Genomic DNA, 101,432 nt, shown 5'->3' with positions numbered 1-101,432 from the left:
AGAGTTTATAGACGAATTAGAAAATGCTGATTTGTGTTGTACCCGGGGTCTGACCCCATAAAGAAAAAATAAACATTTCTAAAGAAATTATAAACAAAACAAGGGGAGCTGAAGCTCCCTACGTTGCTCGAATGAATCACACACCTCTCCGTGGTGAGCAGCAGGCAACGGTCTTATGACTGGCTGAGATGTGAAGGAAAAGGTAGGAATTCTACTATGAAGTTATATCATAAAATTTTTAAGAGCCGTGATGATATGTCGGTGTATCTTGAAAATATGGAGCCACTTATTTCATATGACGAGGAACTTTTAAATCGGTTGACCAATGCTCATAATACAGATGAGCTTCATGATGCAAAGTGCTCTATTTTGAAAGACTTTTATGATATATATGCTTTTGATGCAAGTGATGCAGAATTCCCAGAACCTATAGGACATTTTGATGACGAAAAAGAAAAAAGAAAGTTTATCCGGAAGAAAATATTGCTGCAGGATATGGCTTTCTATCTTGGTAGTGTGTATAAAAAGTACCATTCTATAATTTATCAAGCTCATAATAGATTGCCAGAAATCGAATTGAAAAAATTGGCGATAGATTATAACGAGATATACTGGAAAGCAATGGAAGATTACATTGCGGCACTTGTTACTGGGGAACAGCATGCCGTGACAGCCAGTTTTGTATTACCATCATTGATTGAGCAAGGATTAGGAATGGTACTACAAAATAGAATGCTATTCAAGTGCATAATGCAGTTGAACGATTTGACGGAAGAAGAAAAGAAAATAATTGAGCCGTTCTTGCACAATGATAAGATACTTTTCTATGGAACAGAGAAATTTACCATGGAAAAGTTATACCGGCTCTTTGTGGAAAAAGGTGTCTTAAAGAATGCCACAGACAATGAAATGATATTGACGGGGGTGGGACAAAATGGAAAGAGAAAATTGTCTCGGACACTGGGCGGATTGCTGAATAGTAATTTTGCGAAAGAAGAAATACTCCCGGAATATTTAGCTGTCATGCAAAATTTCTTTATTAAACTCAATATTAGAAATTGCATCATGCATGGCCTGGGAAAAACATTTGATTATCTTAACATTGGCTTAGTATCAATTATGTTCCAATTGCTGTGGGATATAGTTGATTGCGAGATATTTAAGGATTGATGAAAAAATCTTGAAGCAGGGAGGATTAAATATGCCATTAATATATAACAAAGACGGTTGGCTTTTTGAAAATCCTCAAGAAAATATTGTGCATGACATTACAATTGATGATATTAACCAGCTTTTGAATTATGCGGAACAAGATGAGATGTGGGCTGCAGCTGTTAAGAACGAGGTGGCAAACAGAGATAAGGCGATTCGTGATGGGACATACACAAAGAAAACAGATTGGCTTATTGAAGAATTTCAAATAATGCAGACAAGTGGAGCTGTAGTTCAGATGCCGTATGGACCACGTATTATTACTTTTCCTAGTAAACGCCAGCTATTCCGTGGTGAAATTCAAAACTATCATCGATCAATACCATCCTTGAACCGTATGCTTAAAGATGGCATGGATGAAAAAGAAAAGGAAACGATTCGAACAATAGCACATTTGAGAAAATGGCAATTTGTAAATTTGATTTCAAATATAAATATTGTACCATATTGGGAAGCAAAACTCAGCGATGTGAATTTTGATGCGCTTGCGCAGCATTATGGGTTGGCAACGCATTTAATGGATCTGACGAATGATTTTAAGGCGGCACTATTCTTTGCAACGTGCAAGTATGTTCCGCAAACAGATTCATATCGACCTCTTACACAAGAGGATATCGATAAAAGTGAAGATACAAAATACGGATATATTTTTCATGCACCAGATTGGACCATCGACTTTATGAATGGCGGTGGCTTCATGAAATGGGAACATGAGCATTATAACCTCAGTGATCCGGATATACAAAAGAAAAGAATTTACTTGCAATCTGGTGATATGGATGGAGTGGCTCTTCAAATTGGGTATCAACCGTTGCAACGTTGTGCTCAACAAAGCGGTTATATATACCCAATGAGAAATGAACCATCGCTTCAGGAGAACTGGCACTTCGAGAAGATGAGATTCAAGCAATCAGTGGAAGTGTCGAAGCAAGTTTATGAAATGATGGACGGTGGAAAGAAAGTTTTTCCAAATGAAGGAGTTAACGAACTTCGAAATTATATTGAACAAATCAAGCATAGTGTTGTGTTCACAAAGGATGAACTTGAGGCAGTGTATGATTGTGACGGCATCGACAAGACAATATTCCCTACAATCAGTGATTTAAAGAAAGCACTTGTCGGATACACAATTTCAGATGGTACGGTTGAAATTCAGGATGAACCAATAGTGTATCAGATTCCTACGGAAGTGCTTGATACCGTCAATAGTCATTATGATGGAAAAGATTTGCTGGAAGCGATTGGTGGGATGATTCATCAAAAGTATCCGGATCAGGAGTATAGAAAGCAACGTTGCATAGATATATATGGGAAGCTGATATAAAAATATTTGAATCATTGATGTACTCCGGGGTCAGACCCCATAAAGAAAAAATAAACATTTCTAAAGAATGTATAAATAAAACAAGGGGAGCGGTAGCTCCCTGCGCTGCTCGAATGAATCACACACCTCTCCGCGGTGAGTAGCAGGCAACGGTCTTATGACTGGCTGAGATGTGAAGGAAAAATTAAGAAATCCAAGACAATGACAGATATTGAGATCTTTCAACTAGCTGAAAAGTTTAGAAATGCCATATTGAAGGCAAATGCGAACGGTGAGTTCTTTAGAGATGGTTTTATTGAACTGTTTCCAAGAGGCAACTGTGGAATAGTCTGTGATCTGCTGGGACGTTATTTTTTGGAATATGCCAATGTAAGAAGTTGGTACACATCTGACGAAACGAAATCAGAATGCCATGTGTGGCTCACATTTGTCAAAGCCCCTGTTCAGGAACCATTGATCCCGGAAAGTTATGCATCGGAATCCGTTGTCGGATGGGCAATGCACCAGAAGTACCAGAATGGTCTGCCGTTAAACAGGCAGGAAGAGGACTGGAAGCAACTGGGTGTCCCATTAAGCCGGGCTACGCTTGCTAACTGGATCATTTACTGTGCCGAGAATTATCTCCGTCATGCAAATTCCGGCTCATCTGACCACGCATTCCTCTAAGAGCTGATCAGTCTTTCCGGATGTAACTGAACGCGTTTCCGCTTCAGCTGATCAATAAGTTTTCAACGTGTTATAGTTCTTTCGTAGTCATCAAATGATTGCGAAAGGAGGCATAACTATGCAAGACTACAACACGATTATCGGCTCCATCCAGATGCGTTTGAATGGATGCCAGACCAGGTCCGTTATGGACCGTTACAAGATTGGCTCAGGTACATTAAATCTGATCATGAGCCGATACCATGCCAACGGAATCCCAATCGAGGAACTCCGAATGATGGCACCTAAGGAAGTTGAGAACCTTTTCTATCCGCAGAAAAATCTACAGAGGAAAGATGTCCCACTTCCAGATTTCCAGTATTACTATGACAGAATCCATGCACCAGGGAGCCGCATGAACATTTCGTTCTGTTGGCTGGATTATAAAGAAAAGAATCCTGATGGTTATGAGAAGTCACAGTTTTACGAATACTTCAACCGATTCATAGCAGAAAACTATGGTGGCCAGAAGGTATCAATGGCCGTAAACCGAATCCCGGGTGAAAAGATGTATATCGACTGGGTCGGTGATCAGCCGGAACTGTTAACAGATACCGAAACGGGCGAGATCAAAAAAGTCCATATCTTTGCGACCACTCTTGGAGTCAGCAGTCTGATCTATGCAGAAGCTTTTCCAAATGAGAAGCTCCCATGTTTTATAGAAGGCTGTGCCCATGCTGTTTCATTTTATGGTGCTGTTACGAAATACTTTGTGCCCGATAACCTGCGAACTGCTGTAACCAAGCACACAAAGGATGAACTTATCCTGCAGTCTACATTTGCAGATCTGGAAGATTTCTATGAAACTATAGTTCTTCCACCACCCGCTAGAAAGCCGAAAGGCAAGCCTACAGTTGAAAATCATGTACGTTATCTTGAAATACACCTGGTTGAGAAACTGAAAGAAAAGATATATGTATCATTTGAAGACCTGAATGCTGAAATCAAAAAAATAGTAGCAGTCCTCAATAAACGATCTTTTCAAGGCAAGGACTTCTCAAGACAGGATGCTTTCGAAAAGTATGACAAACCATGTATGAAACCACTGCCAGGCGGATGTTACACGGCTTGCGACTATAAAGCGGTCCTAAAAGTTCCCAACAACTACCACATCGAGTATGACGGCCACTACTACTCCGTATTGTACTCTTACTGTGGCAAGCCTGCAATCCTGAAGGCAACCGCTTCAGAGATCAGAATCTGTGATCAGTATAATCGGCTGATCTGTACACATAAGCGGTCTTATAGAGAGTTTCCGCTGTATATCACGGTAGATGAACATATGCCGCCAGAACACCTTTATTACAAAGAAGTCAATTCAAAGGATGGTAATTATTACCGCCGCTGGGCTTCTGCCATTGGTCCTGCGATGTCAGAACTGATTGACAGACTCCTTAAATCATCAAAACATGAAGAGCAGTCCTATAATGCCTGTGCAGGTATCCTGCATAAAGTAAAAACAATCCCGAAAGGTGCTGCTGAAGAAGTTGCCCGTAAATGTATAGAGATCAATTCCTGTAAGTATTTTACCTTCAAGCAGATGCTGAAAAAGATGGATGTGAAGGAACTCCCCGAGCATTCACCAGGAACACTGCCCAATCATGAAAATATCAGAGGAAAGGACTACTATAAGTAAGGGTGATGTACTATGGCATACAGATTAAAAGACTATCTTTATAACGATAAACTCACAAAGGAACAGAACATACTCATGGATCGGCTGTATAAACTTCGCATGTCCGGTATGGCTGAAGCATTTGAAAAGCAGCTGCTGGAACCAAACACAGGTCTCGAACCATTTGAAGTCCGCTTTGCTGCTATTGTAAATCAGGAGTGGGATCAGCGTGAGAGTAAAAAGTTTAAACGTCTCATGAAGAAAGCGACCCTGAAATATCCTGCAGCTGATCTTGACAGTTCAATCTATGATCCAGAACGTCAGCTGAATACACACGTCATAGAACTTCTGGCCAAGTGTGATTGGATCGATGAGCCGAATAACCTGCTGATGACCGGAGGGGCCGGTGCTGGGAAAACGCACATCGCCTGCGCCTTATGTATCACAGCAATGCATCAGAACCGTACTGTTAAATACATACGTGCGAACACACTCTTAAAGGAATCAGATCATGCCAGGCAGGAAGGTACTTACTTTGAGTATTCGAATGAAATGGCAGCTTATGATCTCATGGTGATAGATGATTTCGGCTTAATGGATCTGGACATCGAGAAATGCCGCGATTTATTTGAAATCATCGAGTCCAGAGACTGCCGCAAGGCAACTATTATTATCTCACAGATTCCAGTATCCGGATGGTATCAGCTTTTTGGGGATTCCACCTACGCAGATGCCTGCTTAAGTCGAATGACATCTAAGGCATATCGCCTTGAATTTCCTGGCAGGGATCGCAGAATAACCAATAGTAATTAATCAACCTGCTGAGCTTTGCTCAGTTTGAAGCGGAATGGCGCTCCGTTCCTCTGGAACGGATGCGCAGTTCTTGCGGAATATGCACTCCATCCATCTGCCTCATTTATCATGCATGATTCCGTGTAGTTATTGGGCTTCGATTTGATATGCAACCTTACCCTCATGCATAACCTCATATAAGATTTCTGTCCGTCAGACCAGAGATTTGCCCGTGAGTTAGTATGTTCCTCACATCCAGCTTCCTTCAGATTCCATCTCACGATGGACACCCTTGCTTTCGGCTATATCCTTCCCACTACCGGGCGGATTCGGGGCTTTAACCCGTTAGAAACGTGCGCCGCTAGGTGCACATAGTCTAATAGCAGTTGTTGCGGAAATTGCAACAACTGCTCAAAAAGTCTTGATTTTTCATCACTGATGACCCATAGTGAGCATCGGTGTACCCACGGAAACTCGCGATACCCGTGTGCGTAGAAAAATTCATACATGCCCCACCCATTATATAAATACAGTAAAAGTTGTATCAACTCCCTAATAGTAACGCTTTACATATATGTATCTATATTTCCTTGTGGAATATGGAAAATTATTACAAACCACTACACATTTTAAGACAGACACTTAACAAACAAATATGCACTCTCACAATATTAATCTTATATCTATATTTAAATATGTACATAGGGAATATCCCCATGATTCATATTTCCCACATATCCTAATTCAATAATTCTAGAAGAAAAATTTTCAAGTATTTTATATAATTGTTCTACCATCTCTTTAGTATAATAATTTGTTTCTTCGCTTTCAGAATTGAATACACCAATTATTTTTCCACCATATTTAATTGGTAATACTAATTCTGAACGTGTCTGAAAAACTGCACAATAATAATCTTTTTCTTTCTTTACATCATCTATTAAAATATTATTTCCTGTTACATACGATTTTGCCATAAGCCCGTCCATAGCAACCAAGCGATATCTTTGTTTATACAGCACAATATCATCTGCAAACACCATTAATCCTGTTTGATGGCTATCTGTCTTTACTCCTAACGCAATTTGATTATAATCAGTTCTCGTTACATTATGTAATCTCTCAATAGCATTCTTTAACAAAATATCAAATCGGTGGCACATATCAAAGATATTCAAACAGTAATCTGGATATATCCATTCAATTAATTCTTTAAAATCATTCTCATACAACTTCTGAAAATTTTTACCATTTTCATCAGACAAAAACTGTAAAAATTCTCCCATATCCTTTCTATATATTTGTCCAATAATCTTAAGATCTTTTGTTGCTTCACTAGTTGCTTCATAATCTCCTATATTACTCATCATTTGCTGTAACTTATCAAACTTTTCTTTCCAAAACCCAATATATTCAAGTCTTGCCTCAGCACCTCCATAAATATTGGGTCCTATTTTTTCAGGAATATTTTCGCCATAATACTTTCTTTCATTTTCACTCAACACAACAAACAATAATTTATCTTTATAATGATGGTCCTTAATTATTTCCCCTACTTCATACATACACGCTTGTCTCTTTAAGTATGTATCACTTACAACAGTTAGAACATAATCATGTTCTTGAATTGTATCCATAAATTCCTTAAAGCTATCTTTATACTTTAACCCTGTATAACGTGAAACCTTAATCTTATCTTGCAATTTTTCACGAATCTTGTCTTCAATAATATCCACTATAGGTGTGTCACACTCCGTATATGAAATAAACAAAGTCGATAATCTTTTTGCTTCCTCTATTTGTCTTACTTCTACACTATTGTTTTGAAAGCAATAATATACATTATCCACTAATATCTTTTGTTTCGCCCTCTCAACTTTGATAACAAAAATATTTTTTCCTGAAACATTAACATATCCGTATCCAAATTGACAAGTGCCATCTAAATTCTTGTCTACAGAATTCATAATAGATTTCATATCAAATGCAAGCTGAAGACCCTTTGGCTTCAATAGCCCATTATCCTTTTCAACCCCAACTAATATATACCCTCCATTAACATTGGCTAATCCACATATGAATTTTGCCAATTCTCCTGGGCGTAGTTCCAAGGCTCTACATATCAAATTTTCAGTCACACTATTGCATATAATATTTTCAATTTCCTTTTCATTTAGTCTCATGTTATATTCCTCTCAGCGGTATTCTATTAAGTCCGGTTAGTTTAATCATCTTTCCAAATGTGATTTTCTGTGGTTCACTCTTTCCATCCTCTACCCATAGTTCCCAATCCATTGTATAATCCAGCAAATCTTTTTCTGTCTCATAATATATTCGAACTTCTCCACCATCAGACGGGCGTGCCAATAAAAAGATTTCTTTTCCATCTTTCTTTATGATAAATATTGTATTGGCTATTTGACGCATTTCAGTAATGTCATACTCTTCTTTACTATTTAAATGCAAAAGAATATTATTTTTTGACCGCTCTAATATAGTTTGAAGATACTCATATGTACCTGCATCATGCTTTGAATTTCTGATATACTTACTTGCAAAATCCGGGTAGGAGAAGGCTTTTTCCAGTGCATCTTCAGAATCAATTCCCAATTGTAGCAATACCTCTTCTGTTAATTCAATTCTATCATCACTAACTTCGGTACATTGTTCCTGACTTTTGCCAATAAGCTCCTCCAACTTTTCCGGACTGGATATGTTGTACTTTTCCATGAGTTGATTAAATGTCTCTGCCTGCTTGATAGTTCTAGCAATTTCTTCATCGTCATAAAGATAATGCTTGTTTTCACACAAATTTGGCAAAATGCTCCTTGCCTTTTCCTCATTGTCACATATCCACACCAATAATCTTTTAAAATATGTTCTTACTTCCTCCTCTTTAGAAGTTCTGTTTTGATTAACATATTTTATAATAACCTGAGATACATCTATATCATTTTTCCATCGGCTTTCCGGCAATTCCAAATAAATGTTTTTCATAAGCAAGTCTGACTTGATGTCATATCCTGCACAAACAGCTAAATCTTTTAGCGTTTCATCCATTTCATTGTCCAAAAATATGTCATCCTTTATCATGAACCTACCATTCTGATTCGGTAAGATCGGCTTCGTAGATTTATTTATAAGATTATCATAGCCTTGTCCTAAAACAAATTCTACAAATTGTGCCAATAATCTCACTGCTTCATCAAAAGATATTTCCATATATTCTGCAAATTTCTGAATACATTCACACTCACTAATTCGGTCTGCCACACGAGTTATTGTATGTTTCAATGCATCCTGCAATATTCTCTCAGAAATTACCGACACCTTTATCATTTGATTATCCATTTTCAAAATTGCATTTGCAAATTGACATATTTGCCTATGTATTACTAATCTATCATTTTCCCCTGTATACATATATGCCATACGAAACAATACATTGCTTTTAAGTTCCTTCTCTGCATCATCCAACTTATCTTCAATAAGTTTTAAAATCTGCTCATTACCATATTCTTCGAATTGAAACCAATCTCTGTTTCTGAACTCCAAATCAAGCAACCAATCCCTACAATCAATTCCAAGAAACTTTAGAATCTCCTTATATTCATTTAAGATATCTTTATCAAAATATAAATTTGTCGTGCAAGAAAATATACCATTTTGATTTGGAATAATATTAATCCTCTCTGACGCAATATATGTCTGAAAACTTTTATTCTCTTCTATCAGATTAAAAAACTGCGATAACCATGAATGCCAATCAGTTCCTCTCATGTATTCCTGAAGTTTTACAACATTCCCATACTCCTCTATCTGCTTTATCAATGATTTAAAATTGTACTTATTACAATTATTCCACAGGGAATTATACCAATTGTGCATATCTTCCCTACACGGAATCTTTTCTGGCATTATAACACTAAGCAAATCCCATTCTTTTTCACGTATTTCCTCTTTGGATTCAGAAATTATAAATACCTGTTCATATTCAAAATCATCTTGCAATGCCATCATTGATCCATTACCGGTACAGATAATCGGTGTGTGCAAAATAGTATACTTACAATTATTGACAATATCCTCCAACCATTCATTGTCATACCAATTTTTGCTACCATACGAATTGATTTTTGTTATGTTATAGATTCCGTTCCATCTTTTCTCTGCTACATACTCTAGTAACTTTTTATATAATTCACATGCCCTTTCAATAATATCTCGATTTTGCTGTATTTCATCATCAATCTTTGACCTTGACTGACATGTCAAAAAAATGCCATCTCTGGGTTCTGTCGGATTAAAATCTCTGGCACAGACTAACACTGGAAATGGGAAATCTTCTGTTCCGATTAAAGGGAAATCGCAAAACAACCTTGATTGCTGCTTTGCATAAGGCATGATATACCATCCACTTTCTCCGCCTTCTAAAGCAATAGATATTGTTGTATTCTCTTCTGTTAAATTTAAAATATATATCTTCTTAGTTTCTGTACTTGATACATATATGATTTCATGAACTAATGAATTAGCTAAACCACAATTGTATTGCCTGCTATATTTATAATTTTCTCCTGTAGCTTCAAGTGTAATCTCCTCTATATCACTAAGCATTGACAAGACAAATGGTGCTGACACTCTCAAATTCTCAATCCCTTGCTGAGCCACCTCAATCCCATCCTCATCAAGTTCGTACTCAAATATGGTATTATATGCATATTTATCATAGTCACTTACCAGCATTGACTGACATTCCTGCAATTGACTCACAGCTTTTTCCAATGCCGCAATAATTTCTTTTTTATCATGACCAGTCCTATCCAATGAAATCCGAAAGCGAGAGTAATTCTCAGGTTCTGTCTCTAAAATACCTGATATATTAACTATCTCTGATAATAAATGTGTTGTCAGAAATCCTGTTCCAAACTTCCCACTGGTTCTTTCCGTTTCATCATCTCTATCCTTTGATGAAGATTGATTGATAAGTGACATGACATTTGCAAGAGAAAATGCTCTTCCATTATGTCTGAAAATAACCCTTTTATTACTTTCATCTAAATCAATACGAATTTTTACCTTGCCGCTATCATTGCAAACATCCTTTGCATTTTGACACAATTCCCAAATCCATCTCTTAACGCTATCCTCATTATTGTTATAACGTTGTCTCTGAAGTAATTGCAATATACGATTAGCAGCTCCTGTTCTCAATGAATTATTATCTTCTTCTTGTATATTTCTTAGAAATTGTTCTTTATCCATATCTTCTCCCACAAAAAGACCTCATGCCTTTTTTAATCGACATGAGGTTTCAATACATTATAAATCCGTTCTATTATCACATCGATTTCAAACTGTTATTATATTTGTATCAATTATTCAACATATACACCCAATTATTGATACTTTTCCACACCTTCAATACTTATTTTCTCATCATAATCAAAAACAATTCCCACGCTATATCTTGCTCTTGTAATTGCAACGTAAAATTGAGACTTTGTTTTCGGTTGCAATGTCTTTGAATGGTCCTTCATCCAGCTTCTCATTGTTCCAGTTGGATAAATCAAGACTCTATCATATGTTAATCCTTTAGCCTCACCCATATTTATTACTGCATATCTATCATTCACTTTTACTGTTCTCTTCTCCCTAAGTTGCATTGGCTTAAATTCTTCTAAATATGCATCAACATCATCTGGTCTTACTAAAAAAACTCCGTCATGCCCTGTAACCGCAAATTGCTTTGTTCCAGTTTCACCATATTCTTCATACAACTGCGATGAATATGAACAAATACTTTGGTTATTTCTGTAAGAATCATTCAAAGTCTCTTTATCAATAATGCAACCTGGTTTTTTGCACTCAGTTTTAATAAATTCTTCTATCTTACCATTTGCATATTTCTTATACTTTGCTTCGTTATGCGTATGATATGTTACCTGTCTGGGGTCTCCTACCATTGTCACATCACACTCCGCTTGCAACAGACTTTTTATGATGTCTAAATCATATCCCGCTAAATCTTGAATTTCATCTACATATATCTTAGGATAAATCCTGCTAATTCTTTGCGAAACTCTGCCTTTAGTTTCCTTTTCACAACGGCATACAAATTTTGCAATCTTATCTGAATACATTTTCATCCCATCCGTGAAATAGAATTTTCTATAGTCATCTTCTGCAAAATATACCGGACCATATTTCCCATCATATTTTTTCCCAGACTTTTCATTGACTAATATCATGCCGTTAATCTTATCATCTAAGACCACTCCCTGAAATGGTCGAACCCCGTGCTGCAAAAGAAAAGAGTACCATGTTTGTATGGTAACATTATGCGGAACAAAACCATTGAGTTCTACAATTTTTTTTCGGATTTCCAATTCATTAGCAATAGTGTATGTTGTTATTAATACACTGTCCGATTGTTGCATCGCTTGTCTGACCAAATATGTAGTTTTACCAGATCCTGCAGCCGCAATTATCAATCTATTTACCATCTGATAGCCTCCAAAATATATTCCGGTATTTCTATCTGTTCAGAAGATTCGAATATTCTCAATGCGCATTCTGTTTTGTTATGCTTCATAAATTTCCTCAAATCATCCTCATTTGTATAATCAGTACCGAAAATTTGATTTAACTTATCTAAGCCATTAACTTTCAGCAGTTTCGGTTCCAAAGTATTGTAATTATAATCACTCTTGCCAATCTTAAGTGTCCCTGTATCCACAACGTCATCAACACATATCTTTATATATTCTTTCCGCTTTGCACCTATATAATTTGCATACTTTTTGTTAATAGCTGCCATATCACCATCGTTATCTGTAACAACTGCAATTTTTGTTTGAATACAATCTGCAATCTCAAGGAAACGCAAAAATGATACACCCACGGAAATCACTTCTATTCCATCCTCTATCGGCAAACGCCCATCATTAAGTTGCATATATGCTTTCTGAATCACCAGTTCATCCGAATCTCCTTCACACAAGATGGTTTTCTTACATAAAATCATTCGTAACGTATCATAACCAGCCACCTTCTTAAAGAAATTATATGTATCTTCCGGCAACTCAGAAAATCTTGTAATTCTCAGGTTATCAAGCAGCATCACTTTTCCTAACCCTAACTTATTTGCGACGAAACTACTATGCGTTGAAATAAGTATTTGTTTTTCTGCATATTGTTCCGAAATACATTTAATCAACTGATTCAATCTTGTATGTGACAAATGATTTTCTGGTTCTTCTAACAAAATAATACTTGCATTTTGCGAAGTACGTTTTGCTAATGCCAGTTCTGTCTTAACAACACATTGCTCTCCTTTTCCTACATAATGAAATGGTATCTCATCCAATTGTGTAACAAGACTATTTTCCCAAGCATTCTTTGTAACCAATTCTACAGATAACGCAATCTTTTTGTCTGTCAAACTAGCATCTTGATTTATTTTATTATTAATAGCCTCTATTGATGGATCATTAATAAAAGTATCCCTCATTTTTCTATGTGCTTGTGCAATAGATGTTATATCTTCCGGTTCCAATGAGCCTTTTATAATTCTCGACAAATACAAATCATTTCCACTTTGATATCTATATTCAGATGAATCAATCAAACATGATTTATAAGGTATGCTACGTGTTGTAATTATATCTCTGGCAAAGGTTGTCCAAGTGATATCATAATATTCAATCGGCAAGCTTTTAACATCTCCCTGTTGGACTAATGCTTCATATTCATCTGCATATTTGTCATTAAATGCAATTTTGAAACAAAATCCTTCTGCACTGTTATCTTTATCTGAATTCGCATCACCATTCATCAAAGGATTTTCAGCTCCACCAAAGAAAATTTCTATTGCTATGTATGGAAGTTCAATAGGGGCTGTATTTAACGATGTAATATACTCATCAACTGCCTCTTTATTAAAAATATACTGTGAAATCTCATTCCATATACTCTTTCCACTAATAATTCCGGTCAGTGCCAAATTTATAGCTTCGAGTATTGTTGATTTCCCTGCTTCATTATCTCCAACAACAATATTCAATCCTTCTTCAAGAGTAATTTCAAAATCTCTGTAACATTTAAAATTATGAATTTTGACTTTTCTAATAAACATTCTGTTACCTCCCAATATTTCACATATACAGTTTTGCAAGGAGCTTCTTTTTATCATAAGAATATATGGTGTTTTCACTCTTCGTTTACAATCACTCATAAATCCATGATTTCATTTCTATGCTTTCCTCTAAAATACTATTTCTACCTTCTTTTCCATACCCATCAGCTTCATATATTACCATGTGTATATATTGCTTGTGTTCTTTCCTTTGATACTTTGTAAAATAGATGCCAATGTTATAGAATCCGCTTCCCTTTTTCACTATTTCCTTATCTGGAATTTCAAAATACTTACTATTACAATTGATTCTGTCTTTGACAATTTCACTCATAGGAGAGTCAAATAGAAAAGTGCGATAGATTGATATTGCTTCCTGATATCTAATCATAGCATAGGGTATATTGTATTTATTAACAGCTTTATAACTATACGCTCGAGAATCCATAAACACCTCATACATATGGTCCATTTCTTTATTCGTTAGATTTACTCCCACTATACCTCTAATATTCTGCTTTATTTTTCTCCAATTCTTTTCGATAATTTCCTTTATTTCTTCAGACTCTTCCGTTTTTGTTCTTATTTCCGTATTTCCCAATGGCGATGGCTTATATAATGAGCAGTTTTTCATCTCTGCTTCATTCCAATATGGAAAACTTTCTACAGCTCGTCCTGTATGCTTCCCATAAAGGGTTACTTTACGGGTTACATTCTGCATCATTTCTTCTCCATACATATTTACAATCTGTATAGGATTTCCGCATTCTGGGCAAATCGCATACAAAGAAAGTCTTTTATCCTTTTTTGTTCTGTAGTAAGGATACTCATGGCATGTCTGTTTTTCAAATTCATCTACCGAAAGTTTCAGTGCTTTTCCTTTTTCTATTGCAAAAACATCCATATCATCATACCTCCACATATTCAATCTGTCATTCTTCTCTACTCTTTACCAATTCATAAAACTATTAAGTATTGCCATCCCGCCATAGAACAAATCGAACATAAAAATCTGAGATTTCAGAGTTCTACTTGCGTTATAGTATATCAATAAGTAACATATTATCTATTGCTTTGATAAACATTCAACATCTTTACCCTTTCTAAGTCATTTTACGGATTTACATTTCCTACACATATACTGTCTTACCCTTTATCTCCCCCACCAGCTCATGCACCGTCGTACAAGGACACATTTCTGATGGCTTTGTCTTACCTTCTCTTTTACACTGTTCCAGTTTCTGCTGTGCTATCTGGATTGCCTTTTCCTCGTCACCAGCTTTGCAGAGTTTTCCATACATCTGCTCATCTGCCTTGGAATACTTTTGCCCGGTCTTGGTTTCATACACTCGTCCAAAATCTGCGCAACAAGTCCAAGATTCTTGGATTGCCGGCATGGAACCAAAATAGGCATACATCCATATTTCAAAACATGGATTAGACCAGCCCGCTTGTACTCCTTTATCCTCTGCCTCTTTTATAATCTCATCAAACCCTTGTACTTGGTCTCTGTCAAACACAATCCAAGGAATACGATATTGTGCATCATAAGCAGTGAGTTCCAAACATTTATCAATCATGGTACGAGTCTTTGTTTCTACCACCTTTATTACAAGCTTATTTCTCACATCTTCCGGCAATGCCTGATGAAGACCAGTAAAGAAGCAGCATTCCGTAGCCTCTGTATCCGTAACAATCAAATAGTAGCCCAATTCCGGCACCTTGAATTGTTTTCTCTGGTCTCTCTTTTTTCTATTACCTGTTCTGTCCTTTTTCGCCATACTCAATCCTCCTTAAAAATATCAATACTCCTTAAGGTAGGAATCGCACCGTACTTTCCAATTAGGTAATTCTTCTCATAGCTTTCATCCTTACGGATACGAGAACCATCCTCATCCACGAAGTCAGCCAATGAGTAAAGTGTGGATACGCCTCTTTCATCCTTTTCCACAAACCAGATTTCGTCACGACGCAACAACTGGTTAGACAACTGCCATGTATCGTGGGTTGTAAATACAAGTTGTGCATGGTTAGTGTTTATCTCCGGATTCAAGAATGTAAGCAGGAAATTCCTTACAAGTAACGGATGCAAACGTGCATTTAATTCATCGATGAAGAATACGCTCCCCTTCTCCAACACTTCTTGCAATTCCGGATATAACGCAAACATCTTCAAGGTTCCAGCGGACTCCAATCCTAGAGGAATTTCCGCCATTTCATCAGAATCAATCATCTTGTGTAGTGCGTTAATCTTGTATCTTTCTTCCTTACTTTCAGCCTCCTGAGGAACCTTTTCAATTCTAAAATCCTTGATATGTTCATCAAAGGATGCGAAATATTCCACAACTTTCTGCTGCACATCCTTATCTTCCACAAATCCTTTAGGCAATCTGCGTGACATAAAGAAATTAGTAAAAGGGTCCCCAAAATCAGCAAACTCATTAGCAAGGAACCAATCCCTGATTGCCTTACACTTACCAATCTTAAGCTTTGCTCCCAAAGATATAATAAGCACCTGCTTTTCCAATGCCACCTGAATATTATCCCTGCTACTCTTAGGAAAACCGGACAAATCAAGCTCCTCGTCTGTAGTTCCACGATAAAATACAGTGCTGTACTTTCTTGCAGTCTTTGCCTTGGAATTAAGCCACTCTTCCGTTACACCTTCCTTGTTGATACAGAAACCATAGTTATAAGTTCTTTCAGACTTATCACCATGCAATGTGAAATACACTTCAAAGCTGGATTCTGCTTCAGCAGATGTGGAATCAAACAAAAACGGAGTCGGTCTGAACTCCTCAAACTTTTCCTCTTCATCCCCATACTTAAAAGAATCTGCAACATAATCAGACATATATTCAAAAGCATTATATATATTAGACTTTCCGCTTGCATTTGCACCATAAATGGCAGCAACCGGCAAAATCTTCTCGCTACCAACAGTCACCACTCTGTCTGAAAACTCAGTCACCTTTGCCGCAGACAAATCCAAAGTAGCCTCTTCTCTGAATGATTTGAAATTTTTGAAATTAAATTGAATTAACATGATTGCTACCTCACCTTCTTTTCTACTTTCTATTATATACAGTTTTTCTCAAAAATCAACGTTTATATGTGAATTTATCTCACTTATATGTATTTTATTTTTTAAATTTAAAAATCACCCAATTTACATCATCGTAAACTGAGTGACTTTTTACATTTGACCACATTTTATGCTTTTTTCTTTTTTGGTTTTCTCTCTGGTAATTCCGGATACATTTCTTCCACCATATTTTGCAAGCTAGTTCTATCCTCCAAAATAGTTACCGGTAACATAGGTTTTGCACCTTCATACGGTGGTTCCGGTTCACTGTCCGGCATAAACTTCTTACTGGTCTCTGTAATCTTTACAAGAAAACCATTACCATAAATCCCACCAAATATCCGTTCTTTATAGTAAAAAATATATCCACCCATCATAGGAATGTTTCGTACATTTCCTAAATCAGATAGTTGATCCATTATGTAATCTGCAATCTCTTTATTCTTTGACATAACTACCTCTATTCCTTTTTCAATGTTTGTACCCTCATTGCTATATTTTCTTTAAATTCTTCATCAGAAAACTTTGGCTCTCTGGTATCAAACCATAACTTACAAGGTATTTCCCCACATTCTCCACAATTCTGCATACACTTATTATTTCTGACACAGTCATAAATCGGACAAGCTTTTCCTTCCGGTGCATGAAAAACTTTTCCCTTACAGGAATTACAGCCATTGCACATCTTGCCAAAACAATAACACGCACTACAATCCGTGCCACAGACACTTATCAATTCCTTTTGATACTGGTCGTACCAACCTCTGACCACCTCAATCGGATGTTGCACTAATTTAGCTGTTTCCTCTATGGTTTTACCTGATTCAAACTGCTTACAGGCAACAGAATACATACTCTCCGAAACCTCTATCAAATGTCCATCCGGGTCAAATATATGAATTCCTCTTTGAAGCCAGGAAAAAGTTTTCGGCTCATGAAGTCTTTCCACTTGTGGATAAGAATCCAGCAATTGTATAAAAGCATCAAAATCTTCTGTCTCAAAATACAACTCCATGGTATTGGAACGAAATTTCATTGTACTGGCATCAAATCCAGCTATATGCTCCAATCCCTGCTGCAATGCTAATCCACAAGTCAAAGTTTTATTTTTCCCAAAATCTACAAGTACATCTTGCTGAAATAAATCCTTATAAAACTGCAAAGATTTTTCCATATCTCGTACTGCTATTACGGTGGTACAGTATTTCATAGTTTTTCATCCTCTCCTGCCTGTCAGAATTTGAAACTATTATACTAAATTCAAACGAAAACATCTTGTATATTTCCGACATCCTTAAAAGCCATTATTCTTGCATTATGTATATCCATAGAATGGTATCTCTTGAATTCCCGTAATAAGTGTGATTGGTCTGTATATCCAAATTTGTAAACCGCACTTAACACATCAAAATCCGGCTCACACAAAATATCTCTCCATAGGAATTGATATCTTATCAGATTGCTTAACTTTTTAGGCGTAATGCCAACATACTCATGAAACAATCGCTCCAACTGTCTGGTACTCACAAAGGATTTCTTTGCCAATTTTGCTATATCCAAAGAACCTTTATTTATCAAAATGTTCTGTATTGTATCGTTAACAACCGTATTTTCTCTCACATCAGATAATCTTTTAAGCAATGCTTGTTCGGTAAATGAAATCTTTTCCTGTAAGGTTTTTAGTTCCAACAGTTTGGGGCGAATAATCTTGTCCAACCATTCAAACCTTGAATCCACATCAAAGTATCCATTCATGGTGGATTGCAATGAATCATCGCAAAATGCATATGCACTCCACGCATAAAGTCGAATAGCATAGGTTGATACCATATGACCTATGGTTCCGTTGCCATGTGCATGGAAACTGCAATCATTTACCCCACAGAGTCCTCCGGTTACGGTATTATCGGTATAATCTATATGATAAATAATATCCACACAAGTATCCGGAATTACTAATTCCGGTGCATCACTATTTTCGATTTGTATAAGTGTTTTTTCTGTTCCCCAATAACATCGGATGTAGGATTGCAATTCTTTAGAAGGGGAAATTTCTGTATAAAAGCTATTTCTTTTGAATGGAGTTGCCGTCAAAGGGCGATAAATTATTGAATTGTTCATATCCCACAACTCCTTTCGCATAAATTACTCTTTTCTTCTAATCGGATGTCTAATTACTGTTTTCCACTTCTCCGGTGCAATCTTCCTTGCATCAGACATATATATTTCATGATGTAAACGCTTTTCATTTATATCATTTACATATCCATTTTCTTCTAAGAACGCATCCATAATCTTCACAGACTCCGGCTCATTATCAAATGGTCCTATATGCATCATCTGAACACATAATCCTTCGTCTATCGTCAAAAATTCTGCTTTGCTGCAGTCTAACTTTTTCTTTTTGGTCGCAGTATCTACCGCCCAATCAAAATCATTCTTTGTAACAAAGTCAGGTAATCGAATCACAGAAATCCAGTTAAAAGAATCCTTGTTCCCATAGTCTGCGCCTCTTACATTGTCTTGCCACCAGAAACCTTCCAAGGGTGGAACTACGTATTCAAAAAATCCTTTTATCTTGTAATCTGATTTGTAACTCATCTTCAAAGTATATGCAACCGCATACAATACACCTATTGCCTGTTGGTACTCGCCATCCGGAGTATTCGGATTACCTTTCCCTCCGACAGCAATATAATTAGCCGTCGGAACATTGACTATTTCAGGTTTATTCTTAGGCATATAAAATTCTTTGTATTCTTTCTTGAAATCAAAAGTCATTCCTTACACCTCCCGAACATAATATGAATTGTACTTCGTTCCATCATGTCCTATTAAAGCTTCTTCCGACAAACAAAATCCCATATGTTCTAAAGCCTGTATACGCTCTTGGGCAATTGAAACTGCCTTAGTGGCAATCATTTCACAAGCAAACATATCTCTCGTTTCAGGAATAATAATCCCAAGAATATCTTCTATCGTATCTTGTTTTTCATAATCACTTCTCAAATCCAGTCTAAGCAATCCGCAATTATTGAAATAATCCTTTGCCCTTCGGTTAAATAATTCTATTGTACCAATTGCACAGTTAGCATTTTTGTCTATAATAGCCCACCGTGCATAATATCTGTTTTGATATTCTCTCTTCCAAAAAGCAATAGTATCCTTCATTTCTTCAATTGAAGTATAGTAAAAACCATTCACACAATTATCACTGTTAAAAAGCGGTACTGCATCCTTATCGGAATATACCCTAAGCAAATCCTCTGCATCTCCATCCTTAATTTCTCTCAGCAGAAACTTTTCACTTTCCATAACAGGAATTTGTTCATACACATCAATACCCATCTTCTTATCAACCTCCATATCGTAATTTGTTAAACATTAAATAACTTCATTTACATTATCTCACACAAATTACGACATCTATATGTCATAGTTTATCGTATAAAAAAAGAATATCTTTTGCGTAATTAATAATCCTTTCTTTTATATGCTCCTGTTCTATAATCTCGACTTCTTTTCCCTGTGACAAAACAACACCTATCCACCATTGTTCCTTCTCTACAATATGAACTTCCATAATAGAACTACCATCATCACAGTTTTTTATAAGCTGTCCGTTTAAATATTCCTTTATTCTGTGTATCGCATTACCCCGGCATCGCATCCGAACTCTTATGGATATGTCCTTTCCCTGATAGGAATTGTCACAATCATTTAAAATATCCTGTGCCGACTTGTGCTCCTTGGAAAATTCATCTTCCGTTATACAAACATCTTCCATCCGAACCAGCTTATAGGTTCTATAATCCTGTTTCGCCGTATTATAAGCCAACATATACCAAGCATACCATTTGTAAATAACCGCTATCGGTTCTACACAATGTTGTCTTGTTTCTCCACCATTATTTGTATATGTAAATCTAACCACTTGCTTATTCTTAACTGCAGACTGTAAAGTTTGAAGCAATTTCTCATCGCCTTCTCTTAATACAGAAAAATCCAAAATCATACCTATATTACTGTTCTTGGATATGGCTGTTATTTTCTCGTAAATATCATCAGCCACCGGATTATTAGTAACCGTTTTTAATCCATTTATAGCAGTTGCAATATAGGCATATTCATCTTTCGATGCAAGTTGGTTATTCATTTTGAAATCACCTAAAATTTCATATCCACCATTTGTACCGGTAAAAGCACAAATCGGAATACCCGCCTGACACAAAGTATCGATATCCCTCTGAATCGTCCGTACAGATACTTCAAAATGCTTTGCCAACTCCGAGGCGGAAGACTTTCCATGATTTAGCAGATATAAAGTAAGTGCGTATAATCTGTCTGTTTTCATTACTACTTTTTCCTATCATATATTTTTCAAGAAATAAGCTACAATGCCAAGAAATTTCTTAGATAGTCCTATGTAGCCAGCTTTATGTTTTCTGAAATAATTAATAACTGAAATGACAAAATATGATATCACTTGAATAGGTAAACTTATAACATAAAACAAAATCAATATAAGTCCCCCAGATACAATCAATTTCAGAAAGAGCATTAATGTATTTGTCTCGTCATTATAATTCATTAAACTCGCGTATGTATTTCCTATTATTGCAAAATCCAGAGGAAGTTCTTGCACTTTCATCCCAGTAATAGTAAAACAGAATCCCAACACGGTGATAATGAAACCTAATGGTAAAAAAGATAATTTAAGAAATTCAATATTGTTGTCCAATATTTTTTCATAATATTGTTCATTTCTTCCACATTTTCTAGCCATTCCGACAAAGTAAAACAATAGATATAAAGCCGATGCTACAATAATACCCATACCATTCTCATTCGGCAATACTAATGCCAACAACGAAATTGCCGTATACGAAAAACAATATGTAAATAATGGTGTTTCATATCGCAAATATAATTCTTTTGGTTGTATTTTTCTCCACAGTTTTACAACTATCGGAATATTCTTGATTTTCGGATATTTTCCACTTATAAAGTGCCCCAGACTTATAAATGAATTGCCAAATATACTATCGTAAACATATCCCGCTATGTATACTACTGAAATTAACATAACGAATAATAAACCAATTAAAAATATCATTATCACTGTTAATGACAACAATTTAATTAATAATTCAAGTAATACATCCATACCTTTTCCTCTGTATCAAAATCATGTTTAATCACTCTTTTTATCAATGAGCTTCTTCTATATCACAAATCTATTTAATCTCCAATAGTTCCTTGGAGTCCGTTTTCCGTCCCGCCAATTCTTCCATTAACAAATTGTCGTTCTGTTATTCTCTCTATTTCAAACGCCACAACACCATACTGCATCTGTTGTTCTTTTGAATAATATTCCTCCATATCTGCTGGATTAGCAGTTGTAAGATTTTCCTCTGTATAACCACATTTTAGCAATGGTAACGCTTGATATAATTCAGTAAAATTCTTAAATATATGTATGCTTTTAACACTTACTACAAGCGGTTCGTCAGTCTTAGTATTGACAAATACTATCTTATCACCTATTTTAATACATTGACGTTTTTCATCATATAATCTAAGTTCATATGTCTTTTCTCCACATAAAATCATACGAAAAGGATTGGGACGTAATTTCATCGTGTGTTTCATATTTGTCTCCTTAATCTAGAACACTCATCAGTTGCTGATACTTTCTCTAAATATACTTTAGCAAATCTGTGTATATCTTTTCAATAATACATTCCGCATCCATTTCACAAGAAATAATTTCTTCCTCAAGAACAGATGAAAAATCTTTTTCCCGCCACCATTGGCGCATATGCTCTTCGCCAAATTCTTGGCTTTTACTCCTTGTTTGATGACGTCTTACGGTTTCCTCAAATGGTATATTAAAATAGTATGAATAAACATTTGCCCCATATAATTCATTAGCCACATTAAATAATGGATTATACCACTCGTCATACATAATTCCTTCTAAAATAACAATGTCACTATGTTCATTTCCATATTTCAAAAGTTCTATCATTAGTGGCAATGCTTTCGTATCTATGCCATCTTTAACCCAAAGCATATTTCTTCTAATTTCATCCTGTGAAATAAGCATTGTATTAAATCCTATCTTTCTTTGTAACGCTCTTGCTACTGTCGTTTTCCCACTACCTGAATTACCTCTAAGTATAACTAATTTTTTCATAGATTCTCCTTATCGTGTCCCATTATTCTCCTAAAGGAATTTTACCGTTCACAATGTCAGCTATGACTTCCACCAAAAATTCATGTTCTCTCTCCAACACCCTCGCTGCTAATGTTTCCAGTGTGTCTCTTTCCAACACGGGTACTGTTGTTTGAGCTACGATTTTGCCGCTATCATATTCTGCATTTACTCTATGAATTGTTACTCCTGTTTCACTTTCTTTTGCCTCAATAACAGCCGTATGCACATTCATTCCAAACATACCTTTACCGCCAAATTTAGGTAGTAATGCCGGATGAATATTAAAAATTCTATTGTTATATCTTTCAAGAACTGATATATGTAACATCCTCATATATCCTGCCAAAAAAATCATATCAACATTATATTTTGACAATACATCTAAAATCTCTGTTGCCAAACTCTCTTCACTTCCTGATTTCTTGGCACTAAGGTGATAGTTTGGGATACCTTCGCCAGCAACTCTTTGTAAAGCCATTGAACTTCCATTGTTACTAATAACAACTGCCACCTTTGCATTAATTTGATTATTCTTACACCCATCCATAATCGCTTGTAAATCACTTCCACCATGGGATGCAAATACTGCTATATTCATAATTGTTTTCTCCATTCTTTGGTTCGATAAAGCTAATGCAGCTACCGTATATATCATAGCATATTACCCACCTTATTTCCTCTGTTTTTTCTCTTACTATTACAGTTATTTTTGCTATAAAAGAGCAGAGGATTACCAAACTTAGTAATCCTCCAAAAACTAACGTGTTCTTCCTCTTTCAATCGACGGAACATTCCCATAATACTGTCCATCCCCCGTCGCTTCAATCTCCGTCCTAACACATTCTTCCTGCCATACCTTGCAAGCCTCCTCATACTTCCGCTTCTCCTCACGCACCGCAAAAAGCTCTGTAAAGAATTCCGCAGCATTAGCATATCCGGCATCCCGAAGCACCTGTGAAAGCTCAGCCTTCATCTTCTCCACCTTTTTATCCAACAGAGTAATCCTCTCCTGCAATTCCCTCCTCTGCTTCTGCTTAAATACTCTGGAACATACAGACAGTTCAATCTCCAGATTGCCCCGCTCCTGTTCAACCGCAAAGATTTCCTTATTCCAACGCTTCAATTCTGCATCCAGCTCCATAATCACTGGATACTTAGACAGCAATAACGGTTCCTTTGGTTTCTTAGGAAGCTGTACCTTTTCCCAAATCTCAACCGCCTGCTCTGGCTCTTCCACCAACACTGGAACTTCTTTCTCTACAACTTTCTCATGAACCACATCCACAATCTTTTTAGCCACTTTAGCTGCTGCAAGTAATACCTTTGATATAAGCAATTCCAATGCCTTAATTGCAAGTCTGATAATATCCCCCAAGAAAGACGGATTATTCCCATATAATTCAATAGAATGCTTGACTTCCTCCGATATCTTTTCTCGCTTCACGCCTAGGATATCCTCCTCGGCAACACCTGAAATCAATGCTCTGTCCACAGTCTGATTCCATCTTGCACGCTCCATATTGTCAGCTTCTATCTCTGCTCCTTTAGGATTGTTTTTACCAATTTTCTTGGTAGCAAGATACATTCCATTCCTATCAAATACCTGAAGTTTATCTTCTTCATTTATGGCACAGACATTAATCAGGTCCGTGTATAAACGCTTTACCTCGTCCAGAAATCCATCAGCCTTAAACAGCTCGTTTTTCGTAGTAAACAGATTCCGCTCATACGCTTCCCCCTTCTTGATAACCTTGCACTTTTTACGGATGTTCCCTGCTTCATCCAAGATTTCCTTCTTGGTACGCCTATGCTTACCTTTCTCGTCATAAAACATATTTCTGGTGGCAATCTTCTCAATAGGTTTATCAAGAAGCTGACGCTCTGCAAATATCAGATGAATGTGGTAATTGGTCTTTCGCTTGTTATGATGCAGTGCTGAGATACATTCCACCTTATAATTCTGCTTAAAATGGTCTGTAAATCGCCTAAGCAAATATTCCGGCTCATAATACACAAAGGATTCCGGCAACGCTATAATCAGTTCCCTTGCCTCAATACACTTTCCCTCAGTCCCACTCTGCCGAAAACTTTCCTGGTTATATTTCGCCAGTTCTCTCCAAAAACTCTGCTCCGAAACCGTAGTATAAGTAGCATACAGATTTTCCTGCTTTGCCTTACTTGATATATAAGTAATTCTGCCAGACACATTGGTCAGCTTATTCATTTGCACAAATGAATTTCTTGGCATTCTAATCATCTCCCTTCTATTGCATAATGTGAGTGGATGCATAGGCATCCGTATACGAACCCACCGCCGTTTCCGGCGTAATAGCCCCCTGCAATGGCGAAATACACAGAGTACAAAACGAAGTATTGTGCGATGGGTGTATTTCGCTCTCAAACGCCGACGGCTGGATAAAAAATCTATCTTTAGCAAATACAGAAAAAGCCACATACCTTCGAAAAGATACATGGCTTCATCAAAGCTAATAGCTGTATTTAATTGGCTACATAATTTGCCGTTTCCGACACCACTTATTCCTACTGCAATTATGGCTACATATTCTTTCACAACTGATGCTACATCGCTTTTATTTACAAAAGCTTTGTAGCCATCTACTATCATTCACCACAAAAACTAAAATCAAGGAACTCGTTAATATCAGGTTCTATCTGATACTTTTTCTCATCCTCCTCAGTGTAATCTCTTTTTTCACATCCATCTCCACCAACCATAGTCTCTTGCCCTTGCTTCGACTCTTGTACGGCTGCTGATACCTGACCTGACATCTGCATTCCTGCTACCATCTGTGGCATTGGCACCTGTTGTTGTACAGGCACCATCCCCTGTAATCCCAACACGGATAAAAGAGACTGCTGTTGCATCATATACATGCCCGCCAACCCCGGCAGATTATCAAGTACCTTTTGCTCTACTGCCTCTACAATTCCTTTTACAAATGTATCCTCCTTCTCCCTCGATTCCAGATAGGGATCTCGTTTGAGAGCAAGATGCCTTGCATAGTAATCATTGATGGCAGCTATAACAAATTCATTCTGAGAGCGGAAGTCCTCCTTCACTTCTTCTGAGTGAAGAATTTGCCATGCTTTTCTTTCCGCTTCTTTTTCCTCATTGAAGCGGAAATTGTGATTCTTTATAGCCATCTAACCACCTACTTTCGATTCTTCTGACGAAGCATCATATAACAGAAGTATTCATACCCCTTGGCATTTGCACAAATATCATGATTATAGGTTGTCCTATCCGGATTGTATTTTCCAAAAATTTCCACCATTTTGGCACCGCCACCCATAACATACAGATTCATCAAATCCTCGTTATACTCGTAATCCCGAAGCTTCTGGAACAATCCCTGTACATACTGTTCAGCAACCTGCTTCATCGCTGATAAATATGCCTCACTTACATCCGCATCGCCATATCTTAAGAAATCATTGATAATTTCATCTGGTAATTTTGTTCCAGTCCTATCCATTATTCGATTCTGAATACGAATAAAGCATTGATTCACACCCAGTTTTTCTGTCCATGACTTGCTTTCAATCGGTCTTCCGTTATTCAGATACATAACATTCATAGTACCGTTGCCAACATCCACCAGCAGATTCATTCCCTTGAAATCCTTCAAATTTTCTGCAACAGCCGCATAGCCCTGTGGCATGACCGTGCAATCCACAATTTCAATCAGATAGTCCACCTTCTTGTATTTCAGTGAAACATATCTTTCTCTGGTCAGATACTTCTTAAAGCTCTCCCTCTGTGCCTGTACCCACTTCAAAGGAAGTCCCACCGCCAGATGAATTCTAGTCTCTGTAAGTCCTCTTGCCTCAAGCTCCTTTGCAATCGCTGCAAGAGTCAGAATATAAGTATCATCATCCTCCTGCTTGTCTGCAACAAAGCCCTTGTGACCTTCACCAATAATATAATAAGAACCATCATATTCGATATACTCCTTACTCAGCACCGGTTCACTGTCACACTTTATAATTCCCGTAGGAAATACTCTGTGGGCGGTTTTCACATTGCCATAACCATTATCCACGCCCAAAATAATAGTTCCGTTCATATTGTATTCTCTAATCTCTCTCATACTAAAATCCTCCAAATTCTAATGATACTGGCGAACAATGTCGCTTAACACGATCTCTTCCGCCATTTGTTTTGCCTGTTCCCGAAGCTTCCACATTTCCATTGTGGAAGCTGAATGCTGTGGCTTATGCTTTGCCAGATACTGACTCACGATTCCTTCCAGCATTTCATAAGCCTCTTCATTTAGCTCAAAAGCTCTGGCACTCAAGGTTCCCATACGAATATGGTGCCTGTACCTTTCTGCATGATTGGATTTCATATAATCTATCCATAACAGACCATATTTTCCAATCCACACATCTGCTTCCTCCGAAACCACAATATTCGGATAAAACACTCCATCCGCCTCTGTATAAGTGCCACCCATTGCTTCATAAGTTGATAATTCTCTGCTCATCGCTACTACCTCCATTCCTTTATCTTGCTCTGCCACGACTGCTGCCAAGGCTTTCCTGCTTGCTGTATTCCTGCTTCTCATACCACTCCTTCAGAAGCTGTTCGATTAAATCCGTCTTCTGCTTTGGTGTATAATCCTCTGGGAAATATTTTGCCAATGCATCTGCACGAAGCTTTATCTGCTCCCGCTGATTGGGCTTTTCTTCCTCCAAAACCATACAAATCGCATCCATATCCAAGGTTCCGTGCTGGCTCATTACCTTCAAGCGACACGCCTGTGATAAGCATGGTGTACACTGTTCCAAATCCATAATGGCATGAAGCTCGTACTGCTCCTCTTCCTTCAGATAAGATAGCTCCACAGCCACCGTAAAAGCAATCTTTCCTTCGTTCACCATATCCAGAATCTTAGGAATAAGATTGGTCAGGCGGATATAGCGGGCAATCTGCCTCTGACTTTCTCCCAGCTGCATTGCAAGCTGTTTATTAGAATCAATAGGCATTTGTTCAACTTCTTCGTTCGTCACTTGCCATCTGCCGTTCTCATCATATCCGCATCCCACCTTTGCAAGAGACAACGTTGGATTTTCTACGGACTTTTTGCCAACTTGGCAAGAAGTTAAATCCGTCCTCCTCCCCTGCTGTTTCATTGCCTCCAGCTTCATCTTGTAAGCAAATGCCTTTTCGCTTGGCTTAATATGCTCTCTCTGCAAATTACTATCTACCATAGCAATCACAGCCTCATTATCATCCATTTCCACAACCATTACCGACACTTCCGAAAGCCCTGCCCATTTACAGGCAGCCTTCCTACGATGCCCTGCAATAATCTCATACCCATCTCCATACGGATTAGCACGAACAATTAATGGAACTAGTACTCCCTTATCCTCAATGCTCTTTGCAAGTTCAAACAACGCAGTGTCTTCCACAACATGGAAAGGATGTTCCTTAAAGTCGTGTAAATCACTGATTTTGACGTTTCCCAACCTGACACCATGGTCGTCACCCCATGATGGATACATTTCCTTTATTTCTTTCATTCTCGCATTCCTCCATTCTGAAATCTTAGATATGAAAGCTGACAAAAGAAAGAAGACCGCATGCTTTCACATCCAAAGATGTTGAAAACAAGCGGTCTTGCGACTCTTTTAATATTTAGTTGTTGATGAAAATAATCTCCGAAATAACCTTAAATATTAACTGTAGATTTTTGTGTCCACTCATACCAGTTCCATAACTACTGAAACTTTAATCTCGTGAGAAATCTCCTTTTTACGTCCGATTCCGCCGGTATGATTAAATCTAAAAACCTGTGAAAAGTGCGTAAATTCAAGGATTTCTACATATCCACCCTTTGTAGACATGCGACGGTCTCAACATGCACCGTTCCCGGAAACATATCAACACAGCAGACCTTTTCTACACGGTATCCATATTTTGCAAACTCTACCAGATCCCGCGCAAGAGAAGTCGGCTTGCAGGAGATGTAAAGCATTTTTTCACACCTATATAAATCAACTATCTTCGGCAGAGCCTTCGGATGGATTCCTTCGCGCGGTGGATCAAGAACGATGAAGTCCGGTTTTTCTTCGATTTCATCGATCACCTTCAGCACGTCTCCGGCGAGGAAACTGCAGTTGGTAAGGCCGTTTGCCTCTGCGTTCTCTTTTGCAGCTGTAACAGCTTCTTCCACGATTTCCACGCCGATCACTTCTTTTGCGACCGGTGCAAGGATCTGGGCGATGGTTCCGGTTCCGCTGTAGAGGTCGAAGATCGTGCGGTCTTTCGTCTCGCCGACGAACTCGCGGGCGGTGCTGTAGAGAACTTCCGCGCCAAGGGAATTGGTCTGGAAGAAGGAGAACGGGGTGATCTTGAATTTCAGTCCGAGGAGTTCTTCATAGAAGTAGTCCTGTCCGTAGAGCACTTTTGTCTCATCGCTCTTTACAATATCTGCCAGGGAATCATTTATGATATGGAGGAATCCGACAACCTTTCCTTCCAGCGGCAGACCAAGCACTTCCTGCACAAGCGGCATCAGATCCCATTCTTCCTGGCTTGTGGTGACGAGATTTACCAGGATTTCTCCGGTATTCTCGGCTCTTCGCACCAGCAGGTGGCGCAGGTAACCCTCGTGGCTTATCTTGTGGTAGTAACTTGCGTTCCGCTCTTTAAAGTACGCCAGCACGCAGGTCAGAATCTTTGTGAAATCCTCATGTACGATTTTGCAGTCGCACGCGGTCAGGACATCGTAGGTGCTTCCCTTTTTATGAAGTCCGAGAGACAACGGGCCGTCCTTGTATTCATCGCCGAAGGAAAACTCCATTTTATTCCGGTATGCAAACTCCTTCGGACTTCCCTTGATTCCAAGGAACGGATAATCGGCCTCCCCCGCCTCATTGACCTGGCCGGCCTCCACGAGGGCATCGTCGAGCAGTTTTTTCACCTGACCGGCCTTCATTGCAAGCTGATCCTCATAACTCATCGTCTGGTACATGCATCCGCCGCAGGACGGGAAAATACTGCAGACCGGATCGCGCTTTTCCATCGGGGATTTTTCTGTTACTTCGAGCAGGCGGCCCTCCATGCGGTTCTTTCTTTTTTTGTTGATCTGAAAGCGGATCTTCTGTCCCGGAATTGCATTTTTCACGGTAACCGTCTCGCCCTCCACATGTACACGTCCTTTATTCGGGAAATCGATTCTTTCCACGACTCCCTCGTAAATTTCTCCTTTTTTCATTCTCTTCTCCTTCTATGTCAAACTGATTTCCGGACAGAAAAACTCCGGTACCACGTTCCGGCACCGGAGTTTCTTTTTTCCATCCTACTTATCTTCGTCTTCATCCTCGAAGTAATCGTCGAAATCGTCATCGAAATCATCTTCGAAGTCTTCCAGATAATCCGGAGTTACAAACCGGTATACTGCGTATGCGATTCCTGCAACTGCCGCTACCGCTCCGACAATGGCAAGGACCCATAAAATCACGTTTTTCGGTTTTTCGCTCTCACGTTCTCTCTGTTTTAAAAGCTCTAATACTTCATCAATCTTATTCATACTGTCCACCAACCTTTGCTTTAGATTAGAAACTTAACTTAACGATAGTATACCATACGAGCCGCAATTTTACCACAATTTCCGCTCTTTTTTATAAATCTTTTCGTTTCAACTTACAGTCGGTATTTTCACGGAGTCTGACATGTCGAGAATAGTTCGACTGTGACTTTCCTCATGTCAGTGGAGGATACCGATTTCTCTCCGCCTACCACTGCCGTTATGTTTCTTTTAACAATTCATCCCACCGCTTTAGAAGCGGGGGACTTCTTGTCTACTGGTGTTAAAATTCAGAATCCGCCGGCAGTTCCCGCAGAATCTTGTGGAACTGACCGCCGCAGCGCTCCATTTCTCCTAACACCTGGTCGATCCATTCACCCTTTGTATGCCAGTTTTCTCTGGTGAACTCAATATCCGAAGGACAGACAAAAAACTCTGTCTCCGGGTAGACAAGCTGGTAATACAGAATACACCGTCTCGCATGGAGATTCCGGCAGCAGAGGATCGCTTTTTTTACCTCGATGCCCGCCGCATCTGTCACTTCCCGTGACCGCAGTGCATTTTCATACGTATACGTCGCCTGGTCTTCGCGCAGAATCGCTTTCTCCGGCACGCCGTTTTTCTGCAGTACCGTCCGCAGAAACTCCCACTCGGTTTCATAGTTCCCGCCGTACTGCTCCGCAAGATCCTGTACACCGGCGAAATGTCCGAGCACAGTACTGTATCTTCCCGACGGAAGCACATACGGCGCAAATCCTTCTTTCCAGAGTTCTGCCGCGTGCGCCGCCATCTGCGGATATCCGTTTCCCGGCACAAAAATCACATCGGCTTTCTGCGGCTCATCCTTCACGAAAATATAGTCCGTAAAGTAGTTTAAAAACTTCTCATACATGAAATGTTACCACTCTTTAAAGTCCATGAGGCACTCTACGACATATGCCATATCCTGTTCAGACAGGCTGTAGAACATCGGCAGACGCATCAGGCGCTCGCTCTCTTTTGTTGTGTATTTGTCCTCTCCGTGGAAAACACCGAACTTCTGTCCGGCCGGGGAGGTATGGAGCGGAACGTAATGGAAGACACACATCACACCGCGCTCTTTCATATAGTTGATCAGTTTTGTACGCACTTCCAGATTTCTTGCCTTGATGAAGTACATATGTGCATTATGTACACAGCCTTCCGGCACAACCGGCTGCTCGATCTTTCCAGCCTCAGCCAGCGGACGGAGCTGCTCATGGTAATAGTTGTAGATGGCCATCCGCTTTCTGTCGATTTTCTCATGTTCCTCGAGTTCTGCAAGCAGGTAAGCCGCATTCATATCGCTCGGCAGATAGGAGGAACCGTAGTCGATCCAGGTATATTTGTCGATCTGTCCGCGGAAAAACTTGCTGCGGTTCGTTCCCTTTTCACGAAGGATCTCTGCTTTTTCCAGATAATTCTCATCCTGGAACAGCAGCGCGCCGCCCTCTCCCATCGTATAGTTTTTCGTCTCATGGAAGCTGTAGCAGCCAAAATCGCCGATCGTTCCAAGGGCTTTTCCCTTGTAGTACGCGCTCACGCCCTGTGCCGCATCCTCTACAACCTTCAGGTTATGGCGTTTTGCAATATCCATGATGGTATCCATTTCACAGGCAACGCCCGCATAGTGAACCGGAACAATCGCTTTTGTTTTTTCGGTGATAGCATCCTCAATCTTGGTCTCGTCGATGTTCATCGTATCCGGACGGATATCCACGTAGACGATTTTTGCTCCGCGCAGAACAAAGGCATCTGCAGTGGAAACAAACGTGTAGGACGGCATGATCACTTCGTCGCCCGGCCGAATCTCAGACAGGTAAGCTGCCATTTCCAGTGCATGGGTGCAGGATGTCGTAAGCATCGCATGTTTTACGTTGAAATTGTCCTGCATCCAGGCAGAACATTTCTTCGTAAAAGGACCGTCGCCGCACAGCTTGTTGTTTTCCTCTGCCGCCTGGCGGATGTATTCCAGTTCTGTTCCAATAAAAGGTGGTTTATTAAACTCTATCATTGTTTTTTCCTTATCTTTCTTCTATCCATTACTGTTTTATTTACTTTCAGAGCCCAAAACAAGCTCTTAGGTAGTCTTATTTTCTCACAAATCCCTGTGGATTTCAAGACACGATTTTGACATGACAGCCATATCATCATACTGTCCATAAAGCCAAAAGAACCCTTGATTTCTCAAGGGTTCCATAAGTAGCGAGAGGGGGATTCGAACCCTCGACACCGCGGGTATGAACCGCGTGCTCTAGCCAACTGAGCTATCTCGCCATATTCATTTTCAACACCGTTTTTCATAAAATATGGGGCCTATAGGGCTCGAACCTATGACCCTCTGCTTGTAAGGCAGATGCTCTCCCAGCTGAGCTAAGACCCCACATCAGTGTTTTGTCTGTCGGCTTTTTATCTGTATCACCAACCGACTTCGTTAGTATAGCATTCCACCCGCCAAATGTCAACACTAATTTTCAAATTTTTTCGATTTTTTTCAACTTTTTCTCCCGCCACTCTTTCAGGTACTGCTCCTGTTCAAGATCTTCCCGTTCTTTCTCCCATCCTGCCGCCCGGCAGAGCGTCCATGCAAGCAGAAGAAATACGGCAAAAATCCCCGCCAGACAAACGATTCCCATCTTTTCTGACCGCCTTTCCTGTTCTGATTCTGCTAAAAACCAAAGGATCTCCTTACTATTGTATCCGGAACGGCGGCGCTTTATTCCCTTTTCAGAATAAAAAGACAAAGCCGCCAGATTTCCCTTTCACCGGGATTCTGGCGGCTCCATTTTACTCAAAATTAAAGTTCACATTCACGTTACGCTTCGTCAATCGCTTTTCCAATATCATGGCGGTAATATTTATTGTCAAAGTCAACCCAGTCAACAGCCTTATATGCATTCGCACGTGCATCTTTCAGGGTATCGCCAAGTGCTGTCACGCCGAGGACACGGCCTCCGTTTGTCACGATCTCGCCGTCTTTGAACTTCGTTCCTGCATGGAAGCAGTAATAGCCCTCATGCTCTTTGAACGTCTCGAGTCCGCGGATCGGGAATCCTTTTTCGTAGGAAACCGGATAACCGTTCGAAGCCAGTACGATGCAGACACACGCATTATCTGCAAACTGCAGGTCGATCTGGTCGAGAGTTCCGTCGATGCAGGCTTCAAATACATCAATGATGTCTGTCTTCATACGAGGAAGCACAACCTGTGCCTCCGGATCGCCGAAGCGGGCATTGTACTCGAGCACCTTCGGTCCGTCCGGTGTCAGCATCAGTCCGAAGAAGATAACTCCCTTAAACGGTCTTCCCTCGGCTGCCATCGCATCTACGGTCGGCTGATAGATATATTTCTTACAGAACTTATCCACTTCTTCGGTATAAAACGGACTCGGGGAGAAGTTGCCCATACCGCCGGTGTTCAGGCCGGTGTCGCCGTCTCCTGCTCTCTTGTGATCCTGTGCAGAACTCATCGTCTTGATCGTCTTTCCATCCACAAAGGAGAGAACGGAAACCTCACGCCCCGTCATAAACTCCTCGATGACCATCTCGTTTCCGGCACTGCCGAATTTCTTGTCGAGCATGATCGTCTTGACGCCCTCTTTTGCTTCCTCTAAGGTATTGCAGATCAGAACGCCTTTTCCAAGAGCCAGACCGTCGGCTTTCAGCACGATCGGGAATTTTGCAGTCTCGAGATATTTCTCTGCCGCTTCTGGATCGGAGAATGTCTCGTATGCCGCCGTCGGGATATGGTATTTTTTCATCAGGTCTTTGGAGAACGCTTTCGATCCTTCCAGGATTGCCGCATTCTTTCTTGGTCCGAATACGCGCAGTCCCTCTGCCTCAAACGCATCGACAACACCGCCGACCAGCGGATCATCCATGCCGATGACGGTCAGGTCAATCTCTTTTTCTTTCGCAAAAGCAACAAGCTTGTCAAACTCCATCGCTGCAATATCGACACACTCTGCGTACTCCGCAATTCCTGCGTTTCCAGGAGCGCAGTAAATCTTGTCTACCTTCGGGCTCTGCGCCACCTTCCAGGCAATCGCATGCTCTCTTCCGCCGCTTCCTACAATCAGTACTTTCATCGCTCTTACTCCTTTATCTTTACGTGTCCGTCTTCTACCGTTACTTTTCCGTTTGCAATCAGATCAATCGCACGCGGCATGATGACCCACTCGGCCTCTTCCATGACGCGCTGCTGCAGTGCCTTCGGTGTATCGCCCTCGTGCACTTCGACTGCCTTCTGCAAAATAATCGGGCCGGTGTCTGTTCCGCCGTCCACAAAATGAACCGTCGCTCCCGTCACTTTGACGCCGCGGGATAATACGCCCTCGTGCACTTTCAGTCCGTAATAGCCCGTTCCGCAGAACGACGGAATGAGGGACGGATGAATGTTGATGATCTTATTCGGATAAGCATCCACAATGCTCTGCGGGATCACAACCAGGCATCCTGCGAGCACAACGAGATCGACGTTGTACGACTGCAGTTTCGCCAGCAGTGCCTCGTTGAATGCTTCTCTCGATGCAAAGGTCTTCGGGGAAAGGCATACCGCATCAATCTCCTTCTTTTTCGCACGCTCCAGCGCATACGCTCCTGCATTGTTGCTGATGACAACAGAAACCTCCGCGTTTGTGATGATTCCCTCGTCAATCGCATCCAGAATCGCCTGCAGGTTCGTGCCGCCGCCGGAGACGAGAACTGCTAATCTTAGCATAACTGTACTCCTTTTTCTCCGTTTTCAATGTGGCCGATCACATATGGCGTATCTCCTGTGGAACGGATGGCTTTCATCGCTGCGTCTACATCTTCCGGATCAACAGCCAGTACCATACCGATACCCATGTTGAAGGTGTTGTACATCATCTGCTCGTCGATATTGCCTTTCTTTGCCATCAGATCAAAGATCGGCGGTACGGTGTAGCTGTCTTTCTGTACAACGGCTACGGTGTTGTCTTTGAGCATACGCGGAATGTTCTCGTAGAAGCCGCCTCCGGTGATGTGGCTGCATGCTTTTACGGTTACACCGGCATCTTTGATGGCACGGAGTGCTTTTACGTAGATACGGGTCGGTGCAAGCAGGGTCTCGCCGAGGGTTGCGCCGAGCTCATCATAGTATGTATTTAAAGAATCTTTTGTCATATCGAAAACTTTACGGACAAGAGAAAATCCGTTGCTGTGAACGCCGGTGGAAGCCATGCCGATCAGTACGTCTCCGGCTGCCAGATTTTCACCGGTAATCATGTCTTTCTTGTCACATACGCCGACAGCAAAACCTGCCAGATCGTACTCATCCTCCGGCATCAGGCCCGGATGCTCTGCGGTCTCACCACCGATCAGTGCTGCATCGGACTGCAGACAGCCTTCTGCAACGCCTTTTACGATCGAAGCGATCTTCTCCGGATAGTTCTTTCCGCATGCGATGTAGTCGAGGAAGAACAGCGGTTCTCCGCCGGCACATGCGATATCATTCACACACATGGCAACGGCATCAATGCCGATGGTGTCGTGTTTATCAAGAATCATGGCGAGCTTCACCTTGGTTCCGCATCCGTCTGTACCGGAAAGCAGCACCGGCTCTTCCATTTCTTTGATTTTTGCCAGGGAAAAAGCGCCGGAAAAACCGCCAAGGCCGCCTAATACCTCCGGGCGCATGGTTTTCTTTACATGCTCTTTCATTAATTCTACTGATTTGTATCCAGCTTCAATATCTACTCCTGCGTTCTTGTAATCCATGGTGAACCTCCCTTGTCCTTTGTTTTTATTTACTGTAGTTACGGTATCCTGTTTCCTGCAGTTTTGCGTCTTTTGCCTCAACCTGCTCTTTCATTTCCTGTGTATATGCTTTCAGTTTTGCAAGCAGTTCCGGATCGGAAGTTGCAAGAATCTTTGCTGCCAGGATTCCGGCATTGGCACCGCCATTGATGGCAACGGTTGCTACCGGAATGCCGCTCGGCATCTGTACGATGGAGTACAGGGAATCACGACCTCCAAGCGATGTGGTATGCATCGGAATTCCGATGACCGGCATTGGGAAAATAGCTGCGCACATACCCGGCAGATGAGCTGCCATACCTGCGCCTGCAATGATAACCTTGAAGCCTTTCTCCTCTGCGGTTTTTGCATATTCGAAAAATACATCCGGCTCGCGGTGTGCAGAGATGATTTTCATCTCGTACTCAATTCCAAATTTTTCCAGCATGTCGGCTGCTTTGCTCATTACCGGCATATCAGAGTCGCTGCCCATCACAATTCCTACTTTAGCCATGTTGTTCTCCTTTTCTGATTAACTGTTCTAAGCGTTATTCATTAGTTATGCTTATATTTATGTTTTAATCATTCAGTTCTGCTTATAATATACTAAGCAGGCGCAGAAATGTCAACCCATAATCAGCCAAAAGGTTCATTTAATTCTTCCGTTCCCGGCAGGACAAAGCGTCCGTCCTCAATGAGAGGGATCGTCGTTCCGTCTGCTTTTTCGACCGCAACCGACTGCAGTTCGCGGTACGGAATCGTGATGTCCGTGTGGCATCCGAAGTATGCTTTCGACGGATCTTCTTTCCGTTTTGCCGAAACCTCGTTCTCGCGCGCGATTACTTCTTTTCCGTCCGGGTTGTACATCGGGCTGTCCTCCGCCCAGGCGTAGCAGGTGTCGCCCATCGCAAAATGCGGGCCCATCTTCTCTGCGATCAGGATCGGCAGTTTTCCGGCGATGCCGTACTGCTCTGCCATCACGTACGCCGTCGTGTTCGTTCCGATGGCAAACTCACCGATCGGCAGCGTCCTGTGGTGATACAGCAGGTTTTCTTCTATATAAGTACGATTGTCCTCTTCTTTTTCGAAGTTTGCGCAGTCATACGCGGTGATCATGCCGTCAGTCAGCGTCAGGCAGAGATCGCGGTAATACAGCTCGTTCAGGTAGACTCCCGTCACATGGAGCACGCCTGTCGTGCCGGTAAGACTCGGGGAAGTAAAGACCTCTCCGACCGGAATATTGCAGTCGGCAACACAGTTCTCGAAATTCGTCTCTTTCGCAGGATCGTTCAGATGATGCAGCATCACGCGCAGATCCGTTCTGTTCTCTCCTTTTCCAAGCACATGCACGGAAACACCCTCGTCGAGCGCATCGATCAGGTACTGCTGGATGCGCTGGTATTTTTCGTAATCGAGCGTGTTGATCTTTACGATCTCACGGAAAATTTTTTCGTAGCGCGGATCGATCTCCGGCATCGGGTAGGCGATGATCGTGTAGCCGTACTCATCATCCTTGATATAGCGGTTTACAATCTGGCCCGCCTCGTTCTGGAAACCGACACGGAGCTTTTGCTGGCGCTCATTTAAGTGCAGTGCCTGTTTTTTATTTACTGGCTCAAACGGAACTTCGCCGAAGGTTTCCACCACGGCAGGGCCGGCATAGCCATCCGCCAGTTCTTTGTACTCGTCGTATTTCACCTGCATCGCGCGGAGCCGTCTCTTCACGAGATCCTCGTTGAGATACAGCGCCTCATCGTTCCGGTGATCGTAGTCATACTGCTTATTCGCAGACGCACCGGCAACCCACGTTCTCCGCGCGCCGCGGGAAATCACCGGCTCGAGTCCCATCTCGCGGAACTGTAATATTGCCGCACGGATCATGCGCTCAAAACCGATGTGGAAGCGGATGCTGACTGTCTTCTTTTTCGACAGATCTTTTCGCGCCACGAGAAAGCACTTGCGGAAGCCTTCTGTGTAGGTGCGTGCCATCGCGTCGATTTCTTCCTGGCTGAACGTATTTAAAAAGCGGGCTGTACCCTTCTCATTTTCGGTGATATATTCGCCGTACTGGTACAGATACCGCAGATCCGTCAGATCAGATTCCATCACAATATCCTTCACAAAGTGCAGCGACGGGTCGACGATTTCGCGCACCTGGTATTCCTGGCACTCCTCGGCATAATCGCTCACATACCAGTAAATGCTCTCTTTTACATACTGCGCGGACGGCAGCGTCTCCTCCTCGAACATCGCATACAACTCGAGATACAGCTCCATCGCCGCAGTCAGCTCCAGCAGGCGGTCCTCATAGACCCAGACAACAGCATTTCCCAGCTCCCGGTACAGGCAGCAGAGGCTCCTTCCATGCGTTTCACCAAGTGCCCGCACGGCAAACGCCGGGTTTCCGTAGGAGGTCTCATACCGCTCCCCGATCACATCTTCATACGGCTCGCGGTTAAAAACAGCCAGCTCTTCCTCGGATGCTGTTTTTAGATATCCTTCTGCGATTCTGCTCCGGATCTGGTCCATTTTGCAGAGGTACTGTGCCATCTGTGCAAAAAAATCGCGGTACGGCTGCGGAACGCTTTTTTCCGCCGGAATCTGGCGGATCCGCTCAATTGCAAGCGCATACCGCTCGTTTAATAATTCATCCGTCATAAAAAAATCCCTTTCTGTTTCTCTTTAACTGTTACGAGGGGCAGATCTGCCCCTCATTCTTCTTAACTTATTCCTGTTTTTCTTCCCGGTCGTCAATAATTTTTCCATCCCGGATACTCTGTTCGAGAATCTCTTCCATATAACTCCAGATCTCCTCGGAGCCGGTCGCCGTCTTCTCGTTTCGTTTTAACGGCTGGGAAATCCGCACATTGTGGCTGGTCCAGTCTTTTCCATCGTTCTCATGATTTAAAAGCAGCGGCTGGAAATTGTCCATCACATGGGCAAAGCGCGCTTCCGGTGTCTCATACGCTTCGAACTCGAGCCAGAGATCCATCAGCATTTTTCCCTGATCCTCCGGCAGCAGGCCGTAGATGCGCTCGGCCGCTTTGTGTTCTCTCTCGTCTTTTGTTTTGTTTGCCTCCGCGTCGTACGCATACGTGTCGCCTGCATCAATCTCCACGAGGTCGTGGATCAGCAGCATGAGCACCGTTCTGCCGATGTCGATTTTCTCATTCGAATATTCCTGCAGCAGAAATGCCATCACCGCCATGTGCCATGCGTGCTCCGCGTCGTCCTCCTGGCGCGAATAGCCGCGGATGTGCGTCTGGCGCAGGATCTGTTTTTCTTTATCAATCTCCAGAATAAAATTCAGCTGTTTTTCAAAACGTTCGCGATCCATCTTTTTCCCCTTTTCTTTTATATGTACTCCCGGAGTCTTTCTGTGCTTGATTTTACGAGAGTACATTTATCTCACACCGATCAGAAACAGTGCCAGCCATGCGACCAACATGCCGCCGCTCGTAATCGAGCCGAGAACCGACATTCTGTGGCTGACCTGTTCTTCTTTAAAGCTCTTCATTCCCACATAGAAGCCGTATCCCGACAGAAGGAATGAGAACAGTCCCGCTGCTCCGAGAAAAATGCCTCCGTTTCCGCGGAATGCAAACGATACGACCGAAGCCAGCAGAAACAGAAAGACCGAAGCACCTGCCATATAGAGAGCTTCCTTTCCGCCTTCCGACGGCTTCCGGACAAAATTGTAATTATACTTCTTCCTCGCCATATTTCCATCTCCTGAATTTATTGCAGATCAGGAATGCGCCGCAGCCGATCATGGCTCCAAGCGTATTCAGCATCAGATCATCTACATCAAAGCAGCCCACCTTCGTGATGAGCTGAATCGTCTCCACGCAGAGGCTGAACATAAAACCAAGAAGCGATACTTTCCAGAAACTCTCCATTTTTTTGTGCATCACCGGAACGATAAAGCCGAACGGCAGAAAACCGATCACATTGCCCGCCAGATTTAAAAATGCGGCAAGGAATCCCACCTTTTCGCGGTAAATCCAGAACCGTCTGATTTCCTGAAACGGCACCAGATTGTAACGGTAATCCAGTTCAAAAAAGTTTCTTCTCCCGTATTCTTCTGCAAAAAACAGAAAATAAACGAGCGCAAGAAGATACACCAGAAATAAAATCCGTCCCACAACGCGGATTCTGGCTTTCGTCTCCTGCTTCATCTTCGTTTCCCCTTTCTGCGTTGTTCTCCCCTCTGCTATCAGAAACGCCGGCATACCTCATCGGCGCACGCGCTTCCGAAATATCCCGGCATTTTTTCTTTTTGAAAGGCGCTTTTAGAACATGATTTCCCCGCGTCGTTTCAGCAGGCCTGCCCCGCTTACGATCATCAGAACACCGGTTGCCACGCCAACAACAACCAGTACGGCGCCCATAGCGATATTTCCGCCGCCGACACGTCCCATGGTTTTATAAATCTTTTCATTCATAGCGCAAAACTCCCTTTCCCGGTGTACCGCATCTTATTTCACGCCGTACTCCTCATAATATGCATCAATGGCAGCCTTCATCTTGTCATCGATCTGAATTTTGCCCTGGCATGGACGGTTGTACAGATACGTGATAACGTCCTCCATGGTTACAATGGCATTTGCCGGGAAGCCATAGGTTTCCTGGATTTCCTCGAGTGCGCTCTTATCGCCTTTTCCGCGCTCCATACGGTTTAAGGATACCATCAGACCTTTGATCTCCACATTGCCCTGTGCCTGGATGATCGGGAACGTCTCCTCGATGGATTTTCCGGAGGTGGTAACATCCTCGATGATGACAACGCGGTCGCCGTCTTTAATTTTGCTTCCAAGCAGCAGTCCTGCATCTCCACCGTGGTCTTTGGCTTCTTTCCGGTTGGAGCAGTAACGTACTTCCACACCGTAGAGATCATGAATCGCAATTGCTGTTACAACACTGAGCGGAATTCCTTTGTATGCCGGTCCGAACAGAACGTCAAAATCCAGCCCGTAGTTGTCATGGATTGCTTTTGCGTAATACTCGCCGAGACGTTTTAACTGGCTGCCGGTTACGTAAGCGCCTGCATTCATAAAGAACGGGGATTTTCTTCCGCTTTTCAGGGTGAACTCTCCAAATTTTAATACCTGGCTCTCGACCATGAATTCAATGAACTCTTTCTTATACTGTTCCATTTTATTTTCCTCCATATTTTCAGGGGAAGGCATCGGTTCTCGCATGCCGCCCGTTTTTACTTCTATTCTGTTCTATACTACCATAAACGCCTCTGTTTTTCCAGTCCAGACACAGGATTTCGCATAAAAAACATAAAATCCACACAAATAAATTTCATTCTCTGACGCAAAAAATCCCTCCGCCCAGAGAACGGAGGGATTTCGATATGTTTTCTTTTTAGAAATCTACTTCTGTATCATAGTAGCAGCATTTCAGCAGTTTTTCCATCTCTTCAACAGATGGCTGTCTCGGGTTGGATCCGGTGCAGGCATCGGCGATGGCATTTACAGCGATGTCGTGCAGTCTCTCCAGGAATACGTCTTCCGGAACGAAGCCCTGCTCGGTCGGATAGCTGTCTTTTCCGTAGTTCTTGATGCAGTGCGGAATGTTCAGTTTGTCGTTCATGCCGCGCAGATAGTCAATGAGGAGTTTTACTTTCTCTTCCGTTGTCTCGCCGCCAAGTTTCATCTCGTCAGCGATCACTGCATAACGTTTTGCTGCAGTCTCGTCTTTTGCGTTGAACGCGATAACCTTCGGCAGGTACATAGCGTTTGCTGCGCCGTGGATCAGGTGAGCGCCGTAATCAGCGAATGCTGCGCCTGTTTTATGTGCCATGGAGTGAACAATACCAAGAAGTGCATTGGAGAATGCCATACCAGCGAGGCACTGTGCGTTGTGCATGCTGTCACGTTTTGCCATATCTCCGTTGTAGGAATCTACCAGGTCTGCCTGAATCATCTTGATTGCATACAGTGCCAGCGGATCGGTGAAGTCACAGTTCGCGGTGGAAACGTATGCCTCGATTGCATGGGTCATAGCGTCCATACCGGTGTGAGCAACTAACTTTTGCGGCATCGTCTCTGCCAGATCCGGATCTACGATTGCAACGTCCGGCGTGATTTCGAAGTCTGCCAGCGGGTATTTGATACCTTTTTCATAGTCTGTGATAACTGCAAACGCGGTTACCTCGGTTGCTGTTCCGGATGTAGAAGAAATTGCACAGAAATGAGCTTTTCTGCGGAGTTTCGGCATTCCGAATACCTTGCACATTTCTTCGAAGGTGATGTCTGGATACTCGTATTTGATCCACATTGCTTTTGCTGCGTCGATCGGAGATCCGCCGCCCATTGCTACGATCCAGTCCGGCTGGAACTCTTCCATCGCTTTTGCTCCGCGCATAACAGTCTCGACTGACGGGTCAGACTCGATTCCCTCAAAAAGCTGTACTTCCATGCCGGCTTCTTTCAGGTAGTCTACTGCGCGATCCAGGAAACCGAAACGTTTCATGGAGCCGCCGCCTACACAGACGATTGCACGTTTTCCTTCAAATGTTTTCAGTGCCTCTAAAGCACCTTTTCCGTGGTATAAATCTCTTGGTAATGTAAATCTTGCCATTGTTCAGAACCCCTTTCTTGTTTTGCTTCTGATGGACAGCTCCGGCAGATCAGATCAGCAGAATTTCTGTTTTTCCTGCTCTCTGTTTGAGCCGCCTTTTGTCTTTTGTTTTCGACTTTGTTATTATTATAACAAACTTTTTCAGGGATTTCCAATACAAAAATGATATTTCCTGATGTCAATTATATATGTCTTATTTACTCCCGTGCCGCCCGCGATGCCTGTTTTTCACGGTACATCGCTCTTTTCCTCCAGCTTTCCACTTCCAGATAATTCCAGTTGTAAAGCCCCGTCAGTTTATCTTTATACTCCCACTCAGAAAAATCTGTCAAATTTCACCGCACACAATCACATTTAATTTTACATTTCACGAAAAAACACTCCCAACCACTTTCAGCGCCTCCGCCAGATCCTTCCGAAAATCCTCATCCCCTCTCCGCAGACTATTCACCCTGCACCCAAACACCCTCTCATGCCCCGTACAGTGCAGATACCTGCCGTCCCCCAGATACATCCCCACATGCCCCCTCCAGAACAGCAGATCCCCGGCCTTCGCCCGTTCCTCCACCAGACACATCTCCTCCCCTTCTCTCCAGATCGCTTTCATCGGATACCCTTCCCTGATATCCGCATCCCGCCAAATCAAAACCCCATTCATCAAATACACCATAAACACCACACCCGAACAGTCAATCCCATCCGCCGCCTTCCCGCCCCACCGGTACTGGCATCCAAGATACCCCTTCGCACACTCCACAACCTTCCTCCGAAACTTCTCTTCCGACCACCCCTCCGGAATCCCCTGCTCCACAAAAAACCTCTCTTCCGATTTTCCCCACAAAAACCGATCCGAATCCAGTCTTTTTCTTAATGCCACCTCCGGCACAAACCCACTGATCCCATTCGCCAGTTTCACCCTGCAATACCCATTCTCCGTCTCCTCCATTTTCTCCACAAAACACCCCCGTCCCAGCGTCTCCAACATCCGCGCCTGCACCCGCGCTCCCCTCATCACATCCGCAAACCCGCGTGTCACCACATACGTATTCCCTGCCTTTTCCCTCTCCTCCATCCACTCCCGGCTTTTCTCTTCAATCAAATTCCTCTCCATCCACCCCCGATACCCATAATGCGTCCAAACCTCAATCCACTCCCCCTCATCTTCCCACATCACGCTCCATCCAAAAAACACCTCATCAACCACATCAACCCCATTCTCCTCATACAAAAACGCCCGCTTCACTTTAATGATCCCATACTTCATCTCACATACCACCTTCCATTTTCTATATACTATGCACCCACCACAACACTCTCACGCCGATCCGCCCCCGGCGGATCCAGACCTACTTCGTTCCAACTCCACACAACCAGACCTCACTGGAATTTGCGCCTGCCGTGTGGCGGGCATAGAAAAAGAGGGCAGAAACTGTGAGCCCGGAACAGGTGCAGGAAAATGGGATGGTTCCCGTTTCCCTGTGCCCATTCTGAGCCACAGTTCCGCCCTCTTTTTCTCGCCCGCCGCACCACAGATGCGAAGCCGCTCGAGGCCGTCCGTCTTATCTCACCGCCCCGATCAGCGAATTAATATCGTCAACCTTATGCCTTCTCATATACTCTTCGATACCGCGAACCGTTTCAACAGTCGCATACGGATTAAAGAAATTCGCCGTCCCAATCGAAACCGCCGTAGCCCCCGCCAGAATAAACTCCAGCGCATCCTCCGCCGACGCAATACCGCCCATACCAATAATCGGCACTTTCACTGCCTGCGCCACCTGATACACCATCCGCACCGCAATCGGCTTCACCGCCGGCCCCGACATACCGCCAGTCTTATTCGCAATCGCAAACTTCTGCCGTTCAATATCAATCTTCATCCCAGTAAGCGTATTGATCAGCGACAGCACATCCGCCCCGCCGGCTTCCGCAGCCCGCGCCATCTCCGTAATATCCGTCACATTCGGGCTCAATTTCATAATAATCGGCTGCTTCGCATATTTTTTAACTTCTCTGGTGATCGCCTCCACCGCCTTCGGATCCTGTCCAAACGCAATACCGCCCTCCTTCACATTCGGGCACGAAATATTAATCTCCAGCAGATCCACCGGCTCCGAAGTCAATCGCTCCACAACCTCACAGTAATCCTCCGTCGTCCGTCCACACACATTCACCACAATCTTCGTGTCAAACTGTTTCAAAAACGGAATATCCCTCTCACAGAACACATCAATACCAGGATTCTGCAGCCCGATCGCATTCAGCATTCCGCCGTAAACCTCCGCAATACGCGGCGTCGGATTCCCCGGCCACGGCACATTCGCAACACCCTTCGTCACAACCGCGCCAAGCTCCTTCAAATCCACAAACTCACTGTACTCCGCGCCGGAGCCAAACGTACCAGATGCCGTCATAACCGGATTCTTCAGTTCCACACCCGCCAGATTCACACTTGTCTTCATCGCTTTTTCTCCTCCTCGCGTCACTTACAGCTCAATTTCCGTACTTAAAAAGACCGGTCCGTCCTTGCAGATCCGCTTGTTGTGCACATGTGAATGACCATCCACCTCAGTCGACTGGCAGACACACGCAAGACATGCGCCAACGCCGCACGCCATCTTCTCTTCCATCGAAATCCAGCATGGAATTCCCTTTTCCAGACCGTACGCCTTAATCGCACGCAGCATCGGAGCCGGACCGCAGGCAAAAATTACATCTGCTTCCAGATGATCCTCGCGCACCGCATCCATCACATTGCCCTTCACACCGGCACTTCCGTCCTCCGTTGCAATATGAAGATCGCCTGCCGCAGCAAACTCCTCATTTAAGAACAACTCATCGCGGTAACCACAGCAGATGATCGTGTCCGTTCCAAGATCCTTCGCCGTCTGCAGCATCGGCGGAACACCGATACCGCCGCCCATCAGCATCACACGTTTTCCCTTACCTTCCTCGATCGGGAATCCATTTCCAAGCGGCCCTAAAATATCAACCTCATCCCCCGCTTTCAGATGCGAAAACTCCTCCGTTCCTGCACCTGCCACACGGTAGACAATCCGAAGTCTTCCTCCCTCTCGGTCGATCTCACAAAGAGAAATCGGACGCGGCAGAAGACGGCTGCCGTCTTTCGAAAACAGAGAAATAAACTGGCCGGCCTTCGCCTCTTTCGCAATCACTTTCGTGGAAATCCACATACTGTAAATTCCTTTTGCAATGCACTCCTGACTTTCCACAGTACAGCATTCCTTGATTTTCATAAGCTGAACACTCCTTTTATTTTCTTGAATCGGCGAAAAGCCCAAAATATCCTCCGGCGGACATAACATCTACCCGGCAGACCTTCTGAGCTTTTCACCCTGTATTCTTATTTTGCAGCAGCAAGCGCCCCGCTGATATCCTCAACCATATCCTTTACAGCTGCTCTCGAAGCATCCGCAAAGTTCTCAGTGCCAAACTCGGCATATTTTTCCTGTTTGTAAGCAGCGATAATACCTCTCGAAGAGTTTACGATTGCACCCAGTCCGTCCTCATTGAAGAAGTGAACGAGGTCTTTTCCTTTTCCGCCCTGTGCACCGTAGCCCGGTACCAGGATGTAGGATTTCGGCATTACCTTACGCAGCACCTTGCCCATCTCCGGGTACGTAGCGCCGACAACAGCTCCCACATAGCTGTAATCATCGCCCATGTGTTCCTCGCCCCACGCGGCAACCTGCTCACCGACCCACTCATACAACGGACGTCCGTCGATGATGCGGTCCTGGAACTCGCCGCTGGACGGGTTCGAGGTTTTTACCAGAACAAAGATACCTTTTTTCTCCTCTTTGCAGACCTTGATGAACGGTTTTACGCCGTCAGATCCAAGATACGGATTGACAGTTGCAAAATCCTCATGGAATCCGGCGTAGGATTTGCTTCCCACCTGCACGTGACCGAGGTGGCCGACTGCATACGCCTCAGAAGTAGAACCGATATCACCTCGTTTGATATCGCCGATGACAACGAGACCCTTTTCCTGGCAGTAGGAAACGGTCTTCTCATATGCTGCCATTCCCGGAACGCCGAACTGCTCATACATGGCAACCTGCGGTTTTACAGCCGGAATCAGATCGTATGTTGCGTCGACAATCGCTTTATTGAACTGCCAAACGGCCTCTGCAGCTCCTTCAAGTGTCTCTCCGTACTCGGCAAATGCCTTTTTCTGTACGTGCTCCGGCACATAGTTCAGCATCGGGTCCAGACCTACGACGATCGGTGCATTTGTTTTTTTAATGTTTGCAATCAGTTTGTTAATCATCTGCTTACTCTCCCTCTTCTTTCTTTTCTTATAGAAATTACTCAGCTTCGTATACAATCTTGCCGCCGCATACGGTAGCCATAACTTTTCCTTTGACTTTCTTGCCGCCGAACGGAGTGTTTTTGCCCTTGGAAACAAACTCCTTCGGATCGATCACATACTCTGCTTCCGGATCGATGACAACCACATCGGCGTCCATGCCAGGTGCAAGAGAACCTTTCTTGTCCAGGTGCAGGATTTTTGCCGGATTGTAGCTCATCTTCTCCGCCATCTGCATCGGGGTGATGATCTCGGTATCCACAAGTTCGGTGATGGTAAGAGCCACGCTCGTCTCCAGTCCGACGATGCCGAACGGAGCTTTCTTGAAGGACTCCTGTTTCTCGGTCAGCGCATGCGGTGCATGATCGGTGCTGATGACATCGAAGACATCGTCTTTCAGACCCTGGCGCAGTGCCTCGAGATCCTCTTTCGTACGGAGCGGCGGATTCATCTTGTAGTTGGTGTCGCCCTTTACGATGTCGTCGCTGCAGAGGGTAAAGTGATGCGGGCAGACCTCGGCGGAAATCGAAACGCCGGCCTTTCTCGCCTCACGCACCATATCCACGCTCTCTTTGGTCGAGCAGTGACACAGATGCAGGTGTGCACCTGTCTCTGCGGCAAGTACGATATCTCTTGCAACAATCGTGTTCTCTACGGAGTTTGTGATGCCCGGCAGATGCCACTCTCTCGAGTTTGCATCCTCATTCATGCAGCCGCCGTTTACGAGGTTCTTGTCCTCGCAGTGAGCCAGCACCGGAATGTTTTTCTCTGCGGCAATCTCCATGGCCTCTTTGTAGAGCAGCGCGTTCATAACGGATTTTCCGTCCTCGCTGATCGCCGGGATGCCGGCTTTTACCATGCCCTCGATATCGGCGAGCTCTTCACCCTTCTGTCCTACTGTGATGGCGCCTGCCTGCAGTACATTAATCGGAGAAAAACGGTCTGCTTTGATCGTTACATAGTTGACGCGGTCCGGGCTGTCGATGACCGGTTTTGTATTCGGCATCGCTACCAGCGTTGTCACGCCTCCTTTTGCTGCTGCTTTCGAACCGCTTTCAATATCTTCTTTATATGTCTGCCCCGGGTCGCGGAGATGTACATGCATATCGATGATGCCAGGCATTACATAGCAGCCTTTTGCATCTATTACCTGCGCATCTTTTACGCGGATTCCTTTTTCAACCCGTGTAATAACGCCGTTTTCGATCAGAACATCACTGATTTCGTCTTTTTGGGTGGCCGGGTCGATGACCTGTCCATTTTTGATTAAGATACTCATCTTACGTTCTCTGATCCTTTCTTTTCTTCTGGCCGTCGTCCGACCATTTATTCCTTTTTATAATACACGAAATCTTTCCTGAAATAAAGAGTTTTTTCTTGACTTTTTTGATTTGCAAGATTATAATGGTCTCAATCGAGAAGATGTTGAGATGTAATACGTGGTCACTAGCTATTAGAGATTATATTAGCATTCACCTTCAATATAATCTGTAATAGCTAGTGAATTTTTTTATCAAAAGTTCACTCGCTTATGGGGGAACATATGCATTCCCACATCATGCTTATTTTTTAATTTTATGGAGGTAACTCACAATGAACAAGGGAACAGTGAAATGGTTTAACGCAGAGAAGGGCTATGGCTTCATCACAGGCGAAGACGGAAACGATGTATTCGTACATTTCTCCGCTATCCAGGGTGAAGGATTCAAAACTCTTGACGAAGGTCAGGCGGTTACTTACGATCTTACCGAGGGTGCTCGCGGAATGCAGGCTTCCAACGTTGTTAAATGCTAATTAACCATAAGCGAAAGGCCGGGGGATGTATGTCCTCCGGTTTTTTAATTTACGCGGGCAACGAGCCAAAGTCCGTGCCTGCACGAGACCTTGGCGACTGCCGCGATAACTTGAGAAACTCGCGGAGCGTGTTTCTCATAGTTTTTTCTATAGCAAGACCCGAAAATAATGCAAAAAAGGCAGTGCTGCAGAGCGCGAATTGCAAGGAACAGATTTGAAGGCGTACCGGGGTACGACGAAAATCTGTGACGCAGTAATTCACGCTCTGCGGTGCTGAATTTTTTGCATTATTTTCGGGGATTGCTATAAATCTCTATAACAAAAGCGCTTATCACTCCGGGATTTTCCCGTCTGTGGTAAGCGCTTTTACTTTCTTTAACAATTCTGCTTATTCCGCTGTACTTTCGCTGATGGAATCTGCTGTGCTGTCACTTGCCGTATCTGCTGTGCTGTCCGAAGATGTATCGGAAGCATCAGAGCTGTCGCTGGTGTCATCTGCACTGCTGTCGCTGGATGTGTTGGTCTCGCTCAGATAATTCTGAATATCCGTCACGTTCATCGTTGTGGTTTCTGTCGTGCGGTTCGCCTTTTTCTCTGCTACCGAGTTCTGGTAAACAGCAACGGAGAACCAGCCGATCAGGGTAGCCAGAACAACGACGAAAGCGGTAACTTCCAGTCTCGTGATCCATCTTTCACGTCTCATGATTTTCTCACGGTTCGCTTTTTCCTTTTTATAGCGGTCAACTTTTTCCTGACTCATGGTTCTACTTCTCCTTTGATTTCTAAAAAGTGCTCGGCGGCACTTTCAAACATGTTGAAAATTATACTACATTTTCAACAAAAAGGGAAGAGAAAAGTTATAATGCAATGATAATTCCGCCGTCATTTGCATACATACTGCTGACGCCCTGGGTATCGAGTACGAAGACATCCTGTACCGCAAGGCGCTCCAGAAGGGCTTCTTTTACCATCTCGGCGCGCTCCGGGCAGTTGCAATGAGAGATGGCAAGCGTTTTGTTTTCTACATGCTGTGCGTCATTTACAATGGCATCGACCATTTTCATCAGTGCTTTGTTGATGCCGCGCGCCTGATCGAGCTGTACGATATCGCCCTCCGATGTGGCTCCCATAACCGGTTTGATCTTAAGCGCGGATGCAACAAGTGCTTTTGTTTTGGAAAGGCGCCCGTTTTTCCGCAACGTTTCGAGATTTTCCAGCACAAAATAGGTATGCTGTGTGCTGATGTAGAGTTCTACTGTCTCAACTACACGTTCAAAGCTCATACCGGCTTCTTCACACTCCACGATTTTTTTCACAATCAGTGTCTCACCGATGGATGCACTTCTGGAATTAAACACATGAATTTTCAGATCCTCATCTTCTTCCTGTGCCAGGTTGGCTCCAAGCACTGCACTGTTATAAGATCCGCTGAGCTGTGCGGAAAGCGTTACCGCATAGCAGTGCTTTGCCCCGTTCAGAAATGCCGTGCGGAAATACTCCGGAGACGGGCATGCGGATTTTGGGCATTCCGGGCACTCCGCCACTTTTCTTAGGAATGACTTCTGATCAAATGTTTCGTCATCCAGAATGGATTCGCCGCCGACTTCCAGTGTCAGCGGTGCAATTTCAATATTTCCTCTTTTTTTCATATCTGCTGTCAGTTCACAGCAGCTGTCTGCAACAATGTGAAAACTCATATATTTTGTCCCTCCAAACTTGATTCCGCTTTTTCTCACTGCGGACGTTTCGTATTTCCAATCACCGCTCTTTTTCAAACCTTCCTGAACTAGGGACGAATTCGACACAGTGAATTTTTTGATATTTTGTCATGTAGTTTTGATAACTACATTTTATCATAACACACTTAGTGCTCCATTGCAAAAAGTTTTTTCCCAATAAAAGTTTTTCCGTTAAAAGTTTTTTCCTTTTCTTGTCGCACTCCCCTTTTTGCGGTATACTACGGTCATACGGCTTTTTTGTTTATGGATATTTTTCCATTGCTTATTTTCAGGAGGTGGTACGTATGGAATGGACTTTTTCGGATTCGGTCCGGCTTTCCCTGCTTTCGTTTTCGGAAGCTTCCAAAGCCTGCGCGGCGCTGCCCGGATTTTCTCTTTTCCGGCGCAGTCTGCAGCCGGAGCGCATCGAATACTGCCGCGCAGAGCTGCTGCCTGACTGCCTGGTCGGATCGCTTGCCGTCCCGGACAAGACGCATCCGCTTCACCTTGCATTCTCGCTTGCGTTTTATCTCGACCGGGGGCAGCTTATTCTGGCAGCCGACGAACAGACACTTCCGGCTTTGCAGAGCCTCCTCTTCCCGGAAGAACCGCTCGATACTTCCGATGTCTTCCACCTGTTTTTCTCGTTTCTGGAATCGCTGATCCAGGAGGATATGCTCTATCTGCAGAATTTTGAGAAGCGCCTCGCGACAATCGAGGAGTCTCTTCTCGACACTCTGCCAAAAGAGCTGCAGCGGACCCTGATCACGATTCGTCGGGAGCTGCTCGTGTTCCATGCCTATTACCAGCAGCTTCTCGACATGTGCGAAATACTCTCCGAGGACGAAAATCACTTTCTTCCCCCGGAATGCGCCCGTCAGTTTTCGCGCCTTGGAAACCGCGTGGACCGTTTGTACGACCACACCCAGATGCTGCGGGAGTACGCCCTGCAGATCCGCGAGATGCAGCAGGCGCAGATCGACCTGCGTCAGAACGATACGATGCGGATTCTGACGGTCGTCTCGACGATCTTTTTCCCGCTTTCCCTGATCGCCGGCTGGTACGGCATGAATTTTACGCATATGCCTGAGCTTTCTGCCCCGTATGCGTACTTCATCCTGATCGGCGTCTGTATTCTCATTGTTGCTGTTGAAATTTGGTATTTTAAAAAGAAAGGCTGGTTTTAACTACGGATGATTATCCTGCAGATTACACAGTTAAAGAATTTTATGAACACTCTGCTCCGTCTCGAGACATTTGACCGCTTTCCCGTCTCCGAGGCGTCGATCACAACGTTTACGACGTTCTCCATCGACGGCAGTCTTCACACGGACTTTTTCGATCCCGATGACGCGCAGCTCTTAAAAGAAAAAGGGCGGACGCGGCTTCTCTGGAAAGATGTGAAATCGTTCTGCTATTCCGTCATCAAAGGAAAACGGACACCCCTGCAGTTCAAATTTGTGTTTCAGCTTCCGCAGGCGGCGTGCGAAAAAATGATCGCGGACCATGCGCTGCCGCTGGAAATAGAGAACGTGTTTGGATGCTTTCTGAATTTTCAGTATAAGGACGGAAAACTCTTACTTACCACCGGAACTTCCCTCAAAATCTTTACGATGGACAAGTCGCTCGACCGCGTCTTCGATGAGGAAGTCCGCCAGTTTCTGCTGAAAAATGAAATTGCATTTGAAGAACAGATATAAAGACAAAATACTTATTTAGAAAGGTTCTCTTTTTATGAATCAGATTATTATGTGGATCATGGCAGTCGGCGCGGTACTCGGCGGTGTCGACCGGATCGCTGGCAATCGCTTCGGACTTGGAAAACGGTTTGAGGAGGGCTTTACGCTGCTTGGACCGACGGCACTTTCCATGTCGGGCATCATCTGCCTCACCCCGCTGCTCTCCCGCTTTCTCCGTTTCGCCCTCGTTCCCATCTGGAACTTTTTGGGGCTGGATGCGGGACTTCTCGCCGGCATTCTCGCCATTGACATGGGCGGCTACCAGCTCGCCGGAGAGCTTTCGGCATCGCAGGAGATGGTGCGCTACGCAGGACTTGTGATTGCGGCGACGCTTGGCTGTACCATCACCTTTACGATTCCGGTCGGCATGGGAATGCTGAAAAGCGGCGACCGCCTCTTTTTCTCCCGCGGCATGCTGATCGGCACGGGCACGCTTCCCGTCACGATGATCGTCGGCGGACTGCTCTCAGGACTCTCTTTTCTGCAGATCGTACTTCAGTCGCTCCCGGTGCTCCTCTTCTGCTTTCTGCTGATGTTCGGCATCTGGCGTTTTCCGGAGCAGACCGTGCGCGCGTTCACGGTATTTGCAGATGTGATCCGGCTTCTGACGACGATCGGCCTCATCGCGGGCGCGTTCTGCTATATGACCGGCTTTTCGCTGCTCCCGGACCTTGCGCCGCTGGAGGACGCGATGGCGGTCGTCTCGTCCATCGGCATTGTACTGCTCGGCAGCCTTCCGACGGCGGAGCTTTTACAGCGGGTGCTCAAAAAGCCGCTCTCTTTTATTGGAAGAAAAACCGGCATGAACGACAGCAGTGCCGCCGGTCTTCTGATGGGCATTGTCAGCCCTGTTCCGGCGATCACAATGATGGAAAAAATGGACGAGCGCGGAAAGATTGTAAACGCAGCTTTCCTCGTCTCCGCCGCATCGACCATCGCCGCACATATGGGATTTACGTTCGGCACCGATCCTGATTTTGTCGTGCCGCTTCTCGTTGCAAAGCTCGCTGGAGGCATCGCCGCCGTCTGTGCCGCACTGTTTTTCACGAAGAAATCTGCTTATAGCAAGACCAGAAAATAACGCAAAAAAGGCAGTGCTGCAGGGCGCGAATTACAAGGAACGGATTTGAAGGCGTACCGGGGTACGACGAAAATCCGTGACGCAGTAATTCACGTTCTGCAGTGCTGGATTTTTTGCATTATTTTCTGGAATTGCTATAATTGTTTGAGAGCATACATAGCAACGCAATAAGACCTGCGCCGTTTGAAAGCGCAGGTCTTATTGCATTTCTTACTTATTTTCTATTTCTTATTTCACCATATCCTCTTTGATAATTCCATGCTCTTTTAAGAGATCTCCAACTACATTTCCATCTACCAGTTTCAGCAGAGGTTTTTTCAGCAGGTTGAGCGGTCCAGGAAGCTCGATTTCCAGCGGAGATTTTCCATCCATCAGTTTCACGGAGCTGTCCAGCAGATCGCGAATATCGTAAACGCTGCCCCATACTTCCGGCACGCCGCGGTCTACGCCGAGGAGTCCGTAAACAGCTTCCATTGCGGTACGAACGGAATACTCTGTCGTGAAGATGGTATCTCTTGGTGTCTCAGCGAACTGTCCGAGGAATGCGAAGTTGACGCAGCCATCCGGGATGACATCCGGGCGGTCGCCCTTTCTTCGTGGCATAAAGAATGCGGTGATATACGGCATCATGGTCGGTACGCAGACAGCGCTGTTCTCTGCCAGCTCCGGAATCTGGTCAACCGGCACGCCGAGGTGGTACAGCCACTCTTCGGTGATCTCTTTACCAGTGCACTCTTTCATCGGTTTCTTCACATAGTCGCCAGGTACGTCGGTGAACAGGCTGTAAACCCATACACATACCTTATCTTTATCCTGCTCTTTGAACTGTCCCTGACGGTTGATGGTCCAGCTTAAAAGCCACTTGGAATCCTGGCAGCTTACGATACCGCCGGTAACAACCTTTCCGGTTCTCGGATCACGTTTGCAGATATTGGTGATATACGGAATGATCTTATTGTCGAGAGTGGTAATTGTTGCGGATTCCCAGTTTGTCTTTGCAATATCGGAGCAGAATTTCTCCGGATGTCCAAAGGACGGATCCTGTTTTGCAATGTTTTTCCACAGGCTCCAGCAGCCGCTCGTGCGGACCTCTGCATCACCGTTCGGTGCATGGTTCTGATCGCCGTAGATCGTGCCTTCGGTGCAGCTTCCGTTGGTAACGAAGACGAGGTCATTCTCGGTGAGAACGATGCCTTTCTCGACGCCGTTTACCTTGCACTCAATGGCTTTTGCTACTTTCTTTCCATCGTTGATTTCAAAGATAACGTTGGTTACTTCGGTATTGAACTGGAAGTCTACGCCGGCATCCTCGAGGTATTTCTTCATCGGAAGAATCAGGGATTCATACTGGTTGTACTTCGTGAATTTCAGTGCGGAGAAGTCCGGCAGTCCGCCGATGTGGTGAATGAACCGCTGGAAGTACAGCTTCATCTCCAGTGCACTATGCCAGTTTTCAAATGCGAACATCGTTCTCCAGTACAGCCAGAAGGTGGAATTGAAGACTTCATCATCGAAAACATCCTCGATCGTCTTGTCGTACAGATCCTCGTCTCTTGTCATGAAGAGTTTCATGATCTCCATGCAGCCTTTCTGGCTCAGGTTGAACTTTCCGTCGGTATGGGCATCCTCGCCGCGGTTCTTCGTTGCACGGCACAGGGAGTAGTTCGGGTCTTTTTTGTTCAGCCAGTAATACTCATCAAGAACGGATACACCAGGTGTCTCAATTGACGGGATGCTGTGGAACAGATCCCACAGGCACTCGAAGTGGTTTTCCATCTCACGGCCGCCTCTCATGATGTAGCCGCGGGTCGGATCGTAGATACCGTCGCAGGCACCGCCGGCGATGTCCATGGCTTCCAGAATGTGGATGTGATCGCCTTTCATCTGGCCGTCTCTTACAAGGAAGCACGCTGCTGCGAGGGCTGCGAGGCCGCTTCCTACGAGGTATGCGCTCTTCTCATCGACGCCTTCCGGTTTTTCCGGTCTTGCGAAGGCTTCGTAGTTTCCGTTGGTGTAATAAATGCCTTTGCTGTTTTTCTTATCTTTTCCGCGCTCGGTGTTGCGGTAATCATTCTTTGGTTCTGATGTTACAGTGGTTGTCTCCGCTGCTTTTTTTGCTTCACTCTTGTTTTTTGCCTGCAGCACTGCTGCTCCAGCTCCGATGACTGCTGCTGATGCGATTCCGAATTTTAATCCTTTTTTTGACATAGACGTTCATCCTTTCTTTTCTAAATACGACTGCCGGAATGTTTTTTCGAATTTCCGGTTTGTATAGGTTATGCTGCTTTCTTTGTTTTACAAGTTTCTATTTGTGTTGCCATTGTCTGTTGACAATTTGAATCTTACTTCATTTTTCCCCGCTTTTCCATTTACAAAACAGGGCGGATGATTAAATTTTTATCATCCGCCCTGTTTTGTAAAGTGTAACTATATTTTATTTCTTTTTTCAAAATTTCGGATGGAATTGACGACATTTCCTTCCATCGTGCGGTGCATTTTTTCCGCAATCATATGGTAATCCACTTTCATTCCGTCTTTGATCCAGTCGAGCATGACACCGGTAAAGCTATACTTATAGAAATCTGCGATAAAACTCTGATCCGCCTCGGAGATGCCGGTTCCCTTTGCTTTTTCCTGTACGACACCGTACAGCAGATCGTGCGTCAGATGAAAGAGATATGTTTCGATCTGCTCCCGGCTTACAGAGTGATAGACATTCATAATAAATGGTTTATTCTCGAGCACTGCCTCAAAAATCTGCTGCAGGCCTTCCTGCCATGTCTCATACGTTTTCTTCCCCTGCAGCGCCTGCGTCGCATCCTCCAGGCACGACCATTCGACAAGATCGTAGATATCCTTAAAATGATAATAAAACGCCATCCGGCTGATGCCGCAGTCTGTCGTCAGATCGTTGATCGTAATTTTGTCCAGCGGCTTTTTCAAAAGCAGCTTTTTTAATGACGCTTCCAGCGCCGCCTTTGTCGCATTTGTCATGTATTTCCTCCATTTTTCTTTTATGTACCCTCGGAATCTTTCTGTTCGAAACGCTTCTATGCTTTTTCATTGTAGCATATCCATTCTCCAGAAACAACTGCGCAGCCCTTCTGATCAGACTTTACAAAAAGTTTAGAAAGTACCGTAATACCAGTAAATTCAATACTTTCCGTCGTTCTGTTAGCACTCTTTTTTCTCGAGTGCTAATTTCCCCTTGACTTTTCCCTGTGCCAGTATTACTATAACTATCAGAGCAGTAAAAAAGCTGCAGACATCTAAAAAAGCATGATATTCCCGCTTTGCTGGATCAAAATATTTTTATAAGAAAAGGAGTGTGTTTCTCATGAGTGCGAAACATGGAAATCTTTCAATCAACAGCGACAATATTTTCCCGATTATCAAAAAATGGATGTATTCCGACCACGATATCTTTGTCCGTGAGCTCGTTTCCAACGGCTGCGATGCCATCACCAAACTGAAAAAGCTGGACGGCATGGGCGAATATACTCTGCCGGATGACTACAAAGCAGCCATTCAGGTGATTGTAAACCCGGATGAGAAAACCTTAAAATTCATCGATAACGGTATCGGTATGACCGCAGACGAAGTCGAAGAATATATTACCCAGATCGCCTTCTCCGGCGCTACCGAATTTCTGGAGAAATACAAAGACAAAACGAATTCAGATCAGATGATCGGCCACTTCGGTCTTGGTTTCTACTCTGCTTTCATGGTAGCAGATGAAGTTCACATCGATTCTCTTTCTTATAAAGAAGGATCCACCCCGGTACACTGGACCTGTGACGGAAGCACCGAGTACGATATGTCCGAGGGCAGCAAGACAACTGTTGGTACCGAAATCACTCTGTTCCTGAACGAGGACTGCCTGGAATTCGCAAACGAATACCGTGTCCGCGAAGTTCTGGAAAAATACTGCTCCTTCATGCCGGTTGAAATTTTCCTGTCCAAAGCAAATGCGCCGCAGGAATACGAGACCATCGATGAAAGCGAATTAAAAGACGACGACGTTGTCGTAGAGCACATCCACGAGGACGCAAAATACGAAGAGAAAGAAAAAGAAGACGGAACGAAAGAGCAGGTTGAAGTTTCCCCGGCCAAAGAGAAAGTAAAAATCAACAAACGCCCGGTTTCCATCAGTGATATCCACCCGCTGTGGACCAAACATCCAAACGAGTGCAGCGATGAGGATTATAAAGAATTCTACCGCAAAGTCTTCAACGACTACCGCGAGCCGCTGTTCTGGATCCACCTGAACATGGACTATCCGTTCAACCTCAAAGGTATCCTCTACTTCCCGCGTATCAACACCGAGTACGATTCCATCGAGGGAACCATCAAGCTGTACAACAACCAGGTATTTATTGCCGACAACATCAAAGAAGTCATTCCGGAATACCTGATGCTCTTAAAAGGCGTCATCGACTGCCCGGATCTGCCGCTGAACGTATCCCGAAGCGCACTGCAGAACGACGGATTTGTCAAGAAGATCTCCGAGTACATCTCCAAGAAATTCGCTGACAAGCTCTCTGGCATGTGCAAAACCGACCGTGAGAATTACGAGAAATACTGGGATGATATCAACCCATTCATCAAATACGGATGCATCAAGGACGAGAAATTCTCCAAAAAGATGATGGACTATATTCTGTTCAAGAACATCGACGGAAAATATCTGACTCTTGAGGACTGCATCAACGAGAATAAGAAAGAAGAAGCTCCTGCAGAGAACACCGAGGAGAAGGCTGAAACTACGGAGAATACCGAAAATACGGAAAACGCTGACGAGAAGAAAGAGCCGGAAAAAACGACTGTTTACTACGTCACCGACGAAGTTCAGCAGAGCCAGTACATCAACATGTTCCGCAGCCAGGGCATGGATGCTGTCATCCTGAAACACAACATCGACTCCGCTTTCATCACCCATGCAGAGCGTTACAACGAGCATGTAACCTTCCAGCGCATCGATGCAGATCTGACCAACGATATGAAAGACGAGTCCGGTGAGGATCTGACCGACGCTACAAATGCTCTGACCGATCTCTTCCGCAAAGTCCTCGACAAGAAAGACCTGACCGTCAAAGTTGAGAACCTGAAAGACGAAAATGTATCCTCCATGGTAACGCTTTCCGAGGAGAGCCGCCGGATGCAGGATATGATGAAGATGTATGGCATGACCGGCATGGATCCGTCCATGTTCGGCGGACAGGAAACCCTGATCCTGAATGCAAAACATCCGCTCGTTCAGTACATTCTGAAGAATGGCGAGAACGACAACACATCCCTGTTCTGCGAGCAGCTGTATGATCTGGCAATGATCAGCCACAAACCGCTCTCTCCGGACGAGATGACAAAATTCGTAAGCAGAAGCAATCAGATTATGATGCTCCTTGCAAAATGATAAAGCACAGGCACAGCAAAACGCACCTCTTATAAAACACGCCGGATTTCTGGAATTTACCAGATGTCCGGCGTGTTTTTTCCTGCTTTTTTACTTTACGATTTCTGATCCAGATGATAGAATAATTCTATTCGCCCTATTGAAAAATAAGGAAAATCACACGAAAGGTCTGGTATTTATTTCTATGAAAAAAGGAAAGCCATCCGCCCTGCTCCCGATCGCCGTTTTTCTGGTGTTTTATCTGGGGCTCGGCATTTATTCCGAGTATATTTTAAAAATTCCGATGGGCTTCTACAACATCCCCATCGTCGTCGCGTTTCTGGTAGCGATCCTCGTCGCCTGTCTGCAGAACCGCAGTGTCCCGTTTGAAGAAAAGCTCGCCCTCATGGGACAGGGCATCGGGGACAAAAACATCATCACAATGCTGCTGATCTTCCTCGCCGCAGGCACGTTTGTCGGCGTTGTCGGAAGGAGCAGTGCAGAGAGCATTGCCTATTTCATGCTCTCCTGGATTCCGGCAAAGTATGCCGTCGCTGTGCTCTTTGTCGTTGCCTGCTTCGTCTCCACGGCCATGGGAACCTCCGTCGGAACGATCACGCTTCTCGTGCCGATCGCCGCTGCTGTTGCCGAGACCTCCGGCTTTTCGCTGGCGCTCTGCGTCGCCTCCGTCATGGGCGGATCCATGTTCGGCGACAACCTCTCCTTCATCTCCGACACGACAATCGCCGCCTGCAACGGACAGGGCTGCGAGATGAAAGACAAGTTCCGTGAAAACTTCTGGATCGCTCTCCCGGCTGCTCTTGCCGCGCTGGCGCTGATCCTTGTAATCTCCTTCCGACAGGCGCCGGGCACACCGGTCGTCCACGAATACCATCTGCTGCAGATGGTTCCGTACCTGCTCGTGCTGATCGGCGGCATCGCGGGCATTCAGGTGTTTGTCGTACTCCTTATCGGTATTGCTTCCGGTGCCGTTATCATGCTCGGTACGGGACAGACGACGCTCTTGGATATGCTCTCCAGCATGGGAAGCGGCACTTCGGGTATGTTTGAGACATGTATGGTTGCGATTCTTGTCGCTGCGATGTGCGCGCTGATCCGGGAAAACGGCGGCTTTACTGTCCTGCTTCGTGCCATTCACAAAATCTTCCGCGGAAAAAAGGGCGGCCAGCTCGGTGTCGGCATTCTCGTCGCGCTGCTCGACATTGCGACCGCAAACAACACCGTCGCGATCGTCATGGCAAACCCGATCGCAAAGCAGATGTCCGAGGACTACGGCATCACCCCACGGAAAACGGCATCGCTCCTCGATACCTTCTCCTGCATCTCACAGGGCATCCTGCCGTACGGCGCACAGATGCTCGTGGCGATTTCCGCGGTGCATGAACTGGGATATGAGCTCTCCGCCTTTGAAATCATGGCAAACCTCTTCTATCCGGGCATGCTGCTTGTCAGTTCGCTGATCTTTATCTTCGTTCTGCCGGATCGGAAAAATGCCGAAAGCAATGCTTAAAAAGTTCCGTATCGGATCAACTCAAAAAATTATGTTAAAATGCCCACCGATTTCACTTTTTCGTTTGATCGGCGGGCATTTTTTTGCTTTTTTTTACAAAAATCACCAAAATTGCAGTAACATTTACGGTTGAAATTCTTTTATGCGGGTAGTATAATCGGGGTCGTGACATTGAGAAGTAATGATGTTATGTGGGTTATGGGGAGAAAGGACAACAGACAAAGTGAAATTATTAAGACAGTTCCTTGTAATTATGGCGGTTTCGTTCGTCGGAGAAATCCTGCACGCCGTGCTGCCGCTTCCGATTCCGGCAAGTATCTACGGCCTTGTGCTGATGCTGGCGCTTCTGATGACGGGGGCATTAAAACTTGATGCCGTCGAGGACGCAGGCAAGTTTATGATTGAGATCATGCCGGTCATGTTCATTCCGGCGGGCGTCGGCCTGATGGAATCCTGGGGTGAATTAAAAGCCGTTCTCGTTCCGGTTCTCGTGATTACGCTCGTCAGCACCATCGTCGTTATGATTGTGTCCGGACGCGTGACACAGGCGGTCATCCGGCTGGAAAAGAAACACAAAGGAGGGGACGCAAAATGACAAATATGCTCTGTGAATCTGCATTTTTCGGCGTTGTCATCAGCCTTCTGGCGTATGAGCTCGGCATGCTGTTAAAGAAAAAATTTGGGCTTCCGATTTTCAATCCGCTGCTGATTTCCATTGCAGTCGTCATTGTATTCCTTGCTGTTTTCGATATCGATTATCAGAATTATAATGACGGTGCAAAATACTTGAGCTATCTGCTGACTCCTGCAACGGTCTGCCTTGCGATTCCGCTGTATGAGCAGATGGAGGCATTGAAAAAGAATATCAAAGCCATCCTCGCCGGTATTCTCTCCGGCGTGCTGACGAGCCTTACCGTGGTTCTCGCGCTGGCGCTGATCTTCAATCTGAATCATAAAATGTATGTAACACTGCTGCCGAAATCGATCACAACGGCCATCGGCATGGGTGTTTCGGAAGAGCTCGGCGGTGCGGTGACGATCACGGTTGCCGTTATCATCATCACGGGTGTGCTGGGAAATATGCTGGCGGAGACGCTCTGCAAGCTGTTTCACATTGAGGAGCCGATTGCAAAGGGCATCAGTATCGGATCGGCCTCCCATGCGATCGGTACGGCGAAGGCCATGGAGATGGGCGATGTCGAGGGCGCGATGAGCAGCCTTTCGATTGCAGTTGCAGGTATTCTGACTGTGGTCGGAGCGTCGATTTATGCGATGTTTATCTAAAAACGAACACTGATAAAAAACAGAAAAAATCCGGGAATGGAAAGCAATGTAAAACTTTCCGTTCCCGGATTTTCTATCCCTGAAATTCTATAGCTAAAAATTAAAATTCCGACTGCAGAAACTCTTCAATAAAAAGAAGCGCAGTAGCACTCCGGCCCTTCCGGGTCGATGCAGATATGCTCGAGCGTTCCGCTGTGCATCGAAAGCCCCATCGTCAGATCCTGCACAATCTGCTGCTTCGCCGTCTGGCGGTGCTCATAGATGTACTGATACACACTTTTCTTATTAATCTTTTTTAACGTAATTGTGGTAATACTCTTTTCGTTCACGCAAAAACGTCCTCTCTTTTACCGCTCCATCACATTGATCGACTCGATACCGACGCTTCCGCCGCGCACGACTTCGATCTTGCCGAATTCCTCTTTCATCAGCTTCACAACTGCATCGTTTTTCGTCGCCGTCTGGACAAACTCGAGCAGCAGGCTGTCTTTTCCGTAGTCGATGACCTTCGCCTTGAACGTCTCAGCGATCTGGAACAGCTCGACTTTGTCAGCTGCGCTGCAGTTGAATACCTTGATATACAGAATCTCTTTCATGCGCACAAACACGTCGGTGAAGTCGATGACTTTGATGACCTCGACCATGCGGTTCAGCTGTTTTTTGATCTGCTCAAACGTCTCATCGTCACTGACCGTGGCGATCGTCATACGCGATACGGTCGGGTCCTCGGTCGTTCCGACGGTCAGGCTGTCCAAGTTATAGCTTTTTGCGGAAAAAAGCCCGGAAATCTTGGAAAGGACACCAACCTGGTTTTCTACGTACAGTGAAATCCATCTTTTTTTCATTCCCTTATTCATCGCGCTCTCCTCCTAACAGTCCATAATCATATCTTCGAGCGTTCCGCCCGGCTTGATCATCGGGTAAACCATCTCCTCCGGATCGATGATAAATTCGATGATCGTCGGAGTCTTGGTGTTTTTCTTCGCCTCTTCAAACGCAGCCGCGATATCCTCTTTCTTCATGACACGGATGCCTTTTGCGCCGTAACTCTCAGCCAATTTGATAAAATTCGGCGTGTATTCCGGGTACTCTTCTCCGTCTGTTCTGCGGGAAAGTGCACCGGCGCGCAGGTTCGTCATGCTGTACCGTTTGCCGTAAAACAGTTTCTGCCACTGGCGTACCATGCCGAGGTATTCATTATTAAAGATACACAGGATAACCGGCAGCTCCTCGAGAACGGCAGTCGCAAGTTCCTGAATATTCATCTGCATACCGCCGTCACCGGAAATCGCGATGACCGGTTTGTCCGGGTTGCCGATTTTTGCTCCGATCGCGCCCGGAAGGCCGTATCCCATCGTTCCAAGGCCGCCGGACATGATGATCTGGCGGTTTTCGGTAATATCGACGTACTGACTTGTCAGCATCTGGTGCTGTCCGACGTCAGTGACGATGATCGCATCGTCAAACTGCTCGTTGATCGCGTTGAAAATATCGAGCGGTCCCATCACGCCGTTCGGGCGCATCGTCAGCGGATGCTCGTTCTTCCAGGCATCGATCTGGGCAAGCCATTTCGATGTGGAGCATGGCTCTACGTACTCTGCTATCTTCGTGATCGCCTCTTTTGCATCGGCTACGATCGGAATATCGACGTGGATGTTTCGGGAGATCGAAGCTGTGTCGATGTCGATGTGGACAATCTGCGCGTGCGGGGCAAATTCATGCAGCTTTCCGGTGATACGGTCATTGAAACGTGTTCCGATCGAGAACAGCAGATCGCACTCGCTGACTGCCATATTCGCCGCATACGCGCCGTGCATGCCAAGGTTTCCGATGAACAGCGGATGTTTCGTGGAGATCGCGCCGCGTCCCATAACGGTTGTGACAACCGGCACCTGTGTTTTCTCGACCACTTCGCGGAACACTTCCTGCGCATGTGCGATGTTGACGCCGCCGCCGGCAAGGAACAGCGGGCGTTTTGCTTTCGAAAGCATCTTTAACGCACGTTTTAACTGGCCGATGTGAACGCTGGTGTTCGGTTTGTAGCCGCGGATGTTGACGTTTTTCGGATACTCTGCGCTGCCGAACTCTGCCATGACATCTTTTGGAAGGTCAATGAGAACCGGGCCCGGTTTTCCGGTGCGTGCGATGTAGAATGCCTCTTTGATGATGCGTCCGAGATCTTCACGGTTTCTTACCGTCACGCCGTATTTCGTGATGCTGCGGGTGATGCCGACGATATCAACCTCCTGGAATGCATCGTTTCCGATGAGGTGGCGGGGTACCTGTCCGGTGAAGCAGACAAGCGGAACGCTGTCGTAGTTTGCCGTTGCAAGACCGGTGACCAGGTTGGTTGCACCAGGGCCGCTGGTAACGAGGCATACGCCGACTTTTCCTGTCGTTCTCGCATAGGCATCCGCCTCATGCACCAGCGCCTGCTCGTGGCGCGGCAGAACGATTTTGATTTCATCCTGTTTGTAAAGCTCATCGCTGATGTCAATGGTGCAGGCTCCCGGATAACCGAAGAGATACTCGACACCCTCCTCTTTCAGAGCCTTTACCAGAAGTTTGTTTCCTGTAATCTGTTTCATATGAAAACCTCCTGTTCTAAATTTGCTGCATAAAAAATCCCCGAACATAAAACACCTTTGCTGTGCCTTACGTTCAGGGAGAATGTTTCCATCCACGGTACCACCTGAATTCCAGAAGAATACACTTCTGCTCATTCCGTACAGGATTTAACTTTTTTCATCCGATACGGCATCCCGGTAACGTGGGAACTACGTTGGAGCCTACTTGGAAAACATTGCTGTCCGCTTTTTCTGTTCAGTCCACTGCTCGAGGGCTACTTCCGCAGGCACGCTCACGGAGATTCCCACCAGCCATCTCCTCTCTTTGCTTTGCGCCGCCAGGTACTCCTCCCTGTCACTGCATTTTAGGTTTTGTTTTTTCTTAAATTACTGTCTATTATAGTCGGAAATGCCGCTCGTTGTCAATCGTTTCGCGCCCTTTTCTTGACTTTTCGCCCTGCGTGTGCTTTACTTAATCAGGTTTTTCTAATTAAAATAAGGAGTTTATACCCATGATGATTACATACACACAGGAAGAACTCTCTTCCATTGTCCACGCATTTGCTTTCCCGGGAACGATTACAGACTGGACGCCGCACGGGAACGGCCATATCAACGATACGTTTCTGGTGCGCTCTACCGAAAACGGCGTCCTCCGCAAATCGATTCTGCAGCGCATGAACCGCACCGTTTTCCACAATCCAACGGAGCTGATGCAGAATATTGCACAGGTAACATCATTTCTGCGGAAAAAAATCACAGCCGCAGGAGGAGATCCATTCCGCGAGACGCTGAACCTGATTCCGACGACAGACGATGCCTGGTTTTTCGTCGATGAGCGCGGAGAATTCTGGCGCGCATTTCTCTTTATTTCCAATGCGTCCTGCTATGATGCCGTGACAGATCCAAAGCTGTTTTACGAGACCGGTAATGCTTTCGGCCGCTTCCAGCAGATGCTCTCCGATTTTCCGTCCGCCTCTCTTTTCGAGACGATCCCGGATTTCCACAACACACCGCTCCGCTACCAGGCGCTTTTACAGGCGGCACAGGCGGATCCGAAAGGACGGCTGAAAAACGTTTCGGATGAGATGGCGTTTTTCCTCGACCACGCAGACGATTACGGCGTAGCCGAGCGCATGAAGGCCTCGGGCGAGCTGCCGCTCCGCGTAACGCACAACGATACGAAGCTGAACAACATTATGATTGATGACAAAACCGGCGAGGGCATCTGCGTCATCGACCTAGACACAATCATGCCGGGACTGTCGATCTTTGACTTCGGCGATTCCATCCGCTTCGGCGCGAATACGGCCGCTGAGGACGAACAGGATGTCTCGAAGGTGTCTCTTTCCCTTCCTCTCTTTGAGAGCTATACAAAGGGCTTTCTCGCAGGCTGCGCAGGCTCTTTGACCCGCGCGGAAGTCGAAATGCTGCCGATGGGTGCAAAATTAATGACCCTCGAATGCGGCATCCGTTTTCTCGCCGATTACCTGATGGGCGATACCTACTTCAAAACCGCTTACCCGGAGCACAACCTCGTACGGGCGCGGACACAGATCGCGCTTGTAGCGGATATGGAGGAGAAATGGGGCGAGATGGAGAACATCGTCGCACGGGCTTCGTTTTCCCACTAAGCACCCGCATAAATTCACAGCATCAAAAAGACACAGCTGGAAGTATCTTTCTGCCTCCTGCTGTGTCTTTTTTGTTATCTTTCTACTATACAATATGTTTTATATTATGCTCTCGGAACGCTGACAATCCGCAGATCGTATTTCTTCAGCATCTCGCCGCCCTGTACTTTCTCGCCGGTCAGGATATCTTCTTTTCCGTCGAAGACTGCCGGAAGCGAAATCTCCTCATCTTTGAAGTTGATGATAAAGTACAGATCCTCGCCGTCTGCCTGGCGTTTTGTGATCTCGAGTGCTGTTGCTTCTCCAATCACCGGCTGGATGGCTGCGCTGTCTGCTGCCATAGCAAGAACTTTTGCAAGGCCGCTCTCAGAAAGGTCGGTTCCGACATAATATACGGTTCCTTTTCCGAACTGATTTTTTGCAACAGCAGTCATGCCTGCATAGAAATCGCTCTCATACTGTGCGATTTCTTCAGCTCCTTCGAGGTGCATCAGGTCACATACGAGACGGCACTCTTCCTCGGTTCCGTCTGCGAAACGGATCTTGTTTCTCTGCTCCGGTGCAAGAGCGTCGATCTCTTCTACCCATACGCCTGCCATTTTTCTGAGCGGTCCCGGGTATCCGCCGAGATGAACGTTGTCCGACTGTCCGACGATACCGCTCATGTAGGTGGTGATGAGGGTTCCGCCTGCCTGTACATAAGCCTCCAGGCTCTCTGCCACACCGTCTTTTACCATGTAGAGAACCGGTGCTGCAACGAGGTCATATTTGGAGAAGTCCGCGTCGATCGGGATCATATCGACAGCGATGTTCTTGTTATAGAAGTAATTGTACATCTGCTCGATCTGGTCTACGTAACGTAAATCGCAGTTCGGTCCGCTGGTGTACTCCAGTGCCCAGTAGTTTTCCCAGTCGAAGATAATGCCGACTTTTGCGTGGTTCTCGGAGCCCATCACACGGCTTCCGATTTTCTCCAGTTCTTTTCCGAGCTGGGTTACCTCACGGAAGACACGGGTATCTGCGGTTCCTGCGTGTGCGATAACAGCACCATGGAATTTCTCGCATCCGCCGACGCTTCTTCTCAGCTGGAAGAACTGAATCGTGTCTGCGCCGTGTGCAACGGTCTGATAGCTCTGTGCGCGCATCTGGCCCGGTTTCTTTAAGGAGTTGTACGGCTGCCAGTTCTGCTGGCTCGGAGTCTGCTCCATCAGCATGAACGGTGCGTCTTTGAGGCCGCGCATCAGGTCGTGGGTCATAGCTACGTGGCTCCATGGTGTATTGTAGCTCGGGTAGTTGTCCCAGGATACGATATCCATTTCTTTTGCCCACTTGAAGTAGTCGAGGCCTTTGTACGTTCCCATCAGGTTTGTGGTGATCGGGGTTTCTTTGTCGTATTTGCGGATCGCGTCACGCTCCATTTTGTAGTTGTTCAGCATGCCGTCGGAGTTGAAACGCATGTAGTCGAGGGACATTCCTGCAAATGCAGTGCCGCTTCCCCATGGCATTCCGTCTCCCAGATCGTTCGGCGGTACAATCTCGTCCCAGTCGTAGATGGTGTGCCCCCAGAACTCCATGTTCCATGCCTTGTTGACTTCATCGAGTGTTTTGTATTTGTCTTTCAGCCATACGCGGAACGCTTTTGCACAGTTCTCGCAGTAGCACTCGCCGCCGTACTCATTGCTGATGTGCCAGCAGACGATGTTTTTGTTGTCGCCGTAACGCTCTGCCAGTTTTTCTGCCAGGCGTTTTGCATATTTCTGGAAAACCGGGCTGTTCGGGCAGGCATTGTGGCGATGACCGAATTTGTGATGGCGTCCTTCGAAATCGGTTCTTGCCACTTCCGGATAACGGTGTACCATCCATGCCGGGAGTGCGCCGGTGGATGTTGCCATGACGATCTGAACGTCCTCTTTTGTCAGGGTGTCTACGATCTCATCGAGCTCTGTAAAGTCGTACTCATTCTCGGACGGCTGGATTTTTGCCCAGGAAAATACGTTGATCGTGGTGCTGTTGATGCCGGCCTGATGGAAAAGTTTCATATCCTCATCCCAGATCTCTTTTGGCCACTGGTTTGGGTTGTAGTCTCCTCCGTATAACATTTTTTTGAATTTTGGCTGCATTTTTTTGATTCCTCCTGTGTTTGGATATCTCGTTTTGATAGCTCTATTATATACTGGTCTTTGTGAGAAAAGTATGATATGCTTGTCTAAAAAGTATGAATTTTCGAAACTCATTCCGGAATCTTATTTTAGACTTTTCTTTCAGAAAGGAACTGACTGTTATGCCTATTTTCTTTAAACCATCCGCCTCCGATTTTTCCCTCTCCGCTGACAGCATCGGCAACCGCTGGCTGCAGGAGCCCGTTGTGCGCCCGAACGGATTCCCCTTATATCACTGGATCCAGACGGAACGCGGCGAAGGGCTGCTGACCCTCGAAGGCCAGAAACTTTTGCTGAAACCAGGTGACGGTGTTCTGATTGCTCCGCATGTGCCGCATGAATACCGCGAAAACGACGGCAGCGGGATGTGGTTTACATCCTTTCTGACCTTTGACGGAAAGCTCTCCGATGATCTCTATAAAATCTGTGCCGTCTCGCCGTATCTTTTCGTTCCGGCCTCAGAGGGCGCGTGGTTTCAGGAATGGATTGACCGCATAATCGACTCACATTTTCTGAAAAATGACATCGACGATGCTGCGCTCTCCGTCGGATGCTTTGAGTTCCTGACACGCCTTTCCCAGCTCCGCACCGGCCTTTCCCGGACGGAGCATCCGCTGTATCTCCAGTATGTCCGCCCGGCAATGCAGGAAATCGAAAGTCATCTTTCCGACCCGCTCAATGTGGATGATCTCGCGGAACAGCTCCATATCACGCCGCAGTATCTGACACGCCTGTTCCAGCGTTTTGTCGGCAGCTCTGTCCGCTCGTACATCAGCGTTCTGCGCATCAGCCGCGCCAAGGAGCTTCTCATCAGCCGTCCCTACACTACGCTCGACGGCATCGCCGCCCTCTGCGGCTACCGCGATGTCAGCTACTTTATCTCGGTTTTCCGCCAGCAGACCGGGACAACGCCGAAGCAGTTCCGGAAGCTGTACGGCATATAATCTGAACCCCCCCTCTTTCCGGCGCAAAAAAAGATCCTCCGTCTCATTTCACAGACGAAGGATCTTTTTTCGTTCTCTCTTATTTCATGCTTTTCAGAATGCTTCTCGCAACCGACAGTCCGTTTGCGCTTGCCTGCTGGAGGCCGCGGGTTACGGATGCGCCGTCGCCGATGGCGCGGAGGCCTTTGACGCTGGTGCAGAAGTCTTTGTCTACGACAACTTTGTTGGAATAGAATTTGACTTCTACGCCGTACAGCAGTGTCTCATCGCTGGCGATACCCGGTGTTACTTTGTCGAGGGCTTCGATCATCTCGGCAATGTCGACCATGATACGGTGCGGGAATACCAGGGAAAGGTCGCCCGGAACGGCATCTTTTAAGGTCGGGATCAGGTTATTGCGGCAGAGACGCTCTTCTGTCGTTCTTCTTCCGCGTTTGAAATCGCCGTACGTCTGAACGAGGATCTTGCCGTCGCAGAGCATGTTGGAAAGCTGTGCGATCTGTTTGCCGTACTCGATCGGGGTTTTAAATGGTTTCGTAAAGTTCTTGGATACCAGGAGGGCAAAGTTCGTGTTGTTTGTCTTGAACTCCTGGGATTTGTAGGCGTGACCGTTTACAACTGCCAGACCGTTTTCATAATACTCAGTTGCCACCTCACCGGACGGGTTCGTACAGAAGGTACGCACTTTGTCGTCAAAAGTCGGGGTATAGTAAACGAGTTTTGCCTCGTACAGGTTCTTGTTCAGGAACTCCATGACCTCGTCGCGGACTTCCACGCGGACACCGATATCGACGGTTCCGACCTCGGTCTCGATGCCGTGGCCGTTGCAGATATGTGAGAACCAGTCGGCTCCCTCGCGGCCTACTGCGGAGACAATCTCATCTGCCTCGTAAACCGTTCCGTCCTCAAGTGTTACAGCTGTCGCACGGCCGTCCTCGATCGTAATATCATTGACCATCGTGTTGAATTTCATTTCCACGCCGATCTCTTTTAAGTGATCCTCGAGGCGGCTGTAAATCTTGTATCCCTCCTCGGTTCCGAGATGGCGGATTGGACATTCGATCAGCTTCAGGTTGGCGTTGATCGCTCTGCGGCGGATCTCACGGATCTCTTTTTCTTTATCGACACCGTAAACATTCTTGTCTGCGCCGAAATCCAGATAGATCTGGTCGGACTCATGGATCAGCTCAACCGTCTTTTCATATCCTAAAATCTCCGGCAGATTTCCACCGACATCCGGGGAAAGAGAAAGCTTTCCGTCGGAGAATGCGCCTGCTCCGGCAAATCCCGTTGTGATCGAGCACGGTTTGCAGTTCACGCATTTTTTCGTTTTTCTCTTTGGACACTGACGGCTCTCGATCGAACGTCCTTTTTCGATCATCAGCACCTTCAGATCCGGTTTTTCTTTCAGCAGTTCATAGGCACAGAAAATACCTGACGGGCCTGCGCCGATAATAATGACATCATATTTCATTCTTTTTTAATTTCCTCTCGTTTTTTATCCCATCACGATCAGATACTGGCCGTCCGGCAGGGCAAAGACTTCGCTCTGCTCTTCTAATTCTGCATCCGACATTTCTTCCACGTCCATGCCCTCTTCTTCCATGTAGGCGCGCACGTCGTCCAGATTGTCGGCAACGACTGCAAGGCAGTCCTCCAGAAAGGCCTCTGCCTCATCGTAATTTTCAGCCACCGGCTCGTCGAATAACTGGCCCTGATTCATTAAAAATGTGTTGATGCATTCTTCAGTATATTCTCCCATTCTGGTTTTCTCCTCTGTTCGTTTTATTTTTCCTGATTCTTTCTGTGAAAAAGCGTTAAGATTTCCTCCGGCCGGTCGAGCAGCTCCATCGCATGGTTGTCGATCAGCTCCTGGCGCGGGCGGAATCCCCACGTCACACCAACGGTAAACATGCCTGCGGCGTTTCCGGTCTGCATATCCGTATTGGTATCGCCAAAGTACAGGCACTCTTCCGGTCTGGCGCCGAGTGCGTCTGCAATCGCGAGCGCACCGATCGGAGACGGCTTTCTCGGGATTTCTGCGGTCTGCCCCTGAATCCGGTTGAAAAAGCCCGGTCCGTACACGCTCTCCACGACGTGGATGGCCGCCTCGTGCGGCTTGTTGGAACATACGGCAATCGGAACTTCTTCCCGCAGCGCGGTCAGGGTTTCCCGCATATTAGGATACGGTTTTACGTGATACAGCGGGTCCTCGTTGAACCACGCGCGGCCAAGGCGGATGCCCTCCTGCAGATAGTTGAGTTCTGCATCTCCGGCGTCTTTTAAAGCGCGCTCCACTGCCAGATCGAAACCGTCTCCGGCGTAAAAGTTGAAGGCTTCTACCGGGCGCGGCACAAGTCCAAAATGTTCCAGAACGCGGTTGACTGCGTGCGCAATCGACTCTACAGTGTCTGCGATGGTGCCGTCCAGGTCAAAGATACAAGCTTTTATCATATTCTGACTTCCCTTCATTGTCTCTTTTGTTCTTCGATTTTCTTTCTTCTCTCTCTTCTTGTCCGCAATCATTATATCCTGTATTTTCTCCCTGCGCAACCATATTTTCTTTTCCTGCACTTTGTGATAAAATGAAGCTGTTTTTCAGATTCTTGGAAAGGAAAAAAAGAGAATATGAATCAGACTGTGAAAATATTTTTTACCGATATGGACGATACCCTGCTGAATTCCGAAAAGCAGGTGACAAAAGAAAACATGGATGCCATTTCAGAGGCACTTGCCGCCGGCCACAAAATTGTGTTCAACACCGGCCGCCCGCTCTCCGGCTTTCTGCCGATCTTAAAAGAGCTCGGACTTGACCGCGAAGGCTGCTATGCCATCGCTTTCAACGGCGGACTGATTTACGACTGTGCTGCGCAAAAAACGCTGCACCGCCGCACGATTCCGCTCGAATATGCACGCGTGATTTTCGAAAAAACGCAGGAGGCAGGCCTCTACTGCCACACCTACTCCGACACCTCTCTTCTCTGCCGCCATGCGGGCGAGGAAACGCGTATTTACACGCAGGCAATCCACATTCCCGTTGTGGAGGATCCGCTTCTGCCGGAACACCTCGCCAAGGAGCCGTGCAAGATGATCGTGATTGATCTCCACGACCGTGCAAAAATGGACGCTTACCGCGCTGCCATGGAGCCGTGGGCAAAAGGAAAAATTTCGATGTTCTACTCCAGCCCGCATTATCTCGAGCATGTCCCGGAACACGTTTCCAAGGGCCATGCCGTGAAAAAACTCTGCGAGCTTCTTCAGATTCCGCTTGCCAACACCGTGGCTGCCGGAGATCAGGAAAATGATATTTCGATGATCGAGGCCGCTGCCGTCGGTGCCGCCATGAAAAATGCGACCGATGCCGTAAAGGCGAGTGCCGATTATATCACGGAAAACGACTGCAATCACAGCGGCGTGGCGGAGATTCTTCGTAAGTTTATCCTTGCCTGATTCTGTTTCTGTGTCAGGAAACCTTCTTTTTCTTGTTTTCTTTGGCACTTTTTCCGAATTCTGTAAGATTTTACTTTCTTTTTTGTTGAAACTGTATTACAATAGTTTCAAAGGACGGCATTTGAAAGGAGACTTGAATCGAGATGTCACGGAAATCAAAACGTATTCTGCTTACTCTGGCTTCTGCCGCTGTCGGCGCAGCCTGCGGTGCGGCAGTCTATTTTATCCGGAAAGGAAAAGCAGATCTTGAAACAGATTTTGACGATTTTAAAGACGAATTTGAAGAGGAAGAGCCTGCTCCTGCTGAACGTACTTATACGACCCTTCCGAAAACGAAAGGTGCGGAGGATGCTGCACCGGATCCGGAATCTGCAGCTTGCAATAAAGGTTCCGAAACAGCTGATACAGAAGCTGAAAGCGCAACCGCAGAGTCCGAAGAAGAAGACGCTGAAAAAGAAAGCTGTGCGGATCGTGAAGTTTCTCCACAGGAAGAAAGCGAAGTAACCGCAGAATAAAACCCAAAAACAGAATATAGAAACATAAGGAAGTAATTCCTGGGGAGGGAAACCTCCCCTTTTTTATGGAAAGGAGATTGTTATGGAACTTGCAAAACGCGATGACGTTCCTGTAGAACTTACCTGGGACCTGTCTTTAATTTATCCAACCGAGGAGGCCATGCTGGCTGATGCGCAGAAAATGAAAGAATTAAGTCTTTCTATGGAAGCATCCTACAAAGGAAACCTCACCGATGCAGCCACGATCAACCACTGCCTCGACGATTACCAGGAGGTCTACCGTCTGATCACACTGACCGCCAACTACTGCGATCTCGCCGTTTCTGTCGACTATTACAACAGTGCAAACCAGACGCGCAACGACCGCATCAACAGCCTGATCTCTGAGATTTTCAGCCGTCTCACCTTTATCGAGAGCGAGCTTTCCGAACAGTCCGAGGATGTTTTGAACGAGGCCATGCAGCAGTCAGATACGAACCGCTGCTATCTCGCCGAGATTCTCCGCAACAAGGCACACCGCCTGAGCCCGGAAACCGAGCGTGCCATTTCCGCTCTTTCCCAGACCTTCTCGGCTCCGTACCAGATCTACAACATGGCAAAGCTTGCCGATATGAAATTTGATTCTTTCACCGTAAACGGAAAAGAATATCCGCTCGGCTACTCCCTGTTTGAGGATAATTACGAGTACGAAAAAGACACCGATATCCGCCGCAGTGCATTCTCCGCCTTTTCTACAAAAATCAGACAGTACGAAAATGTAACGGCAGCTGCTTACAATGCCCAGCTGCAGACAGAAAAGACCATGGCCACGCTGCGCGGCTTCAATTCCGTCATCGATTCTCTGCTGTTCCCGCAGCAGGTCAGCCGTGAGCTGTACAACCGCCAGATCGATCTCATCACCACCCGCCTGGCTCCGCATATGCGCAAATATGCCCGCCTGCTGAAAAAGGTTCACAACCTTGACCGCATGACCTTCGCCGATCTGAAAATCGCCGTCGACCCGGAGTACGATCCGTCTGTCACGATCGAGGAATCAAAACAGTACATCGAAAAAGGCCTTGCCATTCTCGGTGATGATTACGTTTCCATGATTCAGGAGGCCTACAAAAAACGCTGGGTTGACTTTGCACAGAACCAGGGAAAATCCACCGGCGGCTTCTGTGCCAGCCCGTACGGAAAAGGTTCCTTTATTCTCTTAAGCTGGAATAACCGCATGGCAGATGTTTTCACGCTGGCGCATGAACTCGGCCACGCCGGCCATTTCCGTCTCTGCAACGGCGCACAGGCGATTCTCGATACCGAGGTTTCCTCTTATTTTGTCGAGGCGCCGTCTACCATGAACGAGCTTCTTATGGCTCATTATCTGCTGAAAACGACCCCGGACAAACGGTTCCGCCGCTGGGTTTTAAGCTGTATGATCAGCAACACATATTATCATAACTTCGTCACCCATCTGATGGAGGCTGCTTACCAGCGCGAGGTTTACAAGCTCATCGATGCCGGCGACAGCGTACAGGCTGAGACGTTAAGCAACATTATGAAAGAGACCCTGCAGAAGTTCTGGGGCGATGATGTGGAAATTTCCGATGACGCAGCGCTCACCTGGATGCGCCAGCCGCATTACTATATGGGACTTTACTCCTACACCTACAGCGCCGGACTGACCGTTGCCACACAGGTCTGCAGGCGCATCGAAACCGAAGGCCAGACCGCTGTCGATGACTGGAAAAAGGTACTGACCGCCGGAAGCACGAAGACACCGGAAGAGCTGGCAAAAATGGCCGGCGTTGATATCTCGACGGATGCACCGCTTCTCGATACGATCGAGACGATTGGATCGATCATCGATGAGATCTGCGAGCTGACCGAAGAGCTGGGCTGCTGATCCTGTCCGCATTGTAACTCTCTATCGAACAGTAAAAACGGATTGTTCCGTCAGCTTTTGTTACTGGCGAAGCAATCCGTTTTTTTCATATCTTTTTTCACGCATTCCAGCACTTTTTCAGAATCGCAGCTGCCTCTGCAATCTCCTCCTCAGAAAGCCCGGCGTACCCAAGCAGCACTGTGCCGCCCTGTGCGGGATCTGCGGCAGCGCCGATGCAGTACCGTTCCAGCCCGTACACGCGCACGCCATCCTCTTTTGCCCGCTGCACCGCCTCCGCTTCGGAAAGTCCTCTCGGCAGGTGGACCAGCACATGGACTCCCGCATTCTCGCCGGACACCGTGTACTCCCGCCCAAACTCCTTCAGAAGCCGGATCAGCAGGTCGTGTTTCCCTTTATACTGTGCACGCATCCGGTTCAGATGGCGCTCGAACGCGCCGCTCCGCATAAACTCTTCCAGAATCTTCTGGTCCGTCTTCGAAACTGTCGCGGAAAAGCATCTTCCGTTCTCCTCGTAGGCAGGCAGCAGCGTCTCCGGCAGCACCATGTAGCTGATGCGGATGGACGGCGCAATCGCCCGCGAAAACGTTCCAAGATAGATCACTTTTCCCTCTGTGTCATTGCCCTGCAGTGCCGGGATCGGGCGGCCCTTGTAGCGGAATTCACTGTCGTAATCATCCTCAATCAGATACCGCCCATTTTCCCTCGATGCCCACGCAAGGAGCTGCATCCGCCTCTTCATCGGCATGACCATGCCCATCGGGAACTGGTGCGACGGCATGATGTACGCCAGATCCGCCCCGCTTTTTTCCAGCTCCGCCGGCCGCATGCCCGCTTCGTCCATCGAAATCGTACACATCGCATAGCCGAGCTTCGCAAAACAGCGGTAGGCACTGATGTAGGTCGGATTTTCCATCGCCACTTTATGGCCACGCCCTAAGATCACCGAAAGCAGCATCAGCAGATAATCATTTCCCGCTCCGACGATGATCTGCTCCGTGCGGCAGTTCACGCCGCGTGCGTGGTGCAGATAGTCGCGGATTGCCTCCCGAAGACCGTGCTCGCCCTTCGCATCCCCGAGCTGGAACAGGCTGTCATCTGCGTCCAGCAGGACTTCTTTCGAGATCTTCTTCCAGCTGTTCTGCGGAAATCCGCCCGGCGCCGTACCGGTCACGGCAAAATCGTAGCGGAACGGCATCTGTTCCGCGGCATCATCCTCTTTTGTCTCCTCTTTCTTTTCATCGAGGCGGTACAGCCCCTCAATCTCACAGACAAAGTAGCCTTTGCACGGCACACTCTCCAGATACCCTTCGGATACCAGCTGCTCATACGCCAGATCCACGGTACTCCGGCTCACCGACAGATAGCCCGAAAGCGCCCGCGCCGACGGCAGCCGCTCCCCTGCACGGATCCGTCCGCCGCGGATTTCCTCGCGGATAAAACCGTAGATCTGCTCATAGAGCGGTGTCTTCCGATGCGGATCCAGCGAAATCGTCAATTCATTCATCTTCCCATCTCCCCTGACAAAAAGAACAGCCGCTTGGGATGTCGGTTTCATCCAGGCGGCTGCTCTGTTCCATTTCAAAATTCTTATTTATTTCGCTGCCGGCAGCTTGAAAGAGCTCTTCAGGGATACGATACGGTTGAACACCAGCGCATCCTCTTTGGAATCTTTTGCGTCTACACAGAAGAATCCGTTTCTGACAAACTGGAAGCTGTCATATGCTTTCGCATCTTTTAAAGACGGCTCCAGATAGCACTCTTTTAATACGGTCAGGGAATTCGGATTCAGGTTCATGGAACCATCCTCGTTGTAAACGCCCTTCTCCTCGTCGATCAGGTTTTCGTACAGACGGCACTCTGCTTTGACGGCGGTCTTTGCTGCTACCCAGTGGATTGTTCCTTTTACTTTTCTTCCGTCCGGGGAATTTCCTCCCTTGGACTCCGGATCGTACGTTCCATGGATTACGGTAATATTTCCGTTCTCGTCTTTCTCGCATCCGGTGCAGGTGACGAAGTATGCGTTCATCAGGCGGACTTCATTGCCCGGGAACATACGGAAGTATTTGCGGACCGGCTCCTCCATGAAGTCTTCGCGCTCGATGTACAGTTCTCTTCCGAACGGTACCTGACGGCTGCCAAGCTCCGGATTCTCGAGGTTATTCTGTACTTCCAGCATCTCAATCTGGTCTTCCGGATAGTTGTCGATGACAAGTTTCACCGGATTTAAGACTGCCATGGTACGGGCTTTTTTCAGCTTCAGATCCTCGCGGATGCAGTACTCCAGCATCGCATAGTCAACGGAGCTGTTTGCTTTTGATACACCGCACAGATCTACGAATTTCTTGATGGACTCCGGTGTAAAGCCTCTGCGGCGGAGTGCTGCGATGGATACGAGACGCGGGTCATCCCAGCCGTCTACCACGCCGTCCTCTACCAGCTTTTTGATGTAACGTTTTCCGGTAACCACGTTGGTCAGATACAGCTTTGCAAACTCAATCTGGCGCGGCGGCATCGGATATTCCAGCTCGCGTACAACCCAGTCGTACAGCGGACGGTGGTCCTCAAACTCCAGCGTACAGATAGAATGGGTAATGCCTTCGATGGCGTCCTCGATCGGATGCGCGAAGTCGTACATCGGGTAGATGCACCAGGTATCGCCGGTTCTGTGGTGATGCATATGGGCTACACGGTAGATAACCGGGTCTCTCATGTTGATGTTCGGTGATGCCATATCGATTTTCGCACGGAGTACTTTGCTTCCGTCCTCGAATTCGCCGTTTTTCATGCGCTCGAACAGGTCCAGGTTTTCCTCCACGGAACGATTGCGGTACGGGCTCTCTTTTCCAGGCTCGGTTAAGGTTCCGCGGTACTCACGGATCTCCTCTGCGGACAGATCGCAGACGAATGCTTTTCCTTTTTTGATCAGTTTTACGGCTGCCTCATACATCTGTGGGAAATAATCGGATGCGTAGTACAGATGATCTTTCCAGTCTGCACCAAGCCACTGGATATCGGCTTTGATGGAATCAACAAACTCGGTTTTCTCTTTCGTCGGGTTTGTATCATCGAAACGCATGTGGAACTCTCCGTTGTACTCCTGTGATAAACCGTAGTTTAACAGGATGGATTTTGCATGTCCGATATGAAGATAGCCGTTTGGCTCCGGCGGGAATCGTGTGCATACATGGTCGTAAACGCCCTCTGCCAGATCTTTGTCAATCGCAAGCTCGATAAAATTTTTGGAAACAACTTCTTTTTCTTCCATAATAAGGTCAGGCCTCCCTCGAATCTTTTCGTTTGGAGCACTGTCCCGAAAAGGGCGCAAAATGCTCTGTGTATTCTATCACTATAACACAAAAGCATTCTCCTGCAAAGCATTTTTTTCGGTACACAAAGCCGCCGGAGCGGACCGGTGCCTATTCTTCTGCCTCGTGTGCGGTCACCTGGCGGTGCTCCACGGAGGTCGAGAACACGATCTGCGTCCGCGTCCGTCCAAAATGCTGCAGCTCGCCGATAAACTGGTCGAGCTCAATGGTGCTAACAAAAAGGCCCTCAATGAGCATGGAGTAATCACCGGTAACGCAATTACATTCCACGACATTGTGGACCTTTTCAATATAGGGATAAAATTCTTTTTTCTGAACCGGCTCAACCTCGAGGTTGATGAACGCTTTGATCGGATATCCCAAAAGCGCCGGATTTAATTTGACCTGATATCCTGTAATGTAGCCTTCCTTCTCCAGCCGCTCAATTCTGGCGGAAACTGCCGGGGAGGATAAAAATACGTGTTCCGCGATTTCTTTCAGCGGCATCCTGGCATTTTCCCGAAGGAGATTCAAGATTTTTGCATCGATGTGATCGAGCTCATGGCGCATCGCATCGTTCTTGCTTTTTTCATGTTTCATACGCTGCTCTCCTGTTTTTTCACTTTTATACTGTTCAGCATATCACGTTCGCCGTTTTTTGTCTACGAAAACGTGTCCTCGCGGAAACTGCTTTCGAAAAATAAGTAAAAGTGCCTCTTTCCCTTGGTATTTAAAATCAAATACAAAAATAAATAAGATTCCACAGTTCTTCGGCGGCGGTATTTACAAATTTCTGCCCTGGTGTTATTCTTCCGGTATCGAAAGGCAAAGCAAGAATTGTTTCAGACAATATACACAACTCAATGCGTGCAGAAAGAAGGAGATTATTATGAAGACAAGAATTGAAGCAGATTCCATTGGTTCCCTTGAAGTCCCATCCGACGCCTACTACGGGGTACAGTCCCTGCGGGCAAAACGGAATTTTCCCATCACGGGAACGTCGATCCACCCGGTCATGATCCAGAATCTGGCGAAAATTAAAAAGGCAGCTGCCATCTCCAACCGCGAAGCACAGAGACTGCCGGAGGAAAAAGCGGCTGCCATTATCTATGCCTGTGATGAAATCATTGCCGGCAAATTAAAAGACCAGTTCATCGTTGACGGCATCCAGGGCGGTGCCGGAACGAGTGCCAATATGAACGCAAACGAAGTCATCGCAAACCGCGCCATCGAAATCCTGGGCGGCACCAAGGGTGATTATACCATTGTCCACCCGAATGACCACGTCAACATGGCACAGTCCACAAACGACGTTATCCCAAGTGCAGGAAAACTGACCGTACTCGATCTGCTCCCGGATCTTCTGCATGCGCTCGAGTCACTCCACGCAGCACTGCTCGATAAGTCCCAGGAATTTGACCACATTTTAAAGATGGGAAGAACCCAGCTTGAGGATGCCGTTCCGATGCGTCTCGGCCAGAGCTTCCACGCTTACGCAACGATGATCGAGCGTGATATCCGCCGGATCGAATGCGCCAGAAAAGAGCTGTTCACCCTGAACCTCGGCGGAACAGCCATCGGTACGACGATCAATGCTTCCGATTACTATCTCCACCACATCGTACCGACCCTCGCTGCTGTGACAGGCTATCCGCTGATGCAGGCGGACGATCTGTTTGACGCGACGGAGAACCTCGACGGATTTGTGACGATCTCCAACACGTTAAAGACCTGCGCCGTCAACCTCTCCAAGATGTGCAACGACCTGCGCCTGCTGTCCAGCGGACCGCGGACCGGATTCGGCGAGATCAACCTGCCGCCGATGCAGAACGGATCCTCGATTATGCCGGGCAAGATCAACCCGGTTATCCCGGAGGTTGTGACACAGGTTGCCTTCCATGTCATCGGAAACGACACCACAATCACGATGGCGGCTGAGGCTGGCCAGATGGAGTTGAACGCGTTTGAGCCGGTTGTCTTCTACTCCCTGTTCTCTTCCATCACCTCGATGACAGGCGCTGTGAATACGCTTGTGAAGAACTGTATTCTCGGCATTACCGCAAATGAGAAACGATGCGAGGATCTCGTTTCGAAGAGTGTCGGCATCACAACGGCGCTCTGCCCGTATATCGGATACCAGAAAGCGGCCTCGATTGCAAAGAAATCGCTGAAGACGGGCGAGAGTGTTACTTCTCTGGTTCTGAAAGACGAACTGCTGACACAGAAACAGCTCGACGACATTCTCGATCCGTACGCTCTGACCGGACCGGAACTGCCGGCAGAAGACGATCTGGCTGGCTGAATGTAACTGCTGCTTTCCTTCATAATTTCTTAACGATACGCAAAAAGGCTTCCCGGATTTCCTTGCTGTCCGGGAAGCCTTTTTCTGTCGTTTTCTTTTGTATCAAACTCTGTTTAGATTCTCGCTACGCCGCTCTTTCTTGCTGCCTCTGCAACGGCTGCTGCCACCGCATCTTTGACACGCGGATCAAAGGCTGCCGGGAGGATGTAGTCTGCGTTCAGCTCTTCATCGCTTACCAGGCCTGCGATTGCGTAAGCTGCTGCGACCTTCATTTCATCGTTGATATCAGATGCTCTCACATCGAGCGCTCCGCGGAAGATGCCCGGGAAGCAGAGTACGTTGTTGACCTGGTTCGGGTAATCGCTTCTTCCTGTGCTGACAACGGCTGCTCCTGCTGCTTTCGCCTCGTCCGGGAAAATCTCCGGCGTCGGATTTGCGCAGGCAAAGATGATCGGCTCTTTTGCCATCGTACGTACCATATCGGGAGTGAGCGTACCCGGCGCAGAAACGCCAATAAAAATATCGGCTCCTTTGATTACCTCTGCAAGCGTGCCCTTCTCATGGTTGTAGTTTGTGATCTTCGCCATCTCCTCTTTGATCGGGTTGAGGCCGTCGCGTCCCTCGTAAATCGCACCTTTGCGGTCTGTCATGATGACGTTTTTGAGACCCATCGAAATCAGCAGGCGGATAATGGCGATTCCGGCTGCACCGGCTCCTGAGGTAACAATTTTGACTTCATCCAGTTTCTTTCCAACCAGTTTCAGCGCATTGATGACACCGGCCAGTGTGATCACGGCTGTTCCATGCTGATCATCGTGGAAAATCGGAATATCACAGCATTCCTTTAATTTCTTCTCGATCTCAAAACATCTCGGTGCGGAGATGTCCTCCAGGTTGACACCGCCGAAGCTTCCTGCGAGAAGACGCACGGTATTGACAATATCATCCACATCCTTGCTGCGCACGCAGAGCGGGATTGCATCGACACCACCGAATTCTTTAAACAGCACGCATTTTCCTTCCATGACCGGCATGCCGGCCTCCGGGCCGATATCTCCAAGTCCGAGAACTGCGGTTCCATCTGTAACAACAGCTACCGTGTTCCATCTTCTGGTCAGCTCGTAGCTCTTGTTGACATCTTTCTGAATTTCCAGGCACGGCGCCGCCACACCCGGTGTATAGGCAAGACTCAAGGCATCTTTTGTATCTACGGCCGCCCGGGAAGTGACCTCAAGCTTTCCGCGTAATTCATAGTGCATCTTTAATGATTCTTTTGCGTAATCCATCGCTTTTTTCCTCCATTTCATGTGTGACTGCGTCTCATTAATAATAGGAAGAGAGATTCACGCGTCACACGGGATGTCTGTTCGCTGCACCCCTATTATAACAAGCGTTCTCTAAATTTCAACCGGTGTTTTGATTAATGAAAAAATTTCCACTTTTCCACCAAAAACAGCTGCTTCATTTGCGAAATTTTATCAAAAATACTCTTTTTCTTTCTCTCAGCCGCAGTCCGATCCTGCCCGGAGGGCTTTTTTTGCTTTACAGTAAAATTCAACAAAGTTTTTTATAAAGCAAAAAATCTGCCCGCCTCCCATCCTTTTCAGACTGGAAAACAGACAGATTTTTTTCTTTACTCCGCCACAATATTCTGCAGCCAGACTCCTTTCTTGACAAGGACAAATCCAATCACGCACTTGATCAGGTCAACCGACATAACCATAAAGTAGATTGCGTAGATCGAAAGTCCGGTAAAACGGCTCAGGCAGAAAGCCACCGGCACACTGACAACCCAGATGAAGACGCTGTCGAACAGGAACGTGATGATCGTTTTTCCACCGGAGCGCAGGGTAAAGTAGCTTGCATGCAGGAATGCATTGACCGGCATGAACATGGCCACTTCCACGATGAAGATTGCCGCCATGTGGCGTACTTCGTCCGTCGTGTTGTAGAGGCGTGGGAAGATTGGAGCCACGAGCGCCATCAGCGCGCCGATCACAATGCAGAGTAATACGGAAAACGTGATCAGCTTCGTATCGGTATCCTTTGCCTCTTCCATCCTTCCGGCTCCGAGGAGCTGTCCGACGATGATGGCAACGGAATCGCCGAGTGCGATGAAAACGACGTTGAACAGGTTCGAGATCGTGTTGGAGATATTCATCGCGGCTACGACATTCAGTCCACGCACGGAGTAACACTGCATCAGGATCGCAACGCCGCCTGCCCAGAACGTTTCGTTCAGCATCAGCGGTGTTCCTTTGATAAGGATCTGTTTCGTCAAAGCCGCCGGAACACGGATCGTGCGGTACAGATGCTTCGTAAAACGATATTTTTCTTTGTTTCCGTGCGTGCGGATCAGCACGATCGCCATCTCCACGTAACGGGACAGCACCGTTGCAACTGCCGCGCCGACAACTCCGAGCTGCGGTGCGCCGAATTTTCCGTAGATTAAAATATAATTAAAAATCAGATTGACAAATACGGCTGTGATACCGGCCTTCATCGGAAGCATCGTCTCGCCGCATTCGCGCAGCGTGCTGGCATAAAGCTGCACAAACAGGAACGGCGGAAGTCCTACCAGCATGACCTTCATATAAGAAATGCCATAGGCTAATGTCGCATTCATGTCCTGGCTTCCCTGATCTCCTGTCAGGTAGAGACGAATCAGAGGCTCGTGCGCACCAAGGAAAATAGTGATTGCCGCTGCCGTCAGGATCACGCCGATCCAGAGCTTGAAGCGGAAGGTGTTTCGCACACCCTCGTCGTTGCCCTGTCCGAAATACTGCGCAGTGAAAATTCCTGCACCGGATACCCCTCCGAAAATGCAAAGGTTATAGATAAAAAGAAGCTGGTTGACAATTGCAACGCCGGACATCTGCTCGGTACCGACCTGTCCTACCATGATGTTGTCGAGAAGACTGACAAAGTTGGTGATACCGTTCTGAATCATAATCGGCATCGCAACGCCAAGTACCATCAGGTAAAACCGTTTGTTCCCAATAAATTTTCTGTGTTTCTGCATGGTTTCCCCCTTTTCTTGCTGTATAAAATAAATGACATAAATCGGAGCCTTTCTGGATTTCTCCAGGCAGGCCCCGAACAGTAATGCTTATTATACACGATTCATGTTTAGAAAGAAAGATCCTTTTTATCTTTTTTCTGGCTTTTTTTGACATCTTAATTTCAGAGCATCAAACAGCCTCAACGATAAGATAAGCATAACTCCCCATATTACCCATGCCGCAAAGCACCCAATTCCCTGATGGCGGATATCTACCATTATTCCAACAATAAAAGGAAGTGACATAAACATAATTACTGCCATTATAAAATCAAAAATAATGTATAACACTATGTTTACCTTCCCTATTAAGAATCTGCTGTTTGATATTCATCCTGTATTTTCTGATTTGCCGCCTGACCAATATTAAGCTTTTCAAACATTTCTTCTGTATCCAGACTTCTGCTGTAGTACGCAGTCATCATATCCGCTGTGATCGATTTTCCAAATCTTCTGGGGCGGCTGTTGCAGATAAACTTCGATGTTGTGTCAATCACACTGTTGGTGTATTCCAGCAATCCTGTTTTATCGATATATATTCTTGAGTTTAATACGTCCTGAAAAGCATTCACCTTTGAATTTAAAAAATCGTCCCACAGCATGCCGCAAATTTTTCCACCAGCGCCACTGCCACCTTCATCACCCCGGCCAGTACCATCACAAAGATTGGGTTCTTTTTGCCTTTCTGCAGCAGAATGAGGCTGATGATAAAGATCACGACAAGACTCCAGTTCGTCTGCGCCAGCCGGATCACGGTATCTCCTTCACTACTCCAAAACGCCGTGACCAGAATTGAAATCCCTGCGGAACCGATCATCGCCACAACCGCCGGGCGGAGGGAGTGGAGGATTCCCTGGAGCATTGCCATTTCGCGGTATTTTAAATATAGCTTCGCAAGCAGTGTGACGAGAATACACGACGGCAGAATACATCCAAACGTTGCCACGAGCGCTCCTGGGATGCCTGCGATTTTAATTCCGACGAAGGTTGCCGAATTGACTGCGATCGGCCCCGGTGTCATCTGAGAGATGGTGATAAGATCCGTAAACTCCGACATCGAAAGCCAGCCGTGTCCCTGCACCACCTGTCCCTGAATCAGCGGCATGGCCGCATAGCCTCCGCCGAAGCTGAGCAGGCCGATCTGGAAAAAGCTTAAAAATAGCTGAAAATAAATCATTTCGCACCCCTCCGTTTCGCCAGAATCGTCCGCACCGCACCGATGGCACCGCAGACCAGTACAATATAAATCACGTTGACCTTGAAAAAACAGGCTGCTGCAAACGCACAGACAAGAATCACCAGCGACAGCGGATCTTTTTCTTTCACAACCCCGGCTCCCATCTCATACGTCACGGATGCAATCACGGCTCCGACGCCTGCCTGCATTCCTTCGAGCATCTGGCTCACGAAAAAATTATCCCGGAACGCCTGATAGCAGACCGAAATCACAGAGATAATCAGAAACGGCGGAATAATCGTTCCAATAATCGAAACCAGCACACCAATCATCCCCGCCAGTTTATACCCGACAACAATCGCCCCATTCACCGCAATCGGCCCCGGCGATGACTGCGCAATCGCCACCAGATCGAGCATCTCATTCTCCTCTATCCAGTGGTACTCATCCACAAATTTCTTCTTCATCAGCGTCACAATCACATAACCGCCGCCGAACGTAAATGCACTCAGATACAGCGTGGAAAGGAACAGTTTTTGCAGTACCTTACTTTTTGACTCCATTGTTTTCTTCACCTCATTTTTTCTGTTGTACCTATTCTACCATCTTTGGCACCAAAAAGCGACCCACTTGTTTTCACAAATAAGTCGCTCTTCTCGTTTTCCTATCTTATTTCTCTGCACACAGCTCCACAAACACCTGCACTGCCTCGTTTGCATTGCCGTACACGCCTGCTCCAATGCCGCGCGGATGGAATCCGGCACGCTGCCGTCGTTGATAAAACTTGCCTCAATATTTTTTGCATCCCGAAGCCCCGCATACCGCTCATCGGTTCCGTTTTCTGCCACCGACGGCAGGCCTTTAATACTGGCCATCTCGTCGATCTCTTTTTCCTGCATCATAAAGCGCAGAAACTCAACCGCGATCTCTTTCTCTTCGCTGTCTTTGTTGACCGAAAATCCATACCACGGCTGCTGGTACGCGTAAGCGCCCTTGTCCCCGAGCGGTGCGTATAAGAATTCGTATTCAAACGGATTTGCGCTGAATGTCTCCGATTTGGATTCTCTCTTTTTCATGCCGCTGACACACTCGGCATTGCAGACATAGAACGGCATATCCAGATCGGTTCCGGCAATGTTCGAATAATAGAAATAACAGTCCTGTCCTTTGGAATCCTTATATTCGAGCTTTCTTTCCCCCAAGCGAATGACGCATCTTCTTTTTCCCTCACAATCATAACTGTACCTTTTGTAATAGTGTCTTTTTCTTCCTGCCCATCTCCTGCTGTTTTTTATATAACGAAAAGATCCCGGTTTCCCGGGATCTTTCTTAGTAAGCTGATGACGGGAATCGAACCCGTGACCTCCGCCTTACCAAGGCGACGCTCTACCGACTGAGCCACATCAGCACTCGCAAGTTGTTTTGTTTTTTTTGTTAGCTCCTTGCTACATTTGGTATTCTATCAAAACTATAGTGAATTGTCAACAGTTTTTTCTACAAATTTGAAAATTTTTATTTGTTCACAGATTTTTCTGCACTTTTGACAATTCGCCGTAATTTTTTCGGTCGTTTTCCCATCTCACGAACAGACCTCCCGCACTTTACTGCGGATTCTCTGCAGTGCATTGTCGATTGCCTTCGGCTGCTTTCCAAGTTTTTCTGCAATCTGCGTATAATCGTACCCTTTCAGATACAATTCCAGCACCTGGTACTCAAATTTGCTGAGCCGTTCTTTGATCCGCTCATGCATGCCGATTACGTTTTCCCGGCTGATCATAATCTCCTCCGGTGTCTCCTCGTCCACCAGGCGCAGCTCTTGCTCGGAAACCGGTTCGCTTAACGAGACGAAGCTGTTCAGCGGCTGATGCTTCTGGCGCTGGGACGATGCCACTGCAGAATACATCTGACGGTCGATGCACAGGCCGGCGAAGGTGGCAAACGATGCCTCCTTCCCCGGTTTGTAGTCACGCACTGCCTTAAAAAGTCCGAGCATGCCCTCCTGGATCAGATCCTCGTGATCTCCGCCCACCAGGTACAGCGCCCTCGCCCTGGTCCGCACCAGCGATTTGTATTTGTCGATCAGATAATCGGTAATCTCGCGTTCTCCTGCCCGCAGACGCGCAATCAGCTCCTCATCCGTACAGGTATCGTAATCTTTCACCATCATATCTCTTGTATCCTTCATCTTTCTTCCGCCGGAGCGTAATGTGATTTTCCGCAATTTCTAGCAGCTTCTCTGTCTTACAATCTCATAAGCGAGCACGCCGGCTGCCACGGAAGCGTTCAGAGAGTCGATATCGCCTTTCATCGGAATTGTGGCTGTGAAGTCGCAGTTTTCTCTCACCAGACGGCTGACACCCTCTCCCTCATTTCCGATTACAAGGCCGATCGGTCCTTTGAGGTCGAGATCATACATTCTCTGTCCGTTCATGTCCGCGCAGACAAACCAGATGCCCTTTTCCTTCAGCATTTCCATGGTCTGCACCAGATTCGTCACCTTTGCCACCGGTGTGTAATTTAATGCACCTGCCGACGTTTTGGCAACGGTTGCTGTCAGGCCGACTGCGCGGTGCTTCGGCACGATGACACCATGTGCGCCTGCCAGGTTTGCGGTACGGATGATCGCACCGAGGTTATGCGGATCCTCAATGCCGTCCAGCAGAAGGATAAATGGCGGCTCTCCTTTCTCCTCTGCGCGCGCGAGGATGTCCTCAACGGTTGCATAACTGTAGGAAGCCACCTGTGCAATGACACCCTGATGCTTTCCGGTGGTGGACAGCTCGTCAAGACGTTCTTTTTCTACATAATTGATGATGGTATCGTGTTTTTTCGCCTCACGGATGATCGTGCGGATCGGGCCGTCCTGGCTGCTTGCAAGGACGAACAGCTTGTCCACGGTCTTGCCGGAGCGGAACGCCTCGATGACAGCGTTTCTTCCCTCTACCATGCCGCCTGTAAACTCCTCATCCGCCTGCTGTACTTCCTGTTTTCTGTCTCTGTCACGGTAATCTCGTTTCCCCTTAAAGTCACGTTTTTTTCCGTCTCTTCTCTCAAAATTTCTCTTGTCGTTTCTGTTGTTTTCTCTCATATCATTCCTGTTCCGCGGTCCCAAAAGCAGTGGGAACTTTTGCTTTTTCAAAAGCCCCACTGCCCTGCCGCTTCTTTTTTATTTTCTGAATCTTATCTGCTCTCACACTTCGCCAAGTCCTGCCCGGATCAGGTCGATCATCCGCTTGTAATCCCCTTTCAGGTACAGATACCCCATCACAGCCTCAAACCCGGTTGCCCGGCGGTAGTCGATCGTGGACGCATTTTTTGCCTTGGTATAAGATTTCGCATTTCTGCCTCTTTTATAAATCTGTTTTTCCTCTTCGGTAAACAGCGGCTCCAGAATTTCAATCATCGCCGACTGTTTCTCCGCCTTTACAAGCCCTGCCGCATGGCGGTGCAGCTTGTTGACCTGCATATTTGCTTTCCGCACCAGAATCGTGCGGATGACGATCTCATACGCAGCATCCCCGATGTAGGCCAGCGTAAGCGGCGAATACATGCGGATGTCATGCTGTTCCAGTCCGAATACCTCCGAAAGATAATCCTTCTCCCCGAAAACCGCCTCTGGAAAAAGCTCCTCGTTTTCTGTCTCTTTGCCCACTTCCATCACTTCTGTTCTGTCCTTTCTTTTTTCCTCATCTGACGCAGCTCGCCCTCCAGCTCGAGCACACGGTTCGTAAGCTCCGTATTCTCCTGCTGCAGTACTTTGATATCCTCGAAAATCGGGTCCGGCAGATGAATGTGATCCATGCTTTTTCTCGGAATCCGCACATCATTCTGCTTCACAATGTGCCCCGGCACGCCGACGACGGTACAGTTCGGCGGAACCTCCTCGATCACAACCGATCCGGCTCCGATTTTGGAGTTTTCCCCGATCGTAAACGATCCGATGATCTTCGCACCGGCGCTGACCATAACATTGTCCTTCAGCGTCGGATGACGTTTCCCGGTCTCCTTACCATTACCGCCAAGCGTCACGCCCTGATACAGCGTCACGTTGTCTCCGATAATGGCTGTTTCTCCGATAATCACACCAGAACCATGATCAATAAACAATCCCTTTCCGATCGTCGCACCCGGATGGATTTCGATACCGGTTTTTCTCGCTGCCCGCTGTGAAATCCACCTGGCCAGAAAGTAATGGCCTTTCAGATATAGCTTGTGCGCCCGTCTGTACTTCAGCATAACACGAAATGAAGGATACAGCAAGACTTCCATGGGAGAATGTATCGCCGGATCCCGCTCCTGAATCACCTGAAATTCCTCTTTAAAATACGCGAAAAAACTCATCTTTCCTCTCCTTGCCTCCTGCTGGGACTTTTCCGGATTTTTATTTCTTACCATCATTCTGCATAACAGTAATATTCAAAAACGGAGCTGTTTCATCTCCGATAAAGACGAAATAGCTCCGTGGTTCCACTTTACTTTAAGGGCACACCTGCCCTCTTCTTTTCTTCTGCATAACGTGCAGGACCCGTGCCGGACTACCCACTTTTTCCGCTTCACCCGGCCAGCTTCCGGACGCACTTCAAAAACCCTCGTTTCAGGCAGCTTCCAGCCCCATTTGTCTGCCATTCTCTGTGAAACAATTCTGATTTTCTACTTTTTCCGTTCCAAGCCTTTTTCTGTTTCCGTTTGTTCTAGTTTATGCAAATTTTTCTCGTTTGTCAAGCAAATTTCCGCCGGATCCACTTGCTGATTTCGACCGCCGGAATGACAAGCAGTCCAAGGCCGATCGCCACATCATATTCCAACGCGCTGATCCGCTCAAAACCGAACGCACTCGACAGTACCGGGATGTAAATGACGGCGGATGTGAGGACAAATGAGAGTGCCATCGCGCCCCACAGATACTTGTTCTGATGCTTCATATGGAAAATAGAACCTTTCCGTGATCTCATATTGAAGGAATGGAAAATTTCCACCATGGAGAGTGTCAGAAACGCCATCGACATGCCGTCCGGGCTGTTGACGATTTCCCAGCGGCCGGCTTCCAGATAATGGCCGATGAAGTAGGACGCCAGCGTCAGCACCGTAATCACGATGCCCTGAAACGCAACATCAAAGCCGAGGCCGTCCGCAAAAATACCGTCATCCGCATTTCTCGGCGGGCGTTTCATGATGTCTGCCTCACCGTCCTCCATACCGAGCGCCAGCGCCGGGAAGCAGTCCGTAATCAGGTTGATCCAGAGCAGATGCACCGGATTTAAAATCGTAAAGCCCATCAGCGTCGCGCAGAAAATCGACAGCACCTCGGCAAGGTTCGATGCCAGAAGGAACTGAATTGCCTTACGGATATTATCGTAGATTCGTCTTCCTTCCTCAACCGCCGCGATGATCGTCGCAAAGTTGTCGTCCGCGAGCACCATATCTGCCACGTTTTTCGTCACATCCGTTCCCGTGATGCCCATTCCGATGCCGATATCCGCACGCTTGATCGACGGCGCATCGTTGACTCCGTCTCCTGTCATCGCGGTGATTCTGCCTTTCCGCTTCCACGCATCGACGATCCGCACTTTATGCTCCGGCTGGACGCGTGCGTAAACAGCATATTCCTCGATTCTCCGGTCAAGCTCCTCATCGCTTAACTGGTCAATCTCGGCTCCCGTTACCGCTTTCCAGCCCGCCTCCAGAATACCCAGCTCTTTTGCAATAGCAACCGCTGTGTCTTTGTGGTCACCCGTAATCATCACCGGACGGATGCCTGCCCCGCGGCATTCCCGGATCGCATCGACTACTTCCGGCCGCACCGGATCAATCATACCGCAAAGTCCTAAAAAGCAGAGATCCTGCTCCAGAAAGTCCGGCTCCTGGGAGGACGGCATCTGGTTCCACGCTCTTCCTGCTGCCGCCAGCACGCGGAGTGCCTGGTCTGCCATCGCCTTGTTCTGCGACAGGATTTCCTGCCGGAATGCTTCTGTCATCGGCTGTTTTCTGCCGTCACGCCAAACGGAGGTGCACCGCTTCAGAATCTCATCCGGTGCGCCTTTTGTGCAGGAAAAATACGTTCCGTCGTTTGCGCGGTGGATCGTTGTCATGCGTTTCCGCATCGAATCAAACGGCGCTTCCCCGACACGCGGATACTGGACGGACAGACTCTTCTTCGGGCATCCCTCTTTCTGCGCATCGTTGACCAACGCACATTCCGTCGGTTCTCCGACTGCCTCGCCGTTTTCGTCCGGCTCCGCATCGGAGCAGAGTGCCATGACGGATACGAGACGTTTTATATCGCTTCCCTCATGTTTTACCACGGTCATCTTATTCTGGGTCAGCGTTCCTGTCTTATCCGAGCAGATCACCTGCGTACAGCCGAGCGTCTCGACAGCCGTCAGTTTCCGGATCACCGCATTCCGCTTTGACATTTTGGTCACACCGATGGAAAGCACGATTGTGACAACTGCTGCAAGTCCTTCCGGAATTGCCGCTACGGCAAGGCTGACAGCTACCATAAAGGTATTTAAGATGTTCTGCGGCGTCACGCCCTCTTTTAAAATACCGACAATGAAAATCACGGCACAGATGGCGAGCACCATCACGCTTAAGATTTTGCTGAGCTGGTTCAGCCGCTTCTGCAGCGGTGTGCTCTCATCCGCCGACTGCGTCAGAACATGGGCGATCTTTCCCATCTCGGTTTTCATACCCGTTCCGGTGATAACAGCGCGGCCGCGGCCATAGACAACGGTGCTTCCCATATAGACCATGTTTTTCCGGTCCCCGAGCGGAACCTCGCTGGCTGCGCCGGCGTTCAGAACATCCGCTGTTTTATTGACCGGGACAGATTCTCCGGTCAGCGCTGCTTCCTCGATTTTCATGCTGGCGCTCTCTAAAATACGGCCATCCGCCGGAACAGCATCGCCCGCTTCGAGAATTACAATATCACCGGGTACGAGCTCCTCGCTCTTTTTCACTTCCATTTTCCCGCCGCGCATCACCTTCGACGTGGCTGCCGCGATCTCCTGCAGAGCTTCAATCGCTTTCTCTGCCTTGCTCTCCTGCAGAACACCGAGCACCGCATTAATGATGACAACGGTGAGAATAATGACCACATCAGCGTACGATTCGCCTTCATACGCCGATGTGATGCCGGAAATCAGCGCTGCGGCGAGCAGGATCAGGATCATCGGGTCTTTCAGTTCTTCGAAAAACCGCTGAAGATTACTCTTCTTTTTTCCCGCCGCCAGCCGGTTAGGTCCGTGTTCGGAAAGCCGCCGCGCAGCTTCCGCCTCGGAAAGTCCCTGCTCCGTTGTCTGTAACTCATCAAGAATCTTCGAACTTTTTTCCAGATACTCTTTCATTTCCATCCGTCCTTTCTTCTGAAAACGCTTTTTGCGTTCCTGTGATAAGTTCCCACTGGTACACCGGTCTCTTTCTATATAGAAAAAGACCTATCCGCACCATATTTGTTGATACAGATAAGTCTTGTCATTTCATACAAAGCCAGAAGAAATGCTTTTTCTTCGGTTGTTGGCCTTATAGCGTCACGTATGCCGCCGACTACTCCCTTATTCTTCTTCCAGTCTACCACATCTTCCGGCCTTGTGCAATCGCATTTCTCTTTTATTCTTCTGCGTTCTTTGCGCATCCCGGGCAGCCGCTGCATCCGCCTGCGATCCGGTCGTCCGGCATCAGGTCGAGTGCCTTGGAAATGCAGCAGATCGCCTGTGCGGAAATTCCCTCTTTCTTTCCGGTAAAGCCAAGTCCTTCCTCGGTCGTTGCCTTGATATTGACCTGATCCTCTTCGAGATGAAGCGCCTCCGCCACATTTTTCACCATCGTGTCGATGTATGGCAGGAGCTTCGGCTTCTGTGCAATAACGGTTGCATCGATATTTTCAATCAGATACATCCGCTCCTCGAGCATCTCACCCACTTTTTTCAGCAGTTCGATGCTGTCTGCGCCCTCATACGCCGGATCATTGTCCGGAAAATGGCGTCCGATGTCCCGCAGTGCTGCAGCGCCGAGAAGCGCATCCATAATGGCATGAACCAGCACATCCGCATCGGAATGTCCCAGAAGGCCATATTCATACGGGATTTCCACACCGCCCAGAATCAGTTTCCGGTTTTCCACCAGTTTATGCACATCGTAACCCATTCCTACTCGCATTGTTCGTTCCTCCGCTTCGTTACTTTCTAGTTAAATCCATACAGTTTCTGCGCTACCTTGTAGGCATAGACTGCAATTTTCTGTCCCGGTTTTGATTTGCTGCTCATAACAGTTCCGAAAATGCCGTGGCGGATGCGGAAGTAATCGGCTGCATCCTCCTGTTTCAGGTATCTCCAAAGATCGTTCTTTTTCTCGAGATTTTCTTCCGTTCCAGAGCGCATCATCATCACGGAAGAAACCGTCATAATAATGGTCAGATAGCTGATCATATATTTCCGCAGGTGCTTCGACAGCCCTTTCTGTTCACCAAGGTAATCGATCATCAGCTTGTTGACACGGATCTGCTGGTCAATTCTGCCGATCATGACTTTCTCGTTAACCGACTGGTCGGCTCTCCCGATAAAGTAGCGGTAGAAATTGACATCGAGATAATACATCGTTTTGACGTACGGAAGCGGAATAAACGCAACCAGATTATCCACATAGAAGGTGTGCTCCGGCAGCTTCATGCCGCACTCTCTTAAAAGAGAAGTCCGGTAAATCAGCGAATGCATCAGCAGATAATGTGTTTTGCCGAGAGCTTTCGCCTCATCCCATCCGAAAAAGCGGCCTTCCGGCAGCGATTTCGCATAGCGCATCACACGTTTTCTCTTGGCGCCCTCTTTTTCATACACATAGTTACTGATCAGAAGGTCGAGTGTTTTCGGTCCGCGTACGACTTCTGCCAGAACATTTAAAATCTTCTGGTATGCCTCTGGGTTTACCCAGTCATCACTGTCCACAACCTTAAAGTACAGACCCGTCGCATTTTCCACACCCGTGTTGACTGCTCCGCCGTGGCCCTTGTTTTCCTGATGAATCGCTTTTACAATCGTCGGATATTTTTCCTGATAGCGGTCTGCAATCTCTGTGGTTCCGTCCTTGGAACCATCGTCCACGATCAGAATTTCTACTTCTTCTCCGCCGACCAGCAGCGAATCGATACATTTCTCCATATATGCTTCTGAATTATAGCATGGTACTGCAATTGATAAAATCTTCATCTTTTTTCTCCCTGCTCTTTTTTGCTCTTCTGCCGTTTCAGGCACGTTCCAGATCTGTATATTTTGCGTATTCCGCAAACGCAGACGGAATGGCATATCTTTCAGCCGCGGTTTTCGCATCCGCAAAAATCAATCCGGCTTTTTCTTCCCCTTCCTGCTCCACATCGTTTCCTGCAATTTTAATAGCGTATCCTGTGATATGCCACTCGACATGGGAAAAAATGTGCTTGTACGGCGGCAATGCCTGAATATGAAGCGGCGTCACGCCGAATTTTTCTGCCTCTTCAAGTGCTTCCTGTTCGGAGAGCACGCCATCGAAGTTCGGGAACTCGTAAAGTCCCGCCAGAAGTCCTTTTTTCGGCCGTTTCCGCACTGCTGTGTGCGTACCGTCCAGAAATAACAGAACGGTTCTGTCTTCGATTCTGCGCGGCTTTGCGCTCTTTTTAAACGGATATTCCGTCCAGGTCTGATGCTGTCCCGCCAGACACTGGTCAAAAAGCGGACAGACTTCACATTTTGGTGCGCCGTTCGGCAGACAGACCATTGCGCCGAGATCCATCATCGCCTGGTTGAAGGCTCCCGGATCTTCTGCCGGCATGATTTCGGTCAATTCCGCTTCCACGCGGTTTTTCACGGACTGCTTTAAAATGTCCTCACCGTCCTCCCGGAGGCGTGCCATCACACGAAGCACATTTCCGTCCACCGCCGGCACCGGAATGCAAAACGCGATCGATGCAACGGCTCCCGCTGTGTAATTTCCAATTCCCGGAAGTCCTTTTAAGGCTTCGTAATCTGCCGGAAATACACCGTCATACACTTCCATAATTTTCTGTGCGGCCTTCTGCATATTCCGCACACGGTTATAGTAACCAAGGCCTTCCCAGAGCTTCAAAAGCTTTTCCTCGGGACAGACCGCAAGTGCTGCGACATTGGGCAGTTCACGCATAAACCGCTCATAAAACGGCTTGACCGCCTCCACCCTCGTCTGCTGGAGCATAATCTCGGAAACCCAGATTTCATACGGGTTCTTTTTTTCTCTCCACGGCAGCACTCTTTTATTTTCGCCATACCATTTCAATAATGGCTTTGTGATTGTGTCCTGCATAGTAATCTCCTGTTAATATATCATTCTTATTTTGCCACATTTTCCTCCAAAATGCAAAATAAACATTGCGCTCTCACGTGTTTTTGATTAAAATTAATAAATACTTTAAAAGAATAACCAAAACCCTTAAGATATGGAGGAAAAACTCTTGATCGACAGTATTATTTTTGATGTGGACGGCACCCTGTGGGACTCCACAGACGTTGTTGCCGACGCATGGAATCAGATTATGGAAAAAGAAACTGATATGACACCAAACCTCACCGGAACCGTGTTAAAAGGCCTGTTCGGCCGCCTGCTCCCGGATATCGCCGCCGTCATTTTCCACGAATATCCAAAGGAGCGCCAGTTAGAACTGATCGAGGCATGCTGTGCCAAAGAGCATGAGGCACTTCTTGCGACACCGGCTCCTGTTTATCCGGGACTTGTCGATGCACTTTCTATTCTTTCCAGACATTACCCGCTTTATATCGTAAGCAACTGCCAGGCGGGCTATATCGAAGTTTTTCTGGAAGCCACAGGCCTCGGTCACTATTTCAAAGGCCATCTCTGTCCTGGCGATACCGGAAAGGCAAAGGCAGACAACATCCGTACAATCATCGAACAGAACCATCTGCAGCACGCGGTCTATGTCGGCGATACCGACGGCGACTACAAGGCGACACGCGAGGCCGGAATCCCGTTTGTCCATGCCGCATACGGTTTTGGTCAGACCGAAAACCCGGACTACACCATCACTTCCCCGATGGATCTTGTCACACTGTTCGTACCGGAAAATTAATTTTTAACAGTTTCTTTCTCATAAAAAATACGCATTCCTGTTTTGATAACGGAATGCGTATTTTTTATGTTCTATTTCTTCTTTTCTCAGCTCTCGCCCTTACCTGGGTAATCATCGTCACCCGTATGGTCTCCCTGATCCGGTGCGCTCGGCTCCTGGGTCGGTTCCGGTGTGGACGGGGTCTCCGTCGGTGCTACGGTCGGCTCCGGCGTAGACGGGATCTCGGTCGGTGCTGTGGTCGGTTCCGGCGTAGACGGGGTCGATGGAGTTGATGGGGTTGATGGAGTTGATGGGGTTGACGGAGTTGACGGCGTGTAATCATCGTACGTGTAGGATGGCGTTCTCGTCGGCGTTACTGTCGTGGTATTCGTCGTATCATCGACATTTTCGTCATCTGCTTCCGGTGCCTGTGTCACAGTAAGCGTGTCTTCACTTACCTCATAAGCTTCGGAATAATAAATGATAACCGGTGTTCCGTCATCGACATTGTCATATAATGCCTGTGCCACTGCAGTCGGAAGTGCAACAGATCCTGTCGTCGATCCTGCAGTCAGATACAGGTTTCCGCCGAAACTACTTCTCCAGGAAGCATCGTAGAAACCAATCTCTCCGTTGAACGGAATCCAGGAATCCACATCTCTTTCCCAAGAATAGCTGCCGTCTGCCTGAAGCTCTCCGTGCAGTTTTTTCTGGCTTTCTTTTGCTGCGGTTGTGTAGATACCCGGCTTCGTGTAGCTGCTCTGCTCCATCAGACCGGTTACACAGTCACCGTCGACAACCAGATTTCCATCTTTGTAGAGCCAGATATGCTGACGGCTGGCATCAACCTCAACATACGTCTTGCCGAATCCGTTGTTCTCTGTGGAAGCAGCAAACTCTCTCTGCGCATACTGCGGCTCTCTTGCGTCTGCTGCGTGAGCATCTACTTCTTCTGCGATCTTTGCTATCTCCTGCTCCTGATCCACTTTCCATCCGTAGCCTTCCTGGCTGATGGTCACGCCGCCTTCGATACCGGTTGCCGGGAAGGTGTGATCCTTGCCATCGGTATCAATCGCTGCCGCAAGATTTGCCACATATTCTTTTACTTTTTCATTCCACTGGTTTTCATCTTTGGAATAATTTCCATCCGCATCGACCGCCAGCCAGTCTTTCATGGTATTTCCGTCAAGAACCTGTGTTGTTCCATCCGGCATACTGTATGTGATACTTGCGCGTACCAGTTCATTTAACTGATCCTTCTGTGCATTCAGTGTTTCGTCATCTGCTGTTACCAAGGTTCCGTCGTAAACGCCTGCTTTTTCAAGATCCACTTCGGTATCCGCATTGATCAGCGCGTTTTCGATGCACTGTTTTGCAAGGGTAAGATCCATTCCCTCACCCATAACAGCATCCACAATCTCAAACTCATTGTTCTGGAAGGTGATGTAGGCGCTGGCCGGTGCATTCTCACCGTCTGCGGACTGGAATTCGTCAAATCCATCAATCACCGCATCCAGTTTTTCCTGACTGTACTGCATGGTGACCTGGGAATCTTTCTCTTTTCCGCCATTTCCCAGGAACCAGAGGAAACTGTTCTGTTTCTTTAACACGCTCTCCACGCTGCCGTCTCCGGCGTAGGTGTAGTCGATGTCTTTTCCGCTGACACTCTTCGTATCATTGTCTTTGAATTTTACATTTAAGGTATAGTTTGCAGCCTGCTCTTTGATTTTCGTTTCTGCCTCTTTGGCCGTCATATCCGAGCAGTCTACTCCGTTGATGGTTGTTCCGTTGAAAAAATAATTCTGGTAATGGAACATTTTGCTTCCATAGAAAAAGCCTCCCACAGCAATAACAGCAACGGCTGCAACGGCGATAACCGCACCGCCTTTTCCCTTTTTCTTCTGCGGTTTTGCGCCATGCGGAATGTACTCTTCGTCGTCATCCTCATAATCGTCGTAGTCATCATCCTCATCGTCTATTTCCGGCATTGGGATATGGCCTACCGTGTCGCTGACGAGGCGCTCCATTGCGGCTTCCACCTGATCACCAAGCACTTCTTTCTCCGAACCCTTGGTCTCTGTCTTCTCTTCTCCCAGCAGATCATCCTCATCTGCGAATGGATCGTTGATGATCAGATCATCATCCACCATCACTTCTTCCGGTTCCGATTCTGTTTTTGTCTCCGCCGGCGTCTCTTCGATTTCTTCTTCCTCTTCTGTAAATTCCGGAATCTCGATGTCCTGCGTCACAGGCTCCACTTTGGTCTGCTTCATTTTCTGCTTCGCTTCTTCGTCTTTTGCACGCTCAGTTGCCTCAAGGACACTTCGCAGATTACTTAAATTTGCAGTCTCATCCGGGATGTGATCTTCGCTTTTTGTTTCTTTGCTTTCAAATTCAATGGAGTCTTCGATGTCTGCCAGTTCTTCCTGGAATGTTTCACCGCTCTCCTTTTCCGCCAGGTCACGGTCAATCTCTTTTTGCAGGGCAGCCCAAAGTTTACCGTCCTTTAAATCATCATCTTCAAACTTCATATTTTTTGCTCCTCATAGTTCTGTGTCTGCACTTTACTTACTTCTCTTCTTTTTTCCTTGTTTCAACTCACAGTCGGTATTTTCACGGAGTCTGACATGTCGAAAATAGTTCGACTGTGACTTACCTCATGTCAGTGGAGGATACCGATTTCTCTCCGCCCGCCACTACCGTTATGTTTCTTTTAACAATTCATCCCACCGCTTTAGAAGCGGGGGACTTCTTGTCTACTGATGTTAAAAATGCCCCTATAGATTTCTTCTTTTGTCCAAGGGCACATACACTGTTAAGTATATCATAAAATTCGACAAAAAAAAGCAAAAAATTTGGTTTTGGCAAATTTCTCACTTTTTTCGTAAATCACCTATGGAATTCGTAAAAAAATACCTTCTGCAGCGCTTCTCCGAGGAAAATTCCAAGGGCAATTGCGCCTGCCGCGGTCGCTGTCTCTAAAAGATACGTTCCAACCATGTTTTCCGGCCCCATAACGATCGAGTAGACGATGCGGTACATACCGGCTCCCGGCACCATCGGAAGAATGCCCGGGATCACGAAAAGGATCACCGGCGCTTTGAAATGACGCGCCATTGCCTGGGAAACCAGGGCGACGGCAACGGCGGCAAGAAAGTTCTTCATCAGAATGCCGTCGTTGAATACTTCCACGATCAGATAGACCGCCCAGCCGATCATACCGACACCGGCCGTGTAGCATTCCAGCTTTTTTGGTGCGTTCAACAGTCTTGAAAATCCCCAGATTGCAACCCAGGCTCCAAGGGATTTCAGGATGATTTCACCTGCTATTCTCATATTTTTGCTTTAACCTCATCTTTTTTCTGTATCGGTTTTCTCTACCGCACCAGTGGACGGAGCAGCAGCATGCCAAGTCCCACGCCGATTGCGATGGCCGCAGCGGTTACAAACGCCTCAAGCATCCGTGCCGCACCGGAAATGTAGTCGCCGTGCAGGGTATCATACACCGCATTCGTGATCGCCACACCCGGTACGAGGGGCATGATCGATGCAATGATAATGACGTTCAGATCCATGGTCCCCGGCAGGTAATGAACACAGAGAATAGATGTGACCGCCAGCAAAAATGACCCGATACAGTTCACAAGAAACGACTGCATCCCGGCTTTTTTTCCTCCGTAAACACCGATTCCTGATATAAAACCTGCAAGTGCAGATGCCAGCACTTCGTAGAACCCGGCTCCGAACATGATTGCAAAGCCTGCGGTCGTCGCCATCATCGCGAGCAGATTTTTTTTAATTTCCGACTTGGCACGATAGATATCCCGCACCCGGTGGAACAGCGCATCCAGGTCGATATTTCCTTCGCAGAAATCGCGGGAAAGCTGATTGACCGCATGGATCCGGTTCAGATCCGTTGCACGGCTCTCTACGCTGCGCATAACAGTCATGGAATCCATCGCCGGGTCGTCGAGCGTTACCACAAAGCCGGTCGTCAGCGCCAGTACATCCGCAGTTTTCAGGCCGGACATGCGCAGCATCCGCAGCATGGTATCCTCCACCCGCCACGTCTCCGCCCCGCTTTCCAGCAGGATTTCTCCCGCCATGACCGCGGTGTCCAGCAGCAGTTTATAGTCCATAGTTTTTGTCCTCTCAAATGTAACTCATATTTCACACATGCCAAACGATTGTACCATGAAGCAGTGTTCACTTTCAAGTTAATTCTATGCAAATTCGGCGATATCCGGGCGTTGGGATGTTCCGATGTTCACCCGCGCCATTCACAAATCTTTTCAAAGTTTCTTCAAACTCCATTCACACTTTCCTCACATATGACAACTATACTAAACGTATCAAAACAAAGGGACAACAAATCATCTTCCTCTATCTTTCAACCGTTGTCCCAACCTAATATTCTTTCCAATTTATATAGATTTTTCTTTTTCATAATGCCGGTGTTTCTGCCAGAAGAAATACCGGCCCTCCTTTTTTTATCCCCCAAAAAGAAGTGCCGACATCCCGTCTATGTACTATTCTTCAAATTTTACAACCAATGTCTTGTCCCCGACCGTCTCGGACAGCATTCCGGTAATCAGTGTTTTCGCCTGTTCCTGTGCCATCGTTTCCAGGTCATCCATTTCTTTCGTCTGCTGCTCTACATCCTCCTTCGCACTCGCGATTGCATCCATCGCATCTTCCTTCCGCTCCCAGTTCAGAAGCGCTGCCTTCTCATCGTAATACTGGATGGAATCATTGTCGATGGAAATATCAAAAATCTCCACTGCCGGAAGTGTAACTGTTACTTCTGAATCCGTCACCTCCGTATTCGCCTTCGAGAGATCCACGCCCGCACGTACCTCTGCACGGTATGTCATATTAAACGCCTTCTGCGTCAGAAACGGAATCGACCCGTCCGAGTAATGAATCAGCCCGTTATAAATCATCTTCGCCGACGTCAGCTCCCCCGCCGCCTCCAGCTTGCTGTCAATAAACGTCCCCGTAATCTCCGGCTCCCGGTCCCGCCGCAACGACTGCGTCAGATAAACAACCATTCCAGCAAGGATTACTACGATCAGAAGATAAATGACAGCTTTTACCGTGCCGCGGCTTCCATTCTTTTCTCTGCTCACGTTACACCCACTCCCTTCTCATGTTTCATTTTTCATTATTTTTGAATATGTTCTGTGGCTCTATTGTACCTTATTTACACCATAAAAAACAGTCCTGCTTTACAAAAATATCTTAAAATTCTGTAAATCCTGTTCTGTTAGACTTTTCTTTTAAACAATACGAAAAAAGAGTGAAGATTTTGTATCTTCACTCTTTCCTAATACAGGGGATGAGAGAATCGAACTCCCACCAAAGGTTTTGGAGACCCCTATCATACCATTTGACCAATCCCCTACGCTAGATATACCTTCAAAACCGCATACACTTAACATCTATACATCATACCATACTTTCTTTCCGAACACAACCATTT

The 101,432-nt window shown here is 46.3% G+C and carries 95 protein-coding genes, 4 tRNA genes, 1 pseudogene and 2 other annotated features; of the genes and pseudogenes, 20 read left to right on the top strand and 80 right to left on the bottom strand.

Annotated features, from left to right (window positions below; all coding sequences use genetic code 11):
- The first annotated feature begins 216 nt into the window (after positions 1 to 216).
- The 5 genes and pseudogenes from DWW13_RS10540 (at position 217) to DWW13_RS10520 (ending at position 5,669) form a co-directional block, all read left to right on the top strand.
- Positions 217 to 1,170, top strand: a complete 954-nt coding sequence (locus DWW13_RS10540; protein ID WP_118720047.1) for a hypothetical protein — start codon at positions 217 to 219, stop codon at positions 1,168 to 1,170.
- Between the two features lie 31 nt (positions 1,171 to 1,201).
- Entirely contained in the window at positions 1,202 to 2,536 is a 1,335-nt protein-coding gene (locus DWW13_RS10535) for an FRG domain-containing protein (RefSeq protein ID WP_118720045.1), read from the top strand.
- 423 nt (positions 2,537 to 2,959) lie between these two features.
- Positions 2,960 to 3,166 (top strand): annotated as a pseudogene (locus DWW13_RS10530) (IS66 family transposase); the annotation flags it as partial.
- A 154-nt stretch (positions 3,167 to 3,320) separates the two neighbouring features.
- Complete coding sequence (locus DWW13_RS10525; protein ID WP_055221198.1) at positions 3,321 to 4,877, top strand: Mu transposase domain-containing protein; 1,557 nt, start codon at positions 3,321 to 3,323, stop codon at positions 4,875 to 4,877.
- 12 nt (positions 4,878 to 4,889) lie between these two features.
- The gene (locus DWW13_RS10520; protein ID WP_055221200.1) at positions 4,890 to 5,669 is read left to right on the top strand and encodes an ATP-binding protein; all 780 of its coding nucleotides are present in this window, start codon (positions 4,890 to 4,892) and stop codon (positions 5,667 to 5,669) included.
- 668 nt (positions 5,670 to 6,337) lie between these two features.
- On the opposite strand, the gene DWW13_RS10505 is transcribed toward DWW13_RS10520, so the two are convergent.
- The 46 genes from DWW13_RS10505 to DWW13_RS10290 all read right to left on the bottom strand — a co-directional run bounded on the left by DWW13_RS10505 (position 6,338) and on the right by DWW13_RS10290 (position 48,626).
- Positions 6,338 to 7,831, bottom strand: coding sequence for a TIR domain-containing protein (locus DWW13_RS10505; RefSeq protein WP_118660792.1), 1,494 nt, complete (start codon positions 7,829 to 7,831; stop codon positions 6,338 to 6,340).
- A gap of 1 nt (position 7,832) precedes the next feature.
- Positions 7,833 to 10,925, bottom strand: a complete 3,093-nt coding sequence (locus DWW13_RS10500; protein ID WP_147398324.1) for an ATP-binding protein — start codon at positions 10,923 to 10,925, stop codon at positions 7,833 to 7,835.
- A gap of 122 nt (positions 10,926 to 11,047) precedes the next feature.
- Positions 11,048 to 12,154: a UvrD-helicase domain-containing protein gene (locus tag DWW13_RS10495; protein WP_118697767.1), complete on the bottom strand. Its 1,107-nt coding sequence runs from the start codon at positions 12,152 to 12,154 to the stop codon at positions 11,048 to 11,050.
- A complete protein-coding gene (locus tag DWW13_RS10490; protein WP_118720043.1) occupies positions 12,148 to 13,785 on the bottom strand; it encodes an ATP-dependent nuclease in 1,638 nt (545 codons plus the stop codon). Before DWW13_RS10490 ends, DWW13_RS10495 begins: the two co-directional genes overlap by 7 nt.
- 91 nt (positions 13,786 to 13,876) lie before the next feature.
- On the bottom strand, positions 13,877 to 14,689 hold the full coding sequence (locus tag DWW13_RS10485) for a hypothetical protein (RefSeq protein ID WP_118720041.1): 813 nt from the start codon (positions 14,687 to 14,689) through the stop codon (positions 13,877 to 13,879).
- Positions 14,690 to 14,915: 226 nt separating this feature from the next.
- Positions 14,916 to 15,566 carry an RloB family protein gene (locus DWW13_RS10480; protein ID WP_118660782.1) on the bottom strand — a complete coding sequence of 217 codons (651 nt, stop codon included), beginning with the start codon at positions 15,564 to 15,566 and terminating at the stop codon, positions 14,916 to 14,918.
- A gap of 2 nt (positions 15,567 to 15,568) precedes the next feature.
- Positions 15,569 to 16,831 carry an AAA family ATPase gene (locus DWW13_RS10475; RefSeq protein ID WP_118660780.1) on the bottom strand — a complete coding sequence of 421 codons (1,263 nt, stop codon included), beginning with the start codon at positions 16,829 to 16,831 and terminating at the stop codon, positions 15,569 to 15,571.
- A gap of 167 nt (positions 16,832 to 16,998) precedes the next feature.
- Positions 16,999 to 17,322, bottom strand: coding sequence for a TfoX/Sxy family protein (locus DWW13_RS10470; RefSeq protein WP_118660778.1), 324 nt, complete (start codon positions 17,320 to 17,322; stop codon positions 16,999 to 17,001).
- 8 nt (positions 17,323 to 17,330) lie between these two features.
- Positions 17,331 to 18,080, bottom strand: coding sequence for a VOC family protein (locus DWW13_RS10465; protein ID WP_118660776.1), 750 nt, complete (start codon positions 18,078 to 18,080; stop codon positions 17,331 to 17,333).
- A 50-nt stretch (positions 18,081 to 18,130) separates the two neighbouring features.
- Positions 18,131 to 18,991, bottom strand: a complete 861-nt coding sequence (locus tag DWW13_RS10460; protein ID WP_158579615.1) for a helix-turn-helix domain-containing protein — start codon at positions 18,989 to 18,991, stop codon at positions 18,131 to 18,133.
- 24 nt (positions 18,992 to 19,015) lie between these two features.
- Complete coding sequence (locus DWW13_RS10455) at positions 19,016 to 19,651, bottom strand: GyrI-like domain-containing protein (protein WP_118660772.1); 636 nt, start codon at positions 19,649 to 19,651, stop codon at positions 19,016 to 19,018.
- 3 nt (positions 19,652 to 19,654) lie between these two features.
- The gene (locus tag DWW13_RS10450) at positions 19,655 to 20,218 is read right to left on the bottom strand and encodes a GNAT family N-acetyltransferase (protein WP_118660770.1); all 564 of its coding nucleotides are present in this window, start codon (positions 20,216 to 20,218) and stop codon (positions 19,655 to 19,657) included.
- Positions 20,219 to 20,303: 85 nt separating this feature from the next.
- Complete coding sequence (locus DWW13_RS10445) at positions 20,304 to 21,224, bottom strand: helix-turn-helix transcriptional regulator (RefSeq protein ID WP_118660768.1); 921 nt, start codon at positions 21,222 to 21,224, stop codon at positions 20,304 to 20,306.
- A 15-nt stretch (positions 21,225 to 21,239) separates the two neighbouring features.
- Positions 21,240 to 22,037 carry a hypothetical protein gene (locus DWW13_RS10440; protein WP_118697665.1) on the bottom strand — a complete coding sequence of 266 codons (798 nt, stop codon included), beginning with the start codon at positions 22,035 to 22,037 and terminating at the stop codon, positions 21,240 to 21,242.
- Between the two features lie 74 nt (positions 22,038 to 22,111).
- A complete protein-coding gene (locus DWW13_RS10435) occupies positions 22,112 to 22,522 on the bottom strand; it encodes an ASCH domain-containing protein (RefSeq protein ID WP_118660764.1) in 411 nt (136 codons plus the stop codon).
- A 46-nt stretch (positions 22,523 to 22,568) separates the two neighbouring features.
- Entirely contained in the window at positions 22,569 to 23,069 is a 501-nt protein-coding gene (locus DWW13_RS10430) for a kinase (protein ID WP_118660762.1), read from the bottom strand.
- A gap of 22 nt (positions 23,070 to 23,091) precedes the next feature.
- Positions 23,092 to 23,688, bottom strand: a complete 597-nt coding sequence (gene purN / locus DWW13_RS10425; protein WP_118660796.1) for a phosphoribosylglycinamide formyltransferase — start codon at positions 23,686 to 23,688, stop codon at positions 23,092 to 23,094.
- Positions 23,689 to 23,847: 159 nt separating this feature from the next.
- Positions 23,848 to 25,716 (bottom strand): MobA/MobL family protein, encoded by a 1,869-nt coding sequence (locus DWW13_RS10420; protein WP_226906869.1) that lies wholly within the window; start codon positions 25,714 to 25,716, stop codon positions 23,848 to 23,850.
- A complete protein-coding gene (locus DWW13_RS19030) occupies positions 25,713 to 26,255 on the bottom strand; it encodes a hypothetical protein (protein WP_173815382.1) in 543 nt (180 codons plus the stop codon). The genes DWW13_RS10420 and DWW13_RS19030 overlap by 4 nt, the downstream gene beginning before the upstream one ends.
- An 8-nt stretch (positions 26,256 to 26,263) precedes the next feature.
- Positions 26,264 to 27,202 carry a ParM/StbA family protein gene (locus DWW13_RS10410; RefSeq protein WP_118660758.1) on the bottom strand — a complete coding sequence of 313 codons (939 nt, stop codon included), beginning with the start codon at positions 27,200 to 27,202 and terminating at the stop codon, positions 26,264 to 26,266.
- Between the two features lie 18 nt (positions 27,203 to 27,220).
- Positions 27,221 to 27,598, bottom strand: a complete 378-nt coding sequence (locus tag DWW13_RS10405) for a TnpV protein (protein ID WP_158579614.1) — start codon at positions 27,596 to 27,598, stop codon at positions 27,221 to 27,223.
- 19 nt (positions 27,599 to 27,617) lie between these two features.
- The gene (locus DWW13_RS10400; RefSeq protein WP_226906385.1) at positions 27,618 to 28,640 is read right to left on the bottom strand and encodes a ParB/RepB/Spo0J family partition protein; all 1,023 of its coding nucleotides are present in this window, start codon (positions 28,638 to 28,640) and stop codon (positions 27,618 to 27,620) included.
- A 299-nt stretch (positions 28,641 to 28,939) separates the two neighbouring features.
- Entirely contained in the window at positions 28,940 to 30,337 is a 1,398-nt protein-coding gene (gene rlmD / locus DWW13_RS10395) for a 23S rRNA (uracil(1939)-C(5))-methyltransferase RlmD (RefSeq protein ID WP_118720039.1), read from the bottom strand.
- An 84-nt stretch (positions 30,338 to 30,421) separates the two neighbouring features.
- A complete protein-coding gene (locus DWW13_RS10390) occupies positions 30,422 to 30,652 on the bottom strand; it encodes a hypothetical protein (RefSeq protein ID WP_055227097.1) in 231 nt (76 codons plus the stop codon).
- 280 nt (positions 30,653 to 30,932) lie between these two features.
- Complete coding sequence (locus tag DWW13_RS10385; protein WP_118595604.1) at positions 30,933 to 31,541, bottom strand: YdcF family protein; 609 nt, start codon at positions 31,539 to 31,541, stop codon at positions 30,933 to 30,935.
- A gap of 6 nt (positions 31,542 to 31,547) precedes the next feature.
- On the bottom strand, positions 31,548 to 32,681 hold the full coding sequence (gene rffA, locus DWW13_RS10380; RefSeq protein ID WP_117760542.1) for a dTDP-4-amino-4,6-dideoxygalactose transaminase: 1,134 nt from the start codon (positions 32,679 to 32,681) through the stop codon (positions 31,548 to 31,550).
- 189 nt (positions 32,682 to 32,870) lie between these two features.
- A tRNA-Met gene (locus tag DWW13_RS10375) sits at positions 32,871 to 32,944 on the bottom strand.
- 33 nt (positions 32,945 to 32,977) lie between these two features.
- A tRNA-Val gene (locus DWW13_RS10370) sits at positions 32,978 to 33,050 on the bottom strand.
- 91 nt (positions 33,051 to 33,141) lie between these two features.
- A complete protein-coding gene (locus tag DWW13_RS18845) occupies positions 33,142 to 33,303 on the bottom strand; it encodes a hypothetical protein (RefSeq protein ID WP_022462017.1) in 162 nt (53 codons plus the stop codon).
- A 179-nt stretch (positions 33,304 to 33,482) separates the two neighbouring features.
- A complete protein-coding gene (gene purD / locus DWW13_RS10360) occupies positions 33,483 to 34,754 on the bottom strand; it encodes a phosphoribosylamine--glycine ligase (protein ID WP_118601426.1) in 1,272 nt (423 codons plus the stop codon).
- Between the two features lie 5 nt (positions 34,755 to 34,759).
- Positions 34,760 to 35,386 (bottom strand): phosphoribosylglycinamide formyltransferase, encoded by a 627-nt coding sequence (gene purN / locus DWW13_RS10355; RefSeq protein WP_055221251.1) that lies wholly within the window; start codon positions 35,384 to 35,386, stop codon positions 34,760 to 34,762.
- Positions 35,380 to 36,405 carry a phosphoribosylformylglycinamidine cyclo-ligase gene (purM, locus tag DWW13_RS10350; RefSeq protein WP_055221253.1) on the bottom strand — a complete coding sequence of 342 codons (1,026 nt, stop codon included), beginning with the start codon at positions 36,403 to 36,405 and terminating at the stop codon, positions 35,380 to 35,382. The genes purN (DWW13_RS10355) and purM overlap by 7 nt, the downstream gene beginning before the upstream one ends.
- A gap of 25 nt (positions 36,406 to 36,430) precedes the next feature.
- Positions 36,431 to 36,937: a 5-(carboxyamino)imidazole ribonucleotide mutase gene (purE, locus tag DWW13_RS10345; protein WP_022462013.1), complete on the bottom strand. Its 507-nt coding sequence runs from the start codon at positions 36,935 to 36,937 to the stop codon at positions 36,431 to 36,433.
- 122 nt (positions 36,938 to 37,059) lie between these two features.
- On the bottom strand, positions 37,060 to 39,081 hold the full coding sequence (locus tag DWW13_RS10340; RefSeq protein ID WP_118720037.1) for an aminopeptidase: 2,022 nt from the start codon (positions 39,079 to 39,081) through the stop codon (positions 37,060 to 37,062).
- Between the two features lie 67 nt (positions 39,082 to 39,148).
- Positions 39,149 to 39,760, bottom strand: coding sequence for an HD domain-containing protein (locus DWW13_RS10335; protein WP_118720035.1), 612 nt, complete (start codon positions 39,758 to 39,760; stop codon positions 39,149 to 39,151).
- A gap of 66 nt (positions 39,761 to 39,826) precedes the next feature.
- Complete coding sequence (locus tag DWW13_RS10330; RefSeq protein WP_022462010.1) at positions 39,827 to 40,144, bottom strand: hypothetical protein; 318 nt, start codon at positions 40,142 to 40,144, stop codon at positions 39,827 to 39,829.
- Positions 40,125 to 40,601 carry a VanZ family protein gene (locus DWW13_RS10325; RefSeq protein WP_055221318.1) on the bottom strand — a complete coding sequence of 159 codons (477 nt, stop codon included), beginning with the start codon at positions 40,599 to 40,601 and terminating at the stop codon, positions 40,125 to 40,127. Before DWW13_RS10325 ends, DWW13_RS10330 begins: the two co-directional genes overlap by 20 nt.
- Positions 40,602 to 40,715: 114 nt before the next feature.
- Positions 40,716 to 40,868 carry a hypothetical protein gene (locus DWW13_RS19025; RefSeq protein ID WP_055221261.1) on the bottom strand — a complete coding sequence of 51 codons (153 nt, stop codon included), beginning with the start codon at positions 40,866 to 40,868 and terminating at the stop codon, positions 40,716 to 40,718.
- Between the two features lie 33 nt (positions 40,869 to 40,901).
- A complete protein-coding gene (gene pyrE, locus DWW13_RS10320) occupies positions 40,902 to 41,579 on the bottom strand; it encodes an orotate phosphoribosyltransferase (protein ID WP_117802627.1) in 678 nt (225 codons plus the stop codon).
- 217 nt (positions 41,580 to 41,796) lie between these two features.
- Positions 41,797 to 43,014, bottom strand: a complete 1,218-nt coding sequence (locus DWW13_RS10315; protein ID WP_055227104.1) for an iron-containing alcohol dehydrogenase — start codon at positions 43,012 to 43,014, stop codon at positions 41,797 to 41,799.
- A gap of 197 nt (positions 43,015 to 43,211) precedes the next feature.
- Positions 43,212 to 43,346, bottom strand: coding sequence for a hypothetical protein (locus DWW13_RS19750; RefSeq protein WP_278309100.1), 135 nt, complete (start codon positions 43,344 to 43,346; stop codon positions 43,212 to 43,214).
- A 35-nt stretch (positions 43,347 to 43,381) separates the two neighbouring features.
- Complete coding sequence (locus DWW13_RS10310) at positions 43,382 to 44,278, bottom strand: C40 family peptidase (protein ID WP_118720033.1); 897 nt, start codon at positions 44,276 to 44,278, stop codon at positions 43,382 to 43,384.
- Positions 44,279 to 44,573: 295 nt separating this feature from the next.
- Complete coding sequence (locus DWW13_RS10305) at positions 44,574 to 45,476, bottom strand: dihydroorotate dehydrogenase (RefSeq protein WP_022462000.1); 903 nt, start codon at positions 45,474 to 45,476, stop codon at positions 44,574 to 44,576.
- Positions 45,477 to 45,500: 24 nt separating this feature from the next.
- A complete protein-coding gene (locus DWW13_RS10300; RefSeq protein ID WP_022461999.1) occupies positions 45,501 to 46,271 on the bottom strand; it encodes a dihydroorotate dehydrogenase electron transfer subunit in 771 nt (256 codons plus the stop codon).
- A gap of 107 nt (positions 46,272 to 46,378) precedes the next feature.
- Entirely contained in the window at positions 46,379 to 47,308 is a 930-nt protein-coding gene (gene pyrF, locus DWW13_RS10295; RefSeq protein ID WP_022461998.1) for an orotidine-5'-phosphate decarboxylase, read from the bottom strand.
- A 37-nt stretch (positions 47,309 to 47,345) separates the two neighbouring features.
- Positions 47,346 to 48,626 (bottom strand): dihydroorotase, encoded by a 1,281-nt coding sequence (locus tag DWW13_RS10290; protein ID WP_022461997.1) that lies wholly within the window; start codon positions 48,624 to 48,626, stop codon positions 47,346 to 47,348.
- Between the two features lie 314 nt (positions 48,627 to 48,940).
- Here DWW13_RS10290 and DWW13_RS10285 point away from each other — a divergent pair, with 314 nt between their 5' ends.
- The gene (locus tag DWW13_RS10285) at positions 48,941 to 49,141 is read left to right on the top strand and encodes a cold-shock protein (RefSeq protein WP_022461996.1); all 201 of its coding nucleotides are present in this window, start codon (positions 48,941 to 48,943) and stop codon (positions 49,139 to 49,141) included.
- A 388-nt stretch (positions 49,142 to 49,529) separates the two neighbouring features.
- Here DWW13_RS10285 and DWW13_RS10280 read toward each other — a convergent pair whose 3' ends face one another.
- Together DWW13_RS10280 and DWW13_RS10275 are read right to left on the bottom strand one after the other, a co-directional pair.
- Positions 49,530 to 49,901: a hypothetical protein gene (locus DWW13_RS10280; protein WP_117509733.1), complete on the bottom strand. Its 372-nt coding sequence runs from the start codon at positions 49,899 to 49,901 to the stop codon at positions 49,530 to 49,532.
- A gap of 97 nt (positions 49,902 to 49,998) precedes the next feature.
- Entirely contained in the window at positions 49,999 to 50,838 is an 840-nt protein-coding gene (locus DWW13_RS10275) for a DegV family protein (protein ID WP_022461994.1), read from the bottom strand.
- A gap of 326 nt (positions 50,839 to 51,164) precedes the next feature.
- Between DWW13_RS10275 and DWW13_RS10270 the strand changes: the two genes are divergently transcribed.
- Genes DWW13_RS10270 through DWW13_RS10260 form a run of 3 tightly spaced genes read left to right on the top strand, consistent with a single transcriptional unit; the run spans position 51,165 to position 53,679 of the window.
- Positions 51,165 to 52,046 (top strand): magnesium transporter CorA family protein, encoded by an 882-nt coding sequence (locus tag DWW13_RS10270; RefSeq protein ID WP_022461993.1) that lies wholly within the window; start codon positions 51,165 to 51,167, stop codon positions 52,044 to 52,046.
- 6 nt (positions 52,047 to 52,052) lie between these two features.
- On the top strand, positions 52,053 to 52,559 hold the full coding sequence (locus DWW13_RS10265) for a DUF5721 family protein (RefSeq protein WP_055221274.1): 507 nt from the start codon (positions 52,053 to 52,055) through the stop codon (positions 52,557 to 52,559).
- A gap of 34 nt (positions 52,560 to 52,593) precedes the next feature.
- On the top strand, positions 52,594 to 53,679 hold the full coding sequence (locus DWW13_RS10260) for an ethanolamine utilization protein EutH (RefSeq protein ID WP_022461991.1): 1,086 nt from the start codon (positions 52,594 to 52,596) through the stop codon (positions 53,677 to 53,679).
- A 228-nt stretch (positions 53,680 to 53,907) separates the two neighbouring features.
- On the opposite strand, the gene DWW13_RS10255 is transcribed toward DWW13_RS10260, so the two are convergent.
- Entirely contained in the window at positions 53,908 to 55,887 is a 1,980-nt protein-coding gene (locus DWW13_RS10255; protein ID WP_117509736.1) for an oleate hydratase, read from the bottom strand.
- A gap of 219 nt (positions 55,888 to 56,106) precedes the next feature.
- A complete protein-coding gene (locus DWW13_RS10250; RefSeq protein WP_022461989.1) occupies positions 56,107 to 56,673 on the bottom strand; it encodes a TetR-like C-terminal domain-containing protein in 567 nt (188 codons plus the stop codon).
- A gap of 343 nt (positions 56,674 to 57,016) precedes the next feature.
- On the opposite strand from DWW13_RS10250, the gene htpG reads away from it, so the two are divergent.
- From htpG to DWW13_RS10230, 4 genes are all read left to right on the top strand, one after another.
- Positions 57,017 to 59,092, top strand: coding sequence for a molecular chaperone HtpG (htpG, locus tag DWW13_RS10245; protein ID WP_117804318.1), 2,076 nt, complete (start codon positions 57,017 to 57,019; stop codon positions 59,090 to 59,092).
- A 184-nt stretch (positions 59,093 to 59,276) separates the two neighbouring features.
- On the top strand, positions 59,277 to 60,602 hold the full coding sequence (locus DWW13_RS10240; protein ID WP_199674850.1) for a Na+/H+ antiporter NhaC family protein: 1,326 nt from the start codon (positions 59,277 to 59,279) through the stop codon (positions 60,600 to 60,602).
- 223 nt (positions 60,603 to 60,825) lie between these two features.
- The gene (locus tag DWW13_RS10235) at positions 60,826 to 61,197 is read left to right on the top strand and encodes a CidA/LrgA family protein (RefSeq protein ID WP_117804340.1); all 372 of its coding nucleotides are present in this window, start codon (positions 60,826 to 60,828) and stop codon (positions 61,195 to 61,197) included.
- Entirely contained in the window at positions 61,194 to 61,886 is a 693-nt protein-coding gene (locus DWW13_RS10230; protein ID WP_055267500.1) for an LrgB family protein, read from the top strand. Before DWW13_RS10235 ends, DWW13_RS10230 begins: the two co-directional genes overlap by 4 nt.
- A gap of 125 nt (positions 61,887 to 62,011) precedes the next feature.
- Here DWW13_RS10230 and DWW13_RS19020 read toward each other — a convergent pair whose 3' ends face one another.
- Genes DWW13_RS19020 through ilvB form a run of 3 tightly spaced genes read right to left on the bottom strand, consistent with a single transcriptional unit; the run spans position 62,012 to position 64,474 of the window.
- Positions 62,012 to 62,215 (bottom strand): hypothetical protein, encoded by a 204-nt coding sequence (locus tag DWW13_RS19020; protein WP_055227113.1) that lies wholly within the window; start codon positions 62,213 to 62,215, stop codon positions 62,012 to 62,014.
- Positions 62,216 to 62,233: 18 nt separating this feature from the next.
- On the bottom strand, positions 62,234 to 62,743 hold the full coding sequence (ilvN, locus tag DWW13_RS10220; RefSeq protein ID WP_022463092.1) for an acetolactate synthase small subunit: 510 nt from the start codon (positions 62,741 to 62,743) through the stop codon (positions 62,234 to 62,236).
- Between the two features lie 12 nt (positions 62,744 to 62,755).
- The gene (gene ilvB / locus DWW13_RS10215) at positions 62,756 to 64,474 is read right to left on the bottom strand and encodes a biosynthetic-type acetolactate synthase large subunit (RefSeq protein ID WP_118720031.1); all 1,719 of its coding nucleotides are present in this window, start codon (positions 64,472 to 64,474) and stop codon (positions 62,756 to 62,758) included.
- 71 nt (positions 64,475 to 64,545) lie between these two features.
- Positions 64,546 to 64,821 (bottom strand) — a binding site (T-box leader).
- Positions 64,822 to 64,965: 144 nt separating this feature from the next.
- Here ilvB and DWW13_RS10210 point away from each other — a divergent pair.
- Positions 64,966 to 66,087, top strand: a complete 1,122-nt coding sequence (locus tag DWW13_RS10210; protein WP_118640276.1) for a phosphotransferase enzyme family protein — start codon at positions 64,966 to 64,968, stop codon at positions 66,085 to 66,087.
- 104 nt (positions 66,088 to 66,191) lie between these two features.
- Here DWW13_RS10210 and DWW13_RS10205 read toward each other — a convergent pair whose 3' ends face one another.
- Complete coding sequence (locus DWW13_RS10205; protein WP_118720029.1) at positions 66,192 to 68,207, bottom strand: beta-galactosidase; 2,016 nt, start codon at positions 68,205 to 68,207, stop codon at positions 66,192 to 66,194.
- 161 nt (positions 68,208 to 68,368) lie between these two features.
- Between DWW13_RS10205 and DWW13_RS10200 the strand changes: the two genes are divergently transcribed.
- Positions 68,369 to 69,190 carry an AraC family transcriptional regulator gene (locus DWW13_RS10200; RefSeq protein ID WP_055267489.1) on the top strand — a complete coding sequence of 274 codons (822 nt, stop codon included), beginning with the start codon at positions 68,369 to 68,371 and terminating at the stop codon, positions 69,188 to 69,190.
- Positions 69,191 to 69,269: 79 nt separating this feature from the next.
- Here the strand turns inward: DWW13_RS10200 and DWW13_RS10195 are convergent, their stop codons facing one another.
- From DWW13_RS10195 to DWW13_RS10185, 3 genes are read right to left on the bottom strand one after another with little or no spacing between them, the layout of a single operon-like run.
- Positions 69,270 to 70,664 carry an NAD(P)/FAD-dependent oxidoreductase gene (locus DWW13_RS10195; RefSeq protein ID WP_022463087.1) on the bottom strand — a complete coding sequence of 465 codons (1,395 nt, stop codon included), beginning with the start codon at positions 70,662 to 70,664 and terminating at the stop codon, positions 69,270 to 69,272.
- Positions 70,665 to 70,688: 24 nt separating this feature from the next.
- On the bottom strand, positions 70,689 to 70,952 hold the full coding sequence (locus DWW13_RS10190; RefSeq protein WP_055221292.1) for a hypothetical protein: 264 nt from the start codon (positions 70,950 to 70,952) through the stop codon (positions 70,689 to 70,691).
- Positions 70,953 to 70,975: 23 nt separating this feature from the next.
- Positions 70,976 to 71,644, bottom strand: a complete 669-nt coding sequence (locus DWW13_RS10185) for an HAD family hydrolase (protein WP_055221324.1) — start codon at positions 71,642 to 71,644, stop codon at positions 70,976 to 70,978.
- 174 nt (positions 71,645 to 71,818) lie between these two features.
- Between DWW13_RS10185 and DWW13_RS10180 the strand changes: the two genes are divergently transcribed.
- The 3 genes from DWW13_RS10180 (at position 71,819) to pepF (ending at position 75,040) form a co-directional block, all read left to right on the top strand.
- Positions 71,819 to 72,640 carry a Cof-type HAD-IIB family hydrolase gene (locus DWW13_RS10180; RefSeq protein WP_117804323.1) on the top strand — a complete coding sequence of 274 codons (822 nt, stop codon included), beginning with the start codon at positions 71,819 to 71,821 and terminating at the stop codon, positions 72,638 to 72,640.
- A 143-nt stretch (positions 72,641 to 72,783) separates the two neighbouring features.
- Entirely contained in the window at positions 72,784 to 73,155 is a 372-nt protein-coding gene (locus DWW13_RS10175) for a hypothetical protein (RefSeq protein ID WP_118659416.1), read from the top strand.
- 82 nt (positions 73,156 to 73,237) lie between these two features.
- Positions 73,238 to 75,040 carry an oligoendopeptidase F gene (gene pepF, locus DWW13_RS10170; protein ID WP_173816125.1) on the top strand — a complete coding sequence of 601 codons (1,803 nt, stop codon included), beginning with the start codon at positions 73,238 to 73,240 and terminating at the stop codon, positions 75,038 to 75,040.
- A 97-nt stretch (positions 75,041 to 75,137) separates the two neighbouring features.
- Here pepF and pdxR read toward each other — a convergent pair whose 3' ends face one another.
- From pdxR to DWW13_RS10155, 3 genes are all read right to left on the bottom strand, one after another.
- Entirely contained in the window at positions 75,138 to 76,544 is a 1,407-nt protein-coding gene (gene pdxR / locus DWW13_RS10165) for a MocR-like pyridoxine biosynthesis transcription factor PdxR (protein WP_055267548.1), read from the bottom strand.
- Positions 76,545 to 76,631: 87 nt separating this feature from the next.
- The gene (locus DWW13_RS10160; protein WP_022463080.1) at positions 76,632 to 78,305 is read right to left on the bottom strand and encodes a glutamine--tRNA ligase/YqeY domain fusion protein; all 1,674 of its coding nucleotides are present in this window, start codon (positions 78,303 to 78,305) and stop codon (positions 76,632 to 76,634) included.
- A gap of 151 nt (positions 78,306 to 78,456) precedes the next feature.
- Complete coding sequence (locus tag DWW13_RS10155) at positions 78,457 to 78,945, bottom strand: Lrp/AsnC family transcriptional regulator (RefSeq protein WP_022463079.1); 489 nt, start codon at positions 78,943 to 78,945, stop codon at positions 78,457 to 78,459.
- 289 nt (positions 78,946 to 79,234) lie between these two features.
- On the opposite strand from DWW13_RS10155, the gene DWW13_RS10150 reads away from it, so the two are divergent.
- Positions 79,235 to 80,647 (top strand): aspartate ammonia-lyase, encoded by a 1,413-nt coding sequence (locus tag DWW13_RS10150; protein ID WP_022463078.1) that lies wholly within the window; start codon positions 79,235 to 79,237, stop codon positions 80,645 to 80,647.
- A 113-nt stretch (positions 80,648 to 80,760) separates the two neighbouring features.
- Here the strand turns inward: DWW13_RS10150 and DWW13_RS10145 are convergent, their stop codons facing one another.
- The 15 genes from DWW13_RS10145 to mutY form a co-directional block, all read right to left on the bottom strand.
- Positions 80,761 to 81,933 carry an NAD(P)-dependent malic enzyme gene (locus tag DWW13_RS10145; RefSeq protein WP_022463077.1) on the bottom strand — a complete coding sequence of 391 codons (1,173 nt, stop codon included), beginning with the start codon at positions 81,931 to 81,933 and terminating at the stop codon, positions 80,761 to 80,763.
- Between the two features lie 347 nt (positions 81,934 to 82,280).
- Positions 82,281 to 83,669, bottom strand: a complete 1,389-nt coding sequence (locus DWW13_RS10140; protein WP_022463076.1) for an MATE family efflux transporter — start codon at positions 83,667 to 83,669, stop codon at positions 82,281 to 82,283.
- Positions 83,670 to 84,016: 347 nt separating this feature from the next.
- Positions 84,017 to 84,310 (bottom strand): AAA family ATPase, encoded by a 294-nt coding sequence (locus tag DWW13_RS10130; RefSeq protein WP_022463075.1) that lies wholly within the window; start codon positions 84,308 to 84,310, stop codon positions 84,017 to 84,019.
- Positions 84,289 to 84,885: a chromate transporter gene (locus DWW13_RS10125; RefSeq protein ID WP_022463074.1), complete on the bottom strand. Its 597-nt coding sequence runs from the start codon at positions 84,883 to 84,885 to the stop codon at positions 84,289 to 84,291. Before DWW13_RS10125 ends, DWW13_RS10130 begins: the two co-directional genes overlap by 22 nt.
- On the bottom strand, positions 84,882 to 85,448 hold the full coding sequence (locus DWW13_RS10120; protein ID WP_022463073.1) for a chromate transporter: 567 nt from the start codon (positions 85,446 to 85,448) through the stop codon (positions 84,882 to 84,884). Before DWW13_RS10120 ends, DWW13_RS10125 begins: the two co-directional genes overlap by 4 nt.
- Before the next feature lie 36 nt (positions 85,449 to 85,484).
- Positions 85,485 to 86,087 (bottom strand): ABC transporter substrate-binding protein, encoded by a 603-nt coding sequence (locus DWW13_RS10115; RefSeq protein WP_022463072.1) that lies wholly within the window; start codon positions 86,085 to 86,087, stop codon positions 85,485 to 85,487.
- A 133-nt stretch (positions 86,088 to 86,220) separates the two neighbouring features.
- Positions 86,221 to 86,293, bottom strand: a tRNA-Thr gene (locus DWW13_RS10110).
- Positions 86,294 to 86,464: 171 nt separating this feature from the next.
- Positions 86,465 to 87,070, bottom strand: a complete 606-nt coding sequence (sigH, locus tag DWW13_RS10105; protein WP_226906387.1) for an RNA polymerase sporulation sigma factor SigH — start codon at positions 87,068 to 87,070, stop codon at positions 86,465 to 86,467.
- A gap of 39 nt (positions 87,071 to 87,109) precedes the next feature.
- Positions 87,110 to 87,832 carry a 23S rRNA (guanosine(2251)-2'-O)-methyltransferase RlmB gene (gene rlmB, locus DWW13_RS10100; RefSeq protein ID WP_055221331.1) on the bottom strand — a complete coding sequence of 241 codons (723 nt, stop codon included), beginning with the start codon at positions 87,830 to 87,832 and terminating at the stop codon, positions 87,110 to 87,112.
- A gap of 243 nt (positions 87,833 to 88,075) precedes the next feature.
- Entirely contained in the window at positions 88,076 to 88,435 is a 360-nt protein-coding gene (locus DWW13_RS10095; protein ID WP_055221333.1) for a Mini-ribonuclease 3, read from the bottom strand.
- A 107-nt stretch (positions 88,436 to 88,542) separates the two neighbouring features.
- Positions 88,543 to 89,226, bottom strand: coding sequence for a serine O-acetyltransferase EpsC (epsC, locus tag DWW13_RS10090; protein ID WP_055227154.1), 684 nt, complete (start codon positions 89,224 to 89,226; stop codon positions 88,543 to 88,545).
- Between the two features lie 100 nt (positions 89,227 to 89,326).
- Positions 89,327 to 89,561 (bottom strand) — a binding site (T-box leader).
- A gap of 42 nt (positions 89,562 to 89,603) precedes the next feature.
- Positions 89,604 to 92,231 carry a cation-translocating P-type ATPase gene (locus tag DWW13_RS10080; protein ID WP_055267546.1) on the bottom strand — a complete coding sequence of 876 codons (2,628 nt, stop codon included), beginning with the start codon at positions 92,229 to 92,231 and terminating at the stop codon, positions 89,604 to 89,606.
- 262 nt (positions 92,232 to 92,493) lie between these two features.
- Positions 92,494 to 93,042, bottom strand: coding sequence for a 2-C-methyl-D-erythritol 2,4-cyclodiphosphate synthase (ispF, locus tag DWW13_RS10075; protein WP_022463066.1), 549 nt, complete (start codon positions 93,040 to 93,042; stop codon positions 92,494 to 92,496).
- Between the two features lie 26 nt (positions 93,043 to 93,068).
- Positions 93,069 to 94,085, bottom strand: a complete 1,017-nt coding sequence (locus tag DWW13_RS10070; RefSeq protein ID WP_055267469.1) for a glycosyltransferase family 2 protein — start codon at positions 94,083 to 94,085, stop codon at positions 93,069 to 93,071.
- Positions 94,086 to 94,122: 37 nt separating this feature from the next.
- Positions 94,123 to 95,190 carry an A/G-specific adenine glycosylase gene (mutY, locus tag DWW13_RS10065; protein WP_055267466.1) on the bottom strand — a complete coding sequence of 356 codons (1,068 nt, stop codon included), beginning with the start codon at positions 95,188 to 95,190 and terminating at the stop codon, positions 94,123 to 94,125.
- A gap of 148 nt (positions 95,191 to 95,338) precedes the next feature.
- Here mutY and DWW13_RS10060 point away from each other — a divergent pair, with 148 nt between their 5' ends.
- Positions 95,339 to 95,971 (top strand): HAD family hydrolase, encoded by a 633-nt coding sequence (locus tag DWW13_RS10060; RefSeq protein ID WP_226906388.1) that lies wholly within the window; start codon positions 95,339 to 95,341, stop codon positions 95,969 to 95,971.
- An 86-nt stretch (positions 95,972 to 96,057) separates the two neighbouring features.
- On the opposite strand, the gene DWW13_RS10055 is transcribed toward DWW13_RS10060, so the two are convergent.
- The 5 genes from DWW13_RS10055 to DWW13_RS10035 form a co-directional block, all read right to left on the bottom strand.
- Positions 96,058 to 98,481, bottom strand: a complete 2,424-nt coding sequence (locus DWW13_RS10055; protein ID WP_118595585.1) for a L,D-transpeptidase family protein — start codon at positions 98,479 to 98,481, stop codon at positions 96,058 to 96,060.
- 358 nt (positions 98,482 to 98,839) lie between these two features.
- Entirely contained in the window at positions 98,840 to 99,286 is a 447-nt protein-coding gene (locus DWW13_RS10050) for a threonine/serine exporter family protein (protein WP_022463061.1), read from the bottom strand.
- A 41-nt stretch (positions 99,287 to 99,327) separates the two neighbouring features.
- Complete coding sequence (locus DWW13_RS10045) at positions 99,328 to 100,089, bottom strand: threonine/serine exporter family protein (protein ID WP_055221312.1); 762 nt, start codon at positions 100,087 to 100,089, stop codon at positions 99,328 to 99,330.
- Positions 100,090 to 100,479: 390 nt separating this feature from the next.
- Positions 100,480 to 101,079 (bottom strand): DUF4230 domain-containing protein, encoded by a 600-nt coding sequence (locus tag DWW13_RS10040; RefSeq protein WP_055221314.1) that lies wholly within the window; start codon positions 101,077 to 101,079, stop codon positions 100,480 to 100,482.
- Between the two features lie 203 nt (positions 101,080 to 101,282).
- Positions 101,283 to 101,353, bottom strand: a tRNA-Trp gene (locus tag DWW13_RS10035).
- Positions 101,354 to 101,432 lie beyond the last annotated feature (79 nt).

It is taken from the genome of Blautia sp. AF14-40, assembly GCF_003479665.1.
Taxonomy (GTDB): Bacteria; Bacillota; Clostridia; order Lachnospirales; family Lachnospiraceae; genus Fusicatenibacter; species Fusicatenibacter saccharivorans.
This window is presented reverse-complemented; position numbering and strand designations above follow the sequence as displayed.

What these genes read in the sequence shown, in the direction of transcription:
- DWW13_RS10480 (WP_118660782.1), bottom strand. Translation starts at nt 15,566, where the DNA reads ATGGCGAAAAAGGACAGAACAGGTAATAGAAAAAAGAGAGACCAGAGA.
- rlmD (WP_118720039.1), bottom strand. Translation starts at nt 30,337, where the DNA reads ATGAAAAAAGGAGAAATTTACGAGGGAGTCGTGGAAAGAATCGATTTC.
- DWW13_RS10300 (WP_022461999.1), bottom strand. Translation starts at nt 46,271, where the DNA reads ATGAAAATCAAGGAATGCTGTACTGTGGAAAGTCAGGAGTGCATTGCA.
- DWW13_RS10450 (WP_118660770.1), bottom strand. Translation starts at nt 20,218, where the DNA reads ATGGGTATTGATGTGTATGAACAAATTCCTGTTATGGAAAGTGAAAAG.
- DWW13_RS10255 (WP_117509736.1), bottom strand. Translation starts at nt 55,887, where the DNA reads ATGTCAAAAAAAGGATTAAAATTCGGAATCGCATCAGCAGCAGTCATC.
- DWW13_RS10145 (WP_022463077.1), bottom strand. Translation starts at nt 81,933, where the DNA reads ATGGATTACGCAAAAGAATCATTAAAGATGCACTATGAATTACGCGGA.
- DWW13_RS10205 (WP_118720029.1), bottom strand. Translation starts at nt 68,207, where the DNA reads ATGCAGCCAAAATTCAAAAAAATGTTATACGGAGGAGACTACAACCCA.
- DWW13_RS10485 (WP_118720041.1), bottom strand. Translation starts at nt 14,689, where the DNA reads ATGGATGTTTTTGCAATAGAAAAAGGAAAAGCACTGAAACTTTCGGTA.
- DWW13_RS10335 (WP_118720035.1), bottom strand. Translation starts at nt 39,760, where the DNA reads ATGGATCGCGAACGTTTTGAAAAACAGCTGAATTTTATTCTGGAGATT.
- DWW13_RS10055 (WP_118595585.1), bottom strand. Translation starts at nt 98,481, where the DNA reads ATGAAGTTTGAAGATGATGATTTAAAGGACGGTAAACTTTGGGCTGCC.
- DWW13_RS10460 (WP_158579615.1), bottom strand. Translation starts at nt 18,991, where the DNA reads ATGAACAATTCAATAATTTATCGCCCTTTGACGGCAACTCCATTCAAA.
- DWW13_RS10095 (WP_055221333.1), bottom strand. Translation starts at nt 88,435, where the DNA reads ATGTATTCGCCGCTTACGCTGGCCTACATCGGGGATGCTGCGTATGAG.
- DWW13_RS10120 (WP_022463073.1), bottom strand. Translation starts at nt 85,448, where the DNA reads ATGGAGTCAAAAAGTAAGGTACTGCAAAAACTGTTCCTTTCCACGCTG.
- DWW13_RS10405 (WP_158579614.1), bottom strand. Translation starts at nt 27,598, where the DNA reads ATGAGCAGAGAATTATCAACTTATGAAGCAATGGGTGGCACTTATACA.
- pyrF (WP_022461998.1), bottom strand. Translation starts at nt 47,308, where the DNA reads ATGATTAACAAACTGATTGCAAACATTAAAAAAACAAATGCACCGATC.
- DWW13_RS10045 (WP_055221312.1), bottom strand. Translation starts at nt 100,089, where the DNA reads ATGGACTATAAACTGCTGCTGGACACCGCGGTCATGGCGGGAGAAATC.
- DWW13_RS10175 (WP_118659416.1), top strand. Translation starts at nt 72,784, where the DNA reads ATGTCACGGAAATCAAAACGTATTCTGCTTACTCTGGCTTCTGCCGCT.
- DWW13_RS10160 (WP_022463080.1), bottom strand. Translation starts at nt 78,305, where the DNA reads ATGGAAGAAAAAGAAGTTGTTTCCAAAAATTTTATCGAGCTTGCGATT.
- DWW13_RS10410 (WP_118660758.1), bottom strand. Translation starts at nt 27,202, where the DNA reads ATGAGAGAGATTAGAGAATACAATATGAACGGAACTATTATTTTGGGC.
- rlmB (WP_055221331.1), bottom strand. Translation starts at nt 87,832, where the DNA reads ATGGTAGAGGGAAGAAACGCTGTCATCGAGGCGTTCCGCTCCGGCAAG.
- DWW13_RS10080 (WP_055267546.1), bottom strand. Translation starts at nt 92,231, where the DNA reads ATGAAAGAGTATCTGGAAAAAAGTTCGAAGATTCTTGATGAGTTACAG.
- DWW13_RS10535 (WP_118720045.1), top strand. Translation starts at nt 1,202, where the DNA reads ATGCCATTAATATATAACAAAGACGGTTGGCTTTTTGAAAATCCTCAA.
- DWW13_RS10505 (WP_118660792.1), bottom strand. Translation starts at nt 7,831, where the DNA reads ATGAGACTAAATGAAAAGGAAATTGAAAATATTATATGCAATAGTGTG.
- htpG (WP_117804318.1), top strand. Translation starts at nt 57,017, where the DNA reads ATGAGTGCGAAACATGGAAATCTTTCAATCAACAGCGACAATATTTTC.
- DWW13_RS10420 (WP_226906869.1), bottom strand. Translation starts at nt 25,716, where the DNA reads ATGATAGTAGATGGCTACAAAGCTTTTGTAAATAAAAGCGATGTAGCA.
- DWW13_RS10265 (WP_055221274.1), top strand. Translation starts at nt 52,053, where the DNA reads ATGATTATCCTGCAGATTACACAGTTAAAGAATTTTATGAACACTCTG.
- DWW13_RS10390 (WP_055227097.1), bottom strand. Translation starts at nt 30,652, where the DNA reads ATGAATAAGATTGATGAAGTATTAGAGCTTTTAAAACAGAGAGAACGT.
- DWW13_RS10340 (WP_118720037.1), bottom strand. Translation starts at nt 39,081, where the DNA reads ATGACGGATGAATTATTAAACGAGCGGTATGCGCTTGCAATTGAGCGG.
- purE (WP_022462013.1), bottom strand. Translation starts at nt 36,937, where the DNA reads ATGGCTAAAGTAGGAATTGTGATGGGCAGCGACTCTGATATGCCGGTA.
- purD (WP_118601426.1), bottom strand. Translation starts at nt 34,754, where the DNA reads ATGAAAGTACTGATTGTAGGAAGCGGCGGAAGAGAGCATGCGATTGCC.
- DWW13_RS10330 (WP_022462010.1), bottom strand. Translation starts at nt 40,144, where the DNA reads ATGGCGAGGAAGAAGTATAATTACAATTTTGTCCGGAAGCCGTCGGAA.
- DWW13_RS10440 (WP_118697665.1), bottom strand. Translation starts at nt 22,037, where the DNA reads ATGGATGTATTACTTGAATTATTAATTAAATTGTTGTCATTAACAGTG.
- DWW13_RS10155 (WP_022463079.1), bottom strand. Translation starts at nt 78,945, where the DNA reads ATGAAACATGAAAAAAGCAAGAACGATGCGATGCGCCATGAGCTCGAT.
- DWW13_RS10385 (WP_118595604.1), bottom strand. Translation starts at nt 31,541, where the DNA reads ATGTATGAGAAGTTTTTAAACTACTTTACGGACTATATTTTCGTGAAG.
- DWW13_RS10465 (WP_118660776.1), bottom strand. Translation starts at nt 18,080, where the DNA reads ATGAAATACTGTACCACCGTAATAGCAGTACGAGATATGGAAAAATCT.
- DWW13_RS10050 (WP_022463061.1), bottom strand. Translation starts at nt 99,286, where the DNA reads ATGAGAATAGCAGGTGAAATCATCCTGAAATCCCTTGGAGCCTGGGTT.
- DWW13_RS10325 (WP_055221318.1), bottom strand. Translation starts at nt 40,601, where the DNA reads ATGAAGCAGGAGACGAAAGCCAGAATCCGCGTTGTGGGACGGATTTTA.
- DWW13_RS10180 (WP_117804323.1), top strand. Translation starts at nt 71,819, where the DNA reads ATGAATCAGACTGTGAAAATATTTTTTACCGATATGGACGATACCCTG.
- DWW13_RS10435 (WP_118660764.1), bottom strand. Translation starts at nt 22,522, where the DNA reads ATGAAACACACGATGAAATTACGTCCCAATCCTTTTCGTATGATTTTA.
- DWW13_RS10270 (WP_022461993.1), top strand. Translation starts at nt 51,165, where the DNA reads ATGGAATGGACTTTTTCGGATTCGGTCCGGCTTTCCCTGCTTTCGTTT.
- epsC (WP_055227154.1), bottom strand. Translation starts at nt 89,226, where the DNA reads ATGAGTTTTTTCGCGTATTTTAAAGAGGAATTTCAGGTGATTCAGGAG.
- DWW13_RS10540 (WP_118720047.1), top strand. Translation starts at nt 217, where the DNA reads ATGAAGTTATATCATAAAATTTTTAAGAGCCGTGATGATATGTCGGTG.
- DWW13_RS10125 (WP_022463074.1), bottom strand. Translation starts at nt 84,885, where the DNA reads ATGATTTATTTTCAGCTATTTTTAAGCTTTTTCCAGATCGGCCTGCTC.
- purN (WP_118660796.1), bottom strand. Translation starts at nt 23,688, where the DNA reads ATGAATATAGCAGTATTTGCATCCCATGGTGGAAGTGATTTACAAGCG.
- DWW13_RS10240 (WP_199674850.1), top strand. Translation starts at nt 59,277, where the DNA reads ATGAAAAAAGGAAAGCCATCCGCCCTGCTCCCGATCGCCGTTTTTCTG.
- DWW13_RS10475 (WP_118660780.1), bottom strand. Translation starts at nt 16,831, where the DNA reads ATGTTAATTCAATTTAATTTCAAAAATTTCAAATCATTCAGAGAAGAG.
- DWW13_RS10315 (WP_055227104.1), bottom strand. Translation starts at nt 43,014, where the DNA reads ATGGCAAGATTTACATTACCAAGAGATTTATACCACGGAAAAGGTGCT.
- DWW13_RS10230 (WP_055267500.1), top strand. Translation starts at nt 61,194, where the DNA reads ATGACAAATATGCTCTGTGAATCTGCATTTTTCGGCGTTGTCATCAGC.
- DWW13_RS10130 (WP_022463075.1), bottom strand. Translation starts at nt 84,310, where the DNA reads ATGCTGTGGGACGATTTTTTAAATTCAAAGGTGAATGCTTTTCAGGAC.
- DWW13_RS18845 (WP_022462017.1), bottom strand. Translation starts at nt 33,303, where the DNA reads ATGGGAATCGTTTGTCTGGCGGGGATTTTTGCCGTATTTCTTCTGCTT.
- DWW13_RS10445 (WP_118660768.1), bottom strand. Translation starts at nt 21,224, where the DNA reads ATGAAAACAGACAGATTATACGCACTTACTTTATATCTGCTAAATCAT.
- purN (WP_055221251.1), bottom strand. Translation starts at nt 35,386, where the DNA reads ATGCTAAGATTAGCAGTTCTCGTCTCCGGCGGCGGCACGAACCTGCAG.
- DWW13_RS10525 (WP_055221198.1), top strand. Translation starts at nt 3,321, where the DNA reads ATGCAAGACTACAACACGATTATCGGCTCCATCCAGATGCGTTTGAAT.
- DWW13_RS10490 (WP_118720043.1), bottom strand. Translation starts at nt 13,785, where the DNA reads ATGTTTATTAGAAAAGTCAAAATTCATAATTTTAAATGTTACAGAGAT.
- purM (WP_055221253.1), bottom strand. Translation starts at nt 36,405, where the DNA reads ATGGATTACAAGAACGCAGGAGTAGATATTGAAGCTGGATACAAATCA.
- DWW13_RS10275 (WP_022461994.1), bottom strand. Translation starts at nt 50,838, where the DNA reads ATGAGTTTTCACATTGTTGCAGACAGCTGCTGTGAACTGACAGCAGAT.
- DWW13_RS10210 (WP_118640276.1), top strand. Translation starts at nt 64,966, where the DNA reads ATGATGATTACATACACACAGGAAGAACTCTCTTCCATTGTCCACGCA.
- DWW13_RS10455 (WP_118660772.1), bottom strand. Translation starts at nt 19,651, where the DNA reads ATGACTTTTGATTTCAAGAAAGAATACAAAGAATTTTATATGCCTAAG.
- mutY (WP_055267466.1), bottom strand. Translation starts at nt 95,190, where the DNA reads ATGCAGGACACAATCACAAAGCCATTATTGAAATGGTATGGCGAAAAT.
- DWW13_RS10070 (WP_055267469.1), bottom strand. Translation starts at nt 94,085, where the DNA reads ATGAAGATTTTATCAATTGCAGTACCATGCTATAATTCAGAAGCATAT.
- DWW13_RS10310 (WP_118720033.1), bottom strand. Translation starts at nt 44,278, where the DNA reads ATGAAGTATGGGATCATTAAAGTGAAGCGGGCGTTTTTGTATGAGGAG.
- DWW13_RS10150 (WP_022463078.1), top strand. Translation starts at nt 79,235, where the DNA reads ATGAAGACAAGAATTGAAGCAGATTCCATTGGTTCCCTTGAAGTCCCA.
- DWW13_RS10400 (WP_226906385.1), bottom strand. Translation starts at nt 28,640, where the DNA reads ATGAAAGAAATAAAGGAAATGTATCCATCATGGGGTGACGACCATGGT.
- DWW13_RS10190 (WP_055221292.1), bottom strand. Translation starts at nt 70,952, where the DNA reads ATGGGAGAATATACTGAAGAATGCATCAACACATTTTTAATGAATCAG.
- pdxR (WP_055267548.1), bottom strand. Translation starts at nt 76,544, where the DNA reads ATGAATGAATTGACGATTTCGCTGGATCCGCATCGGAAGACACCGCTC.
- DWW13_RS10195 (WP_022463087.1), bottom strand. Translation starts at nt 70,664, where the DNA reads ATGAAATATGATGTCATTATTATCGGCGCAGGCCCGTCAGGTATTTTC.
- ilvN (WP_022463092.1), bottom strand. Translation starts at nt 62,743, where the DNA reads ATGAATAAGGGAATGAAAAAAAGATGGATTTCACTGTACGTAGAAAAC.
- DWW13_RS10470 (WP_118660778.1), bottom strand. Translation starts at nt 17,322, where the DNA reads ATGTCAAAGAATAAAGAGATTGCAGATTACATAATGGATCAACTATCT.
- DWW13_RS10200 (WP_055267489.1), top strand. Translation starts at nt 68,369, where the DNA reads ATGCCTATTTTCTTTAAACCATCCGCCTCCGATTTTTCCCTCTCCGCT.
- DWW13_RS10250 (WP_022461989.1), bottom strand. Translation starts at nt 56,673, where the DNA reads ATGACAAATGCGACAAAGGCGGCGCTGGAAGCGTCATTAAAAAAGCTG.
- DWW13_RS10285 (WP_022461996.1), top strand. Translation starts at nt 48,941, where the DNA reads ATGAACAAGGGAACAGTGAAATGGTTTAACGCAGAGAAGGGCTATGGC.
- DWW13_RS10140 (WP_022463076.1), bottom strand. Translation starts at nt 83,669, where the DNA reads ATGCAGAAACACAGAAAATTTATTGGGAACAAACGGTTTTACCTGATG.
- rffA (WP_117760542.1), bottom strand. Translation starts at nt 32,681, where the DNA reads ATGATAGAGTTTAATAAACCACCTTTTATTGGAACAGAACTGGAATAC.
- DWW13_RS10260 (WP_022461991.1), top strand. Translation starts at nt 52,594, where the DNA reads ATGAATCAGATTATTATGTGGATCATGGCAGTCGGCGCGGTACTCGGC.
- DWW13_RS10280 (WP_117509733.1), bottom strand. Translation starts at nt 49,901, where the DNA reads ATGAGTCAGGAAAAAGTTGACCGCTATAAAAAGGAAAAAGCGAACCGT.
- pyrE (WP_117802627.1), bottom strand. Translation starts at nt 41,579, where the DNA reads ATGGAACAGTATAAGAAAGAGTTCATTGAATTCATGGTCGAGAGCCAG.
- DWW13_RS10305 (WP_022462000.1), bottom strand. Translation starts at nt 45,476, where the DNA reads ATGAAGACAAGTGTGAATCTGGCGGGTGTGGAACTGAAGAATCCGGTT.
- DWW13_RS19025 (WP_055221261.1), bottom strand. Translation starts at nt 40,868, where the DNA reads ATGAATGAAAAGATTTATAAAACCATGGGACGTGTCGGCGGCGGAAAT.
- ispF (WP_022463066.1), bottom strand. Translation starts at nt 93,042, where the DNA reads ATGCGAGTAGGAATGGGTTACGATGTGCATAAACTGGTGGAAAACCGG.
- pepF (WP_173816125.1), top strand. Translation starts at nt 73,238, where the DNA reads ATGGAACTTGCAAAACGCGATGACGTTCCTGTAGAACTTACCTGGGAC.
- DWW13_RS10495 (WP_118697767.1), bottom strand. Translation starts at nt 12,154, where the DNA reads ATGGTAAATAGATTGATAATTGCGGCTGCAGGATCTGGTAAAACTACA.
- DWW13_RS10290 (WP_022461997.1), bottom strand. Translation starts at nt 48,626, where the DNA reads ATGAGTATCTTAATCAAAAATGGACAGGTCATCGACCCGGCCACCCAA.
- sigH (WP_226906387.1), bottom strand. Translation starts at nt 87,070, where the DNA reads ATGAAGGATACAAGAGATATGATGGTGAAAGATTACGATACCTGTACG.
- ilvB (WP_118720031.1), bottom strand. Translation starts at nt 64,474, where the DNA reads ATGAAACAGATTACAGGAAACAAACTTCTGGTAAAGGCTCTGAAAGAG.
- DWW13_RS10185 (WP_055221324.1), bottom strand. Translation starts at nt 71,644, where the DNA reads ATGATAAAAGCTTGTATCTTTGACCTGGACGGCACCATCGCAGACACT.
- DWW13_RS19030 (WP_173815382.1), bottom strand. Translation starts at nt 26,255, where the DNA reads ATGGCTATAAAGAATCACAATTTCCGCTTCAATGAGGAAAAAGAAGCG.
- DWW13_RS10520 (WP_055221200.1), top strand. Translation starts at nt 4,890, where the DNA reads ATGGCATACAGATTAAAAGACTATCTTTATAACGATAAACTCACAAAG.
- DWW13_RS10430 (WP_118660762.1), bottom strand. Translation starts at nt 23,069, where the DNA reads ATGAAAAAATTAGTTATACTTAGAGGTAATTCAGGTAGTGGGAAAACG.